This window comes from Agromyces sp. Marseille-P2726 (assembly GCF_902809835.1).
In the GTDB taxonomy this organism is placed as follows: Bacteria; Actinomycetota; Actinomycetes; order Actinomycetales; family Microbacteriaceae; genus Agromyces.
The window spans coordinates 283,072-393,134 of the sequence record NZ_CADDWM010000014.1 but is presented as its reverse complement, the minus strand read 5'-3'; the positions used below and the strand labels follow the sequence as shown (position 1 = coordinate 393,134).

Annotated in this window: 116 protein-coding genes and 4 tRNA genes (2 of these 120 only partly in view); 64 read left to right on the top strand and 56 right to left on the bottom strand. The window is 69.9% G+C overall.

Annotated elements, in window-relative coordinates:
- The 3 genes from HUS56_RS11375 to HUS56_RS11365 form a co-directional block, all read left to right on the top strand.
- Nucleotides 1–264 carry the 3' portion of a sorbosone dehydrogenase family protein gene (locus tag HUS56_RS11375; protein ID WP_254431412.1) on the top strand. 930 nt of this gene lie to the left of the window's left edge, so only the last 264 of its 1,194 coding nucleotides appear in the window; its start codon lies beyond the left edge, outside the window; its stop codon occupies nt 262–264.
- 82 nt (nt 265–346) lie between these two features.
- The gene (locus HUS56_RS11370; protein WP_173923542.1) at nt 347–844 is read left to right on the top strand and encodes a SprT-like domain-containing protein; all 498 of its coding nucleotides are present in this window, start codon (nt 347–349) and stop codon (nt 842–844) included.
- Between the two features lie 102 nt (nt 845–946).
- Entirely contained in the window at nt 947–1,555 is a 609-nt protein-coding gene (locus tag HUS56_RS11365; protein ID WP_173923541.1) for an ABATE domain-containing protein, read from the top strand.
- 47 nt (nt 1,556–1,602) lie between these two features.
- On the opposite strand, the gene HUS56_RS11360 is transcribed toward HUS56_RS11365, so the two are convergent.
- Complete coding sequence (locus tag HUS56_RS11360; protein WP_173923540.1) at nt 1,603–2,238, bottom strand: 2-phosphosulfolactate phosphatase; 636 nt, start codon at nt 2,236–2,238, stop codon at nt 1,603–1,605.
- Nucleotides 2,239–2,355: 117 nt separating this feature from the next.
- Complete coding sequence (locus tag HUS56_RS11355; RefSeq protein WP_173923539.1) at nt 2,356–3,621, bottom strand: hypothetical protein; 1,266 nt, start codon at nt 3,619–3,621, stop codon at nt 2,356–2,358.
- A gap of 104 nt (nt 3,622–3,725) precedes the next feature.
- On the opposite strand from HUS56_RS11355, the gene HUS56_RS11350 reads away from it, so the two are divergent.
- From HUS56_RS11350 to HUS56_RS11340, 4 genes are all read left to right on the top strand, one after another.
- A complete protein-coding gene (locus HUS56_RS11350) occupies nt 3,726–4,280 on the top strand; it encodes a hypothetical protein (RefSeq protein WP_173923538.1) in 555 nt (184 codons plus the stop codon).
- Nucleotides 4,277–4,906, top strand: a complete 630-nt coding sequence (locus tag HUS56_RS11345; RefSeq protein WP_173923537.1) for a DUF1684 domain-containing protein — start codon at nt 4,277–4,279, stop codon at nt 4,904–4,906. Before HUS56_RS11350 ends, HUS56_RS11345 begins: the two co-directional genes overlap by 4 nt.
- A 223-nt stretch (nt 4,907–5,129) precedes the next feature.
- Nucleotides 5,130–5,252, top strand: coding sequence for a hypothetical protein (locus HUS56_RS17425; protein ID WP_256368804.1), 123 nt, complete (start codon nt 5,130–5,132; stop codon nt 5,250–5,252).
- A 9-nt stretch (nt 5,253–5,261) separates the two neighbouring features.
- A complete protein-coding gene (locus tag HUS56_RS11340; RefSeq protein WP_173923536.1) occupies nt 5,262–6,794 on the top strand; it encodes a DEAD/DEAH box helicase in 1,533 nt (510 codons plus the stop codon).
- A gap of 581 nt (nt 6,795–7,375) precedes the next feature.
- On the opposite strand, the gene HUS56_RS11335 is transcribed toward HUS56_RS11340, so the two are convergent.
- A complete protein-coding gene (locus HUS56_RS11335) occupies nt 7,376–8,878 on the bottom strand; it encodes a S1C family serine protease (RefSeq protein ID WP_173923535.1) in 1,503 nt (500 codons plus the stop codon).
- A 175-nt stretch (nt 8,879–9,053) separates the two neighbouring features.
- Between HUS56_RS11335 and HUS56_RS11330 the strand changes: the two genes are divergently transcribed.
- From HUS56_RS11330 to HUS56_RS11320, 3 genes are all read left to right on the top strand, one after another.
- On the top strand, nt 9,054–9,557 hold the full coding sequence (locus HUS56_RS11330) for a GNAT family N-acetyltransferase (protein ID WP_173923534.1): 504 nt from the start codon (nt 9,054–9,056) through the stop codon (nt 9,555–9,557).
- Between the two features lie 106 nt (nt 9,558–9,663).
- A complete protein-coding gene (locus HUS56_RS11325; protein WP_173923533.1) occupies nt 9,664–11,034 on the top strand; it encodes an FAD-binding oxidoreductase in 1,371 nt (456 codons plus the stop codon).
- 25 nt (nt 11,035–11,059) lie between these two features.
- Nucleotides 11,060–12,025 (top strand): nucleoside hydrolase, encoded by a 966-nt coding sequence (locus HUS56_RS11320; RefSeq protein ID WP_173923532.1) that lies wholly within the window; start codon nt 11,060–11,062, stop codon nt 12,023–12,025.
- Between the two features lie 14 nt (nt 12,026–12,039).
- On the opposite strand, the gene HUS56_RS11315 is transcribed toward HUS56_RS11320, so the two are convergent.
- Entirely contained in the window at nt 12,040–12,621 is a 582-nt protein-coding gene (locus HUS56_RS11315) for an NUDIX hydrolase family protein (protein ID WP_173923531.1), read from the bottom strand.
- Nucleotides 12,622–12,736: 115 nt separating this feature from the next.
- Between HUS56_RS11315 and HUS56_RS11310 the strand changes: the two genes are divergently transcribed.
- Entirely contained in the window at nt 12,737–13,384 is a 648-nt protein-coding gene (locus tag HUS56_RS11310; protein WP_173923530.1) for an alpha/beta hydrolase, read from the top strand.
- 33 nt (nt 13,385–13,417) lie between these two features.
- On the opposite strand, the gene HUS56_RS11305 is transcribed toward HUS56_RS11310, so the two are convergent.
- Entirely contained in the window at nt 13,418–13,840 is a 423-nt protein-coding gene (locus HUS56_RS11305) for a DUF5997 family protein (protein WP_173923529.1), read from the bottom strand.
- Between the two features lie 16 nt (nt 13,841–13,856).
- On the opposite strand from HUS56_RS11305, the gene HUS56_RS11300 reads away from it, so the two are divergent.
- The gene (locus tag HUS56_RS11300) at nt 13,857–14,564 is read left to right on the top strand and encodes a LysR family transcriptional regulator substrate-binding protein (protein WP_173923528.1); all 708 of its coding nucleotides are present in this window, start codon (nt 13,857–13,859) and stop codon (nt 14,562–14,564) included.
- 103 nt (nt 14,565–14,667) lie between these two features.
- On the opposite strand, the gene HUS56_RS11295 is transcribed toward HUS56_RS11300, so the two are convergent.
- Nucleotides 14,668–14,940 carry a GlsB/YeaQ/YmgE family stress response membrane protein gene (locus HUS56_RS11295; RefSeq protein ID WP_173923527.1) on the bottom strand — a complete coding sequence of 91 codons (273 nt, stop codon included), beginning with the start codon at nt 14,938–14,940 and terminating at the stop codon, nt 14,668–14,670.
- A 131-nt stretch (nt 14,941–15,071) separates the two neighbouring features.
- Between HUS56_RS11295 and HUS56_RS11290 the strand changes: the two genes are divergently transcribed.
- Nucleotides 15,072–16,184, top strand: a complete 1,113-nt coding sequence (locus tag HUS56_RS11290; RefSeq protein WP_173923526.1) for a DNA polymerase IV — start codon at nt 15,072–15,074, stop codon at nt 16,182–16,184.
- Between the two features lie 9 nt (nt 16,185–16,193).
- On the opposite strand, the gene HUS56_RS11285 is transcribed toward HUS56_RS11290, so the two are convergent.
- The 4 genes from HUS56_RS11285 to HUS56_RS11270 form a co-directional block, all read right to left on the bottom strand.
- Entirely contained in the window at nt 16,194–16,598 is a 405-nt protein-coding gene (locus tag HUS56_RS11285) for a TM2 domain-containing protein (protein ID WP_173923525.1), read from the bottom strand.
- 15 nt (nt 16,599–16,613) lie between these two features.
- On the bottom strand, nt 16,614–17,450 hold the full coding sequence (locus tag HUS56_RS11280) for a universal stress protein (protein ID WP_173923524.1): 837 nt from the start codon (nt 17,448–17,450) through the stop codon (nt 16,614–16,616).
- A gap of 82 nt (nt 17,451–17,532) precedes the next feature.
- Nucleotides 17,533–18,168: a response regulator transcription factor gene (locus HUS56_RS11275; RefSeq protein WP_173923523.1), complete on the bottom strand. Its 636-nt coding sequence runs from the start codon at nt 18,166–18,168 to the stop codon at nt 17,533–17,535.
- Entirely contained in the window at nt 18,165–19,859 is a 1,695-nt protein-coding gene (locus HUS56_RS11270; protein WP_254431411.1) for a GAF domain-containing protein, read from the bottom strand. Before HUS56_RS11270 ends, HUS56_RS11275 begins: the two co-directional genes overlap by 4 nt.
- A 224-nt stretch (nt 19,860–20,083) precedes the next feature.
- Here HUS56_RS11270 and HUS56_RS11265 point away from each other — a divergent pair, with 224 nt between their 5' ends.
- Both HUS56_RS11265 and HUS56_RS11260 read left to right on the top strand, forming a co-directional pair.
- On the top strand, nt 20,084–20,890 hold the full coding sequence (locus HUS56_RS11265; protein WP_173923521.1) for a universal stress protein: 807 nt from the start codon (nt 20,084–20,086) through the stop codon (nt 20,888–20,890).
- A 71-nt stretch (nt 20,891–20,961) separates the two neighbouring features.
- Nucleotides 20,962–21,423 (top strand): hypothetical protein, encoded by a 462-nt coding sequence (locus tag HUS56_RS11260; protein WP_173923520.1) that lies wholly within the window; start codon nt 20,962–20,964, stop codon nt 21,421–21,423.
- A 30-nt stretch (nt 21,424–21,453) separates the two neighbouring features.
- On the opposite strand, the gene HUS56_RS11255 is transcribed toward HUS56_RS11260, so the two are convergent.
- The 3 genes from HUS56_RS11255 to HUS56_RS11245 form a co-directional block, all read right to left on the bottom strand.
- Nucleotides 21,454–21,762 (bottom strand): ATP-dependent DNA ligase, encoded by a 309-nt coding sequence (locus HUS56_RS11255; RefSeq protein WP_173923519.1) that lies wholly within the window; start codon nt 21,760–21,762, stop codon nt 21,454–21,456.
- A 119-nt stretch (nt 21,763–21,881) separates the two neighbouring features.
- A complete protein-coding gene (locus HUS56_RS11250; RefSeq protein WP_173923518.1) occupies nt 21,882–22,601 on the bottom strand; it encodes a GAF and ANTAR domain-containing protein in 720 nt (239 codons plus the stop codon).
- Nucleotides 22,598–23,305, bottom strand: coding sequence for a GAF and ANTAR domain-containing protein (locus HUS56_RS11245; protein WP_254431410.1), 708 nt, complete (start codon nt 23,303–23,305; stop codon nt 22,598–22,600). Before HUS56_RS11245 ends, HUS56_RS11250 begins: the two co-directional genes overlap by 4 nt.
- A gap of 228 nt (nt 23,306–23,533) precedes the next feature.
- Here HUS56_RS11245 and HUS56_RS11240 point away from each other — a divergent pair, with 228 nt between their 5' ends.
- The 3 genes from HUS56_RS11240 (at nt 23,534) to HUS56_RS11230 (ending at nt 26,263) form a co-directional block, all read left to right on the top strand.
- The gene (locus HUS56_RS11240) at nt 23,534–24,373 is read left to right on the top strand and encodes an SDR family oxidoreductase (protein WP_305792489.1); all 840 of its coding nucleotides are present in this window, start codon (nt 23,534–23,536) and stop codon (nt 24,371–24,373) included.
- A 13-nt stretch (nt 24,374–24,386) separates the two neighbouring features.
- Complete coding sequence (locus tag HUS56_RS11235) at nt 24,387–24,902, top strand: DUF421 domain-containing protein (RefSeq protein ID WP_217424001.1); 516 nt, start codon at nt 24,387–24,389, stop codon at nt 24,900–24,902.
- An 86-nt stretch (nt 24,903–24,988) separates the two neighbouring features.
- Nucleotides 24,989–26,263 carry a cytochrome P450 gene (locus HUS56_RS11230; RefSeq protein ID WP_173923517.1) on the top strand — a complete coding sequence of 425 codons (1,275 nt, stop codon included), beginning with the start codon at nt 24,989–24,991 and terminating at the stop codon, nt 26,261–26,263.
- Here HUS56_RS11230 and HUS56_RS11225 read toward each other — a convergent pair.
- The 4 genes from HUS56_RS11225 to HUS56_RS11210 form a co-directional block, all read right to left on the bottom strand.
- Nucleotides 26,258–27,055, bottom strand: coding sequence for an MBL fold metallo-hydrolase (locus tag HUS56_RS11225; protein ID WP_173923516.1), 798 nt, complete (start codon nt 27,053–27,055; stop codon nt 26,258–26,260). The two genes, HUS56_RS11230 and HUS56_RS11225, sit on opposite strands and share 6 nt — an antisense overlap.
- On the bottom strand, nt 27,052–28,464 hold the full coding sequence (locus HUS56_RS11220) for a M20/M25/M40 family metallo-hydrolase (RefSeq protein ID WP_173923515.1): 1,413 nt from the start codon (nt 28,462–28,464) through the stop codon (nt 27,052–27,054). The genes HUS56_RS11225 and HUS56_RS11220 overlap by 4 nt, the downstream gene beginning before the upstream one ends.
- A 204-nt stretch (nt 28,465–28,668) precedes the next feature.
- Nucleotides 28,669–29,031, bottom strand: a complete 363-nt coding sequence (locus tag HUS56_RS11215; protein WP_173923514.1) for a metalloregulator ArsR/SmtB family transcription factor — start codon at nt 29,029–29,031, stop codon at nt 28,669–28,671.
- 47 nt (nt 29,032–29,078) lie between these two features.
- Nucleotides 29,079–29,495, bottom strand: coding sequence for an arsenate reductase ArsC (locus tag HUS56_RS11210; RefSeq protein WP_173923513.1), 417 nt, complete (start codon nt 29,493–29,495; stop codon nt 29,079–29,081).
- Between the two features lie 155 nt (nt 29,496–29,650).
- On the opposite strand from HUS56_RS11210, the gene HUS56_RS11205 reads away from it, so the two are divergent.
- A complete protein-coding gene (locus HUS56_RS11205; protein WP_173923512.1) occupies nt 29,651–30,973 on the top strand; it encodes an NAD(P)-binding domain-containing protein in 1,323 nt (440 codons plus the stop codon).
- A gap of 49 nt (nt 30,974–31,022) precedes the next feature.
- Here HUS56_RS11205 and HUS56_RS11200 read toward each other — a convergent pair.
- Nucleotides 31,023–31,110: transfer RNA gene (locus tag HUS56_RS11200), tRNA-Ser, on the bottom strand.
- 122 nt (nt 31,111–31,232) lie between these two features.
- Between HUS56_RS11200 and HUS56_RS11195 the strand changes: the two genes are divergently transcribed.
- Nucleotides 31,233–32,036 carry an SGNH/GDSL hydrolase family protein gene (locus HUS56_RS11195; RefSeq protein WP_254431409.1) on the top strand — a complete coding sequence of 268 codons (804 nt, stop codon included), beginning with the start codon at nt 31,233–31,235 and terminating at the stop codon, nt 32,034–32,036.
- A gap of 9 nt (nt 32,037–32,045) precedes the next feature.
- Nucleotides 32,046–33,410, top strand: a complete 1,365-nt coding sequence (gene radA, locus HUS56_RS11190) for a DNA repair protein RadA (protein ID WP_173923511.1) — start codon at nt 32,046–32,048, stop codon at nt 33,408–33,410.
- A gap of 25 nt (nt 33,411–33,435) precedes the next feature.
- Here radA and HUS56_RS11185 read toward each other — a convergent pair whose 3' ends face one another.
- Nucleotides 33,436–33,846, bottom strand: a complete 411-nt coding sequence (locus HUS56_RS11185; RefSeq protein WP_173923510.1) for a dehydrogenase — start codon at nt 33,844–33,846, stop codon at nt 33,436–33,438.
- A 93-nt stretch (nt 33,847–33,939) separates the two neighbouring features.
- Here HUS56_RS11185 and HUS56_RS11180 point away from each other — a divergent pair, with 93 nt between their 5' ends.
- Nucleotides 33,940–34,713, top strand: coding sequence for a methyltransferase domain-containing protein (locus HUS56_RS11180; RefSeq protein WP_173923509.1), 774 nt, complete (start codon nt 33,940–33,942; stop codon nt 34,711–34,713).
- 21 nt (nt 34,714–34,734) lie between these two features.
- On the opposite strand, the gene HUS56_RS11175 is transcribed toward HUS56_RS11180, so the two are convergent.
- From HUS56_RS11175 to HUS56_RS11160, 4 genes are all read right to left on the bottom strand, one after another.
- A complete protein-coding gene (locus HUS56_RS11175) occupies nt 34,735–35,406 on the bottom strand; it encodes a DUF6766 family protein (protein WP_173923508.1) in 672 nt (223 codons plus the stop codon).
- Between the two features lie 162 nt (nt 35,407–35,568).
- Nucleotides 35,569–36,237: a hypothetical protein gene (locus HUS56_RS11170; protein WP_173923507.1), complete on the bottom strand. Its 669-nt coding sequence runs from the start codon at nt 36,235–36,237 to the stop codon at nt 35,569–35,571.
- Between the two features lie 63 nt (nt 36,238–36,300).
- Complete coding sequence (locus HUS56_RS11165) at nt 36,301–36,804, bottom strand: amino-acid N-acetyltransferase (protein ID WP_173923506.1); 504 nt, start codon at nt 36,802–36,804, stop codon at nt 36,301–36,303.
- A gap of 181 nt (nt 36,805–36,985) precedes the next feature.
- Complete coding sequence (locus tag HUS56_RS11160; protein WP_173923505.1) at nt 36,986–39,514, bottom strand: ATP-dependent Clp protease ATP-binding subunit; 2,529 nt, start codon at nt 39,512–39,514, stop codon at nt 36,986–36,988.
- Nucleotides 39,515–39,739: 225 nt separating this feature from the next.
- Here HUS56_RS11160 and HUS56_RS11155 point away from each other — a divergent pair, with 225 nt between their 5' ends.
- Together HUS56_RS11155 and HUS56_RS11150 are read left to right on the top strand one after the other, a co-directional pair.
- The gene (locus HUS56_RS11155; protein WP_173923504.1) at nt 39,740–40,366 is read left to right on the top strand and encodes a hypothetical protein; all 627 of its coding nucleotides are present in this window, start codon (nt 39,740–39,742) and stop codon (nt 40,364–40,366) included.
- Nucleotides 40,366–40,611, top strand: a complete 246-nt coding sequence (locus HUS56_RS11150) for a helix-turn-helix transcriptional regulator (RefSeq protein ID WP_173923503.1) — start codon at nt 40,366–40,368, stop codon at nt 40,609–40,611. Before HUS56_RS11155 ends, HUS56_RS11150 begins: the two co-directional genes overlap by 1 nt.
- A 51-nt stretch (nt 40,612–40,662) precedes the next feature.
- On the opposite strand, the gene HUS56_RS11145 is transcribed toward HUS56_RS11150, so the two are convergent.
- The gene (locus HUS56_RS11145) at nt 40,663–41,166 is read right to left on the bottom strand and encodes a hypothetical protein (RefSeq protein ID WP_173923502.1); all 504 of its coding nucleotides are present in this window, start codon (nt 41,164–41,166) and stop codon (nt 40,663–40,665) included.
- 84 nt (nt 41,167–41,250) lie between these two features.
- On the opposite strand from HUS56_RS11145, the gene HUS56_RS11140 reads away from it, so the two are divergent.
- Nucleotides 41,251–42,252: a pirin family protein gene (locus HUS56_RS11140; RefSeq protein ID WP_173923501.1), complete on the top strand. Its 1,002-nt coding sequence runs from the start codon at nt 41,251–41,253 to the stop codon at nt 42,250–42,252.
- Nucleotides 42,253–42,306: 54 nt separating this feature from the next.
- Here the strand turns inward: HUS56_RS11140 and cls are convergent, their stop codons facing one another.
- The 18 genes from cls to tilS form a co-directional block, all read right to left on the bottom strand.
- Nucleotides 42,307–43,782 (bottom strand): cardiolipin synthase, encoded by a 1,476-nt coding sequence (gene cls, locus HUS56_RS11135; protein ID WP_173923500.1) that lies wholly within the window; start codon nt 43,780–43,782, stop codon nt 42,307–42,309.
- Entirely contained in the window at nt 43,779–43,955 is a 177-nt protein-coding gene (locus HUS56_RS11130) for a hypothetical protein (RefSeq protein ID WP_173923499.1), read from the bottom strand. The genes cls and HUS56_RS11130 overlap by 4 nt, the downstream gene beginning before the upstream one ends.
- Before the next feature lie 278 nt (nt 43,956–44,233).
- Nucleotides 44,234–45,751, bottom strand: coding sequence for a lysine--tRNA ligase (gene lysS, locus HUS56_RS11125; protein WP_173923498.1), 1,518 nt, complete (start codon nt 45,749–45,751; stop codon nt 44,234–44,236).
- Between the two features lie 180 nt (nt 45,752–45,931).
- A complete protein-coding gene (gene panC / locus HUS56_RS11120; protein WP_173923497.1) occupies nt 45,932–46,807 on the bottom strand; it encodes a pantoate--beta-alanine ligase in 876 nt (291 codons plus the stop codon).
- Nucleotides 46,804–47,577 carry a Rossmann-like and DUF2520 domain-containing protein gene (locus tag HUS56_RS11115; RefSeq protein ID WP_173923496.1) on the bottom strand — a complete coding sequence of 258 codons (774 nt, stop codon included), beginning with the start codon at nt 47,575–47,577 and terminating at the stop codon, nt 46,804–46,806. The genes panC and HUS56_RS11115 overlap by 4 nt, the downstream gene beginning before the upstream one ends.
- Nucleotides 47,567–49,186, bottom strand: a complete 1,620-nt coding sequence (locus HUS56_RS11110) for a PH domain-containing protein (RefSeq protein WP_217424000.1) — start codon at nt 49,184–49,186, stop codon at nt 47,567–47,569. Before HUS56_RS11110 ends, HUS56_RS11115 begins: the two co-directional genes overlap by 11 nt.
- Nucleotides 49,187–49,226: 40 nt before the next feature.
- Entirely contained in the window at nt 49,227–49,847 is a 621-nt protein-coding gene (locus HUS56_RS11105) for a PH domain-containing protein (RefSeq protein ID WP_173923494.1), read from the bottom strand.
- On the bottom strand, nt 49,840–50,313 hold the full coding sequence (locus HUS56_RS11100; RefSeq protein WP_173923493.1) for a DUF3180 domain-containing protein: 474 nt from the start codon (nt 50,311–50,313) through the stop codon (nt 49,840–49,842). The genes HUS56_RS11105 and HUS56_RS11100 overlap by 8 nt, the downstream gene beginning before the upstream one ends.
- Nucleotides 50,310–50,795 carry a 2-amino-4-hydroxy-6-hydroxymethyldihydropteridine diphosphokinase gene (gene folK / locus HUS56_RS11095; RefSeq protein ID WP_173923492.1) on the bottom strand — a complete coding sequence of 162 codons (486 nt, stop codon included), beginning with the start codon at nt 50,793–50,795 and terminating at the stop codon, nt 50,310–50,312. The genes HUS56_RS11100 and folK overlap by 4 nt, the downstream gene beginning before the upstream one ends.
- Complete coding sequence (gene folB / locus HUS56_RS11090) at nt 50,792–51,163, bottom strand: dihydroneopterin aldolase (RefSeq protein ID WP_254431408.1); 372 nt, start codon at nt 51,161–51,163, stop codon at nt 50,792–50,794. Before folB ends, folK begins: the two co-directional genes overlap by 4 nt.
- Complete coding sequence (gene folP, locus HUS56_RS11085) at nt 51,156–51,980, bottom strand: dihydropteroate synthase (RefSeq protein ID WP_173923490.1); 825 nt, start codon at nt 51,978–51,980, stop codon at nt 51,156–51,158. The genes folB and folP overlap by 8 nt, the downstream gene beginning before the upstream one ends.
- On the bottom strand, nt 51,973–52,569 hold the full coding sequence (gene folE, locus HUS56_RS11080; RefSeq protein ID WP_173923489.1) for a GTP cyclohydrolase I: 597 nt from the start codon (nt 52,567–52,569) through the stop codon (nt 51,973–51,975). Before folE ends, folP begins: the two co-directional genes overlap by 8 nt.
- 27 nt (nt 52,570–52,596) lie before the next feature.
- The gene (ftsH, locus tag HUS56_RS11075; protein WP_173923488.1) at nt 52,597–54,615 is read right to left on the bottom strand and encodes an ATP-dependent zinc metalloprotease FtsH; all 2,019 of its coding nucleotides are present in this window, start codon (nt 54,613–54,615) and stop codon (nt 52,597–52,599) included.
- Between the two features lie 122 nt (nt 54,616–54,737).
- A complete protein-coding gene (locus HUS56_RS11070) occupies nt 54,738–55,460 on the bottom strand; it encodes a DUF2652 domain-containing protein (RefSeq protein WP_173923487.1) in 723 nt (240 codons plus the stop codon).
- Nucleotides 55,461–55,506: 46 nt separating this feature from the next.
- Entirely contained in the window at nt 55,507–56,427 is a 921-nt protein-coding gene (locus HUS56_RS11065; protein WP_254431433.1) for a cyclic nucleotide-binding domain-containing protein, read from the bottom strand.
- On the bottom strand, nt 56,373–57,158 hold the full coding sequence (locus HUS56_RS17325; RefSeq protein WP_254431407.1) for an MFS transporter: 786 nt from the start codon (nt 57,156–57,158) through the stop codon (nt 56,373–56,375). The genes HUS56_RS11065 and HUS56_RS17325 overlap by 55 nt, the downstream gene beginning before the upstream one ends.
- Nucleotides 57,159–57,252: 94 nt before the next feature.
- Nucleotides 57,253–57,804, bottom strand: a complete 552-nt coding sequence (gene hpt, locus HUS56_RS11060) for a hypoxanthine phosphoribosyltransferase (protein ID WP_173923485.1) — start codon at nt 57,802–57,804, stop codon at nt 57,253–57,255.
- 60 nt (nt 57,805–57,864) lie between these two features.
- Complete coding sequence (gene tilS, locus HUS56_RS11055; protein WP_173923484.1) at nt 57,865–58,872, bottom strand: tRNA lysidine(34) synthetase TilS; 1,008 nt, start codon at nt 58,870–58,872, stop codon at nt 57,865–57,867.
- A gap of 114 nt (nt 58,873–58,986) precedes the next feature.
- Here tilS and ppa point away from each other — a divergent pair, with 114 nt between their 5' ends.
- Nucleotides 58,987–59,472 carry an inorganic diphosphatase gene (gene ppa, locus HUS56_RS11050; RefSeq protein WP_173923483.1) on the top strand — a complete coding sequence of 162 codons (486 nt, stop codon included), beginning with the start codon at nt 58,987–58,989 and terminating at the stop codon, nt 59,470–59,472.
- 127 nt (nt 59,473–59,599) lie between these two features.
- Here ppa and HUS56_RS11045 read toward each other — a convergent pair whose 3' ends face one another.
- From HUS56_RS11045 to HUS56_RS11035, 3 genes are all read right to left on the bottom strand, one after another.
- The gene (locus HUS56_RS11045; RefSeq protein ID WP_173923482.1) at nt 59,600–60,577 is read right to left on the bottom strand and encodes a type IV toxin-antitoxin system AbiEi family antitoxin domain-containing protein; all 978 of its coding nucleotides are present in this window, start codon (nt 60,575–60,577) and stop codon (nt 59,600–59,602) included.
- A 217-nt stretch (nt 60,578–60,794) separates the two neighbouring features.
- Nucleotides 60,795–62,099: a C40 family peptidase gene (locus HUS56_RS11040; protein WP_173923481.1), complete on the bottom strand. Its 1,305-nt coding sequence runs from the start codon at nt 62,097–62,099 to the stop codon at nt 60,795–60,797.
- Complete coding sequence (locus HUS56_RS11035) at nt 62,096–63,454, bottom strand: M23 family metallopeptidase (RefSeq protein ID WP_254431406.1); 1,359 nt, start codon at nt 63,452–63,454, stop codon at nt 62,096–62,098. The genes HUS56_RS11040 and HUS56_RS11035 overlap by 4 nt, the downstream gene beginning before the upstream one ends.
- Nucleotides 63,455–63,695: 241 nt before the next feature.
- Here HUS56_RS11035 and HUS56_RS11030 point away from each other — a divergent pair.
- From HUS56_RS11030 to HUS56_RS11020, 3 genes are all read left to right on the top strand, one after another.
- Nucleotides 63,696–63,768 (top strand) — tRNA-Glu (locus tag HUS56_RS11030).
- A 58-nt stretch (nt 63,769–63,826) separates the two neighbouring features.
- Nucleotides 63,827–63,900 (top strand) — tRNA-Asp (locus HUS56_RS11025).
- 91 nt (nt 63,901–63,991) lie between these two features.
- Nucleotides 63,992–64,064, top strand: a tRNA-Phe gene (locus HUS56_RS11020).
- Between the two features lie 413 nt (nt 64,065–64,477).
- On the opposite strand, the gene HUS56_RS11015 is transcribed toward HUS56_RS11020, so the two are convergent.
- Together HUS56_RS11015 and HUS56_RS11010 are read right to left on the bottom strand one after the other, a co-directional pair.
- Entirely contained in the window at nt 64,478–64,735 is a 258-nt protein-coding gene (locus HUS56_RS11015; protein ID WP_173923480.1) for a type II toxin-antitoxin system RelE/ParE family toxin, read from the bottom strand.
- The gene (locus HUS56_RS11010) at nt 64,732–64,995 is read right to left on the bottom strand and encodes a type II toxin-antitoxin system Phd/YefM family antitoxin (RefSeq protein WP_173923479.1); all 264 of its coding nucleotides are present in this window, start codon (nt 64,993–64,995) and stop codon (nt 64,732–64,734) included. The genes HUS56_RS11015 and HUS56_RS11010 overlap by 4 nt, the downstream gene beginning before the upstream one ends.
- A 114-nt stretch (nt 64,996–65,109) precedes the next feature.
- On the opposite strand from HUS56_RS11010, the gene HUS56_RS11005 reads away from it, so the two are divergent.
- On the top strand, nt 65,110–65,547 hold the full coding sequence (locus HUS56_RS11005; RefSeq protein WP_173923478.1) for a VOC family protein: 438 nt from the start codon (nt 65,110–65,112) through the stop codon (nt 65,545–65,547).
- Here the strand turns inward: HUS56_RS11005 and HUS56_RS11000 are convergent.
- A complete protein-coding gene (locus HUS56_RS11000) occupies nt 65,516–66,190 on the bottom strand; it encodes a cysteine hydrolase family protein (protein WP_173923477.1) in 675 nt (224 codons plus the stop codon). The genes HUS56_RS11005 and HUS56_RS11000 overlap by 32 nt on opposite strands.
- A 102-nt stretch (nt 66,191–66,292) precedes the next feature.
- Between HUS56_RS11000 and HUS56_RS10995 the strand changes: the two genes are divergently transcribed.
- The 9 genes from HUS56_RS10995 (at nt 66,293) to HUS56_RS10955 (ending at nt 76,627) form a co-directional block, all read left to right on the top strand.
- Entirely contained in the window at nt 66,293–67,069 is a 777-nt protein-coding gene (locus HUS56_RS10995; protein WP_173923476.1) for an IclR family transcriptional regulator, read from the top strand.
- A 163-nt stretch (nt 67,070–67,232) separates the two neighbouring features.
- On the top strand, nt 67,233–68,303 hold the full coding sequence (locus HUS56_RS10990) for an amidohydrolase family protein (protein ID WP_173923475.1): 1,071 nt from the start codon (nt 67,233–67,235) through the stop codon (nt 68,301–68,303).
- 28 nt (nt 68,304–68,331) lie between these two features.
- Complete coding sequence (locus tag HUS56_RS10985; RefSeq protein ID WP_173923474.1) at nt 68,332–69,360, top strand: ABC transporter substrate-binding protein; 1,029 nt, start codon at nt 68,332–68,334, stop codon at nt 69,358–69,360.
- 28 nt (nt 69,361–69,388) lie between these two features.
- On the top strand, nt 69,389–70,201 hold the full coding sequence (locus HUS56_RS10980; RefSeq protein ID WP_173923473.1) for an ABC transporter permease: 813 nt from the start codon (nt 69,389–69,391) through the stop codon (nt 70,199–70,201).
- A complete protein-coding gene (locus HUS56_RS10975; protein ID WP_173923472.1) occupies nt 70,198–71,034 on the top strand; it encodes an ABC transporter permease in 837 nt (278 codons plus the stop codon). Before HUS56_RS10980 ends, HUS56_RS10975 begins: the two co-directional genes overlap by 4 nt.
- Nucleotides 71,035–71,045: 11 nt before the next feature.
- Nucleotides 71,046–71,840, top strand: a complete 795-nt coding sequence (locus HUS56_RS10970) for an ABC transporter ATP-binding protein (RefSeq protein ID WP_173923471.1) — start codon at nt 71,046–71,048, stop codon at nt 71,838–71,840.
- A gap of 85 nt (nt 71,841–71,925) precedes the next feature.
- Nucleotides 71,926–73,425, top strand: a complete 1,500-nt coding sequence (locus HUS56_RS10965) for an aldehyde dehydrogenase (RefSeq protein ID WP_173923470.1) — start codon at nt 71,926–71,928, stop codon at nt 73,423–73,425.
- Nucleotides 73,422–75,152, top strand: a complete 1,731-nt coding sequence (locus tag HUS56_RS10960; protein ID WP_173923469.1) for a thiamine pyrophosphate-requiring protein — start codon at nt 73,422–73,424, stop codon at nt 75,150–75,152. The genes HUS56_RS10965 and HUS56_RS10960 overlap by 4 nt, the downstream gene beginning before the upstream one ends.
- Nucleotides 75,149–76,627 carry an MFS transporter gene (locus tag HUS56_RS10955; protein WP_254431405.1) on the top strand — a complete coding sequence of 493 codons (1,479 nt, stop codon included), beginning with the start codon at nt 75,149–75,151 and terminating at the stop codon, nt 76,625–76,627. The genes HUS56_RS10960 and HUS56_RS10955 overlap by 4 nt, the downstream gene beginning before the upstream one ends.
- Here HUS56_RS10955 and HUS56_RS10950 read toward each other — a convergent pair.
- Together HUS56_RS10950 and HUS56_RS10945 are read right to left on the bottom strand one after the other, a co-directional pair.
- Nucleotides 76,587–76,901, bottom strand: coding sequence for a hypothetical protein (locus HUS56_RS10950; protein ID WP_173923468.1), 315 nt, complete (start codon nt 76,899–76,901; stop codon nt 76,587–76,589). The genes HUS56_RS10955 and HUS56_RS10950 overlap by 41 nt on opposite strands.
- Before the next feature lie 93 nt (nt 76,902–76,994).
- A complete protein-coding gene (locus HUS56_RS10945) occupies nt 76,995–77,276 on the bottom strand; it encodes a hypothetical protein (protein WP_173923467.1) in 282 nt (93 codons plus the stop codon).
- A gap of 214 nt (nt 77,277–77,490) precedes the next feature.
- Between HUS56_RS10945 and HUS56_RS10940 the strand changes: the two genes are divergently transcribed.
- From HUS56_RS10940 to HUS56_RS10925, 4 genes are all read left to right on the top strand, one after another.
- Nucleotides 77,491–78,639: a zinc-dependent alcohol dehydrogenase gene (locus tag HUS56_RS10940; RefSeq protein ID WP_173923466.1), complete on the top strand. Its 1,149-nt coding sequence runs from the start codon at nt 77,491–77,493 to the stop codon at nt 78,637–78,639.
- Between the two features lie 10 nt (nt 78,640–78,649).
- Nucleotides 78,650–79,234, top strand: coding sequence for a hypothetical protein (locus HUS56_RS10935; protein WP_173923465.1), 585 nt, complete (start codon nt 78,650–78,652; stop codon nt 79,232–79,234).
- A gap of 142 nt (nt 79,235–79,376) precedes the next feature.
- A complete protein-coding gene (locus tag HUS56_RS10930; RefSeq protein ID WP_173923464.1) occupies nt 79,377–80,600 on the top strand; it encodes an epoxide hydrolase family protein in 1,224 nt (407 codons plus the stop codon).
- Between the two features lie 31 nt (nt 80,601–80,631).
- On the top strand, nt 80,632–81,618 hold the full coding sequence (locus tag HUS56_RS10925; RefSeq protein ID WP_173923463.1) for an NADP-dependent oxidoreductase: 987 nt from the start codon (nt 80,632–80,634) through the stop codon (nt 81,616–81,618).
- On the opposite strand, the gene HUS56_RS10920 is transcribed toward HUS56_RS10925, so the two are convergent.
- Nucleotides 81,615–84,383: a helix-turn-helix transcriptional regulator gene (locus tag HUS56_RS10920; protein WP_217423999.1), complete on the bottom strand. Its 2,769-nt coding sequence runs from the start codon at nt 84,381–84,383 to the stop codon at nt 81,615–81,617. The genes HUS56_RS10925 and HUS56_RS10920 overlap by 4 nt on opposite strands.
- Nucleotides 84,384–84,602: 219 nt before the next feature.
- On the opposite strand from HUS56_RS10920, the gene HUS56_RS10915 reads away from it, so the two are divergent.
- From HUS56_RS10915 to HUS56_RS10895, 5 genes are all read left to right on the top strand, one after another.
- On the top strand, nt 84,603–85,112 hold the full coding sequence (locus HUS56_RS10915) for a DUF2231 domain-containing protein (protein WP_173923461.1): 510 nt from the start codon (nt 84,603–84,605) through the stop codon (nt 85,110–85,112).
- A 185-nt stretch (nt 85,113–85,297) separates the two neighbouring features.
- Nucleotides 85,298–85,891 carry a hypothetical protein gene (locus HUS56_RS10910; protein WP_173923460.1) on the top strand — a complete coding sequence of 198 codons (594 nt, stop codon included), beginning with the start codon at nt 85,298–85,300 and terminating at the stop codon, nt 85,889–85,891.
- 22 nt (nt 85,892–85,913) lie between these two features.
- Nucleotides 85,914–86,687, top strand: a complete 774-nt coding sequence (locus tag HUS56_RS10905; RefSeq protein WP_173923459.1) for a PspA/IM30 family protein — start codon at nt 85,914–85,916, stop codon at nt 86,685–86,687.
- Nucleotides 86,688–86,733: 46 nt separating this feature from the next.
- Nucleotides 86,734–87,618, top strand: a complete 885-nt coding sequence (locus tag HUS56_RS10900) for an alpha/beta fold hydrolase (RefSeq protein ID WP_173923458.1) — start codon at nt 86,734–86,736, stop codon at nt 87,616–87,618.
- Between the two features lie 56 nt (nt 87,619–87,674).
- Nucleotides 87,675–88,058 (top strand): DUF2255 family protein, encoded by a 384-nt coding sequence (locus tag HUS56_RS10895; RefSeq protein WP_173923457.1) that lies wholly within the window; start codon nt 87,675–87,677, stop codon nt 88,056–88,058.
- Nucleotides 88,059–88,150: 92 nt separating this feature from the next.
- On the opposite strand, the gene HUS56_RS10890 is transcribed toward HUS56_RS10895, so the two are convergent.
- Nucleotides 88,151–88,618, bottom strand: a complete 468-nt coding sequence (locus tag HUS56_RS10890) for a DUF4383 domain-containing protein (RefSeq protein ID WP_173923456.1) — start codon at nt 88,616–88,618, stop codon at nt 88,151–88,153.
- A 215-nt stretch (nt 88,619–88,833) separates the two neighbouring features.
- Here HUS56_RS10890 and HUS56_RS10885 point away from each other — a divergent pair, with 215 nt between their 5' ends.
- A complete protein-coding gene (locus HUS56_RS10885; protein WP_173923455.1) occupies nt 88,834–89,058 on the top strand; it encodes a hypothetical protein in 225 nt (74 codons plus the stop codon).
- Here HUS56_RS10885 and HUS56_RS10880 read toward each other — a convergent pair whose 3' ends face one another.
- Both HUS56_RS10880 and HUS56_RS10875 read right to left on the bottom strand, forming a co-directional pair.
- Complete coding sequence (locus HUS56_RS10880) at nt 89,059–90,087, bottom strand: PHP domain-containing protein (RefSeq protein WP_173923454.1); 1,029 nt, start codon at nt 90,085–90,087, stop codon at nt 89,059–89,061.
- 76 nt (nt 90,088–90,163) lie between these two features.
- Nucleotides 90,164–91,204, bottom strand: a complete 1,041-nt coding sequence (locus HUS56_RS10875; protein WP_173923453.1) for a zinc-dependent alcohol dehydrogenase family protein — start codon at nt 91,202–91,204, stop codon at nt 90,164–90,166.
- 182 nt (nt 91,205–91,386) lie between these two features.
- Here HUS56_RS10875 and HUS56_RS10870 point away from each other — a divergent pair, with 182 nt between their 5' ends.
- On the top strand, nt 91,387–92,082 hold the full coding sequence (locus HUS56_RS10870; protein ID WP_173923452.1) for an alpha/beta fold hydrolase: 696 nt from the start codon (nt 91,387–91,389) through the stop codon (nt 92,080–92,082).
- A 20-nt stretch (nt 92,083–92,102) separates the two neighbouring features.
- Here the strand turns inward: HUS56_RS10870 and HUS56_RS10865 are convergent, their stop codons facing one another.
- Together HUS56_RS10865 and pip are read right to left on the bottom strand one after the other, a co-directional pair.
- Entirely contained in the window at nt 92,103–92,981 is an 879-nt protein-coding gene (locus HUS56_RS10865; protein ID WP_173923451.1) for a neutral zinc metallopeptidase, read from the bottom strand.
- A 34-nt stretch (nt 92,982–93,015) separates the two neighbouring features.
- Entirely contained in the window at nt 93,016–94,083 is a 1,068-nt protein-coding gene (gene pip, locus HUS56_RS10860; RefSeq protein WP_173923450.1) for a prolyl aminopeptidase, read from the bottom strand.
- 419 nt (nt 94,084–94,502) lie between these two features.
- Here pip and HUS56_RS10855 point away from each other — a divergent pair, with 419 nt between their 5' ends.
- The 14 genes in view from HUS56_RS10855 to HUS56_RS10790 are tightly spaced (at most 25 nt apart) and all read left to right on the top strand, a layout consistent with a single transcriptional unit that may run on beyond the window.
- Complete coding sequence (locus HUS56_RS10855) at nt 94,503–96,023, top strand: sugar transferase (protein WP_173923449.1); 1,521 nt, start codon at nt 94,503–94,505, stop codon at nt 96,021–96,023.
- Nucleotides 96,023–96,514 carry an adenylyltransferase/cytidyltransferase family protein gene (locus HUS56_RS10850; protein WP_173923448.1) on the top strand — a complete coding sequence of 164 codons (492 nt, stop codon included), beginning with the start codon at nt 96,023–96,025 and terminating at the stop codon, nt 96,512–96,514. Before HUS56_RS10855 ends, HUS56_RS10850 begins: the two co-directional genes overlap by 1 nt.
- Complete coding sequence (gene gmd / locus HUS56_RS10845) at nt 96,514–97,635, top strand: GDP-mannose 4,6-dehydratase (protein ID WP_173923447.1); 1,122 nt, start codon at nt 96,514–96,516, stop codon at nt 97,633–97,635. Before HUS56_RS10850 ends, gmd begins: the two co-directional genes overlap by 1 nt.
- A 1-nt stretch (nt 97,636) precedes the next feature.
- Nucleotides 97,637–98,632 carry a GDP-L-fucose synthase gene (locus HUS56_RS10840; protein WP_173923446.1) on the top strand — a complete coding sequence of 332 codons (996 nt, stop codon included), beginning with the start codon at nt 97,637–97,639 and terminating at the stop codon, nt 98,630–98,632.
- Nucleotides 98,629–99,315: a hypothetical protein gene (locus HUS56_RS10835; RefSeq protein WP_173923445.1), complete on the top strand. Its 687-nt coding sequence runs from the start codon at nt 98,629–98,631 to the stop codon at nt 99,313–99,315. Before HUS56_RS10840 ends, HUS56_RS10835 begins: the two co-directional genes overlap by 4 nt.
- 16 nt (nt 99,316–99,331) lie before the next feature.
- Nucleotides 99,332–102,994: a fibrinogen-like YCDxxxxGGGW domain-containing protein gene (locus HUS56_RS10830; RefSeq protein WP_173923444.1), complete on the top strand. Its 3,663-nt coding sequence runs from the start codon at nt 99,332–99,334 to the stop codon at nt 102,992–102,994.
- 25 nt (nt 102,995–103,019) lie between these two features.
- Nucleotides 103,020–103,757 (top strand): CDP-alcohol phosphatidyltransferase family protein, encoded by a 738-nt coding sequence (locus HUS56_RS10825; protein WP_173923443.1) that lies wholly within the window; start codon nt 103,020–103,022, stop codon nt 103,755–103,757.
- Nucleotides 103,758–103,760: 3 nt separating this feature from the next.
- Nucleotides 103,761–105,131 carry an O-antigen ligase domain-containing protein gene (locus tag HUS56_RS10820; RefSeq protein ID WP_173923442.1) on the top strand — a complete coding sequence of 457 codons (1,371 nt, stop codon included), beginning with the start codon at nt 103,761–103,763 and terminating at the stop codon, nt 105,129–105,131.
- On the top strand, nt 105,121–106,650 hold the full coding sequence (locus HUS56_RS10815) for a lipopolysaccharide biosynthesis protein (RefSeq protein ID WP_173923441.1): 1,530 nt from the start codon (nt 105,121–105,123) through the stop codon (nt 106,648–106,650). The genes HUS56_RS10820 and HUS56_RS10815 overlap by 11 nt, the downstream gene beginning before the upstream one ends.
- A 5-nt stretch (nt 106,651–106,655) precedes the next feature.
- Nucleotides 106,656–107,570, top strand: a complete 915-nt coding sequence (locus HUS56_RS10810) for a glycosyltransferase family 2 protein (protein WP_173923440.1) — start codon at nt 106,656–106,658, stop codon at nt 107,568–107,570.
- A gap of 2 nt (nt 107,571–107,572) precedes the next feature.
- Entirely contained in the window at nt 107,573–108,022 is a 450-nt protein-coding gene (locus HUS56_RS10805; protein WP_173923439.1) for a UDP-N-acetylglucosamine--LPS N-acetylglucosamine transferase, read from the top strand.
- Nucleotides 108,019–108,654 (top strand): glycosyltransferase, encoded by a 636-nt coding sequence (locus HUS56_RS10800; protein ID WP_173923438.1) that lies wholly within the window; start codon nt 108,019–108,021, stop codon nt 108,652–108,654. Before HUS56_RS10805 ends, HUS56_RS10800 begins: the two co-directional genes overlap by 4 nt.
- The gene (locus HUS56_RS10795; RefSeq protein ID WP_173923437.1) at nt 108,651–109,757 is read left to right on the top strand and encodes a Gfo/Idh/MocA family protein; all 1,107 of its coding nucleotides are present in this window, start codon (nt 108,651–108,653) and stop codon (nt 109,755–109,757) included. Before HUS56_RS10800 ends, HUS56_RS10795 begins: the two co-directional genes overlap by 4 nt.
- Nucleotides 109,754–110,063, top strand: partial view of a hypothetical protein gene (locus HUS56_RS10790; RefSeq protein ID WP_173923436.1) — the beginning only. It continues 578 nt past the right edge of the window; 310 of the gene's 888 nt are visible here — the first part of the coding sequence; its start codon is at nt 109,754–109,756; the stop codon falls past the right edge of the window. Before HUS56_RS10795 ends, HUS56_RS10790 begins: the two co-directional genes overlap by 4 nt.

The window sequence follows — 110,063 nt, the reverse complement described above, 5'->3', positions numbered from 1 at the left end:
AGCCCGAGCGGCCTGACGATCGTGGGCGACACGCTCTTCCTCGCTGCCCTGCGTGGCCAGCGGCTGTGGTCGGTGGCGCCCGCGAGCTCGGGAGGTGAGCTCGCGGCATCCGCGTGGTTCGTCGATGAGCTGGGGCGCCTGCGCGACGCCGTGCCCGGACCAGACGGCGAACTCTGGATCATCTCCAACAACACCGACGGCCGCGGCTCGCCGTCACCGGGCGACGATCGGTTGTATCGGGTGCCGCTCGCCACTGCGGGTTGAGGAGCCGCGCAGCGGCGTCTCGAAACCCGTCGGCTCAGAACCCGCCCACCGCGCGTCGGCGCCGGGGTCTATTCTCATCCCTATGGCGGATCTGGACCGGGTGCGACGGTGGGCCGAGGCTCTCATCGTGATGCATCTCGATCCGGCGGTGTGGTCGTTCGGCTTCGACAACGCCAAGAAGCGGGCCGGCCTGTGCAATTACACCGCCAAGCGCATCTCGGTGTCGCGCTACCTCGCGGCGCGGTACGACGACGACGAGATCCACCAGATCCTGCTGCACGAGGTCGCCCACGCCATGGCCGGGCCGCGCGCGGGTCACGGGCCGAAGTGGGCGGCGATCGCAACAGAGCTCGGCTACGTCGGGCGCCGCACCCACGACGGCGAGGTCGTGCACGAGCTCGCGCCCTGGGTGGGGCGCTGCCCCGCCGGGCACGAGCACTTCCGCTACCGCGAACCGGTCCGTCCCCTGAGCTGCGGCCTGTGCCGCCGTGGCTTCGATCGGGCGAACCTCATCACGTGGCGCCACCGCGAGATCTCGCCGGCGGTGCGACGACGCGCTGCGAGCGCCGCCGCAGGCTGACGAAGGCTGAGGCTCGAGGCGCGGCGATCGCCGCATGCCGAAGGGCGCATGCATGGCGGCGTCGCACGAAGTCGCGGCATCCGACCCCGGTAGGTTGGTCGCATGCCCGTCTCGACCGTGTCACTTCCCGTCGGACAGTGGTTCACCAGCACGGAGGGCACCCGGTGGTGGTTCGACTCGGGGTCGTTCGCGCTCGATTTCGCGTACACCGGAGCGCTCGGCGATGCCTCGATGCAGGAGCGATTGCACGTCCCCGACGAGCTGACGCGTTGGCTTCGCGAGCGGTTCCCGGTGGCCGTGGGTGTCGCGCGAACGCTCGACCTGTTCGACGCGATCAAGCTGCGTGATGCGATCGGCCGGATGGCGCGCGCTGCGGCCCGGGGCGAGGAGCTGCGAACCCCCGACGTCGACCTCGTGAACCTCTACGCCGCCACGCCCGACGTCCCGCCGTCACTGGCGGGCGGATCGCGGCAGGCCGGGCGCTCGGTGCAGGCCGTGGGGCAGGGGTTGTCGACGATCGCCCGCGACGCGGTGGACCTGTTCGACCCCGCGAACGACGGGCGCATCCGCGAGTGCAGCGGCAGCGGCTGCAGTTTCGTGTTCCTCGACACCTCGCGAGCGGCCACTCGCAGGTGGTGCTCCATGCAGCGGTGCGGGAATCGCGCGAAGGTGCGCGCGCACCGGGCTCGGAAGGCCGGGCGGGCCGCCTGAGGTGGGCGCAGCCTGAGGCTGGATCCGCCGTGGCCGACCCGCCGGGCCTACGCCCGGAACACCCCGTCGCGCAGCTCGGGGACGACCCGCGTCACGTCGAGCTGCGTCGCGAGGCGCACCTCGGGCTTGCGCCCCGCCGCGACGAGCTCCGCGCCGCTGCCCGATGCGCCGATGAGATGTACGGCCGCCTGCCGCAGGCCCTCGTACGCCGCCGATGCGACCGCGGCCTCGGGTGAGGTGTGATCCAGGCCCAGCGCGACCAGCGCGTCGACGACGGCCCCCGCCGTGAGCTGGTCCTCGATGGCGAATCGGATGCCGCGACCGTTGTCGGCCGGCTCACCCGCCCCGATCACCGCGACGATCATTCGCTCCCCACGCTCCTCCTGCAGGGCCAGGATCCGGTCGGCGACCGCGGCGCGGTTGCGGAGCGATGCGGCGAGCACGACGAGTTCCCGCTCGGCGACTTCGGCGTCGAGTGCCGCGGCTGCGACCCCCGATGCCGGCGAGTCCTCGCCGTTCTCGGCGGCGACGACGACGAGGGTCGTGAACAGGAGCGCGTCGACGAGCACGGCGACGTGCGCGCCCGCAAGGATTCGGTGGGCCCCGCCCACTCCCCAGTCGAACCGGACCTGGTACTTCGCCTGCCCCGAGGGTGCCGGGTCCGGCGTCGTCGCATCGCTCACCGCGACAGGCTACCGTCGGGCACGGCGGCGTCGCCGACGCGTGACCGAAGATGACGGCGAGCAGCTACCGCACGAGGCATCCCGCCATTGCAGGCCGCGCCCGCTCGGCGTGGAAGGCTACCGACCGCCGCCCATCGTGTCGTACGCGGCGAGTGCTTCCGCGTCGCTCGCGCGTGACGCCGCGCGACGGGCCGCATCCAGCGCCGCCACCGGATCGGGCTCCTGTCGCGCCATGATCAGCTGGCGCTCGCCCTCAGCGAGCCGCGTGCGCGCATCGGCACCGACACGCCCGGCGCCTCGCTCGATGGCGGCGCGAGCGACGCGCAGCTGGCTCTCGGCGATCGCGATCGCTCCGCCGAGCGCACCACGCGCCCCGTCGAGGCGGCCCTGCGCGTTGCGGGCGGCCGCGCGCGCGACCTCGAGCCGGTCGCGCGCGGCCCGGAGTCGGTCCCGATCCGCGAACGGATCGCCCGCCGACTGCGAGCGGGCGATCATGACCGCCGACGCGTCGCCGATCGCGGCACCCAGCGCCGCCTGCGCTGCTGCGTCCTCGGCGCGGTCGCGCTCGTGCCGCGCCTCGACGAGCTCGGCGTCGAGCTCCGCGGCGGCGGCCGCGGCATCCGACTGCGCCTTCGCGAGCTCGAGCTCGACGCCCTCGACCTCGGCGAGATCGCGATCGGCTCGCTCGAGCTGGTCGGTCGCGGTCGAGAGCCGTTCGGCTGCGGGCTCCGACCGCGACATGCGGGCCTCGGCCTCGTCGAGGGCCGAATCGGCTGCGGCGAGCGCCGCGTCCGCCCGCGCGGCCGCGGAGCCGGCGCTGCCGAGGGCGGCGGGCGGGAATCGGGTCGCGAGGCGTTCGAGCGCCAAGGCTGCGTCCTCCCTCCGGCGCTTCAAGCGTGCGGCATCTTCTCGCAGCGCCGGCAGCCCCTCGCCGGCACCGCGCTCCGCCCGTCGACGCGCGGTGAGCGCGGCCTCGGCCTCGTGGATCGCCCCGAGCGACGATTCGCACAGGTGCACGATGCGCGTGCTCCAGGTGCGCCGCTGCTCGGCGCTGTGCGGTTCGGCATCGTCGAGTCGCTGCTGCAGCAGGAACGCCTCGCGGAGGCGCTGCCTGGCCGTCTCGAGGGCGTCGTGCACGTCGCGTGCGACGGCAGGACCGAACTGCACTTCGGCGAACTCGACCTCGCGCTCGGCGTCGCGCACCGCATTGTCGGCCTGCACGATGAGGCCCTTCGCACGCACCTCGAGCGAGCGCCCGGCGTCGAGTGCCGTCCGTTCCCGTCGAGCGCCGAGACGGCGGGCGCCGACCACCGCCCCCACCATGGCCGCACCGGCAGCACCGAAGACGACCAGCGATGGCAACCACCACAGTCCCTCGGGCATGTGGGGAGTCTAGATCCTGAGGATGCGCTCCGACTGGGTGTGCGCGGGCCGGGAATCCATCGCGGACGCTTGGCAGCGCCATCCGGCGGCCATACCCTCGGCACATGCGGGTGCTCCTGAAACTCGAGCTCGATTGCACGCCGGATGCCGCGTGGCGCGCGCTCCGCAGCCCTGCGGTGCTGCGCGAGGTCGTCGCGCCGTGGCTCGACTTCACCTCACTGGAGGACGAAGGCCTGCCCACGCTGTGGCCCGAGGGACGTCATCGGGTTCGCGCGCTCGCCTTCCGGCGCTTCGCGGCCGGCGACGAGCAGGTCGACGTGAGCTACCCGGGCGGGCTGCCGACGGGCGTGCGAATGCTCCGCGATGCAGGCGGCGCGCTCACCGGACCGCTCGCCGTGTTCGACCGCTGGGACCACCGCATGGCCGTGTCGGCGCTGCCGAACGGCCGCACGCTGTACCGCGACCAGCTGCTCGCGCACGCCGGCGCACTCGACCTGGTGGCCTGGTATCCCACGTGGGCGTTCTGGCAGTGGCGAGGGATGCGGCTGCGCCAGCTGGCGCCCGGCTGGTCGTACGATCCGCCCGGCACGGCCGACGCCGAGGCCGCGGCCGCCGCAGCAACCGGGACGGATGGGGCAGCCGCAGGGTCGGCGCGATGAACGACTCGATCGGGGCGTTGCAGCTCGCTGATTGGCGTCGGCGCGTCTTCGGGATGTACGCCGGCGTGCGGCACCTCGGCGTGCACGACCCGGCAGCAGCGCACGAGTTCTGGCGGTCGGCGCGCGACGAGCTCTTCGCGGGGCATCCGCAGTCTCCGCTGCTGCCCGACGACCGGGCCCGCTTCACCGGACTCACGGTCGCGCGCTACGACCCCGACTGGCGCTTCGAGCTCGAGGTGCACCGCGTCGAGGAGCCGCACCGCATCGTCGTCGACAGCGCGACCGACGGACCCATTCCGTTCACACTCGTCGGCACCGTGCGGATCCCCTACCTCGGCACGCTCGACGTCTGGCGACTCGCGGTGTATGGCGGCGGCCTGTTCGTTCCCGTCAAGGACGCCCTCGCCGACGCGGCCGGTGGCACGTACAGCGGCGGCCGATACCTGATCGACACCGTCAAGGGCGCCGATCTCGGCCCCGGGTCCGACGGCGACTCCCTGATCGTGGACTTCAACTTCGCGTACAACCCGTCGTGCGCCTACGACCCGTCGTGGTCGTGCCCCCTGGCGCAGCCGGGCAACACGCTTCGCGCGGAGATCCCGGTGGGCGAACGGATGCCGCGCTGACCCAGTGACCGGCGGTCGAGTAGCGACGCCGCAGGCGACGCGTATCGAGACCTCGTGCGTGCGTCTCGATACGCGTCCGGCTGCGCCGTGCGCTACTCGACGGCCGAGGCGCGCACAGCATGCACGCAGCGGCATCCGCTATCGTGGTCATCGGCGTGCGCTGCGAACGCGCCGCCTGCGTCGTAGAAACGCTTCCGGGCAGGGCCTCACCAGAGGGCCCCCGATGACTCTCATACGGCGAACGGATGCGCCGACCGGCGCCTTCGCCACCTCCCATCGTCGGGCTTCGATCCGCCTCGCGCTTCGCGCGGCGCTCCTCGACCAGCTGACGATGCGCACTGCCTGAAAGGCACCAGTGACCGACATCACCTTCAGCACGCTCGGCGTGCCCGCTCCGCTCGTCGCGGCCCTCGCCGCCGACGACAAGACCACCGCCTTCCCGATCCAGGTCGACACGCTGCCCGACACGCTCGCCGGACGCGACGTGCTCGGCCGCGGCAAGACCGGCTCGGGCAAGACCCTCGCGTTCGCGCTGCCCATCGTCGCGCGCCTCGGCACCTCGCTCGCCGGCGGCAAGCGCCGCCCGGGCCGTCCGCTCGCGCTCGTGCTCGCGCCGACCCGCGAGCTCGCCACCCAGATCACCGCGACGATCGAGCCGCTCGCCGCCGCCTACGACCTGAGGGCCACCACCATCTACGGCGGCATCAACCAGAAGCGCCAGGTCGACGCCTTGCGCGCCGGCGTCGACATCGTCGTGGCCACGCCGGGTCGTCTCGAGGACCTCATGAAGCAGGGCTTCGTGACCCTCGACGCGATCGAGATCACGGTGCTCGACGAGGCCGACCACATGGCCGACCTCGGATTCCTCCCGGTCGTCACGCGCATCCTCGACAAGACCCCGAAGGGCGGGCAGCGCCTGCTGTTCTCCGCGACGCTCGACAACGGCGTCGACAAGCTCGTGAAGCGGTACCTCCAGAACGAGGTGCTGCACTCGGTCGACGAGGCGAACTCCCCCGTCGCGCAGATGACCCACCACGTCTTCGAGATCGCCGACGTCGACCAGAAGAACGACCTCGTGCGCACGCTGGCGTCGGGCACCGGCCGCCGCATCCTGTTCATGCGCACCAAGCACCACGCGAAGAAGCTCGCGCGCAAGCTGACCGAGCAGGGCATCCCGGCCGTCGACCTGCACGGCAACCTGTCGCAACCGCAGCGCGACCGCAACCTCGCCGCGTTCGCCGACGGCTCCGCCAAGGTCATGGTGGCCACGGATGTCGCGGCACGCGGCGTGCACGTCGACGACGTCGAGCTCGTCATCCACGTCGACCCGCCCATGGAGCACAAGGCGTACCTGCACCGCTCGGGCCGCACCGCCCGGGCCGGAAGCGAGGGCGACGTCGTGACGATCTGCCTGCCCGCCCAGAAGCAGGACCTGAAGGCGATCCTGCGCAAGGCGGCCATCACCGTGACCCCGCAGCAGGTCACGGCCACGTCGCCCGCGGTCGCCACGCTCGTCGGCGAGGTCGCGCCGTACGTGAAGCCGGCGCCGCGCGAGGCCAAGCCCCAGCAGGGTGGCGGGCGCTCGCAGGGCGCCAACGCGCAGCGCAAGCGCGCGGCCCGGGCTGAGCAGGGTACCGGCGGGCGGCGCGGGGGCCGTCGAGGCCAGTCGGATGTCGCACCCTCGACGCCGCGGCGCGACCGCTCGGGCCGCCCCGCGGAGGCGAAGGCGCACGCTCCCAGGCAGGGCGCGGGCCAGAGCCGCGGTGCCCAGTCGTCGGGTGCCCAGCGCGGAGGATCCGCTCGCTCGACGGCGAAGCAGCCGCTCCGCGTCGGCAGCCTGGTCTCGCCGAACCGCAACCAGCGCACGAACCGCCGCGCCCAGGGCTGAGCTCAGCACCGGTCGTCGAGGAGCGTCCGCCGCAGGCGGCCCCTCGGTCGTCGAGTAGCGTCCGCCGCAGGCGGCCCCTCGGTCGTCGAGGAGCGCCGCCGCAGGCGCACCCTCGGTCGTCGAGGAGCGCCGCCGCAGGCGCACCCTCGGTCGTCGAGTAGCGCCCGCCGCAGGCGGCCCCTCGGTCGTCGAGTAGCGCCCGCCGCAGGCGGCCGCGTATCGAGACGCACAAGCCCGGCCGCGTATCGAGACGCACAGGCCCGGTCTCGATACGCGTCGGCTTCGCCGGCGCTACTCGACCACGGGAGTCGGCGGAGGCCCGCCGCAGGCGCACCTTCGGTCGTCGAGTAGCGTCCGCCGCAGGCGGCCGCGTGTCGAGACGCACAAGCCCGGCCGCGTATCGAGACGCACAGACCCGGTCTCGATACGCGTCGGCTTCGCCGGCGCTGCTCGACCACCGGGGCGGCTTCGCCGGCGCTACTCGACCACCGGGGCGGCTTCGCCGGCGCTACTCGACCACCGGAGTCGACGGAGCCCCGCCGCCGACCGGGAGGTCGCGGCGGGGCTCCGGCGTTCCTGGTTCAGTAGCTGGCGTAGAAGCTTCCGAGCACGCGGTCGACGGCGTCGAAGTCGGCGTCGGCGATCGCCTGGGCGGCCATGATGATCGAGTAGGTGCCGGCGTAGTCCTGCGCGCCGACGACGACGTACGTCGCGGTGCCGCCGCATCCCGTGAAGATCTCCCAGACGCCCGAGTGCATGCCGTCGTCGAACGGCTCCCGCCCGGTCGAGACGCAGCCCTGCGACGCGAGGTCTGCAGCCACGAGGTCGGCCGAGGCATCCGGTGCCATCGTGGCGGCCGCCTGCGAGGCGTAGATCGACACGCCGGGCGTCGTCCAGGTTCCCTGGTACCCCGCGAGGTCGGGCGCTGCCGAGACCGACTGCCACGTGGTGCCGTTCACGTCCGTGACGGCAGCTCCGTCGACCTGGCTCCACGACGTGGGAACCTCGAGGCTGATCGCGCCCGAGTCATCCGTCACCGTCGTGTACTCACCCGAGACGGGCTCGTCGCTACCGCCGCCCACGACCGGCACGGCCGTGATCGCGTCGCCGTTGAACTGCCCACGGAAGTAGGCGTCCTCGGCGGGGCGGTACAGCTCCACCGAGATCGTGGCGTCCTGGCCGTGGGTGCGCAGCACGTCGCAGTACTCGGTCATGGTGCCGTCGACCGCGAGGCTGACGCCCTCCATGCGGGTCAGCAGGTCGCCGGGCTCGACGCCCGCCTTGTCGGCCACGGAGCCCGACTTGACCGAGTTGACCCAGATGCCGAGTCCGGCGCCCTCCTCGTCGACGAGCGCCTCACCGTTGATGCCGAGGCTCAGGACGTCCTTGCCGTCGACCAGGTCGCCGATGACGTCGAGCACCGCGTCGCGGTGGATCGCGAAGTTGTAGTCGAGCTCGTCGTTGCCCGCGTAGTTCACGCCGACGAGCGCACCCTCCGAGTCGATGAGGGGTCCACCCGAGTTGCCGCCGCGGATGCGCGCGTCGTGCTCGATGACGCCGTCGATCGAGGCCCACGGGGTCTCACCGCTGGTCTGCGCCTTCGAGACGATGCCTCGCGTCTCGGTGAAGGTCGGGTCGCCGAGCGGGAAGCCCGCCGCGTACACGTCGAGCGCCGTCTCGATCTCGTCCTTGCGCCAGTCCATGAAGGGATAGTCGCCCTTCTCGAGCTGCACGACCGCGAGGTCGAGGCACTCCGACGAGCCCAGCACCTTCGCGCTCAGCTCGTTGGACGTGTCGCCGCCGCGCCACACCTTGAGAGTGCCGGCGCCCGTGACCACGTGGTTGTTGGTGACGGCGAGGCCGTCGGGGGTGATGATGAATCCCGAGCCGCGGCCGGCAGTCTCGTAGCCGCCCTCCTCGGGCGACACGAACGAGCCGACGGCTTCGAGCTGGATGGTGGCCGACTGCACCCCGTCGAAGCCGACGGGGCGATTCGCAGAGGCGGTGGGAACGCAGCCCGCGAGCACGGCGACGACGGCCGTGGCTCCTGCGAGCGCGCTGATCCTGGTGGTGTTCTCAGACATGCTCCCGACGGTATTTCCGCGGGGACATGCGGCAGCACCGGGGTACCACCGGACCGCGATGATGCACGCACTGAAGACGGGCACGGGTTATCCCCGAGTGATCGGGGGCGGATGCCGCCACGGCAACCATGTCGCCCGATTTCGTCGTGCGCGCGGGCTGGCTTAGCCTCATGACATGAGCACCGATGTTGCTGCCGATGTGGTCGTCCGTCCCATCCGCGATTCCGATGTGGAGGCCCTGGGTCGCGTGCATGCGACCTGCTGGCACGAGACCTACGACCACCTCATCAGTGCCGCCGCGTTCGAGAACCTCTCGCCCCGCCGCATGGCCGAGCTGTGGACCCACATGGCCGCCCGCGGCGAGGAGTACAACCAGTTCGCCGCCCTCGTCGACGGCGAGATCGTCGGATTCGTCGGCTCGGGCCCGGCGCGCGACGAGAACCCGCCCCGCGAGCGCGAGCTGTACTTCATCTACCTGCTCGACGCGTTCCATGGCACCGGGATCGGCCAGAAGCTGTTCGACGCGGCGTGCGGCGACCGCCCCGGCTACCTCTGGGTTGCCAAGGACAACCCGCGCGCTCACCGCTTCTACCTCCGCAACGGCTTCACGCTCGACGGGGCCGAGCAGGTCGTGCCGTTCCTCGGCGAGGAGATCCTCGAGGTGCGATTCGTCAGGTGACGACGGGCTCCCCGGGTACCCGCAATCCGGGGGTTCCCGCTGACGGTGGTCGTCGCTAGCGTGGCGAAGGTCGGCATTCGTCGACGGATGCCGCGGAAGGACTCCGATGACCGACGCTGCGCGCTCCGCGCACCCCGCCCTCGATGCACTCGCCGAACGGCTCGGCGACCGGCTGCTGTTCCCGGGTGATCCCGCTTGGGATGCCGCCCGCGCCCCGTGGAACCTCGCGATCGACCAGCATCCCGCGGCCGTCGCCTCGCCGGCCGACGTGGCCGAGCTGCAGGAGCTGCTCGCGGCGGCACGCGCCGACGGGCTGCAGCTCGCGGTGCAACCCTCGGGCCACGGTGCATCCGGCACGCTCGACGGCGCCGTGCTCGTGCGCACGGGCGCGTTCGACCTGCTCGAGATCGACCCCGACGCGCGGGTCGCTCGCATCGGGGCCGGCGTCCAGATGGGCCGGGTGCTCGAGGCCCTCGCCGGCACCGGGCTGGTGGCCATGTCGGGCTCGAGCGCGGTCGTCAACGCCACGGCGTTCACCCTGAACGGCGGGCACGCGTGGTTCGCCCGCTCGTTCGGATTCGGCTCGAGTTCGCTGCGGGCGGTCGAACTGCTGACCGCCGACGGGCGCCACCGGTGGCTGCGCGACGCCGATGCGCCCGAGCTCCTCTGGGCGCTTCGAGGTGCGGGCGGCGCATTCGGTGTCGTCACGGCCATCGAGGTCGACCTGCACGAGGCGCCGGTGCTCACCGGTGGCCGCCTCGTCTTCGATGGGGCGGATGCCGCGGCGGTGCTCCGCGCGACGGTGGCCGCAGGTCGCACGGCGCCTGAGACGCTCGCGCTGCACGCCACGGCCGTGCGCATCCCCGACGTCCCCGAGGCTCCCGCCGAGCTGCGCGGCAAGAGCTTCGTCTCGGTCGAGTCGGTCGAGCTCGGCGACTCCCCGTCGGCCCGCGACGCGCTCGACCGCATCCGCGGCGCGGGCACGGTCATCGCCGACACGTGGGGGGCGATCGATGCCCCGGCGCTCACCGCGATCGCCGAGGAGCCCACTGATCCGTCGCCCGGCTTCGGCTGGTCGGCGCTCGCAGATCTCGACGAGGCATCCGTCGACCGGCTCGTGGCCGCGTGGCAGTCGCCCGAGGGCCGGCCCGTCATGGGACTCGCGCTGCGCGTGCTCGGCGGGGCGCTCGCCCAACCGCCGCCCCGCCCCGCCATCGCCGGGGCCGTCAGCGAGGCGCACATCGTCAGCGCCCACGCCATGGGAGTGCCCGCGCTCGCCGAGCCGGCAGCCCGCGCGTTCGAGGCGCTCGACGCGGCGCTCGGGGTCGCGGGATCCGATCGCACGCTCTGCACGTTCCTCGCGCCGGGCGCCGGGTACTCGGGCGCCTACGCCGAGTCCGATGTCGCTCGCGCCGCGCGCATCAAGGTCACGGTCGATCCCGAGAACGTGTTCCGCGGCAATCGCGACTTCGCGTGAGCGGCGCGGGCAGTAGCGTGGAGCGATGAGCGTTCCCGTCATCCTCGATGTCGACACCGGGATCGACGATGCCCTCGCCATCCTCTTCGCGGTGCGGCATCCCGACCTCGACGTGCTCGGCATCTCGTGCGTGGCCGGCAACACCTCGCTCGCGCAGGTCGTCGACAACACCCTGCGGGTGCTCGACGCGGCCGGCGCCCCGCAGATCCCGGTCGCCGCGGGCGCACCGCGTCCGCTGCTGGAGCCGGCACGCGCGTCGTCGCACGTGCACGGGGCCGACGGACTCGGCGGGGTGGCACTGCCGTCGAGCTCACGCAGCGTCGAATCGGTCGGCGCCGTCGAGCTGATGCGCCGGCTCATCCTCGAGCATGAGACCCCGGTCACCCTGGTGGCGCTCGCACCGCAGACGAACCTCGCACTGCTGCTGCGCACGTATCCCGAAGTCGTCGGCAACCTCGAGCGCATCGTGTTCATGGGCGGCTCGGCGAGCGTCGGCAACGCGACCGCGGTGGCCGAGTTCAACGTGTGGCACGACCCCGAGGCGGCGGCGATCGTGCTCGACTCCAACGTGCCGACGTACATGTACGGCCTCGACGTGTTCAACCGGGTCGCGATCGACGAACCCGTCGCGCGAGCGCTCGAGGTCGGCGATGACGCGCTGGGGCGACTGGTCGGTGGCCTCGTCGGGGTGCGCATCTCACGCCCCGACGGCGGCAGGTCGGAGTACACCGGGCACATCGGCGACGCCGGCGCGGTCTGCGCGATCGTCGACCCAGACGCGCTCAGCACCCAGACGCGGCCGGTGCGCGTGGAGCTGGCCGGATACGGACGAGGTCAGACCCTCGTCGACCTCCGTCGTTCCACCGATGAGGCGATGCCGAACACGGCGGGCGACGAGTGGACCAACGTCGAGATCGCGCTCGAGGTCGACGCCGATCGCATCGTGCGGCTGTTCCTCGAGACCCTCGGGCTGGGCGGAGCGATCAGGTAGCGAGGGGATGCCGCTCAGCCGAGGGCACCGACCGAGGCGAGGGCCTGCTTCAGCAGCACGCCACGGCCGCCCTCCATCTCGGCCGCGAAGGCCTCGGACACCGCTTCAGCGGGCGTGATCCAAGTCACCTCGAGCGCATCCTGCCGGGGCTCGCAGGTGCCGGTCACGGGCACGACGTAGGCGAGCGAGACGGCATGCTGACGTTCGTCGGTGAACGGCGAGATGCCGGGAAGCGGAAAGTACTCGGCCACCGCGAACGGCACCGGGCTGGCGGGCAGCAGCGGGAACGCCATCGGCCCGAGGTCCTTCTCGAGGTGGCGGAACAACGCGTCGCGGATGGTCTCGCCGTACATCACGCGACCAGAGACGATCGTGCGGGTCATCTCGCCGAGCGAGTTGGCGCGCAACAGCACGCCGGCTTCGGTAACCTGCCCCAGGCCATCGACCCGCACGGGTACGGCCTCGACGTAGAGCAGGGGCAGCCGTCCGCGGATCTCGGCGAGCTCGAGGTCGCTGAGCCAGCCCGGATTGGCGGGCGGGCCCGACGCCGGCTCGTCGTCAGGAGTCCAGTCCGGGTCGGGAGTGCGCACGGCCATGCGTCGATTCTGCCGCACCGGGCGGCGCACCTCACGGAATCGGCGGGTACGCTCGAACGCGGGCACCGGGGAAACGGCCGGCTCGCGGCATCCGTCGCCCGGAGCGGAGGGACCCATGGCTGCGTTTCGCGTCGACGACGAGGCGGTGATCTGGTCGGCGTCCGAAGACGACCGGGCGGGCCGACCCCTGCTGCTGCTCCTGCACGGCTACAACTCGAACGAGGGAGACCTGTTCGGCCTCGCGCCCTACCTGCCGCTCGAACCGGCGATCGCGTCGCTCCGTGCACCCATCTTCACGGGGTACGGGCACGCCTGGTTCCCGCTCATGGCCGACGGGCTCGAACGATCGATCCAAGCGGCGGATGCCTCGACCGATGCGATCATCGACTGGCTCGACCGGGTGGCGCCCAACGCGACCGGCATCGGGCTGCTCGGATTCTCGCAGGGTGGCGCCATGGCGATGGAGCTGCTGCGACGTGCGCCGGAGCGGTTCGCGTTCGCCGTGAACCTCTCGGGCTTCGCCCTCCCCGGCGAGCGCGATGGCGACGCGCGGCTCGCCGAGCTCGCGACACCCGTGTTCTGGGGTCGCGGCACCGCCGACGACGTGATCATTCCCGAGGCGATCGCTCGCACCCAGGAGTGGCTGCCCCGGCACGCCGCCCTCGACGAGCGGATCTATGAGGGACTCGGCCACTCGATCGCCGAGCGAGAGCTCGCCGATATCCAGGGCTTCCTGCGGGCGCAGTACGCGTCGGCCGCCTGAGCGGCCCGAGCGACGCTGCACCCTGCAGCGGGCTCAGACGCCGCCGCCGCCTCCCCCGCCACCCGCGTCGGAGCGGCGGGATGCGCGCTCGGCGTCGCGCTCGGCGATCCGGATCTTCTCGGCACGCACCGCCGCCTGGGTGGCGCGCTCCTGCACCAGCCACTGCGGCGGCGCAGCCAGCAGCGCCTTGATCTCGGCGGTCGTGAGCGGATCGGTCACGCCACCTCGCGCGAGACCCGAGTTCGAGATGCCGAGCTTCGCGGCGACCACGCTCCGCGGGTGCGGGCCTTCGCGGCGCAGCACCTGCAGCCACTCGGGCGGGTCGGACTGGAGCGCGTTCAGCTCCTCCCGCGTGACGACGCCGTCGCGGAACTCCTCGGGCGCCGCGTCGAGCAGGATCCCGAGCTTCTTCGCGGCGGTCTCTGGCTTCATCGACTGGGGCTGCTTCACCCTCATACCGTAGCCTGAGCGGATGGTGCTGACGCTCCGCTACGTCGCCGGGGTGAGTCCGGCGAAATGGCTCCGCACCTGGGCGGAACGTCGCCCCGACCTCCCGATCGAGGCGATGCGGGTCGAGCAGGCCGAGCAGCTCGCCGACCTCGTCGCTGGTCGCGCCGATCTCGCGTTCGTGCGGCTGCCCATCGAGGCGGATGCGATGCACGCGATCCCGCTCTGGGAGGAGGCGCCCGTCGCGGTGCTGCCGAAGGACCACGCCTTCGCCGACGCCGAGTCGCTCACGACGGCCGACCTCGAGACCGAGCTGCGCGCACCGATGCAGACGGAGGCCGCGATGACGATCGAGCTGATCGCTGCCGGCGCGGGGTACGCGATCGTGCCCCACGGGGTCGCTCGCCTGCACCACCGCCGCGACGTCGTGGCGGTGCCGGTGACGGATGCCGCGCCCACGCGCATCGCGCTCGTGTGGCGGGTCGACCGCGATGACGCGGATATCCAGGAGTTCGTGGGGGTGGTGCGCGGACGCACCGCCCGGAGCTCTCGCGGCGCGGACGACGGACCCGGCTCGGCCGCGTCCAAGCCATCGTCGATCGAAAGGGCCGACACCATGGGCGGGAAGGGCAGCGCGGGCGCGAAGGGCGGAACGCCCGGCCGCAACGCCCGCCGCGGGGCATCCGCTCGCTCCGGCCGAGCCGTTCGCAAGCGTGGCGGACGCGGGCGATAAGACCGGACCTACCGGCAGCACCTTCAAGCGTGACCACGCCCGGAACGCCATCGAGCGGATGACGCCGGTCGCGTCATCCGCTCGATGTGTGAATTACGCCGGATCAGGTGGCGGAGCGGCTGCGGTTGCGCGTGATGAGACCCCAGATCAGCAGCACGATGATGGAGCCCGCGATGGCGAGCAGCCACGTGCTGAGGTCCCAGAACTCCTCGAGACCGACGCCGAACAGCAGGCTGCCGATCCAGCCGCCGAGCAGGGCGCCCACGACGCCGAGCAACAGCGTGACGAGCCATCCGCCGCCCTGCTTGCCGGGCAGGATCAGCTTCGCGATGGCACCGGCGATGAGGCCGAGGATCAGAAATGCGAGGAAACCCATGAGTGCTCCTTCTGTTAGGGGGTGGCAACACGAAACCACGCGCCGGATCGGGGCTGCAACCCCTTGCCGAGCGCTTGAATTTCGCGCTATGTGCGCAGCATACGAGCGCCGAACCGCAGTGCGACGCACGCATGCGGCGCGTCAGCAGGCAGACTGGTCGGGTGAGCGACGGCTCGGACACCTGGGTGCTGCACGTCGACCTCGACCAGTTCATCGCCGCGGTCGAGGTGCTGCGACGCCCCGAACTCGCGGGCAGGCCGGTCATCGTCGGCGGGCGCGGTGATCCGACCGAGCGAGCCGTGGTCTCCACCGCGTCCTACGAGGCTCGCGAGTACGGTGTCGGCTCCGGGATGCCGCTGCGCCTCGCTGCGCGGAAGGCGCCCGACGCCGTGATCCTTCCCGTCGACGCCGAGGCGTACACCGCGGCATCCGTCGCCGTCATGTCGACGCTGCGAGCCCAACCGGGTGCGACCGTGCAGGTGCTCGGATGGGACGAGGCGTTCATCGGCGTGCGGACCGACGATCCCGAGGCGTATGCGCGACAGGTGCAACGTGCCGTGCTCGACCGGACGAGCCTGCACTGCAGCATCGGCATCGGCGACACGCTCGTGCGTGCCAAGGTGGCGACCGGGTTCGCCAAGCCGCGCGGGGTGTTCCGGCTCACTGCCGACAACTGGCTCGAGGTCATGGGAGATCGACCGACGATCGGCCTGTGGGGCGTCGGTTCGAAGATCTCGCGCCGCCTTGCCGAGCACGGCGTCGTGACGGTCGCGCAGCTGGCGACCGCCGACCCGTCGGAGCTCGTGGCGGAGTTCGGCCCGAAGATGGGCCCCTGGTACCAGACGCTCGGTCGCGGCGAGGGCGCGCGGGTGGTCGACGATTCCCCGTGGGTGGCGCGCGGCCACAGCCGCGAGACGACCTACCAGCAGAACCTCACCGAGCCCGCGCAGATCGAGGAGGCCGTGCGCGAGCTCGCCGTGCAGGTGCTCGAGGATGTCGCGGCCGAGGGCCGCCCGGTGATCGGGCTGACGCTGAAGGTGCGCTACGCGCCGTTCATCACCAAGACGTACCAGCGGAAGATCCCCGAGACCTCAGACCGGGACGACGTCGTCGAGCGGATCCTCGGACTGCTGCACGACCGACTCGAGCGTGGCCGACCGGTGCGGCTGCTTGGAGTGCGGGCCGAGATGCCCATGCCCGACGACGCGCGAGAAGGGCACACCCCGACCCGCGGCGGCTGGTGACGTCGACGATCAGAGGCCCTGCCACCACGGCATCATCGGACCGAGCTGCTCGGGAACGTAGACGAAGACCCGGGAGACGGCAGCCGTGAGGATCCAGAGTCCGAACCCGGCGGCGGTGATGATCCAGGCGATCATCTTGTGCTGTTCGTAGTCGGGGAGCAGGCGCCCCTCCTTGTCACGCTGCACGCCGGCGAGGGTCAGGATCAGGTCGATCAGCCACCAGATCCCCAGTCCGCCGATCGTCAGGAGCTTCACGATGCCCGTGCCGACCTTGCCGAGGTAGAAGCGGTCGACGCCGAGGAATCCCAGCAGCCACGAGAACATCCAGGTCGCGATGAAGGATCGGTCGGACAGTGCGGTCGACTGGGCCGGCAGGGGCCCGGGCGGGCTCGTTGCGGGGGTGTTGGCGGACATGTTGACCTCCTTCGGTCATGAACGTGGAGCGACGATGAGCACCGGCGACGGCGGCTCGACGAGCAGGTCGTGGCTGACCGAGCCGAGGAAGAAACGGGAGAGTCCTCGTGCGCCATGGCTCGCCACGACGAGGAGGGCGGAGTCGGCTCCGAGCCTGCGGAGCACCTCGGTCGGGCGTCCGGCCTCCAGTCGGCCCGTCGGGCTCGCCCCGAGCCCATGCGCGAACTCGATGGCATCATCCAGGAGTCCATGATGGATCTCCTCGAGGGTCGCGACGTCGGAGGAGTACTCGTGGTACGCCGTGTCCCACTCCTGCGGAATCTGCCAGGCGTGCACCACCTCGAGCGACGAGCCGAGTCGATCCGCCTCGGCCGCGGCGAGTTCGACGGCGGCGAGCGAGGCGTGGGAGCCGTCCACTCCGACGACGACCCCGAGCGGCCGCTCGGTCGCCGGGACCGCGGGGACGACCGCCACGGTTCCCCCGCCGCGGCGGCCGGCCAGGCGGGACCCGAGCGTCCACCGGGTCGCCCGAGGGTGGTCCGGCCCGCCCACCACGACGAGGGTGTCGGGCCCGAGCTGCGGCTCCAGGGCCTCGATCGCCGAACCGTGGGCGGTCTCGGTCTGCAGATGAAGGCCCGGGTGCGTGGCGCGGAGCTGCTCTGCCACGTCGATGAGCCTCGTCCGCTCCGCCGAGAGCTCGCCCGTCGCACGCTGGTACTCGGCGTCCGTCGGCCTGCCGCCGATGGCATGGATGAGCATGAGGGGCAGGTCCCGGTAGCGGTCGGCAGCCCATTCGACCGCCGCTTGCGATTCCGCCGTGCCGTCCCAGCCCGCAATGACCCTCGTGAACATGCGATCAGGGTGACACCCGTGCGGCCGCCCGACTGGGCCCTAGGTCACATCGGCGCGGCCACCACCCACCGGCGCGGTGGGGTCACTCGGGCTCGCGGCGTTCCAGCTCGTAGACCGCGGCCTGGGTGCGACGCTCGAGCCCGAGCTTGCGCAACAGCCCCGACACGTAGTTCTTGACCGTCTTCTCGGCGAGCCCCAGCCGTTCCCCGATCTGCCGGTTGGTGAGCCCTTCGGCGATGAGCGCGAGCACCTGACGCTCGCGCAGCTGGAGGGAGCCGAAGCGGGGATCGTCGCGCCCGCCTGCCTCGGCGCGCTCGGCGACGTGTCGCGTGGCCGCCGGATGCAGGAGCGACCGCCCGGCGGCGACGGCGCGGATGTCCTCGAGCAGTCGCGTGCCGGCGACGTTCTTCAGCACATAGCCCGATGCTCCGGCGAGCACCGCGGAGACCGATGCCTCGTCGTCGTCATACGCAGTGAGGATGAGGCATCGCACCTCGGGATGCCGCGAGCGCACCTCGCGGCAGAGTGCGACACCGTCTCCGTCGGGCAACCGTACGTCGAGCACCGCGACGTCGGGCAGGGTCGCGGCGATCCGGGCGAGGGCGTGCGTCACGTCGCCCGCCTCGCCGACGACCTCCATGTCGGGTTCGCGATCGAGCAGCTCCGCGATGCCGCGGCGAACGATCTCGTGGTCATCGACCAGGAAGACCCGAGTCATGACGGGGCTCCGATGCGTTCGGCCGGGGATTCACGGTCCACCTCGGGGGCGGGCACGCGCCACTCGACCCTGGTCGCACCGGGTACGGAGTCGATGTGCAGCTGGCCGCCGCGGCGCTCGGCCCGCGCTCGCAGGTTGTCGAGCCCGCTTCGGCGACCGCGTTCGGGAATGCCGACGCCGTCGTCTTCGACGACGACCCGAACGGATGCCGCATCCACGCCGATCGAGATCCGGATCCGGTCTGCTCCCGAGTGCCGGATCGCGTTCATCAGCAGCTCCCGCACGGCGGCCGAGACGTCATCGGCGATCGATCCGACGAGGGCGAGATCGACGGGACCGGCGAAGCTCACCGGGACCGGACGAGCGCGACCCACGGTGCTCTCGGCGACCAAGTCGAGGATCCGTTGTCTCAGCGAATCGCCCTCCCGTTCCCGGGCTCGCAACGCGAAGATGATCGTGCGGATCTGCGCGATCGCATCGTCGATCGTCGTGATCGCTCCTCGCAGCACCGCGGCATCCGTCGACGTCTCGGCCGTGAGTGCCTGCAGCTCGAGACCGACGCCGAAGAGCTGCTGGATCACGTGGTCGTGCAGGTCGCGGGCGATGCGGGCGCGGTCCGCGTCCAACTGCGCACGCTGTCGCTGCTCGCGGGACTCGGCGAGGTCGATCGCCAGGCCGACGCGGCCGGCGAGGTCACCGGCGATGTCGATCTCCGCCGGCCCGAACGGCGGCCGCCCGGGCTCGCGAGCGACGACGATCACGGCCCAGACCGTGTCGGAGCGCCGCAGCGGGACGCTCATGACGGGGCCGGCGTCGCCGTCGACGACGATCGCCAGGGCGTCGACGGCGTCGGGATCGCGTGTGCCGGCAACGGCCCGTGCATCACCCGTCTCGAATGCGAGCCCCGCAGAGGTGTCCATCGCGGACACGATCGCGCCCGAGACCTCGTCGGCGGCGCTGCCGCGGGCCTCCGCGACTCGAAGCGTGAGCGGGTCGGGACCCGGAACGAGGATGCAGATGCGGTCGGCGGTCGACCGAGCGGCGAGCTCATCGGCGAGCAGACCGGGTGCGGCCGCACTCGCCGTGTCGACCAGCGCGGCGGCGATCTGCGCGGACGCGGCGGTCCACTCCTGTCGGAGGAGGGTCTCGTCGTAGAGCCGGGCATTCGCGATCGCGAACCCCGCGGTGGCGGCCAGCGTCGACACCAGCTCCTCGTCGGCGGCGGTGAACTCGCCGGCCCGGGGCTCCGTGAGGTACAGGTTGCCGAACACCTCATCTCGCACCCGGACGGGAACGCCCAGAAACGCATCCATGTGCGGATGCCCTGCCGGGAATCCGGCCGATCGGCGGTCGTCGGCGATGTGCAGCAGTCGTATGGGCCGTGGATCGTCGATGAGCGCACCCAGCACGCCACGTCCCTCGGGGAGGTGCCCGATCGCGGCGACCTGCTCGGGCGACATCCCGACATGCACGAACGCCTCCAGCCCGCGCCCGTCGGCGGCGATCACCCCGAGCGCCCCGTAGCGCGCGTCGACGAGCTCGACGGCCGCCCGCACGATGCGTTCCAGCACCACGGAGAGGTCGAGCGGCTGCACGACGGCCTGCGTGGCACGCAGCAGCGCCCTCAGGCGATCCTGCGACTGCATCACGTCGCCGGCGCGCTCCATGAGTTCGTGAAGGGCGCGATCCAACTCGGATCCGGGCTCCCCCGGGCCGGATCCCGGCAACGGTCGACCCGGCACGGTTCCTCCGATGGCTCGTCCGCAGGCTACCACCGGGTGGCGGCCGACCGACAGACGTCGGATCGAGGGACCATTGGCCCGTCGCCGCCGCGCTTCGAGCGCGACCATGAGGCCATGCCGGCACGCTCCCCGGGCGCTCCCAGAGACGGCCGGATTTCGGAGAGGCGGCGGTGATGGACGGGACGATCCTCGTGGGAATCGACGGATCGGTGGCGAGTCGCGCGGCGATCACCTGGGCGATCGCTCGCGCCGGCGACCTGGAGACCGGTGTTTCCCTGCTCAGCGTCGTCGACGACGAGTGGGGGACGATCAGCGATCGCGACCTCGCCGAGCTGCGAACCGACACCGAGCGGGTGGCGACGCGGGAGCTCGCCTTCGCCCGTGGTATCGCCGACGGGGTACCGGTGTCCGCCACCGTGGAGGTCGGGGCTCCGATGCTCGAGCTCGCCGCGACGGCGTCGCGGCACGAGTCGGTGGTCATCGGCTCCCACAAGACGGGGACCTTCCACGGGCATGCCCTCGGCTCGCGTGGGTTGCAGCTCGCGGCCGTCGCGCCGGTCCCGATAGCGGTCGTCCCCGTGACGTCGATGAAAGGACGCAGCGGAGTGGTCGTCGGTGCGGGCACGGCTCCCGGCTGGATCGAGGCGGTTCGCTTCGCCATGGGCGAGGCCGTCCGACTCGGTGAGCCGCTGACCGTGCTGCGGTCCGCCCAGGGGGTGCCATTCGGCGAGCAGGCGCTCGGGTCCCTGCTCGACGCCGGAGACGAGGCTGAGTCATCCGTCGACGTCATGCTCCACCGCTCGACCGCACCCGCTGGGGAGGCCCTCGCGAACGCATCCCACCGGGCAGTGCTCACCATCAGCGGCCGCCCGACCGAGCACGGCGCTCGCGGCTATCGACCGCTCGGCCGCACCAACAGCGACCTGCTCATGAACGTCGGCGGGCCGGTGATCATCGTCCCGCACCTCACCGGGGCGTGAACCGACGACCTCGTCGCGATCGCGGGACCTTCGTCCCCGGCGTGCGCGCCGTCGAGACGCATGATGATGGCATGGACGCGAACCACGCAACCCGGATCACCCTGCTCGTCGTCCAGGCGTTCGTCGCGGTGACCGCATTCGCCGGAGGCGTCGCCCTCGCCGCCGGCTCCATCGTTCCCGACCTCGCGTCGGCCATCACGCCGCCCGCCGAATACCTCGAGGGCTCGCCCTTCTCGTCCTACCTGGTACCGGGGCTCGTGCTCGCGCTCGTGCTGGGCGGGGTCCACGCCGTCGCCTTCGTGCTCCTGCTTCGCCGGAGGCCATCGGCACTGTTCGTGAGTGCCGCTGCCGGATATGCAGCGCTCATCTGGATCTTCGTGCAGATGATGGTCATCCCCTTCAGCTTCCTTCAGGCGGTCTACTTCATGGCGGGTGCGGTGGAGCTCGGCCTCGTGATGCTGCTGCTCGGCCTCCTGCCGATCACCCGCTCAACCGAGGCGCGGCGCACGGGCACGAGAGTGACCACGTCGTGACGGATCCCGGAGCTGTCACGAGAGGCCGAGTCAGGGCCGCCACGACTCCGATGGATTCGCTCGGCGGAGGGTGAGACCCTCCGAGCTGTCGGCCGCCACGGCGAGTCGCTCGATGAGTACTGGATCGATGACGGGATCAGGTGTCGCCACCTCGAAGATCAGCCCATGGGTCGGGTTCAGCAGGACTGTCGTCATCCCCCCGTGCCCGTGGTCCGTCTCGATCCATGAGAGCGTCAGCGTCTCGCCGCGGCGGAGTCGTTCGACGATGACGATCTGAAGGTGGGCGAGCACCTCGTCATCGACCTCGAAGGTCGCGTCATTGTGCTGGAAGATCCCCATCTCGGCACCGGTGGTCGCAGGATAACGAGAACATCACCGGGGTCCGGGGCGATCTCCTCCCATGCTAATCCGCGCTTCGCACGCGCACCAGACCAGTCTCCGTGCCGGGCGTGCGTCGCTCAGTCGGGCAGGTCGAGCGATCGATCGACGAGACGAGCCGCGACCTGGCTGATCCCGACTCGATGCGAGCGCGCATACGCTCGAATCAGCTCGAACGCCTCGTCGATCGAGACGCCGCGCGTGTAGGCCACCACGCCCTTCGCCTGCTCGACCACGATGCGGCTGTTCAGCGCGATCTGGAGCTGTTCCGCCAGGATCGTGGTCTCGCGCATCGACCGCTCGTGGAGGATGCCGATCGTCGCGATATCCGCGAACGCCTTGCTCGCTGCGGCATCCTCGGGGGCCAATCCACTGCTCCCGCGTCGAAGCAGGTTCAGTGAGCCGATGATCGTGTCGCGGAGGCGAAGGGGCACCGCGTGCACGGAACCGAATCCCGCCCGCACGGCGCTGTCGCGGAACGTGCTCCACTCGGCCGGCACGTCGCGAACGTCGGGCACGGACACCGGGCGACCGGTTCGGAAGCTCTCGACGCACGGCCCTGCCTCGGCGCTCAGCTGCACGAGCTCGACGAGCCGGCTCGACTCACTCGTCGACGCGATGACGTCCAAGACTCCAGCCGTGTCGGCGAGAAGGATCGCGGCCTCCGAGACGTCGAGCAGCTCCTTGCACGTGTCGACGAGCAGTTGGAGCAGGTCGACCACGTCGTAGTCGTCGACGAGCGTGTCGGCGAGCGTGACGAAGGTCTCGAGGAGGCGACTCTCGCGGGTGATGTCGTTCATCCGGCATCCCCGATTCCCTCGTCGGTGGGAGCGAAATCGAGCAGACCGCTCAGGATGTCGCGGGCGACGTCCATCACGCTCCGGGATTCCGCGAACGCGCGACCTTCGATGACGAGCAGGGCGTCGTCAGGGGTGATGCCGAGTTGCGCCAGCACCATGCCGGTCGCCTGGTGCACGAGGCGTCGGGAGTACGCGGTGCTGGACGGTTCGCTCTCACGGTCGACGGTTGCCAGCGCGCTTCGGAGGACGTGGCGCCCGACGATCGCGGCCATCGCGTCGGCCTGCCGAGTCTGCGTGCGGTCGAGCCGCACCGGCTGTGCCGAGTAGAGGTCGACCGCGCCCATTCGAAGGGGACCGACTGCGAGGGGGAACGCGAAGATCGCCCTCACGTCATCCTGTGCGATCGCCGTCCTGAAGGCGGGCCACGAGCGTCGCTGATGATCGCGAAGATCGGGCTCGAGCACGGCCGCGCCGGTGACGAGCGCGTCCCAGCACGGCCCCTCGCCGAGGTCGAACTGCAGTTCATCGAGTCGGGCCGCGAGATGATCGCTCGCGGCGATGGTCTCGCTGCCGAGAAGTGCGCCGACGGTCGCGACCGAGGCTCCCGTCACGGGGAACACGTCGAGGAACGGTCGGCAGTACTGCCCGGGATTGCCGCCGGCGCGTTCGAGCGACTCCATCGCGCTCGAGAACCCGCCGGTCACGATGCCCTCCCTCCGCGCAGCAGCCACCTCACCTTTCCGAGGCTACCCGCCGATTCTTGCGACCGAGAAGGGGGTGGCGCGATCGATCGCAGTGTGCGCCGGAACGCGACCTTGCACCCTGGGATACCACGGTCTCGCCCTGGTCGCCGGGCGCCGCCCGCGTGTCAACCCGGTTGTCCGGATGAGCGCCCCGGCGGTGGACTTGACCGAGTCGTAGAGGAGGACGTCGTGAATCAACCAGCGCAACAGCAGGAGTTCCCCGGGTCCGAACAACAGATGACGCCGAAGCCGGATCACGGCGAGGAGAGCTACCGCGGCTCGGGTCGGCTGGAGGGGAAGGTCGCCGTCATCACCGGTGCCGACAGCGGCATCGGCAAGGCGGTCGCGATCGCGTATGCCCGCGAGGGGGCAGACGTCGTCGTCAGTTACCTGGAGGAGCATGACGATGCACGCGAGACCTGCCGATACGTCGAGGAGGCGGGGCGCCGGGCCGTGCCCATCGCAGGCGACCTCGCCGACCCCGCGCACTGCCGAGAGGTCATTCAGAAGGCCGTCGACGAGTTCGGGCGGATCGATGTGCTCGTCAGCAATGCCGCCTTCCAGATGGATCACCCGACGCTGGAGGAGATCTCCGACGAGGAATGGGACCGCACCATCGCCGTGAATCTCAGCGCGTTCTTCCACCTCGTGAAGGCGGCCCTGCCGCACATGCACGAGGGGGCCTCGATCATCGGGTCGTCCTCGGTGAACTCCGACATGCCGTCGCCATCGCTGATCCCGTATGCCGCGACGAAGGCCGGAATCGCCAACATGACCGCGTCCTTGGCCCAGGCACTCGCGGAACGCGGCATCCGCGCCAACAGCGTTGCACCCGGCCCCATCTGGACGCCCTTGATCCCGTCGACGATGCCATCCGAGAAGGTCGAGAGCTTCGGCGAGCAGGTGCCCATGGGCAGGCCCGGTCAGCCGGCCGAGCTCGCGCCGGTGTACGTGCTGCTCGCGTCCGACGAGGGCAGCTACGTTTCGGGTGCCCGCATCGCGGTGACGGGCGGAAAGCCGATCCTCTGAAGTTGGAGCCCAGGTGGACATCGCGTCGATCTTCGAGGTCTCGTCGGTCTGGGACCTGTTCCTGCGGGGCACGCTGATCTTCCTCGGCCTCACGGTCTTCGTGCGCCTCACCGGGCAGCGTGAAGCCGGTTCGCTGGCGCTGACCGACCTCCTGGTGGTCGTCCTCCTCGCCAGCGCCGTCGGTCACGCGTTCGCGCCCGAGTCCACGTCGGTCACGGATGCCCTCATCCTCGCCGCGACGATCCTCGGATGGAGCGTCGCATTGGACGCGCTGGCCTATCGATTCCCGTGGCTCCGGAAGGTCCTGAAGCCGAGCAAGCGGCCGCTGATCGACGACGGCGAACTCAACCGGCATCAGATGAGACGCGAGTTCCTGACCCGCGAGGAGGTCGAGGCGCAGCTGCGGCTGCAGGGCATCGAGAGCATCGACGAGGTGCGTGTCGCGTACCTGGAGGCCAACGGCATGATCAGCGCGTTCCGCAAGGACGACGCTCCCACCGCACCGACACCGAATCCGCCCGAGCGGTGACCGGGAACTCCGCGCGGCGATCAGCGCGCGGCGATCAGACTGTCAAGCCCCTGACCGGATGCCGCTGCGCGCGGGTAGAACGAAGCATGGTCGATCTTCACCCTCAGCCATCCGGCATCGACCCCGCAGCAGAGATTCCACGGGCGCGGGCCATCGACGAGTCGCTCGGGTTCCTCCTCGACGGCTACACGTTCGGACGGCGCCGATTCCGTCGGCTCGGAACCGACGTGTTCACGACCAGGCTCGCCGGCCGACGGGCGACGGTCATGTACGGCGCCGAGGCGGCTCGGATCTTCTACGAAGGCGACCGCTTCTCCCGTGACCGTGCCATGCCCACGTCCGTGCTGCATCTGCTGCAGGACGAAGGCAGCGTGCAGACCCTCGAAGGCGACGAGCACCGTCACCGGAAGACGCTCTTCATGCAGATGCTCGAGCCGGCGTCGGTCGAGCGCCTCGTGCAGGCGTTCGACGCCGAGTGGACCAGGGCGGTCGCCGAAAGGGGCGGGCGCACCGTCTCGCTCTACGATCTCGCCGTTGAAACGCTGACCGTCGCCGCGGCCGCGTGGTGCGGCATCCCCGGTGGAGCGGTCGACCTCTCGCGCCTGTCGGGCGATCTCGCGGCCATGGTCGATCGCGCGGCGAGCTTCGGCCCGCCGAACTGGATCGCCCGGGCGCGACGCCGGAAGGCCGAGTCCGACCTCGAGGCGCTCGTCGAGGACGTGCGCAGCGGAGCCCTCGACGTGCAGCCCGGGACGCCGCTCCACCGCATCGCCGAGGCCACGGACGCCGACGGCGATCGACTGCCGGCCTCGGTGGCCGCAGTCGAGCTGCTCAACGTGCTTCGCCCCGTCGTCGCGGTGAGCCGCTTCCTCGTCTTCGCGGCACACGCCCTGCATCACCACCCCGAGTGGCGCCGACCGGTCGCCGCTGATCCCGACGTCGCCGTGCGATTCGCGAACGAGGTGCGACGGCGCTACCCGTTCTTCCCGATCATCGCGGGCACCGTGCAACGCGCGTTCACCTGGCGCGGTCGAGCGTTCCGTCCTGGCGAATGGGTGATCCTCGACCTGTACGCCACCAACCACGACGTCCGATCCTGGTCGGCGCCCGCGCGGTTCCTCCCGAGGCGGTTCGAGGGATGGAACGGAGACCCCAATACGCTCATCCCGCAGGGCGGCGGAGATCTCGCAACCGGGCACCGCTGCCCGGGTGAAGCGGCCACGATCGCGCTCACCGCACGGTTCGCGAGGCGCATCGCTGCCGACGACCCGTTCTCGGTGCCGAAGCAGGACCTGCGGATCAGCCTGCGTCGGATTCCGGCGCTGCCGCAGGATCGGTTCCGCGTGACGTTCAGGTCATGAGGGACCCAGGGCCCGCGCGGCCGTGACCGCGGTGCTCGCGCCGTCGAGCCAGGGCGCTCCGTGACCGGGCAGCACGACCGATGCCGCCGTGTCGGCGATCGCCGTGAGCGATGCGAGCGCCTGAGCGCTGTCCGCCGTCGCGGCGCCCGACACGATCTGCGGGCCGGTCCCGCCCGTGTACGGATCGAAGGTCACGAGCGCGTCGCCGCTCAGCACGGCATCGGCCGCCGGAAGGTGCAGCGCGCAGTGTCCGTACGTGTGTCCGGGCGTGAAGATCACCCGCGGATGCCCCGGAAGCCCGAGCACTTCGCCGGGAACGAGCGGTTCGAGGCCGACGATGCCGCGCACCTGGAGTGCGCCCGCCCGAAGCATCCCGAACAGCGCCGGGATCGCCTTCGGGTGCCGGATCGGATAGATGAGTCGCGGGTTCTCGTGCGCGTACCGGTACGGGTGGGCCGCGATGTACTGCTCCTTCACGTGACCGAGCACCGGAACGTCCCACTCGTCCTGCGCGCGGTGCGCGAAGCCGAGGTGGTCGAAGTGCGCGTGGGTCAGCACGACCCCTCGCACGTCGGCCGGCGCGCGCCCGATGGCGCGGATGGCGTGCGCCACGATGGGCCACGTGCTCGGGTGTGCGGTGTCGATGACGGTCAGCTCGCCGTCCTCCTCGAGGAGGTAGCAGTTCACGTAGGCATGCTCCAGGAGGTGCACGCCCGGCACGATGTTCCGGATGAGCCGTGGCCGGCCGCGGGCGCGGCGGGACCGCGTTGCGGCATCCTCACGTTCGGTCATGTCGTTCCCCTTCCTGATGCCGGGCGCCGGCGATGATCCCGGCCCAGCCGAGTCCAGAACACGGCCAGGGTCGCCGCCCCTTTCTTCAGCACATCAAGCCGCGCGCGCTCGTCGGCCGCGTGCCAGCGGTCGGTCACGAGTCCGGTGCCGAAGAACACCACCGGTGCCTGCAGTGAATCGGCGAGGAGTTGCGCCGGGCCGCCCCCGGCGTTGCCCATCCGTCCGACGGAATCGCGTCCGAATCCCTCGGCCATGGCATCGGCGAGCAGCTGCACTTCGGGCACATCCGGTGTTCGGTACGGAGGCTGTGCCGTGACCTCGGAGAGCGACAGGTCCCACCGCAGATCCGAGGCCTCCCGCTCGAGCCAACGCCGAAGCTGCTCACCGACCTCGTTCGGGCTCTGTCCGACGACGAGCCGGATGCTGAGCTCGGCGGTCGCCGTTGCTGGAATCACCGCCCGCGGCAGTTGACCGATGTCCCCACCCTGGATGGTGATCACCTCCAGCGCCGGTCGCGCCCAGAGCAGCTCGGGGATCGTGAACCCGTCTTCGCCGGTGAGACGCGACGTCCGGGACTGATCCAGCCAGGTGCTGGGGTCGTCGATCGGCAACGCTGCATACTCGCGGCGCTCTGCGGCTTCGGGTGTGGTGACGGGGTCGTAGAAGCCGGGGAGCGTCACCCGGCCGCGCTCGTCGTGCAGGCGCGCGAGGAGACTGGTCAGGTCGAGGATCGGGTTCGGCGACGGACCGGAGACGGCGCCACTGTGCACGTCCCGCTCGGGTCCCTCGACCGTGAGGGTCGCGCCGATCATGCCGCGGATGCTCATGCACACCGCCGGGTGCTCAGGGTCGACCAGCATCGTGTCGGAGAAGACGACGAGATCGCATTCGAGATCGCCCCGATGCTCGTCGAGCAGCTCACGAAGGTGTGGCGAGCCCAGTTCCTCCTCCGCTTCGACGAGGAACTTCAGGTTCACGTCAGGGGCGGTGCGTTCACCGGCACCGACGTGCGCGCGCACAGCCCAGAGATGGGTCAGCACCTGGCCCTTCGCGTCGGAGGCCCCTCGCCCGAACATCACCCCGTCGCGCACGACGGGGAGGAACGGCTCGCATTCCGTCCACTCCTCTCCCTCGGGGGTCCGCACGTCGTGGTGGCTGTACACGAGGACGGTCGGAGCGGCCGGGTCGGCCGGCCACTCCGCGAACACCGCGAGACCGTCGCCCTGCTGCCACGTCTCGACCCGAGGGAAGCCCGCGGTGCGGAACAGCACCGCAAGGTACTCGGCCGATCGGCTCAACGCTGCTCGGTGCTCGTCGTCACCGCTGATCGACGGAATGCGCACCCATTCGAGGAGGTCGCGCTCGACATCGCTCTCCGACGCATCGAGGAACGCCCGAACCTCGGTCACTTCGCCCGCACCGTGGTGCTCGATCGCTTCGCCACTCCCATCGTGCGGCCGCTCGTCTCTCGTCAAGGCGACTCCCCTCCGTGCCCCGACTGTATGGAGCGGGCCGCCCTCCCACCATGGGCTTGACGCGCGGCCTCAGCCGATCATCTGCTCACCCGCCGAGCGGGCAGTGAGGCTGCGGGGCGAGATTCGGTGCGGGCGACGTCACCGTGACGAGGTGACGTCGAGCAACTGCGAAAGCTGCCCGAGGGCGCCGGGCACGAGCTTGTAGTACGCCCAGGTCCCGCGCTTGCTGCGCGTGAGGAACCCGGCCTCCATCAGGATCCTGAGGTGATGCGACACCGTCGGCTGGCTGAGCCCGACCGGCTCGATGAGGTCGCAGACGCAGGCCTCCTCGCCCTCGGATGCCGCGACGATCGACACGAGCCGCAGCCGGGTCGGGTCGGCCAGCGCCTTGAGCTTCTGCGCCAGGTCTTGGGCTCGCTCGGCGTCGATCGCCTCCGTCGTCAGCGGCGTGCAGCACGCGGCATCCGTGATGTCGACGACAGGAAGCACGGTCGTGGTCATGCTTCGATCCTACCGGTTGATCGACGGGCGTCGATATTCGGGAATCGTCATGCGCTGGCGTCTTCCGGGAGGATCTCGGCCAGCAGTTGCTCGATGTGCTTCCGGATCTGGTTGCGAATGGGTCGGACGGCCTCGATGCCCTGACCCGCCGGGTCATCGAGCTCCCAGTCCTCGTAGCGCTTGCCCGGGAAGATGGGGCAGGCGTCGCCGCAGCCCATCGTGACCACGACGTCGGACTCCTTCACCGCATCGACCGTGAGCAGCTTCGGGGTCTTGCCGGCGATATCGATGCCCTCCTCGGCCATCGCCTGCACCGCGACCGGGTTGATCTCGTCCTTCGGCTCCGAGCCGGCGGACAGGACCTCGACTCGGTCGCCGCCGAGGGCCTTCAGGTACCCGGCCGCCATCTGGGAGCGACCGGCGTTGTGCACGCAGACGAAGAGGACGGTGGGCCTGTCGGACATGACACTCGCTTCCGGACCTTCGGGATCTCGGACCAACCATAGAGCGTGGACGCTGGATCACGGAGCCTGGAGGGGATCGGTGCGCATATTGACATCCATCAATATCTTCGCCAGACTTCAACATCGAAGTCCATCGATATTGGAGGCAAGCCGAAATGACCCTGGTCGATCTCGCTGTTCGGAGTTCGAGTTCCCCGAGACTCGACACGCTGCCCGTCGCGATCGTCGGTGCAGGCCCGATCGGCCTCGCGGCCGCGGCGAACCTCGTCGAGCGTGGCATCGAGTTCGTGATCTACGAGGCCGCAGACCAGGTGGCCGGCAGCATCCGCCGCTGGGGGCACACTCGGCTGTTCTCGCCGTGGAAGCACGTGGTCGATCCGGTGTCCCGCCGCCTCCTCGAAGCGACGGGATGGGAGCTCCCCTCGCCTGACGCGTTGCCGACCGGGTGGGAGCTCGTGGAGCGGTACCTCGAGCCGCTCGCCGCACTCGAGCCGATCGCCGTCCGGATCCGTTCCGGTGTCACCGTGGACGCGATCACCCGCCAGGGCATGGACCGCACCCGCACCGCGCACCGCTCGACGACGCCTTTCCTGCTCCGCGTGCACGGGCCCGACGGCGTGGAGGAAGTCACGGCTCGCGCGGTCATCGACGCCTCGGGAACGTACGAGACCCCGAACAGCCTCGCGTCCTCGGGGCTGGCTCCGCTCGGCTTGGCTGACGTCAGCGACCGCGTCTCGCACGCGCTTCCTGACGTGCTCGGTCGCGATCGGAACCGATTCGCCGGGCGACACACCACCGTGGTCGGAGCGGGTCACTCCGCCGCGAACACGCTGCTCGCGCTCGCGGAGCTCGCGGAACAGGAGCCGCAGACCCGGGTCACCTGGCTGATCCGCACTGCCAACGCGGTGCGGGTCACCACCTCGGATGACGACGAACTGATCGCCCGGGCCACCATCGGCCGGCGTGTCGACCAGTACGTCGCAGCAGGTCGAATCGACGTCGTGGATCGCTTCGAGATCACCCGACTGGGTCGCACCGCCGACGGCGTCCGACTGTACGGTGCATCAGGTGGAGAGCCGGTGCAGTACGACACGGACGTCGTGGTGAACGCCACCGGATTCCGCCCGAACCTCGAGATGCTGCGGGAGATCCGCCTCGAGCTCGACGAGATCGTCGAAGCCCCCCGGCGCCTCGCACCGCTCATCGACCCCAACGTCCACACGTGCGGCACCGTCGAGCCGCACGGGTTCGCCGAGCTCGAGCACCCCGAACCGGCGTTCTTCCTGGCCGGCATGAAGAGCTACGGGCGGGCGCCCACGTTCCTGCTCGCGACCGGTTACGAGCAGGTCCGCTCGATCACCGCGTGGATCGCGGGCGACCTTGCCGCTGCGTCCGACGTCGAGCTCGTCCTGCCGGCGACCGGTGTGTGTTCCTCGAGCCTTCAGGGCAGCACTTCCTGCTTGGAGGAGCCAGCATGACGAAACCCCCCGGACCCCGCTGGAGTCTGCGGGGTCCGGGGGGTTTCTCTGGCGGTGACGGTGGGATTTGAACCCACGGTAGGTTTCCCTACACAACTTTTCGAGAGTTGCACCTTCGGCCGCTCGGACACGTCACCGCTGACGATCTTAGACGACGCCGGGGTGAGCACCAAAACGGTCCAACTCGCTTCGGGCCGGATGCCGCACCTCACCGCCCTCGTTCAGCCGACATCCAGCACACGGTCATACTCTCTGCGTCGTGCCGCGTTCTTCCCGACCCTCCCGCTGGGCGAGCCGCCTGGCGGTGACGGCCGTCGGCGTTGTAACGGCCGCCGCGGCATCCGTCATCGGATGGCGCAGATTCCAGGCCCGGCTCACCGCCAACTCGCTCGTGCTGAATGAGACGCTGCCGATCCACTCGAAGTGGTGGCGTGATCACGCGAAGGAGAAGGGCGACCTGCTCTACGTCGCCATCGGCGACAGCGCGGCGCAGGGAATCGGCGCCAGCGCGCCGAACCGCAGTTACGTGGGCGTGCTCGCCGATGAGATCCGCGCGGTCACGGGTCGCACAGTGCGCGTCGTCAATCTCAGCGTCTCGGGCGCGACGGTCGAACTCGCCGTGCGCGACCAGCTGCCGAGGTTCGTGAAGCTCCGGCCCGACATCGTCACGGTCGCCATCGGCGCGAACGACATCGCCCTGTGGGATCCGGTGCTGTTCGAGCGCGGCATCCGCCAGATCTTCGCCGCCCTGCCGCCGTACGCACTCGTCGCCGATCTGCCGTACTTCTACTTCCCGCGCAACGAGCGCAAGGTCGCCGTGGCGAACCGCATCGTGCGGAGCGTTGCGGCCGAGCATGGCCTGACCGTCGTGCCCTTGCACGCCGAGACCAAGCACCAGGGCATCCGCGGCATGATGACGCAGTTCGCGATCGACCTGTTCCACCCCAACGACCACGGATACCGGGTGTGGGCCGACGCGTTCGCCCCGTCGCTCGCCGCCCAGCTGGTCGAGCGGTTCGAGACACCGGATGTCGCGCCCGCCGATGTCGTGGGCGCCGCCTAAGCTCGGGACATGGCCAGGCCCACCTCCGCATTCCGATGCACCGAGTGCGGGTGGAGCACCGTGAAATGGGTCGGCCGCTGCGCCGAATGCCAGCAGTGGGGCACGGTGGTCGATGCCGGCGAACAGACCGGCATCGTGCGGTCGCTGCATGCGGTCGCACCCAGCGCGACGCGGGCGGCACGGCCGATCGGCCAGATCGAATCCGGGTCCACGGCACACCGGCCGAGCGGCATCGGCGAGTTCGACCGCGTGCTCGGCGGCGGCATCGTGGCCGGCGCAGCGATCCTGCTCTCGGGCGAGCCCGGCGTGGGCAAGTCGACGCTGCTGCTCGAGGTCGCGGCTCGCGTGGCGGCCACGGGCCGGCGCGTGCTCTACGTCAGCGCCGAGGAGTCGACGGCCCAGGTCCGTCTCCGAGCCGGGCGCACGGGCGCGCTGCACGACGAGCTCTATCTCGCCGCCGAGACCGATCTCGCCACGATCCTCGGGCAGGTCGACCAGGTCTCCCCCGAACTGCTCATCGTCGACTCGGTCCAGACCGTGTCGAGCTCCCTGTCCGACGGGCTTCCCGGTCAACCGAGCCAGGTGCGCGAAGTCGCCTCGACGCTCATCCGTGTGGCGAAAGAGCGGCACCTGCCCGTGCTCCTGGTCGGGCACGTCACGAAAGACGGCTCGATCGCCGGCCCTCGCCTGCTCGAGCACCTCGTCGACGTGGTCTGCCAGTTCGAGGGCGACCGGCAGACGGCGCTCCGGTTCATCCGAGCGCTGAAGAACCGGTTCGGTCCCACCGACGAGGTCGGATGCTTCGAGATGACCGGCGACGGCATCGTCGAGGTGCCCGATCCCTCGGGCCTGTTCCTCAGCCGCTCGCGCACCGCTGTGAGCGGCACCTGTGTCACGGTGGCGCTCGAGGGGCGGCGCGCCCTCCCGGTCGAGGTGCAGGCGCTCGTCGTGGGCACGAAGGCGCCGCAGCCACGGCGCGTCGTGAACGGGGTCGACCCGTCTCGGGTCGCCATGATCATCGCGGTGCTCGAACGGCGGGCCAACCTCCCCAAGCTCGGCGATCACGATGTGTACGTGTCGACCGTCGGCGGCGTGCGGCTCGTCGAACCCGGGGCCGATCTCGCCATCGCCGTGGCCATCGCGTCGGCCATGCGCGATCGTGCGATCCCCCACGAACTGGCCGCGTTCGGCGAGATCAGCCTCGCCGGCGAGGTGCGCCCCGTCACCTCGGCGACGCAGCGCCGCAGCGAAGCACGCCGGCTCGGGTACTCGACGATCCTCGATGTCGAGTCCGGCAGTGTGCACGCCGCGGTCGAGCGCGCCATGACGGCCGCGATGCCGAGCCGCGAGCGCGAACTCGACGCGGCGTTCTGACGCCGACCCGGTGCGGCGTGCGGGCCTACGCCTCGAGCGCCTTCAGCAGTTCGGTCGGCGACGCCTGCATGGGGTGCGGGCCGGCGATGTCGAGGAACACGGTCGTGATCGTCGACTCGTAGCGCCGGAGGAACGTGCGCAGCCACTCGGGGCTCTGCAAGCCCACCGCCGGGGGCAGGTTCGCGGGCTTGTTCGCGGCGTCGCTGAACAGCAGCAGCGCTACCTCACCGGTCTTCGGGTCGCGATACGTCCACACCTCTCCGCCGTCGAGCGGCCGATCTCGCGGGCCCGGCTTCACGAGCGGCACCACGGTGTTGCCGTGCCGGAGCGCCAGCGCGACCGCCGCGACATCCTGGCGTTCGAGTGCTTCGGCGAGGGCCTGCGACCGGAAGACCAGGGGTTCAGCGGGCTTGCTCGATCTCTTGCGCTGCGCCATCTCCCCAGCGTATCGAGTCGATGCCGCTTGCCGTGGCGACCGCTGGGGCCGTGCTGGTGCGGCCCAGCGGCCCGCACGTAGGATGCAGGAACCATGGCCGAGTACGTCCTGGACCACCGCCTCGACGGCGAGCGGTCGAGGTTGGCGCTGATGTCGCGCCTCCTCGATCCGATGCACCGGCGCCACCTCGAGCACCTCGGCGTCACGCCCGGCGACCGCACCCTCGAGGTCGGATGCGGCAACGGCTCGATCTCGGCGTGGCTCGCAGAGCGGGTCGCGCCCGACGGGCTGGCCGTGGCCGACGACCTCGACCTGTCGCTCGTCGACGTTCGCGCCCCGAACCTCGAACTTCGGCAGGCCGATATCGTCTCGGGCCCCATCGATGCTGGAACGTTCGACCTCGTGACGGCGCGGGCCGTGCTCCACCATGTCGCGGACGCCAACGCGGCGGTGCGAAACCTCGTGGCGTCGATGGCGCCCGGCGGCGCCATCCTGCTCATCGAACCCGACTTCCTCCCCGTGAACATCGCCGAACCGCCCGTCGTGCGGGAGTTCTGGAACGGCTGGCTCGCGTGGTCGCGGGATGCGGGCATCGACTACCACATCGGTCGCACGCTCGCTCCGCGCCTGGCGGCGCTCGGACTGGAGGAGGTCGCGGGAACCGCGGAGACCGCGGTGTACCGTGGCGGGTCGGACTGGGCGACCTACTGGGTCGACACGGTCACCGAACTGCAGGACAAGCTCATCGGTTCGGGTCGCGTGGACCAGCCTTCGATCGAGGCCTTCCTGGCCCACTGCAAGGACCCGGAGTGGTGGACGCAGACCATCGCGTTCACCGCGGTGCACGGCCGAGCTCCGCGCGGGTGAGCGGCCACCGGCATCCGACCATCACTCGGACTCGAGCGAGCTCGTGTGGTGCGGTGCACCCACCGGCTTCGACTCCGACGACCCACGCTGCCGCAGGTAGATCGACAGCGCGATCATGCTGCCGACGGCGAGGAACTCCGACTGCCAGTTCTGCAGGGTGCGGTTCCAGAAGTCGGCGGAGATGAGGTACTCGCCCCAGGTGATCACCTCTTGCCCGTGCTCGAGCTGCTCCTCGTTGAACACGGTCATTCCCGAGATGGACTGCGCGAGCCACGACAGGAGGAAGATCGCGCCCATCACGAGCAGGAGCGAGTTGGAGAACAGCGTATGCCGCCAGCCGCGCACCTTCGCCCACTTCGGGGAGTCCTCGCGAGCGTGCTCCAGCACCAGCTGCTCCTCGTCGGTGCCGAGCCCCTCGTCACCGGGCTTCTTCGACTCGGGCGATCCCTTCTGCACGAGCCAGATCGTGGCGAGGATGAAGAGGGCGAACTGCAGGTACTCCGACTGCCAGTTCTCGGCGACGTCGACCACGAAGTCCGACGACGTGACGAACTCGATCCAGGTCACGGGCGATGACCCGTGCGACAGCTGTCGCTCGTTGTACTCGAAGAGGCCCGCGACCGACTGCCCGATCAGGGCGAGCGCGAAGATCAGTCCGAACGCGATGCTCAAGCCGTGCTGACGAAGACGCATCCCGATCACCGCCCCAGCAATCCGATGGCGAGCATGTAGACGAGACCGGCCGCGATCACCACGAGCCAGGAAGTGAAGACGATCCTCATGGTCGTGAACGTACTGCTCAGCGGTCGTACGAGGCACGCTCTTGCGCCGAGTGTCGAAAGCGGGTAGGCGGGCTCAATACACGAGGAACTGCTTGCTCGACTCCGACTCGAATCCGTCAACGGAGACCGAGAGGTGGTACGAAGCACCACCCGCGGGAACCGCCTCGCGTGGTCCCCCGCACGTGTCGACGCCCGAGCGGGTGCGATCCCACACGATCGGCACGGTCGAGCTGATCGGCGTTCCCGGCGCCAACGACACCTCTGCGTCGACGGGATCGACCTGGCAGTCGGTGGAGCGCCAGTAGACCTCCGAGCCGCTCGTGATCGTGAACGCCTGCACCTTCGTGCCCGCGTTCAGGACGCACACGTTCGTACCGGTGTTCGTGATGGTCACCGAGAGCTGCGGCTGCTCGCCCGCCTCGTAGATCGACTTGTCGGTGATCGCTTCGACGGTCACCTGCTCGGGCGAGCACGGGTCTCCGTCAGCGGCCGCCGGCTCGGACGGCGGTGCGGTCGGCGTCGGCGTTGCGGTCGGAGTCGGAGTCCCGGTCTCGACGGTCGCGCGCTCCGTGGCGGGTGTCGTGCTCGCGGCACTCGGTTCCTCGCCCTGGCTCGCGCCCGGGCGAACGATGACGAGCACGATCGCGACGATGACCCCGACGAGTCCGAGGAGCACCATCAACCGACGCCGCCGGTACACGTGCGGCGGATGCCGCCGTGCCGGTGCGGAGTTCGTCGACATGTGCACAGGGTACGGCGGGGGTGCCGTCGCTCGCGGCATCCGCCCGGCGTGCCGGAGCGACGCTCAGAGAAGCTTCAGCATGCGGGTGTTGCCGAGCGTGTTCTGCTTCACCCGAGCAAGGTCGAGGAACTCGGCGACCCCCTCGTCGTGCGAGCGCACGAGCTCGGCGTACACCTCGGGATCCACCGTCTCGTCGCCCATGTCCTCGAAGCCGTGCCGACCGAAGAACTCGACCTCGAAGGTGAGGCAGAACAACCGGCTCAGTCCGAGGTCGCGCGCCTCGCGCTCGAGCTCTTCGAGCAACGCGTGCCCGACGCCCCGGCCGAGCCATTCGTCATCGACGGCGAGCGTGCGCACCTCGCCGAGGTCCTCCCACATCACGTGCAGTGCGCCGGCACCGACGACGTGCCCCTGGGATGTCTCGGCAACGCGGAACTCCTGCACCGATCCGTAGAGGTCGACGCGCTCCTTGCCGAGCAGGATCCGCCGCGTCACGAGCGGGTCCACGATCTCGAGGATCCGGCGCACGTCGCTGGTGCGCGCGCGGCGCACCCTGAAGTCGGTCACCCGCCAATCGTATTCCGGCGCTCCGCTGTTGCCGTATTCGAGGATTCCCGCGACACGCGGGTTGGGGGCGCCCTCCGCGCGGCATTTCGCGAGAATCCCCGAATCCGGCGACACGAACGCGAGAACAGCGGAAACGACGAAGGGGCGGATGCCGCGGCATCCGCCCCTTCGCGAGCGTTCGTCAGTCGCCCGACGCCGCCGCGAGGTCTGGGCTCACAGGACCCGTGCCGATCGCCGCGCCCGTGTTCACGCCGACGCCGACGGGCAGGGCCCGCTGGGTCGTGGTGAGCACGAACTCGCCGTCGCGGAAGTCGACGAGCACGTGGTCGCCCGAGTTGAGCTCGCCGTGGAGGATCTTCTCGGACAGCCGGTCTTCGACCTCGTGCTGCACCGCGCGGCGCAGCGGGCGCGCACCGAGCGCCGGATCGAAGCCGACCTCGATGAGCCGTTCCTTCGCCGGGAGGGTGAGCTCGACCGTCATGTCGCGGTCGAGCATGCGCTCGCCGAGGCGCTTGATGAACAGGTCGACGATCTGGAGGAGCTCCTCCTTCGACAGCTGCGGGAAGACGATGATCTCGTCGACGCGGTTCAGGAACTCGGGCTTGAAGTGCTTCTTCAGCTCCTCGTTCACCTTGCCGCGCATGAGGTCGTAGCCCGTGCGCGGGTCGCCCTCGACCTGGAAGCCGACCGGCCCCGTCGAGATGTCCTTCGTGCCGAGGTTGGTCGTCATGATGATGACCGTGTTCTTGAAGTCGACGACCCGACCCTGACCGTCGGTCAGGCGGCCCTCTTCGAGGATCTGCAGGAGTGAGTTGAAGATGTCGGGGTGCGCCTTCTCGATCTCGTCGAAGAGCACGACGCTGAACGGCTTGCGGCGCACCTTCTCGGTGAGCTGGCCGCCCTCCTCGAAGCCCACGAAGCCGGGAGGAGCACCGAACAGCCGGGAGACCGTGTGCTTCTCGCCGTACTCCGACATGTCGAGCGAGATCATCGCCGCCTCGTCGTCGAACAGGAACTCGGCGAGCGCCTTGGCGAGCTCGGTCTTTCCGACGCCCGTCGGCCCGGCGAAGATGAACGAGCCCGAGGGGCGTTTCGGGTCCTTGAGGCCCGCGCGGGTGCGGCGGATCGTCTTGGCGAGGGCCGAGATGGCCTCCTCCTGGCCGATGACGCGCTCGTGCAGCGCCTTCTCCATGAACACCAGCCGCGAGCTCTCCTCTTCGGTGAGCTTGAAGACGGGAATGCCGGTGGCCTGGGCGAGCACCTCGGCGATCAGGCCCTCGTCGACGACCGCGGTCGTCTTGACGTCGCCCGACTTCCACTGCTTCTCGAGGCGCAGGCGCTCGCCGAGCAGGTTCTTCTCCTCGTCGCGCAGCGACGCGGCCTTCTCGAAGTCCTGCTCCTCGATCGCCGTCTCCTTCGCGGCGCGCACGACCGCGATCTTCTCGTCGAACTCCCGCAGCTCGGGCGGGCTCGACAGGATCGACAGGCGCAGGCGAGCGCCGGCCTCGTCGATCAGGTCGATCGCCTTGTCGGGCAGGAACCGGTCGCTGATGTACCGGTCGGCGAGGTTGGCCGCGGCGACGATCGCGCCGTCGGTGATCGAGACCTTGTGGTGCGCCTCGTAGCGGTCGCGAAGGCCCTTCAGGATGTTGATCGCGTGCGGCAGCGACGGCTCCTGCACCTGGATCGGCTGGAAGCGGCGCTCGAGCGCGGCATCCTTCTCGAAGTGCTTTCGGTACTCGTCGAGCGTGGTCGCGCCGATGGTCTGCAGCTCACCGCGGGCGAGCAGCGGCTTCAGTATCGAGGCGGCGTCGATCGCCCCCTCGGCGGCACCGGCACCCACGAGGGTGTGGATCTCGTCGATGAACACGATGATGTCGCCACGCGTGCGGATCTCTTTGGTGACCTTCTTCAGGCGCTCTTCGAAGTCGCCGCGGTACCGGCTGCCGGCGATGAGCGAGCCGAGATCGAGCGAGTAGAGCTGCTTGTCTTTCAGGGTCTCGGGCACCTCGTTCTTCACGATGGCCTGCGCGAGCCCCTCGACGACGGCGGTCTTGCCGACGCCCGGCTCACCGATGAGCACGGGGTTGTTCTTCGAGCGGCGGGAGAGAATCTGCATGACCCGCTCGATCTCCTTCTCGCGCCCGATCACGGGGTCGAGCTTCGCCTCGCGCGCGGCCTGCGTGAGGTTGCGGCCGAACTGGTCGAGGATCTGCGAGCCGCCCTGCGGCTGCGTCTGGTCGTTCGCGCCCACCTGGACCTGCTCCTTGCCCTGGTAGCCCGAGAGCAGCTGGATCACCTGCTGGCGCACGCGGTTCAGGTCGGCGCCGAGCTTCACGAGCACCTGCGCGGCGACGCCCTCTCCCTCTCGGATGAGTCCGAGCAGGATGTGCTCGGTGCCGATGTAGTTGTGGCCGAGCTGCAGCGCCTCGCGCAGCGACAGCTCGAGCACCTTCTTGGCCCGCGGCGTGAACGGGATGTGTCCGGTCGGCTGCTGCTGGCCCTGGCCGATGATGTCCTGCACCTGCTCGCGAACCGCGTCGAGTGAGATGCCGAGCGACTCGAGCGCCTTGGCGGCAACGCCCTCACCCTCGTGGATGAGGCCGAGCAGGATGTGCTCGGTGCCGATGTAGTTGTGGTTCAACATCTTGGCTTCTTCTTGCGCCAGGACGACCACCCGACGGGCGCGGTCGGTGAATCTCTCGAACATGCTCAACTCCTCACGGCGCCGGCTCGATGGGGGGCGTCGATACATCGAGCGTAAACACTCCCGATGGCGGATGCGCGTGTGTTCGCCGTGGGCGCAGCGGCGCTTGGGGGCTTGACCCGGGGTCCGATGACGGATGCCGGAAGGCGCCCGCTGCGGTTTGACAGCTCGCCGCGGCATCCGTAGCTTATCGATTGTCGTTATTATCGATAAACGTTAGGACACGGAATGCAGATGATCTCCTCGGAACCCGACCGCGCGATCTCACGCTCCGACGCGGTGAGCCTCGCGCTGTTCATGGTCGCGGGCGCGGCGATCGCGGTCTGGAGCGTGGTGGCATCGCTGCTGCGCATCATCGAGGTCGCCCCCAACCGCGACGTGCGCGTCGTGGCCGAGTTCGCCGGTACGCCGGCTGCAGCGCCGATCGGGCCCGGCGGGGCGCCGCTGGAGGTGGCGCTCGATCGGGCGACGTTGACCGTTCCCTCCCTCCCGGGCGCGTCGTGGGCGGCTGTCATCATCCAGCAGGTGGTCGCCGCGGCGACCGTCGTCACCGTCGTCACGTGCCTGATGCTGCTCTGCTGGGCGCTCATGCGCAACCGGGTCTTCAGCCGCCGCAACACCGTGCTCGTGAGCACGGCGGGCATCGTGGGAACCCTCGGCTTCGCGGCGGTGCCGTTCTTCGGCAACATGGCGGCCAACGGCGCGTTCGCCCGCCTGAGCGACCCCGACTTCGAGAATGTCGTGATGTCGGTCGACCTCTCGTCGCTCATCTTCCTGACGTTCGCCGCAGCCATGGCCGCTGCCGTCTTCACCATCGGCGATCGGCTGCGACGCGAGACCGAGGGGCTCGTCTGATGGCGCCGGCCGAGCCAGACGAGGCATCCGACCTGCACTGTCGCCTCGACGAGTTGCTCGAAGCGCGCGGCATGACGCTCACGCGCCTCAGCGAGCTCGTCGGGGTGAGCGTCGTGAACCTCAGCGTGCTGAAGAACGACCGCGCACGGGCGATCCGATTCTCGACGCTGCGGGCGATCTGCGAGGCGCTCGACTGCGACGTGGGCGACCTGCTCGTGCTCCGGCGGCGCGTGCCCGCCACGTGAAGGCGTGCCGGCCAGGAGTGGCGCGGGCCGACTACCTTATGCGCGTGCCGGCTACTTGATCGGAACCTCGACCTCGGTGCCGAGCACCTCGACGATGAGCGGCTCGGTCGTCGTGACCTCGGTCGGCGTCCAGAAGATCGTCGTGTGCGGAACGAGGTCCATGGTGCAGGCTTCGTTCTCGGCGCGCTTCACGACGTCGATCGCGACCCGGTTGCCCTCGCCGGCGGGCTCGACCACCGAGATCCGCTCACCGACGACGGGGCAGGTGGAGCTGCCCCACACGACGAGGGCCAGCTGACCGCCCTGCTCCCACCAGACGACGTTCGGCTCGCCGTCTTCGTTGAACGGCTCGCCCTCCTCCTCTTCCTCTGAGGCGTCGTTCTCTTCGCCGCCCTCCTCAGGGTTGACGTCGATGGGCTCGGCCTCGTCGGCGACGGGCAGGCCGGGGAAGTTCTCGGCCGGGTTTCCCGACGGATTGCAGCCCGAGAGCAGGAAGACGGATGCCAGCGCAGCGGCCATGAGGCCGACCCGACGAGCACGCACCATGGTAGCCATGCGGCCATGCTAGCCCTCCGCGTCCCCGATGAGCCGGAACTCGTGCTCGCTGCTCGTCGGCCTGGCCGCGAGTAGCATTCCGGCATGAGCAACCTCGAGCGCGACCCGGTCGAGCTTCTGCTGCCCGCGGCATCCGCCGGACCGGTCGTCCAGGTGCTGGCGCCGAGGGACGTGCCGCTCGGTGGTCCACGGGCGATGAACGTGCGACGCACCCTGCCGCAGCGCGGACGCACCACGATCGGAGCGTGGTGCTTCGCCGATCACTACGGCCCCGACGACGTCGCAATGACGGGCGGCATGGTCGTGCCGCCCCACCCGCACACCGGGCTGCAGACCGTGAGCTGGCTGTTCCAGGGCGAGATCGAGCACCGCGACAGCACGGGCAGCCATGCGCTCGTACGGCCGGGCGCGGTGAACCTCATGACCGCGGGGCGCGGGATCTCGCACTCCGAGGTGTCGACCCCGAGCACGACGATGCTGCACGGCGTGCAGCTCTGGGTGGTGCTTCCCGACGCGACGCGCCACATCGGCCCCTTCTTCGAGCACGCCGAGGTCGCGCCCATCGCCGTCGGCGACGCGACGGTGCGCGTCTTCGTCGGCGCACTCGCGGGCGACGAACTCGGTGCCGCCGACGTCACGGTCTTCACGCCGCTCCTCGGTGCGCAGGTCGACCTACCGGCCGGCGGACGGGCGGAGTTCGCGCTCGACCCCTCGTGGGAGCACGGCGTACTCGTCGATGTCGGGCCGGTCACGATCGAGATCGATGGCACGGATGCCGCGACGCGGGTCGAGTGGTCGGAGCTCGCCTACCTCGAGACCGGGCCTCGAAGCCTCACGCTCGTCGCGGGCGATTCGCCCGCCCGGGTCGTGCTGCTCGGTGGGGAACCGTTCGGCGAGGAACTCGTGATGTGGTGGAACTTCATCGGGCGCGACCACGACGAGATCGTGGACTATCGGCGCCAGTGGCAGGCCGACGTGATCGCGCGCGACAACCCCGACGGCCGGTTCGGCACCGTCGAGGGCTACGACGGCTCCGCGCTGCCGGCGCCTGAGCTTCCGACGGTGCGGCTGAAGCCGCGGCGGTGAGCGGTCGCTCGGGCGTGCAGCTCGCGGGATCCGTTCGGTCGCGGCATCCGCGCGCTACTGCAGCGACGAGGTCAACCGGGCCAGGTTGTCGAGCACGGTCGACCGCAGCGGCTGCCGCATCCACTCGTCGAGGGTGAGTTCGCGGCTGTTGCGGCGGTAGCCGGCTTCGACCGCGCGCATCTCGCGCACGAACGACGCTCCACGCACGAGCAGCGACACCTCCATGTTCAGTTCGAAGGACCGGATGTCCATGTTGCTCGAGCCGATCACGGCGACATCGTCGTCGATCGTGAAGTGCTTCGAGTGCAGGATGTACGGCGCCTGGTAGAGCCAGATCCGCACTCCGGCGCGAAGCAGCGCCTCGTAGTAGGACCGTTGCGCGTGGTACACCAGCGCCTGGTCGCCCAGCTCCGACACGAACAGCTCGACGTGGATGCCCCGCTGGGTGGCCCCGCTGATGGCGCGCAGCATCGCCTCGTCGGGAACGAAGTACGGGCTCGTCACGATGATGCGCTCCTGGGCGGCGTACATGAGTGCGAGGAAGAGCTTGAGGTTGTTCTCGTTGGAGTAGCCCGGACCGCTCGGCACGACCTGGCAGTCGAGGTCCTGCGCCTCGCCCTCCTGTCCGAACGGCAGGATCTCGCGCATGGGCGGCTCGCCGGTCTCGAGGTACCAGTCGGTCGCGAAGATCGCCTCGAGACCCGCGACGATCGGACCCTCGAGGCGTGCCACGAGCTCCTTCCATTTGAGGCCGCGACGGATGTTGCTGCGCTTGTTGTACGACCGGTCGATGATGTTCTGCGAGCCCATGAAGCCGACCTCGCCGTCGACGACGAGGATCTTGCGGTGGTTGCGCAGGTCGGGCCGCTGGTACTTGCCCTTGAAGGGCTGGACCGGGAGCATCAGCTGCCAGCGCACCCCCATGCGGTCGAGTCGCCGCAGCATCCTGCGGTAGCCCTTCACACGCATGGAGGCGATGTGGTCGAGCAGCACCCTGACCTCGACGCCGCGCGCGACGGCGTTGCCCAGCGCATCGAAGAAGGGAGCCGTCGTGCGGTCGTACGCGAAGATGTAGAACTCGACATGCACGTAGCGCGTCGCGGAGCGGATCGCCTCGGTCATCTCGTTGAGCGACCCCTCGTAGTCGCCGATCAGCCTGGCGCTGTTGGAGCCGATGAGCGGCATGGCTCCCAGGTTGCGGTTCAGGCGCACGACGCCCTCGAACCAGCTCGGCCATTCGCTGCTGTCGCTCACCCGCTCGATGCCGTGGGTCGACTCCCGGATGAACTCGTCGACCTCGGCCTGCTTCGCCCGCCGGTGCTTCGGCAGCTTCGGGCTGCCGATGAGCCAGAACAGCAGCACGCCGAGGATCGGGATGAAGAAGATGGCCAGGAGCCACGCCATGCCCGCCGTCGGGCGGCGGTTCCGCGGCACGACGATGATCGCGATGACGCGGATGACGATGTCGATGACGATGATCGCCCCGGCGATGACGGCCGCGGTCGTCGTCGCCGTGATGTCGATCGTCATCCGGCCGGATGTTCGCGACCGAGTTTCGCGCGCTCCTCAGCTTCGATACGGGCGTAGGCGTTGCGCTCGGTGCGGTCGGCGCGGAAGATCGCGCGCATCACGAACCAGAAGATCAGCCCGATGAGCACGGTCGGCGCAAGCGACCAGATCGCGTTGGCCCAGAATTCGTCCATAGTCCCCTCAGGATACGGCGGTTTGCTCGGAAACGCCCATCGGGGGCACGCGGCCGCTGCGTTGAACTCGCGACGAAGCCGGCTCCCGACGGAGCGTGGCATCGCACCGCGGACTCCTGAAAGCCCACCGCGGACTCCTGAAAGCAAGGACACGACATGTGCAACCTCGGATCCGCCAAGGCGTCCTTCGTTTCAGGAGTCGCCGGCAGCGCATGACGCGTCGCGACGAACAGCGCAGCCGGTGGCGAGCGTGGCGGGGGTATGCCGCACGGCCCGCCCTACTTCACGAGCGGGAAGAGGATGGTCTCGCGGATGCCGAGACCCGTGAGCGCCATGAGCAGCCGGTCGATGCCCATGCCCATTCCGCCCGACGGCGGCATGCCGTATTCGAGCGCCCGCAGGAACTCCTCGTCGAGGCGCATCGCCTCGGGGTCGCCGCCGGCCGCGAGCTTCGCCTGCTCGACGAAACGCTCGCGCTGCACGACCGGGTCGACGAGCTCGGAGTAACCGGTGGCGAGCTCGAACCCGCGCACGTAGAGGTCCCACTTCTCCACGACGCCGGGAGTCGACCGGTGCCCGCGCACGAGCGGCGAGGTGTCGAGCGGGAAGTCCATCACGAACGTGGGCCGCTCGAGCGAGCCCTTCACGTGGTGCTCCCAGAGCTCCTCGATGTACTTGCCCGGAAGCGGGTGGTCGATCTCGATGCCCTCGGCCTCGGCGAGCTCCGTGAGCCGCGACATCGGGGTCGACGCGTTGATCTCCTCGCCCACCGCCTCGGAGAGCGTGCCGTACATCGAGATGCGGTCCCACTCGCCGCCGAGATCGAACTCGGTGCCGTCGGCCCAGGTCACGACGTGCGAACCCGCGACCGCGACCGCGGCATCCTGGACCAGCTGCTGCGTGAGCGCCGCCATGGTGTGGTAGTCGCCGTAGGCCTCGTACGCCTCGAGCATCGCGAACTCGGGGCTGTGCGTCGAGTCGGCGCCCTCGTTGCGGAAGTTGCGGTTGATCTCGAACACCCGCTCGATGCCGCCGACGACGGCGCGCTTCAGGTAGAGCTCGGGTGCGATCCGCAGGTACAGCTCGGTGTCGAACGCATTCGATTGCGTCACGAAGGGGCGGGCGGATGCCCCGCCGTGCATCACCTGCAGCATGGGGGGCTCGACCTCGATGTAGCCGAGGCTCTCGAAGGTGCGGCGAAGGCTGGCGTTGACCTTCGCGCGGTCGATGACGTTGCGTCGGGCCTGCTCGCGCGCGATGAGGTCGAGGTACCGGTTGCGCACGCGGGTCTCTTCGGAGAGCTCACTGTGCAGGTTCGGCAGCGGCAGCACGGCCTTCGACGCGATGCGCCACTCCTTCACGAGGATCGAGAGCTCACCGCGCCGGCTCGTGATCACCTCTCCCGACACGAAGACGTGATCGCCGAGGTCGACGAACTCCTTCCAGTCGGCGAGCGACTCGTCGCCGACCTCGGCCAGCGACACCATCGCCTGGATGCGACTGCCATCGCCCGCCTGCAGGGTCGCGAAGCAGAGCTTGCCGGTGTTGCGCGAGTGCACCACGCGCCCGGCGAGTCCGACGTGCTCGCCGCTCGCCTCGTCGACGCCGAGGCCCACGAATCGGTCGCGCACCTCGGGAATGGTCGTCGTGATGGGAACCCGCACCGGGTACGCCCCGAGGCCGGGGTCATCGGATGCCGCGATCAGCCGTTCGCGCTTGGCGAGCCGCACGCCCTTCTGCTCCGAGATCTCTTCAGCGGTGGGCTCGGCTGCGGCATCCGTCGGGGTTTCGGCCATCGTTCACTCTCGGGTTCGCGGGAACATGCGTGCCCAGCCTAGTTGCCAGGCACCGGTCGTCGAGTAGCGCCCGGCGCAGCCGGACGCCGATCGAGACGCGGTCTGGGATCTCAACGCGCGTCGCCTGCGCGGCGGCACCACTGGATCACCCGGGACCGCTCGATCACCGGGAGCGCTCGATCACCGCGCTCGCCCGAGCGCGATGGTCGCATTGTCGATGAGGCGCACGCCGCCGACGCGAGCGGCCACGAGCACCACCGCCTCGCCGGTCATGTCGTCGTCGACGGGCAGGAAGGTGTCGGGGTCGACCACCACGAGGTAATCGAGCGTCACGTGGTCATGGTCGCCGAATGCGGCGGCGCCCTCGGCGAGCACCTCGTCGAGTCCTTGGTGGGCCGCGGCATCCGCTGCCCTGAGGGACTCGGACAGGGTGAGCGCCGCGGCCCGCTGCTCGGGCGAGAGGAATCGGTTGCGACTCGACAGCGCGAGCCCGTCGGGTTCGCGCACGGTCGGGACGACGTCGATCGCCACCGGCACGTCGAGATCGCGCACCATGCGGCGCACGAGATACACCTGCTGGGCGTCTTTCTGTCCGAACAGCACGACATCGGGCGTCGCGATGTGCAGCAGCTTCGACACCACGGTGAGCACGCCGTCGAAGTGGCCGGGACGAGCGGCGCCCTCGTACAGGGAGCCGACCGGTCCGGCGACCACGGTGGTGCCTCCGGCGCCGTCGGGATACATCTCGGCGACGGTGGGTGCGAACACGAACTCCACACCGAGTCCGGCGAGCGCCGCCACATCGGCCTCGACGGTGCGGGGGTATCGGTCGAGGTCTTCGCTGGGGCCGAACTGCAGCGGGTTCACGAAGATCGAGACGACCACGACGTCGGCCACCTCGCGGGCACGTCGGACCAACGCGAGGTGCCCCTCGTGCAGCGCGCCCATGGTGGGAACGAGGGCGACGGATGCCCCGGCCGCGCGCCGTGCGCGAAGGAGGGCGCGCAGCTCGTCGATGGTCGGCACGGTGCGCGTGTCTGCAGCGAGCTCGCTCACCCTGCCCCTCCCAGCGGCCGATCGTCGCCGGCCCCGTCGATCGTACCGGCACTCCCGCCGTCGACTCCGTCGACCAGGGGGCCGGAGTCATGACGTGCGAGGGAGTTCTCGATCGCGGTCCGTACGAGCGAGGCGAGCACGGCGCCGGGCCGGCCCACGCCGATGCCCTCGAGCAGGTCGCTCGCCTGGTCGACGATGGCGGTCGAGAACGAGACGGCGATCTCGATGGCCTCGCCGTACGTGACACGGTCGCCCTCGGCGACGACGAACGGCTCCCCGCCCATCTCGACGACGAGGGCCTGGCCGATCGGCAGCACGGGGGCGGGGGCGGTGACCGCGAACCACGCCCCACGGAGCCGCGTGAGATCGATGCTCGTTCCGGTGAAGTTCATCGCCGGGTGCACGGCGAGTGGGATCGCCCCGGCCCGGCGCGCCGGCTCGAGCACCCCCGTGCCGAAGCGAGCCGCGGTGTGCAGCACGAGCTGGCCCGGCTGCCAGACGCCCGCCTCGGCCAGCCCTGAGACGAGCGACTCGAGTTCGCCGTCGGGCACCGCGATGAGCACGAGTTCGCTGCGCTCGACCACGTCGGGGACCGGCAGCACGGGCACGGCGGGCAGCATCGCAGCCGCTCGCTCGCGACTCGGGTCGGAAACAGCCGAGATGGCCGTGAGCGCGTGGCCGGCTCCCGCGAGCGCGGACGCGAGCACCGTGCCGACTCGGCCGGCGCCGATGGTGCCGACGCCGAGACGACCCGCGCGCTCAGCGGGCATCGGCGGACTCCGGACGCGACACGGCCGCCCAGTGGTGGGACGTGTCGCTCGCAGCGCGTTCCACCGCCTCGTCGGCCAGCCGTTCGAACAGGTCGGTTGCCTCGGAACGATCGAGCGATGGCGCGAGGGCCGTCACGGGCCCGGTGACGGTGTGGATGCGCACGGAGGCCAGGCGCAGCATCCGTTGCAGCGGTCCGACCGAAACCGCGACCGACTGCATGCGAGCCAGGGGGACGAGCGTGAGGCTGCGCAGCAGCCACCCGCGCCGGATCAGCGCCACACCGCCGGCCAGCGCCCATCCGATGCGGCGCCACGAGAATGGCCGCAGCCAGGCGGCGCGCTTCGGCACCGGAGCGTAGCCGCCCGCTCCCCCGCGACCCACGAGGCCCTGTTCGATGAGCGGGTCGACGGCGAATGCCGCATCGGGCAGCAGCAGGGCGAGGACTCGATGCACGTCGGCGACGGTGCCGACGGGCAGCACGAGGGTGCGTTGGGCGGCATCGTTGGAGGCGGTCACCGACTGCCCCGCCACGTTGATGCGGATCGACCACCACCCGAACGGTCGCCAGAGGAGCCACTGGTTCGCCTCGATCGCATGGATCCGGCCGGGTGGGATCGTCTGGTTGCCGGTCGAGAGCAGGCCGTGGCCGATGCGGACGCCGTCGGGTGTGCCGGCGATCGAGTACCGCAGCGACTTCGTGATGCGCGACCACATGTAGCTCACGAGACCGATCGCGGCGGGGATGAAGGAGAACAGCACCCAGATCTGGCCGGTGGACACCCCCGCGGCGATGACGGCGGCGAGCACGATGATCCAGAGGGTCGAGCCGCCGAGCAGGGTCGACCCGATCACGCGGCCGAGCGGCAGGTGCACGACCGACTCGGGCGGCGCCAGCGACGGGTCGAGCTCGGGCGCGAGGAACTCGTCGACCCGCTGGCCGATGATCCCCGGGACATGCGCGCGCCCGGTGCCGTCGACGGTGCCCGTGCCGTCGCCGACACCCATGCCTGCGGCATCCGCTGCCTTCGCCGCCTTCTCGGCGCGTGCACCCGAGGCGAGGCGCAGCAGGTCGGCGCGCAGGCCATCGGCGAGGGCCGAACCGAGGTACGACAGCGGCACGTTGGCCGACTGGCCGGCGACCGAGACCTCGAGCTTCGCCGTGCCGAACAGGCGTGCGAACACGGGACGGTTCACGTTGATGCCCTGGATGCGGTCGAGGCGGGCGCTGCGATGCGAGCGGAAGAGGATGCCGCTGCGCACCTCGGGCGCCTCGGTCGTCACCCGGAAGGTGTGCATGCGCCACGAGAGCCAGAAGCCCGCGATCACCACGACGATCAGCACGGCCACGGCGGCGATCGCCCAGCCGACGAGGTTGAGCGAGACGATGGCGCCGATGGGGTCGTTCGCCCAGTCCTCCTGCCACCGCCCGTACTCCGCGTCGACGTCGCCGCCGAGGTCGGGAGCGAAGAGCAGGAACGCCCAGTCGACGAGGCGTTCGCGGAGGTTCGCGATGAGGAACCCGAGCACGGCGATGAACACGAGGCCGCCGCGCAGCAGCGGGCTGGCCGGGTGCAGCCGGTGCCACTCGCCGTCGGCGAGGTTCGTCACCGGTTGGGACCGAGTGGGAGCCGTCAACGCGTCCTCCGGGTCACAGCCCGGCCCGTCGGGTCTCGGCGAGGGCGACGAGCCGGTCGCGCAGCCGGTCGGCCTCCTCCATGGGGAGGCCGGGGACCGTCACGGCGGTGGATGCCGCGGCCGTCACGAACTTGAGGTCGGCGAGGCCCAGCGCGCGAGCCACGGGGCCGCGGGTGATGTCGACGAGCTGCATGCGGCCGTACGGCACGGCGACCTGCCGGTGGAACATGATCCCGCGCTTGAAGAGCAGATCGTCGGCGCGGAGGCGATACGCGATGGATCGGACGCGACGCGGTTCGAACGCGATGCCGATGAGCGAGGCGACGCCGATCACGATGGCGCCCCACAGCGCCCACCACTGGCCCCACAGCAGGTACATCACGACCAGGGCGCCGACGATCACGACCATGCCGATGAGCGAGCCGATGATCTCGACCACGAGGTACTTCGGCGAGACACGGAGCCAGCCCGTGTCGGCCGGGACCTGCTCGGGTTCCGCGGAGGCCGCGATCGCCTCGGCCGCCGGCGCTGGCTGGGCCGCGGCGGCCGCCGCCGCCGCCTCGGTCGCGGCCGCCGGCGCCGCCGACGGCTCGGACGCAGGCGTGCCGCGTTCGTCGTCACGGAGGTCAGGCATGGGCGTGTTCTTCCTTCTCGAGCTGGGTGTCGTCGGGCGGGAGGGTGCAGAAGTGCTCGGCGACGAGCCCGCCTGCGAGCAGGAGCGCGGCGCCGATCGCGGTCGCGAGCGCGAGCCACACCGTCTCGATCGACGGCACGACACTGCGGGTGACGAGGAACAGGGTGATGCCGAGGCCGAATCCGAGGACGAGCGCGCCGCTCATGCTGCAGGCCTTCGCGAGCACCGCGGTGCGCATGGCGCGGAACGGGTCGAGGTGCTTCGTGCTCTTGCGCTTGACCGCCCGCCGGATCGGCCAGGCGAGGGCCACGACGAGCACGGCGACCCCGACGAGCGTGATGGGCAACGACAGCGGCGGAACGATCGCCTTACCGCCCCCGGAGACGATGGCGAGATCGCCGAGGTAGCCGACGACGATACCGCCCACGGCGAATGCGATGAGCGTCGAGACATGGGTGCGCTTCATCGACGCTCCACCCGATCATTCGCGGCCGCGCGGAGCTGGGCGACGGGCCCGCGTCCGGTGAGCACGGCGTCGGGCTCGACATCGAGCCACGGCTGGAGCACGAACGCTCGCTGCCACGCCCGAGGATGCGGCAACGTGAGCCGCTCGTCGGAGATCACCCTGCCGCCGAAGTCGATGAGGTCGAGGTCGAGCGTGCGATCGCCCCAGTGCTCGGCACGCACCCGCCCGTGCCGGGCCTCGATCGCCTGGAGCAGGTCGAGCAGCGCGTGCGCCTCGAGCGACGTCTCGACGACGATGACGCCGTTCAGGTAGCCGGGGGCGTCGGGATCGACGCCGTCCTCTTTCAGGGCTGGAGTCTCGTACACCGGGGACACCGCGACGAGCTCGACTCCGCGGGTGTCGGCGAGCTCGCGCGTCGCAGCGGCGATGGTCGCCTCGCGGTCGCCGAGGTTGGCGCCGAAGGCGATGACGGCTCGGCTCATGTGCGACCCCGCACGATCGTGACCGCGACATCCGCGAAGGGCACGCTGATGGGCGCCTGGGGCTTGTGCACCGTGACCTCGACCTCGTCGACGGCTGCGAACCCCAGCGCCACCCCCGCCACGCGCTCGGCCACCGTCTCGATGAGATCGACGGGGTCGCGCTCGACGGCGGCCACGACCGCCTCGGCGAGCTCGCCGTAGTTCACGGTGCTGCCGAGGTCGTCTCGGGATGCCGCAGCCGCGAGGTCGACGTCGACCGCCACGTCGATCACGAACTCCTGCCCCTCGACGCGCTCGGACTCGTAGACACCGTGATGTGCGCGCACGCGAACGCCGGTGAGGGTAATGCGGTCGGGGGTCCTAGCCACGTCGTCCACTCTGCCACGCCCCGAGGACGTCGAGCGCACGCCGGGTCCCGCGCACGTCGTGCACCCGAACGCCCCATGCACCGGCTTGGGCGGAGAGCACGCTCACGACCGCCGTCGGCAGGTCGCGCTCGAGCACGTCGGCCCCCTCGGGCAGGAGCGCCCCGAGGAACCGCTTGCGGGAGGCGCCGATGAGGATCGGCAGTCCGAGCCCCGCGAGCACGTCGAGCCGCCCGAGCAGCTCCCAGTTCTGCTCGCCTCGCTTCGAGAACCCCAGACCAGGGTCGAGGATCAGCCGGTCGGATGCCACACCGGCGTCGGCCAGGGCATCGATCCGAGTCGCGAGCTCGTCTCGGACCTCCACCGCGACGTCGTCGTACACCGACAGCGAGTCCATGCGGTCGGAGTGGCCGCGCCAGTGCATCGCGACGTAGTGCACGCCCGTCTCGGCGACGATGGGTGCCATCGCGTCATCCGCGAGCCCGGCGGAAACGTCGTTGATGATCTCGGCGCCCGCCTCGACCGCGGCCAGGGCGGTCGAGGCGCGCATCGTGTCGACGCTCACACGGATGCCGCGGGCGGCGAGTTCGCGCACGACGGACACGACCCGGCGCAGCTCCTCGTCGGGTTCGACGCGCGCCGCCCCCGGGCGGGTGGATTCTCCTCCGACGTCGACGATGTCCGCACCCTCGGCGACGAGATCCAGGCCGTGCTGGATCGCGGCATCGGCGTCGAACCACCGCCCGCCGTCGCTGAAGGAGTCGGGCGTGACGTTGACCACGCCCATGATCAGGGTCGTGCTCGGAGACCCGTCAGTCATGCTGCTCGGCTCCGATCAGCGCGATGATCTCGGCGCGTGCGGCCGGCTCGGCGAGCACCCCCCGACTGGCGATCGTCACCGTGGAGCTGCGGGTCTGGCGCGGTCCGCGGGTCGTGACGCAGCGGTGCTGCGCGTCGAGGACGACGAGCACGCCCCTGGGATCGAGCCCTGCCTCCAGGGTGTCGGCGATCTCCTCGGCGAGACGCTCCTGCAGCTGCGGCCGTGCGGCGAGCGTCTCGACGACCGCGGGGATGCGCCCGAGGCCGACCACGCGCTCGCCGGGCAGGTACGCGACGTGCGCCGTGCCCACGAACGGCAGCAGGTGATGCTCGCAGACCGACCGGAACGCGAGGTCGCGGAGTACCACCGCGTCGGATGTCGCGGGAACTCCCTGCTCGGACGCCCCGATCGGCACGGCGTCGGCGAGGTGGCTCAGGGGGTCGACGTCGAGCCCGCCGAAGAACTCCGCATACGCCTCGGCGACGCGTGCCGGCGTGCGCTCCAAGCCGGGACGCATCGGGTCCTCGCCGATCGCGAGGAGGATCTCACGCACGGCACGCGCGATGCGCTCGGTGTCGACACCGGCCATCTTCCTCCCTCTTCGCGTCGCGAGCGACTACGCCGTGGCGGGGCGCGGCTTGGTGCGCGGGGCGCGTGCCGCGGCCGGCTCCTCCACCGACGTACCGCCGGAGTCGACGCCCCCGTCGACGGCGCCCTGGTCGATCGGCATCTTGTCGTCGGGGAACGCGATCGGGGGGCGGTCGGAGACGGGCCGGCGGTCGCTCGACAGCCAGAGCGGACGCTCGGGCAGCTTCTTCACGTCCTTGAAGATCTCGGCGATCTGGTTGTGGTCGAGGGTCTCGTGCTCGAGGAGCTCGGCGGCGAGCACGTCGAGGATGTCGCGGTTCGCGTTGAGTACCTGCCACGCCTCGTCGTGCGCCTGCTCGATGAGGGCGCGCACCTCGAGGTCGACGCGTTCGGCGACCTCTTCGGAGTAGTCGCGCTGGTGGCCCATGTCACGGCCGAGGAACACCTCGCCCTGAGACTGGCCGAGCTTGACGGCGCCGACGTTGGCCGACATGCCGTACTCGGTCACCATCTTGCGGGCGGTCGACGTGGCCTTCTCGATGTCGTTCGAGGCACCGGTCGACGGGTCGTGGAAGACGATCTCTTCGGCGACCCGTCCGCCCATGGCGTAGGTGAGCTGGTCGAGGAGCTCGTTGCGGGTCACGGAGTACTTGTCTTCGAGGGGCAGCACCATGGTGTACCCGAGGGCACGACCACGGGGAAGGATCGTGATCTTGGTGACCGGGTCGGTGTAGTTCATCGCCGCGGCCGCGAGCGCGTGTCCGCCCTCGTGGTACGCCGTGATGAGCTTCTCCTTGTCCTTCATCACGCGACTGCGACGCTGCGGACCGGCGATCACGCGGTCGACCGCCTCATCGAGGGCACGGTTGTCGATGAGCTGCGCGTTCGAGCGTGCCGTGAGCAGCGCGGCCTCGTTCAGCACGTTCGCGAGGTCAGCACCGGTGAATCCCGGGGTCTTGCGCGCGAGCACCTCGAGGTCGACGCCCTTGGCGAGGGGCTTGCCCTTCGAGTGCACCTCGAGGATCTTCTGACGGCCCTTGAGGTCGGGTGCGTCGACGCCGATCTGGCGGTCGAATCGACCGGGGCGCAGGAGCGCGGGGTCGAGGATGTCGGGACGGTTCGTCGCGGCGATGAGGATGACGTTCGTCTTGGGGTCGAAGCCGTCCATCTCGACGAGCAGCTGGTTCAAGGTCTGCTCGCGCTCGTCGTGCCCACCGCCGAGGCCGGCGCCGCGGTGGCGGCCGACGGCGTCGATCTCGTCGACGAAGATGATCGCCGGGGCGTTCTGCTTCGCCTGGTCGAAGAGGTCGCGCACTCGGCTCGCACCGACGCCGACGAACATCTCGACGAAGTCGGAACCGGAGATGGAGTAGAACGGCACGCCGGCCTCGCCGGCGACCGCGCGGGCGAGCAGGGTCTTTCCGGTGCCGGGAGGGCCGTAGAGCAGCACGCCCTTGGGGATGCGCGCGCCAACGGCCTGGAACTTCGCCGGCTCCTTCAGGAACTCCTTGATCTCGTGGAGCTCCTCGATCGCCTCGTCGGCGCCGGCGACGTCGTCGAACGTGACCTTCGGGCTCTCCTTCGAGACGAGCTTCGCCTTCGACTTGCCGAACTGCATGACGCGATTGCCGCCACCCTGCATACCCGACAGCATGATCCAGAAGAAGAGGCCGATCAGCACGAGCGGCAGCAGGATGCCGAGCATCGAGAGGAACCAGTTCGGCTGGGGAACCTCGTCGGTGAAACCGTCTGCGGGGTCGGCCGCGTCGACGGCCGCGATGACGTCTTCGCCCCGCGGCGTCACGTAGTAGAACTGCACCTGGGTGCCGAGCTCTTCATCGGCCTCGGCGAGCGTCAGGTCGACGCGGTTCTCGCCGTCGACGATCTTGACGGCCGAGACCTTGTCGTCTTGCAGGAGCTGCAGGCCCTCCTGCGTCGACACCTCCCGGAATCCCGAGGAGGTGATGAGACTCGATCCGATCCACACGGCGACGATCGCGAGCAGGATGTAGATGATCGGCCCGCGCAGGATCTTCTTCATGTTCATGGTCTTGCAAGGCTACCGTCCTGTTCCTGTGGGCCGGCTCCCCGTTCGCTGAGGGCTGCACGGCCCGCACCGGACCCACCCGTGGCCCGTCGTACAGCACCGTCGGGGTATGACGCGCCGGCCTATTCGACGACCGGAGCGGCGTCGCGGCGGGAGCGACGAAGGCCCAGCTGGTACGGGAGGCCGAGCCCGGCGGCCACCGCGGTCCTTCCGAGGCGTCCCGGCCAGGAAGGCTGCGGCGCTAGCTCGTCGGCGCCGTCGAGTTCGCCGACGTCGAGGTAGTAGGCGCGAACCGTTCCGAATCCCTCGAGTTCGGGCGAGACCTCGTGGGCGGGCGCCGGCAGGGATTCCTCGGCGGTGCGGTAGAGCTCCTCCGAGAGCAGCACGTACTCGGGAATGCCGACGGGGTTCTTCAGCAGCCGGTGCACGAGGATGACGTCGATCCCGACGAGCTTGATCCGCTCGCGGATGGCCTGCGTCGCCACATCGCCGACGTGCGCCACGAACTTCAGCTTGAGCTGCGCCGCCTCCTTGCAGCCCGCGCAGGGACAGAGATTCGCCGCGACGTAGGAGCGCTCGAGGTGGAACGCCCGATGCATGGCGGCCGCGGCGTCGAGGATCACGGTGATCTCGGCATCGGCGTCGCCGTCATCGGCCTGGCGTGAGAGGAAGGCTGCGTCGCCCTCGATCTCGATCAGCTCGAATCCGGGGGCGGCATCGATCATCTTCTCGAGCATGCGCGCGGTGTTGACCTCGGCGTGCGCGAGGCTCATGCGGTGCGTGCTCATGTAGTCGGTGTAGCCACCGATGTCCGCGATCAGCAGGACGGCACGGCCGGACTTCATGCCTCACGATCTCACCATCACCCCTCCGCCACAACGGAGGACTTCTTCAGGATGGGTTCGCCGACTCCCCCGACGGATCCTTCGGCGAGAACCGGTCGAGCTCGCTGTCGACGGCCACCGCCGCCTCCCGGGCGCTCGCGGTGTACCCGAGCACGACGGGAAGGAAGTGCTCCGCGGTGAGCGCCCGCAGCAGGAGGGGTGTCCGAGCCAAGACGGTCGCGGTGCGGCGCGTGCGACGCAGCAGCGCGATCTCGCCGAATCCCTCGCCGGGCCCGAGCGTCGTCACGACGCGACCGTCGCCGACCACCTCGGCCTCGCCCGACTCGATCACGTAGTAGCGGTCGCCGACGTCGCCCTGCGTGAACACCGCCCTGCCGGCGGGCACCTCCGCCGTCTCGAGACCACGCGCCAGCTGCTCGATGGAGGGCAGCGGAAGGGTGGCGAACATCGGCACGCGCTGGAGCAGCGCGACATCCGCGTCCAGGGCGTGCACCGTCGTATCGAGCGCCCGCAGCCGACGCCACGCGGCCACCGCGAGCACCGGGCAGACGAGCCCGATGGCCACCAGCGCACCCTGCACCCCGATCCATCCGATCACCGCCGGCGCGACGACGGCCCCGATGCCGATGAACACGGCGACCATGCTCTCAAGCACGCCGAAGACCCGGGCGAGGACCTCGTCGGGAGCAAGGCGGCCGAGCAGCGTGAACCCGGCCAAATCGATGAGGGCGTTGCCCACGCCGATGAACGCGAGCAGGAACAGCGCCGCCGCCTGCTGGGGGAACACGCCGACGAGGGCGAGCGGCAGGCCCCAGAGCGCGACCCCGATGGCGAACCATGCACCGAGCCGGCGCGTGCCGACGAGGAACGAGGCGAACAGCGAGGCGAGCACGGCGCCGACACCCACTGCGGTCATGAGGGCGCCCACCCCCGGCTCGCCGGTACCCAGCAGCTCGATCGCGACCACCACCGAGAGCACGGTGAGCGCGCCCCGCGTGAACGCCTGCGCGCCGGCCAGGCCGACGATGACGGCGAGGCCGCGATTGCGTGCCACGGCGCGGGGGCCGGGGGGCGCGGCGGCGCGTCGTAGCGCAGGCGCGCCAGCAGGGCGGCCGCCCAGAGGGAGGCCGCGGCGGCAACCGCGAACACCACGGCCACGTCGGTGAACTGGAGCAGCACCGCGGCGAGCAACGGGCCGACCAGCGTCGCGGCGGAGTCGAGCAGGCCCCGCACCATGTTGGCGCTGGCCAGCTCGTAGCCCGTGCGGCAGAGGGACGGCAGGAGCGCCGAATGCGCCGGACGGAAGAGGGTGGCGGCGACCGTGGACAACACCGCGAGCGCATAGACGATGGCCACGGGCCCCGCGAGCGCGATCACGACTGCCGCACCCGCGGTCGCGGCGCCGCGCACGATCGACACCAGGATCAGCACTCGCTCGCGGCGTCCTCGGTCGGCGATGGGCGACAGGAGCGGCGCGCAGATCGCCGACGGGAGCATCCGGAGCAGCCCCACGAGCCCGACGGCCACGGCGCCGCCGTCGCGGTAGGCGACGATCCCGAGCGCGACGGTGAACGCCCACTCGGCCGTCCATGCGCCGAGGAAGCTCAGCTGGGCGCGACGGAGGTTCGCGTTGCGCACGTTGCTCGTGAACGCAGCGACAGCTTTGCGCACCTGGCTCAGGGGCCGGCCATCGGCCATGGGATGACTCTAGGGCCTCGGGTCGAGGCGTGGTCGATCGCTCCTGCGGGTTGATGAGCGACCGCTCAGCGGTCGGGTCTCGAAACCCGGTGATTCAGCTGTAGACGTGCGGCGCGAGGATCGCCACGTCGCGCAGGTTGCGGTACCGCTCGGCGTAGTCGAGGCCGTAGCCCACGACGAACTGGTTCGGGATGTCGAAGCCGAGGTACTTCACCGTGACATCCACCTTCGCGGCATCGGGCTTGCGCAGCAGCGCGCAGATCTCCACCGACTCGGCACCGCGGGATTCGAGGTTGCCGAGCAGCCAGCTCAGGGTGAGGCCCGAGTCGATGATGTCCTCGACGATGAGCACGTGGCGCCCGGTGAGGTCGGTGTCGAGGTCCTTCAGGATGCGGACGACGCCGCTCGAGTGCGTGCCGGCGCCGTACGACGAGACCGCCATCCAGTCCATGCTCACGTGCGGCCTGAGCTCGCGTGCGAGGTCGGCCATCACCATGACCGCGCCCTTCAGCACGCCGACCAGCAGCAGGTCTCGGCCCTCGTAGTCGGCCTCGATGCGGCGGGCGAGCTCGGCGAGCTTCTCGTGGATCTGCTCCTCGGTGACGAGCACCTCGGTGAGGTCGGCGTCGATCTCGCGCGCGTCCATGCTGCTCCCTCGGGTCGTGCGGCGGGCGGATGCCACGAGCCTAGCGGGATGCCGAGGCGCTCAGCCCGCGGCGAAGACGATGAGCCCGTGCTCACGGCGGGCCCGGATGCCGCTGGGCAGGTCGATCGGGCCCTGCCCTCGCCACTCGGTCACGAGTCGAGCGACCTCGAGGGTCTGCGTGCGGCTCAGTGAGACGCCGAACTCCGACGCGACGACGTGCCGGATGATGCGCTGGCGGAGCGCGGCCGGGTTCGCGGCGAGCGCACCTACCGAAACCGCGATGCCGGCCTCGGCGGGTTCGCAGACCTCTTCGATGAACTCGCCGATCTGCGCGTCGAACGCCTCCTCGTCTTCGCGCAGCTGTTCGGCGGTGCGCACGAGCGCCTCGGCGATTCCGGGCCCGAGCTCGGCTTCGAGCACGGGCAGCACCCGTTCGCGCACTCGCACGCGCGCATAGGACGGGTCGACGTTGTGCGGGTCGTCCCACGGCTCGAGACCAGCGTCGAGACAGGCCTGCCGCGTGGTCGACCTGCGGATGCCCAGCAGCGGACGAGCGTACCGACCCGACCTGGCGGGCATCCCGCCGAGGCTCGCGGCACCCGATCCGCGGGCGAGACCGAGCAGCACCGTCTCGGCCTGGTCGTCGAGCGTGTGGCCGAGCAGCACCAGCGCGGCATCGGTCTCGTCGGCGACCTCGTCGAGCGCGGCGTAGCGAGCGGCACGAGCGGATGCCTCGGGTCCGCCTCCGCCCGTCGCGTCGACCTGGCGCACCACCACGGGGTCGAGCCGCAGCTCGCGCGCCTGCGCCGCGGCGCGAGCCGCGACATCCGCCGATCCCTCCTGCAGCCCGTGGTCGACGATCACTGCACCGGCCCGAAGTCCCGCCCGCGGTGCCTCGAACGCGACGCCCGCGGCGAGCGCGAGCGAGTCGGCGCCGCCCGACAGGGCCACCAGTACGGGACCCTCGGCGGGCAGCACGCCGCGAACGGCGCGGCGCACGTCGGCGATCGGCGGTGTCAGCCGCGGGCGGCGCGCGGCCGCGGCATCCGTCGGCTGGTCGGAAGGCATCAAGTAACCTTATTCCGCCGTTCGTGCCGCGTTTCGAGGCGGCCCGGCATGCTTTCGCATCGCGCATCGTCGCAGCGCACCAGGATCCAGCGTTTCGGAACAAGGAGAACCAGTATGGGCGAATACGCCGCCGTCATCGAGATCCCGAAGGGGAGCCGCAACAAGTACGAGGTCGACCATGAGACGGGCCGAGTGTTCCTCGACCGCGTGCTCTACACGAGCTTCGAGTACCCCACCGACTACGGCTTCTTCGAGAACACGCTCGGCGACGACGGCGACCCGCTCGACGTGCTGGTGCTCACGCAGTACCCGCTGTTCCCGGGGGTCGGGGTGAAGGTGCGCCCGGTCGGCGTGTTCAACATGGTCGACGACGGCGGCGGCGATGCGAAAATCATCGCGGTTCCGGCCGGCGACCCGCGCTGGAACCACGTCCAGGACGTCGACGACGTGCCCGAGTTCACGCGCAAGGAGATCCAGCACTTCTTCGAGCACTACAAGGACCTCGAGCCCGGCAAGTGGGTCAAGACCGAGGGCTGGGCGGATGCCGCGGAGGCGGAGCGCCTGATCCAGAAGGCGATCGAGGCATTCCCGGGTCACTGACGCCGTTTCCATTCCGGCGCTCCCGCCGAACGGTGTCAATCCGCCCGTGACGACCACTTGACGGCACACGACCTCTCCCAGACGTCCTCCACCGCGCAATAGGTCGTCACGGCAGCGGATGCCATGATCAGAAGAGCCGCAGCCGACGGGCGCCCACGGGCAGGCCGAGTCGGCGCAGGCGGTGGACGAGCGGTGTGCGGGCCCACATCTCGGGCCAGTCCCAGCGGTCGAATGCGCGCAGCCGTCGCCGCGCCGCGGCCCCGCGCTTCTTCTCGCGCACGACCGTCCGGGCTGAGGCCGCCCCGCTTCCGCCGCCGAGGTACTTCCCGTCGCCATCCGCCTCGCCGCCGGCATCGAACTGGGGCCAGTAGAAGTCGAGGTACCCCCACTCCCCGAGTTCGGGCAACCAGAGCCGGTGCTGCAGCGTCGGTTCCGGGACGCCGAACTCCTCCATGACGAGGCGACTGCACGTTTCGAGCGGCGTGTCCGCGAGCGACGTCGCGCGCCGGAGTACCGCGTCGGTTCGACGGCTCCCGGCGTAGGGCCGTAACCGTTCGTGTTCGGCGGTCAGCCGTTCGATCGTCGTCGAGGGAGTCGTCGTTTCCCACGGCATCGCACGGAGCGCGGCGTCGACCGCAACGAGCGCCGCGCCGAGGGATGCGTGACGGCACAGCTGAATGAGCGTGTGCTCGACGGATGTCACGACGACGCCATCGACCGATGCGACGGCGAACTCACCGATCCGCGCCACCGAAACGGCGGTTCGGCGCCGGTGGCCGTGGCGGTCGGGAGCCATGACGTACACCTCGGCCGGCCATTCGCCGATGATCGGCAGCCCGTGGATGACCGCCGCCGAGTACGAGGTGAAGATCGGTGAACGCATGGTGTGCGGGGCCGCCATCACCTGTGCGCGGTATCGGAGCGCTGCCCGCTGCGGCCGAGACAGAGCCGGGTCGGATGGAAGGGGTGCCCGGTACACGCCACGGCGGACCCGTTCGAGTGCGCCATCGGAAACGGCCGCGGCCAGCGACGACGCGAGACCCGCGGCGCGGGCGTCGCGCGCGAGCACGAAGCCTTCCTTGGTGGTGAGGAACTCGGAATGCATCCGGACACGCTCGCAGCTCGCGACATCCCTTCACCTCTTGCAGAGCTCGTCATGTGCAGAGGACGAGAGCATCGGGGCGCTGTTGAGGACGCTTGACGTGCACACCGCACATCGCGACGACCGTTTGACGGCACACGACCTGGTGAACGCGTCGTCCACCGACAAGAGGTCGTCGCGCGGCCGACGAAGGATGCCAGGCGAGGAGGAAGCGCGGCGTTCAGCCGGCGGGGCGGGCGGCGGCGGCCGGGGATCCCCAGATGAAGTACTCGCGCACCGGCACGCCGTCGCGAGGCGCCTCGATGATGCGTCCGCCGCCGAGGTAGATCGCGACGTGGTAGTAGTCGCCGCCACCGCCCCAGAACAGCAGGTCGCCGCGCTGGATCTGCGAGAGCGGCACCGCGAGGCCGCGCGCCGCCAGCGTCCGGTACTGGTTCGTCGCCGGGTGGGTGCCGATGGAGATGCCCGCCTGGGCGTACGAGACCTTCGTGAGGCCCGAGCAGTCCCACACGTTCGGGCCTGCTCCCCCGAGGCGATACGGCTTGCCGAGCTGCTGGCTCGCGAACCAGATCGCCGTCTCGACGGCGCCGGCGTCGGGCGGCGCCGGAGCAGCCGGTGCGGGAGCGGGAGCGGCCGGAGCCGGCCCGCCTCCGGTCGATCCACCGGGCGCGGGGGCTGGTGGTGGTGCTGCAGGGACAGGGGCGGGCGCCTGCTGTGCACGCCGGGCAGCTTCGGCCGCTGCGGCGGCCGCCTCCGCCGCCTCTCGAGCCTGACCCTCGAAGCGCTGGCGCTCGAGCTCCGCCGTCGTGTCCTTGAGGCTCGCGAGCTGCGCGTAGAGCTCCTCCGACTTCTGCTCCTGCACCGTCACCGCGGCGTTGGCCGCGTCGGCGGCCTCGCGTGCGTCGTCGGCCTTCGCCTCGGCGAGGGCGGCGAGCCGCTCGCGTTCGGCCGCGGCATCCGCCGCCTGCTCTCGCAATGCGTCAGCCGTGTTGCGGTCGGCGATCGCCTGCTCGTAGACCGCATTCGACTGCTCGCCGAGCTTCGAGGCCATGCCGAGTTGCTCGAGCAGGCCGGTGTCGCCCGAGAACGCGAGCGTCGCGCTGAGGTCGGCACCGGCGGTCTTGGCGAGGTGGGCGGCGAGGAGTCCGGCACGCATCTTCGAGATCTCGGCGACAGCGTCGGCCTGGTCGGCCTGCTCACCGAGCGCCCGCTCGCGGGACGCCGCCCGGTCGCGTTGGTCGACCGCCACGCGGTACGCCTCATCGGCCATCATCGATGCCTGCACCGCGGCATCCGCTGCCCGCTGGAGGCCGGTGAGCAGGTCGGCGACCCGCGCGATCTCGGCCTGCTTCGTCTGCTCGTTCTGCTTCGCCTGCTCGATGTCGCTCCACGACGGGTAGTCGGGTTCGGCCATCGCGGGGCCGCCCGACGCGACGACCGACGCCGTGACGGCGCCCACCGCGACGGCCGAGAAGAGCGTCGCGGGCTTGACCCGCGACACCGGACGAGTGCGGTGCTCGCTCAAAAGTAGATCCCGCGATCGGCCATGAACGAGATCGGGTTGATGCGACCGCCGCCGACGAACACCTCGAAGTGGAGGTGGCATCCGGTGGAGGCGCCGGTCGTGCCGCTCGAGGCGATGTTGTCGCCCGAGTTGACCCACTGGCCGGTGCCGACGAACGTGCCGCCGGGCCGGATGTGCGCGTACCCGGTCCAGACGCCGCCGCCGTGGTCGATCTGCACGTAGTTGCCGTACGTGCCCGACCAGCCGGCGAACCGCACGATGCCGCTGTTGGCCGCATAGATGGGTGCGGAGCATCCGGTGCCCAGATCCACCGCGTAGTGGAACGAGTTCGAGCACCCGCCCCCCGTGCAGATCGAGCCGCGAGCACCGTAGCCCGACGTGATGCGACCCCAGGCGGGTCGCGCCCATCCAGAGCTGGCGACCGAAGAGGGTCCGCCGTTCGCCATGGCCTCGCGCATCCGGGCTTCTTCCTCGCGGCGCCGTCGCTCTTCTTCTTCGCGGCGGATCCGCTCGCCCTCTTCGTAGGCGGCTGCCGTCTTCGCTTCGGTGTCCTTCAGGAACGCGAGCTGCTGCTCGAGCTCGATCTTCTTCGCCTGGGATTCGGCGAGGGCCGCCTCCGCCGCGGCCTGCGCGGCCTGCGCGGCGGCGAGCGCCTCCTCGGCGGCGATGCGCAGCTTCTCGCGCTCGGCCCGGGCGACCGCGGCCTGGTCGCCGAGCGCCTGTGCGGAGTTCCGCTTCTCCTGCGCGCGGTTGTAGATGCCCGACGTGCGCTCGACCATCTTCTCCATGCTGCCGAGCTTCGCGAGCAGCGCCTCGGTCGCCGCCGCGTTCCCCGCGTCGAGGAACAGGTTCACGCCCACGTCGCCGCTGCCGGCACGGTAGAGCTGCGCGGCCACCTGGCCGGCGTTCTTCTGGGCGGTGGCGGCCTCCGCGGCCGCGGCGTCGGCCTGGGCCTGGAGCTGTTCGGCCCGCAACACGGCGTCGTCGAACTTCTGCTGCGCGATGATGAGCTCGTCGGTGCGACGTTCGGCCTCAGCGCGCGTCGCGGCGACGTTGGCCTCGAGCTGCGCGATGAGGGCCGTGACCTGCACGACCGCCGCGGCACCCGCGGCCGTGTTGGCCTTCGCCGCCTGCAGTTCCTCCCACGTCGGGTAGTCGGCGGCCTGCGCGCCGGTCGCCGGTACGGCGATCGATCCGCCCAGCGCCATGGCCGCGATCGAGAGCGACGCCATCACGTGCCGAATGCCCCGGCGCACGCCACCGCGTCGCTCGCCGATCGGCCGGCGAGTCGCGGGCCTCGGTCGCGACATCCGGGCTCGCGCGATCGCCGTGCGGCGGTCGCTCGTGCGGTCCATGGTCCCCCGTTCGCGCGGGCTCGCAGCCCCGCGCTCCTCGCTCCAGCGGGCAGTGGCAGCCTTCACGATAGGCGCGGGGTCGGGGCTTTCCGGGGATTGAGCGCGGGTGTGGCGGATGCCGCAGGCAGCGGCTCGCGGCATTCGTTCGAGCCGCTCAGCAGCGCTCGCCGCCGTCGTTTTGCCATCGGCGGCGTCGACACGTATGCTTGCTTGTCGGCGGTCATGCCCGGCATGGCCACCCGGCCCCATCGTTTAGTGGCCTAGGACACCGCCCTTTCACGGCGGCAGCACGGGTTCGAATCCCGTTGGGGTCACACCACGAAGGCAGTTACAATTCAATAGCTCGGTGTGTTGGAGACAGCACACACACGAGGCCCTGTGGCGCAGTTGGTTAGCGTGCCGCCCTGTCACGGCGGAGGTCGCGGGTTCAAGTCCCGTCAGGGTCGCTCAGGCGACAGGCCCTTTCCCTTTCGAGAGAAGGGGCCTTTCTCCTTGATCGAGGTATCGGCACCGGTTTCGGTCGGTCGGATGCCGCGAGGCTCTGTAGCTCAGTTGGTAGAGCGTTCGACTGAAAATCGAAAGGTCACCGGATCGATGCCGGTCGGAGCCACAGTCAAAACCCCCGCGCAACCGGGGCTCTTGGGCTCTTGTTGTTTCAGCGGGCAATTCCGCCGGGTCGCCGGTGAGGCTGTGCCATCAAGGTCGGCGGGCGCGCTCTTCGGTTCCCTGCGCTGGCGACGGCGCGATTCTGGAACTCTACCTCGCCCTCATCGCCGACGACCGAAACGGGCGTCCCCTCGCGTTGCGATCGTGGACCGAGCACCGGCGGCCCGCAGCTCCACGCACCAGCTGTCGGGATCCTGTTGTGCACTGGCCGTGCGGTCCACCGCCCGGTACGCACTTGCCTCGACAGTTGGAGCGCCGTCCGTTCACCGGTCGTTCAGCGGATCTGTCGACTGCCGCGCATTCCGATCCTCCAGCGCGAATCACGGGTGTTGTCCGCTCGGGCCGGCACTCGTTTTCTTACTCGTAGACCTCGCGGCGGTGCGCGACCCGGAACACCGTGACCAGGACCACATCATCCTCGATCTCGTAGAGGATTCGGTAGTCACCGACGCGAACTCGCCAAGCATTGTCGACCCCGGTCAGCCTCTTCACGCCGGCCGGTCTCGGGTCGACCTCGAGTTCGCCAAGCGCGACCACCACTCGCCGCCGGGCGGCAGGCTCGAGCTTTCGAACCTGCCGCGCGGCGGCAGTGGTCAACTCGACGCGATAGCTCACTCCGCGAGTTCAGCGCGCAGCTCATCAAGCGACACGCGGCCACCGTCATCATCACGTCTTGCTGCGCGGAACTCCTCGACGTCACGAGCCATCTCGAACGCCTCCAGCGCCTCAAGATCCTCGACACTGATTACCACCGCGGCGAGCTTGCCGTGGCGGGTGATGCCAACCCGCTCGTGCGCGTAAGCGGCACGGCCGATCACCTCAGCCAGCCCCTCACGCAACTGCCGAGTCGATACCGTCTCATTTACCGCAACCATGTCGCTGAGTCTACCCTCAATTGCGTACACATTGTACCTATTGGGCAAAGTGTCCACTTGTAGTCTATTTAGGGATACATGAGCGCGAACCCCGGGGTCGGTAGCATGCACCGCATGGCCATCAAACTTGAGAACGTCGCGATCGCCGTTCGCGACCTCGAAGCCACGATCGCCTTCTTCACCGACCTCGGGCTCACGGTCATCGGCCGCGACACGGTCAGCGGCGAGTGGACCGACACCGCCGTCGGCCTCGACGGCAACCACGCGAAGATCGCCATGCTCGAGACGCCTGATGGGAACGGTCGCCTCGAACTGTTCGAGTACATCACTCCCGACGCGATCGAGACGGAGCCCACCCGTCCCAACGAGATCGGCATGCACCGTGTCGCGTTCTCAGTAGATGACCTCGACGAAGCGCTCGAGATCGCCGCGCGGCACGGTTGCCGACCGCTCCGGGGCGTGGCGACCTACGAGGACGTGTACAAGCTGACGTACCTGCGCGGTCCGAGCGGCATCCTCGTCATGCTCGCCGAGGAACTGAAGAAGAACTGACCGCCGATCCGACGGGCGTGATCCCGGCCCATATGCCGACCAGCTCGTCGCTCGTCACCACCGTGCCGAAGTTGCGCCGCACGTTGCGCACCGAGCTCTCGTGCGCCTCCGCGGTGTACGTCGCCGCGCAGTCCTCGACGAGCGAGACGAAGTACTCCGCCGACAACCCGTCGCGGAGTGTGGACTCCACGCACACCTCGGTGGCCACGCCGGTGACGAGCAGGGAACGGACGCTGAGCGTCTTCAGCACGATGTCGAGGTTCGTTCCGACGAAGGCCGAGAACCGGTGCTTGGTGACGACCGTATCGTCGGAGCCAGGAGTCACGCCGTAGAACTCCGCTCCCCACGATCCGGTGCGGCAGATGCGTCCGGTCTGCACGCCGCCCGGTTCGGCGGTGACGCGCCCGAGCCACATCGCCGTGTCGTTGGTGTCGTCGTGCAGCGTCTGCACGAACACGACCGGGACACCGACGGAATGGGCCTGATCGATGAGCGACCGGAGGCGAGGAACCATCTCGACCGCGGCGGACACGTCGCTCCCCATCGTCGCGACCGAGCCTTCGGGATGGCAGAAGTCGTTCTGCACATCGACGACGACGAGCGCCGCGTGTGCCGGATCGTAACGGTAGGGGCGTTCGGCCATAGCGTTCGGTCCTTCTGGGAGATGGCTGTTCCGGCCACCATAGCGGCCCCCGCAACGATGGCAACCCGGGGCGATCGGATGACGGAAAGCTATGATGCTGGCGTGGCGGAGGCGGGTGATGGTCCCCGATATCGCATCGGATCGGTCGATCACGCGCTGCAGATCCTGCTGCTCCTGCATCGGCATCGGGACCTGCGGGTCACCACGGCAGCCAGTGAGCTCGGCATCGCGCCCTCGACGGCGCATCGACTGCTGACCACCCTCGCCGCTCGGCGCTTCGTCTCCCAGGACCGGGTGACGAAGGCCTACCGCGCCGGCCCGGCGCTGATCGAGCTCGGCGTGCGGAGCACCGGCTCGTTCGACCTGCGGGAGGCCGCCGAGCCCCACCTCAAGGCGCTCGCGGGGCGGATCGGCGAGACCGTCAACCTGCTCGTGCTGCAGGGCCCGAACGTGCAGTTCGTCGCCGGCTTCGAGAGCGACCAGCGGGTGCGCACGAGAGTGCTCACCGGCACGTTGCTGCCGGCATATGCCGTGTCGGGCGGAAAGGTGCTCCTGGCCGAACTGTCGCGGGACACGCTCAGAGAGATGTATCCGCGCGGGCTCCGGAAGCTCACCCCGCGCACGAAGACGTTCACGCAGCTCGTCGACGAGCTCGCGCTCGTCATGATGCGCGGGTATGCGGTGAACGAGGGGGAGAGCGAGGCCGGGCTGACCGCCGTCGCCGTCCCCCTGAAGGATCCGGTCGGCCGCACGATCGCCGCCGTGGCGATGTCGGGCCCGAGCGCCCGCCTCCGGAACCGGAGAATCCGCGAGCTCGTGATCGAGCTTCGGGAGTGCGCGGCCCAGATCCGCGCCACCCTCGCCCACGCGGATCTGTAGCGAGGATCTGCAGCGACGAGCGGCGACCTGGCGCTGCAGCCCCCGCCGGGATTCTGCACTGCGGAATCTTCCGCCCCGATCTCTTGTCCGCGCCGAACCGGCTGGCTTGGCTGGCGTGGCGTCATGAGACCGCAGAGCCGCGGAATCGGAAAGGAACCGGCCGATGAAGATCGATGCCTTCTGTCACCTCTTGCCTCCCGCCTATGCGGAGCGACTGTTCGCGATCGACGACAGTCCCGTCGCGCGCAACATCCAGAAGCGGGTGAGCGGAGTTCCCGCACTCGTCGATCTCGACGTGCGACTGCGGATAATGGACGAGTTCGGCGAGGACTACCGACAGATCATCAACACCGCGGCGCCGCCGCTCGAGGACCTGGGCCCCGCAGCGCGCACCGTAGAACTCGCGCGAATCGCCAACGACGGCATGGCCGAGATCGTCGCCGACCACCCGGACCGTTTCGCGGGATTCTGCGCGGCCGTCTCGCTCGACGACGTGGACGCGGCAATCGTCGAGACCGAGCGCGCCTTCGACGAGCTCGGAGCTGTGGGTGTGCAGATCTACACCCACTTCCACGGCGGCCCGATGGACCAGGAGCGGTTCTTCCCCTTCTATGAGGCCGTCGCGCGCCGAGGCGACAAGATGATCCAGGTCCACCCCTGCCGAGACTCGAGCTGGGCGGACTACAAGACCGAGCAGCGGTCGAAGTTCGAGATCTGGTGGACACTCGGCTGGGAGTACGACCTGTCGGCGTTCATGTCGCGGCTCGTCTTCGCCGGGATCTTCGAGCGGCTTCCCGACATCAAGATCCTGATCCATCACGGCGGGGCGATGATCCCGCACTTCGCGGGCCGTGTCGGACCCGGTTGGGACCAGCTGGGCGCCCGGACCCCGGCCGACCAGGCCGAGGACATCGCGGGTTACCCGCTGACCCAGCGGCCGATCGAGTACTTCAAGAAGTTCTACGTCGACACGGCCTACTTCGGCGCGGGCGACTCGATGCGCACGGCCATCAAGTTCTTCGGCGTGGACCACACGCTCTTCGGATCGGACTCGCCGTTCGACCCGGAGAAGGGCCCCGGATACATCCGCTCCACCATCGCGAACCTCCAGGAGATGGACATCCTCACGGACGCCGACCGGGAGGCGATCTACCACCGCAACGTGTCGAATCTTCTCGGGCTCCCCGACCGCACAACTGAATACGCCACCTCAGTCACATCCGACCAGAAGTAATCACCGCCAACAAGAAATGAGGCAGACAATGAAGTTCCTCAGACGACGCGCACTCGGAGGCATCGCGGCGATCGCCGGCGCCGGCCTCCTCCTCGCCGGCTGCTCGGGGGCGCCCGCAGCAAGCAACGACGAAGGCGACGCCAACGCCGACACGACGCCGGAGAAGTCCAGCCTGACCGTGGCGATCAACCCCTCGTCGCAGTTCGCGCCACTCTTCCATGGAATCGATTCCGGCATCTTCGAAGAGCACGGCCTCGACCTCGAGATCGTCCCGCAGACCGACGTCGCGGCGATCGTCTCCGGCATCGCGAGTGGGCAGTACGACTTCGGTTTCGCCACGGTGGTTCACGTCATCACGGCGAATGCCAACGGCATCCCGCTGCGAACGGTCTCGACCATCGAGGGTCAGATCAAGCCCGACGACGAGGGCACCGTGACGATCGCCTCCGCCGAATCGGGGATCACCGACTTCAAGGACCTCGAGGGCAAGCGCTTGGCGACCGTCGGCCTGTCCTCGATGAACACGCTCACCACCTGGGCGCTCGCCGACGAGGCCGGCGCCGATGCGAAGGCGATCGAGCTGGTTCAGCTGCCCTTCGGGCAGATGGCGGCCGCACTCGCGAACGGCGATGTCGATGCCGCGGTGATGCAGTGGCCGTTCGCCGAGGACGCCCTCAACGCGGGCGGCGTGGCTCTCGGGTACAACAACCGCGTCATGTTCAAGAACACCGCGACGACGTTCTTCAACACGTCGCAGTCGTTCATCGACCAGAACCCGAACACGGTGCAGGCGTTCTCCGACGCGATGATCGAGTCGATCGAGGCGGCGAGTGAGGACCCCGACGGGGCTCGTGAGGCGTTGGTGCCCGGCCTCGGGCTCACGGAGGAGCAGGCGGCAGGAGCGCGCTGGAACATCGGTGGCGTGCCGTACGTCAACCTCGATGCGTTCGAGAGCGCGCAGGGGTTCCTGACGAAGTTCACCGAGGATGCCTCGGTGAAGGCGGCGATCGAGAAGCTCGACGTCTCGACGTTGGTATGGCCGGGCGCCCTGCAGTAGCACGGCGATCGTCACGGGAGGGAGCACGATGAGCATGCCAGCACATGGATGGATCCGATGGATCCTGCCGTCGCTGACGGTGCTCGTCGTGCTCCTCTTCTGGGAACTGGTGACGGCCGCGGGAGTCGTGAGCCCGCTCCAGTTCCCGTCGATGACCGACTCGCTCGAAGCGCTGTGGCGGGAGTTCGGCTCGGAGCGGCTGTGGAGCGCGGTGGGAGCGACCATGCTCGGCTGGCTGATCGGCATGGTGATCACGATCGTGCTGGGGCTCGTCGTCGGAACGGCGCTCGCCTTCAACGGGTTCGCCCGACGCAGCGCCGCGCCCGTCATCGAGCTGTTCAAGGCGATCCCCTCGATCGCGATCCTGCCGCTCGTCATCCTCGTCCTCGGATCGACCCTTCCGATGAAGGTCTTCCTGATCTGCTTCGCGGCGTTCTGGCCCTTCGTCATCCAGGTGATCTACGGCGTGCAGTCGATGGACCCGGTGGTGCTCGACACCTCGCGGGCACTCGGGGTCCGCGGCCCGCGTCGCTTCTTCTGGGTCAGCATCCCGAGCGCATCCCCCTACCTGGTCACGGGCATGCGGATCGCATCTGCGCAGGCATTGATCCTCTCGATCGTCGCGGAGATCGTCGGCGGTGCCGAGGGGATCGGCCGGAACATCCTGCTCGCCCAGAACTCGGGGACGACCGCGTATCCGACCATGTACGCGTACATCATCGTGGCGGGTCTGCTCGGAATCCTCCTGACCGGTGCCTTCTTCCTGATGGAACGCAGAGTCATGCATTGGCACGAATCCCAGCGCAACATCCGCGCCTCGAGCAAGGTTGGACGAGCATGAGCCGCCTCACGACCAGCGCCGTTCCGACGGAGCGCACGAAGGTGCCGGCATCGACCGAGGCACGGCGACGCTTCGGTCGCATCGCGACCGTCCTGTGGCTGCCCGCCCTCCTGGTGGTGCTCTGGTGGGTGGTGAGCGCCAACAGCACGTCGCCGTTCTTCCCGCCGCTGGCCGACATCCTCGCGGAGACCTGGAACCAGTGGGTCGTCTTCGGAGCCTGGCCGAACGCCACCTCGAGCCTGCAGAACCTGTTCTTCGGATACGTGCTGGGGGTGACGATCGGCATCGTCGGCGGATCCCTCCTGTGGCGCTACGAGCACGTGAGGATCGCGACCAACCCGCTCATCTACTTCCTCTACGTCCTTCCCGCACCTGCGCTGCTGCCCGCGATGATCGCCATCTTCGGCATCGGCGACATGCGCCAGATCGCGCTCATCGCGCTCGGTTCCATCTGGCCGACGCTGCTCAACACGCTCGACGGCATGCGCGGCATCGATGCCGTGAAGTTCGACACCGCTCGCGCGCTCCGGTTGGGCGGCTGGCGCACGTACTTCACGCTCGTGCTGCCCGGCGCCGCACCCCAGATCGCCGCCGGACTCCGCGCCAGCCTGACGGTCGGCATCATCCTGGTCGTGGTGAGCGAGATGGTCGCGGCACAGTCGGGCATCGGCTACTTCATCCTGCAGGCGCAGGCGGAATTCGCCATCAAGAAGATGTGGACCGGCATCCTGGTCCTCGCACTCATCGGCACGTTGCTGAACTACCTGTTCATGTTCGTCGAGCGCATCGCGCTGCGTTGGTACTACCGATCACGCGCGCTGGGCGGATCGTAGGAGGACCAATCATGACCATCACGCAGACCGATACGGCCGTACTCGCCGTCGACGGCCTCCGCAAGATCTACAACGAAGGCACCGACCAGGCCAACATGGCGATCGATCGGGTGTCGTTCCTGGTCGAGAAGGGCGAGTTCGTCTGCATCGTCGGTCCCAGCGGCGCCGGCAAGACGACCCTGCTTCGCTGCATCTCGGGACTCGCAGCACCCAGCGCAGGATCCATCGCGTTCGAGGGCGAGCCGCTCGACAGCGTGCCCGAGCAGCTGGGGCTGGTCTTCCAGGACTACAGTCGCTCGCTCTACCCGTGGTTCACCAACGGGAAGAACGTCGCGCTGCCGCTCGCGGCCCGCGGCGTGCCGAAGTCGGAGCGGGCGCAGCGCGTCACCCAAGCGCTCACGAGCGTCGGCCTCGGGCACGTCGAGAAGAAGTACCCGTGGGAGCTGTCGGGCGGAATGCAGCAGCGCGTCGCGATCGCGCGTTCCCTGTCGTATCGGCCCGAGCTGCTCCTGATGGACGAGCCATTCGCGTCGGTCGATGCGCAGACCCGGTTCGACCTCGAGGACCTGATCCTGAAGGTCCGACGCGAGTTGGGAATCACCGTCGTGCTCGTGACCCACGACATCGACGAGGCGATCTACCTGAGCGACCGCATCGTCGTGCTGTCGAAGAATCCGAGCGTCGTGAAGGAAGTGGTGACCGTGCCCCTGGGTGCCGAGAGGTCGCAGGTGGAGACGCGGTCGAGCGAGACGTTCCTCGAGTTGCGCAGTCACCTGCTCTCGCTCGTGATGCCCAACGACGACTGATACGGACACCCCTCGAATGGGAAGCGCGAGCACGCAGCGCGAGCGCGAGCACGGAGCGCACAGCCAGCACAGAGAGCATGGAGACATGGAACACGTGGAATCGATGTCATCGACGATCACGCCGGTGCGACTCGGCCAGCTGATCGGCGGTCGGGAGCTGCCGGCCGATCGCGAGATCGAGGTACGCAACCCCAGTCGGCGGGGCGAGCTCGTCGGTGCGGTTGCGGATGGCACGGCGGCGGACGTCGACGCGGCAGTCGACGCCGCCGTCGCTGCCGCGCACGCATGGGCGGCGACGTCGCCGCAGCACCGGATCGAGCTGTTCGCACGGATCGCGGACGAGATCGACGCACAGGCGGACGACCTTGCGACGCTCGTCGCGCGGGAGAACGGCAGCGTGCGTCCGATCGTGCGACGCGAGTTGATCGGCACCGGCGCGGCCTTCCGCGACGTCGCCGCGTACCTCGTCGAGAAGCTCTCGCCCGTCGAGCACCCGTCAGGCCCTGCTGGTGAGTTCGTCCGGGTGCATCGACGGCCGTTCGGCGTGGTCGCCTGCGTCGTGCCCTGGAACGCGCCGCTCATCCTGACCGCGAACAAGCTCGCTCCCGCCCTCGCGGCAGGGAACGCCGTCGTGCTCAAGCCATCCCCTTTCGCACCGCTCGGGGTGACGCTCATCGCGCGCATCGCCGCATCGATCCTCCCGCCGGGGGTCGTCAACGTCGTCAACGGCGGCGGCGAGGTGGGTGCTGCGCTGATCGGGCACCGCGAGGTACGCAAGATCTCGTTCACGGGGGGCGGCGAGACCGCACGCCACATCATGAGGCAGGCCGCAGACACCCTTACGGGCGTGCATTTCGAGCTCGGCGGCAACGACCCGGCGATCGTGCTCGACGACGCCGATCTCGAGGCCACCGCCGACCGTATCGTCGAGTCCGCCTTCCGACGGGCGGGCCAGGTCTGCTTCGCCGTGAAGCGGATCTACGTCCCACGGTCGCAGGCCGACGAGTTCGCGCGCCTCCTGGTCAAGCGCGCAGAGCGCATCACCGTCGGCGATGCGCTCGACGAGCGCGCCACCATGGGCCCACTCAACAACGCCGGTCAGCTCGAGAAGGTCCAGGGGCTTCGCGAGCGCACGACCGCCCTGGGTCGCGACGTCCGCGAGGTGGGCACCGCACTCGATCCCGACGCGTGGAACGACGGGTACTACCTGATGCCGGCGCTCGTGCTGGATGCACAGCACGACGACGAGATCGTGCGCGAGGAGCAGTTCGGCCCGATCCTTCCGATCGTCGCCTACGACACCGAAGACGCGGCGATCGCGATGGCGAACGACACCGAGTACGGCCTGTGCTCGTCGGTCTGGTCGCGATCGGTGGACCGCGCCCTCGACGTCGCATCGCGCATCGAAGCGGGGATGACGATCGTCAACAACCACCTCTTCACACCGGTGGGCTCCCGCGAGATCCCGTTCGGCGGCTGGAAGCAGAGCGGCATCGGCTGGGAGGCCTCCCCCTACGGGATCGACGAGTACCTGCAGTTCCAGAGCGTCGACGTCCAGTCGTTCCCCGAGCGGGACGCTTCGTGACGAAGACGGCGTCGACGGCGAGCGTCCTGATCGATGCGCTGCGCGAGGCAGGCGTCCGGTACCTGTTCGCGAATTTCGGCAGCGATCACCCTGCGATCATCGAGGCGCTCGCGGCCGACCGGGAGCGGGGCATCCCGAGCCCTGCCGTCGTGCTCTGCCCGCACGAGTACACGGCCCTCAGTGCGGCGCACGGCTACGCGGCCGTGACCGGCGAGCCGCAAGCCGTCTTCATCCACACCGACGTGGGCACGGCCAACCTCGGCGGCGCCGTGCACAACGCCGCACGCTCGCGGGTGCCGGTCTTCATCTTCGCCGGCCTCACGCCATACACCCTCGAGGGTGAACTGCCCGGGTCGCGCAACACCCACATCAACCACCTGCAGGACGCGCCCGATCAGCACGCGCTGGTGCGTCAGTACGTGAAGTGGAGCTACGACATCCGCACCGGGCGGAACGCTCCGCAGCTCGTGCATCGTGGGCTGCAGCTCGCCGCGAGTGCGCCGGCCGGTCCGGTGTACCTGACCGGTGCGCGCGAGGTGCTCGCCGAGGACGTCCCGCGCGCGGAGGTGTCGCCGCGGCAATGGCGGCCGGTGGCTCGCATGGCGGCGCCCGAGCAGCTGATCGACGGACTTCTCGACGATCTCGGGCGGTCGCGGCATCCCCTCGTCGTGACGACCTACCTCGGACGCCGCCAGACGGCCGTGGCGAAGCTCGTCGAGTTCGCCGAGCGGTTCGCCATCCCAGTCGTCGAGGTGAACGCCGAGGTGCTCAGCTTTCCGCACGACCACCCGCCCCACGGCGGCGACGACCCGCACCGCATGATCACCGAGGCCGATCTCGTCATCGCGCTCGACACGGATGCGCCCTGGCTGGCGGCGACCGCCCGGCCTCGCGACGACGCGAGGGTGTACGTGATCAACGAGGATCCCCTGCAGGAGGCGATCCCGCTCTGGTATGCGCCGGCCGACCACTTCGTCCGAGCCGACGGCGAGATGCTGCTCGACCAGCTCCTCGACCGAGTCGCGCCGAGCGACGACGACGGACGGATCGAGCGGCGCGCAGCGGCCGTCGCTGCCCAAGGACGAGAACAGCGCTCGGCGTTGACCGAGACAGCGACCACGGATGCCGCGAACCAGCGCCTCACGCCGGCCAGTGTCGCGCACGTGCTCTCCGGACTCATCGACGACGACACCATCGTGCTCAATGAGGCGATCTCCGAGGCGCCGACCATCTGGAAGCACCTGCCGCGCCGCAAGCCCGGCACGCTCTTCGGCAATCGCGGCACTTCCCTCGGCTGGTCGGGTGGAGGCGCGCTCGGCGTGAAGCTCGCCGTGCAGGATCGGACCGTCGTCAGCATCGTCGGTGACGGCACGTTCTTCTTCAGCGTCCCCTCGTCGACCTACTGGATCGCCGACCGGTACCGCATCCCCGTCCTGACGGTCGTGCTCGACAACGGCGGCTGGAACGCCACGAAGCGCAACCTGCAGCGTCAGCACGCAGGGCAGCTCGCCGATCGCACCGATCGGTACTGGGTGAACCTGCAGCAGACCGCCGACCTGCCGGGTATCGCCGGCGCGGCCGGATCCGCCTGGGGGACGACGGTGACCGAGTACGACGACCTCGCGGACGCGCTGCGCACGGGACTCGCCCACGTGGCCGCGGGCACCGCAGCCGTCGTGTCCGTGCGGCTGGACGCCATCTCCCGTCAGCCGGAAGACGCGCTGTGACGCTGCCCGGCAGCAGCACTGCATCGGTCTCCGACGGCATCGGACTGCGCTCCGCTCGCGGTCCGGCGCTGCTGGCGATGCTGCTGGCGACGTTCCTCATCGGCATGTCGGCCTGGGTCATCTCCACCGCCATCCCGTCGATCGTCGCCGACATCGGCGGGTTCGCGTCGTTCCCTTGGTTGTTCTCGGTCTACCTGCTGACGATGACGGTCACGGTGCCGGTATTCTCGAAGCTCGCCGACACCATAGGACGCAAGCGGCTGCTGATGTTCGGCATCGTCGTGTTCATCCTCGGATCCGTGCTGTGCGGACTCGCCTGGGACATGCCGTCGTTGATCGCCTTCCGCATCGTGCAGGCGCTCGGCGGTGGCTCGATCCAGCTCCTCGCCCTCACCGTCATCGGCGACCTGTACACCCGCGAGGAGCGCGCACGGATCCAGGGATACCTCGCGGTGACGCTGGCAACGGCGAGCGTGGTCGGCCCGGCCGTCGGCGGCGTCTTCGCCATGTTGGATGCCTGGCGGCTGGTCTTCCTGATCAACCTTCCGCTCGGCATCCTGACGGCATGGCTCGTGCATCGCAACATCCACGAGCAGCTCGAGCGACGGCGGCATCGCATCGACTACCCGGGTGCCGTGCTGATCACCGGAGCCCTGACACTCATCATGCTCGGCCTGCTGGAAGGCGGCGACGCTTGGGAGTGGACCTCGCCGATCAGCATCGGCCTGTTCGCCGTCGGAGGCGTCTTGATGATGGCGTTCCTCGTTCGCGAACGGTACGCCGCCGAGCCGATCATCCCGCTCCCCCTGTTCCGACGTCGGCTCGTCGTCGTGCTCGCCGTGCTCGGCGTGATGATGGGCGCGATCATGGTGGGGTTGACGGCGTTCGCACCGACGTACCTGCAGATCTCGGCCGGCATCTCACCGGTGTGGGCCGGCGTCGCCGTCGCCGCAATGGCGATCGGGCTGCCGGTTGCCTCGGCCCTTGCGGCACGGCTCTACCTACGGTGGGGGCTGTGGCCCACGACGGTGCTCGGCGCGGTGGCCACGTTCGCCGGGGCAGCGGGCCTCGCCGCGTGCGCATCCTTCCCGTCCCCGTGGATCGTCGCGCTGTGCGCGGCGGTGATCGGCATCGGTTTCGGCTTCACGACCGTCCCCGGTCTGGTGGCGGTGCAGGAGAGCGTGAGCTGGGATCAGCGGGGGGTCGTCACGGGCCTCGTGACCTTCTTCCGCTCGCTGGGGCAGGCGATCGGCGTCGCCGTCCTGGGCGCGGTGGCGAAGAGCGTGCTCGACACCGGCCCCTCTGGGCAGCAGGATCCGTCAGTGGTCTTGACGGCGAGCACCGCGGTGTTCGTGGTCGTCGCGGGATTCGCACTCGTGCACCTGGTCGCTGCGTTCGGGATGCCGCGGGGTCGACGCGTCCCGAGCTCGCACGTCAGCTCTCGTCGGGCGTCAGCGGAAGGTCTTCGGCCATGATGATGAGGCCGCCGCCCTTGCCCGCGGAGTCGGCGAGTTTCTCCGCCCACGCCATGTTCAGCTCGGGCTCCAGACCGCTGGCGTACTCGAAGTAGAGGTGCGCGCCGTTATCGATCCAGATGGCCTGCCGTCGCTCACCCGAGGAGGGGGGCGTCTTCCATGCCATGAAGAAGTTCTCGCCGCGGCGCAGCTTCACGCCGATGATGAGCTGCAGATGGGCGAGCAGGCGATCGTCCATCTCGAATGTGTGGTTGCCGTAGTGCAGTCGTCCCATCTGATCCTCCCGGCGCAAACGCTAGCGCGAACGCGCGGCGTGCGGGCGGAGCCGTTCGGGGCTTGAATCCCGGCTGACGCCCCTGCTATTCACTCAGAACACGTCGAGATCGTCGAGGTAGGTCTGCGCCGGCGGCGCCTGCTGCGAGTCGGCGACGGTCCCCGGGACCGGATCCTCCTCCTGGGTGACCTCGATGGACAGGCTCATCCCCGGTGACACGAGCACGTTCCACACCCGCTCGGGTGTACGAACCAGCTCCACGAAACCCCCGCCCGCGCGCAGCTGATCGGTGATCGCCTTCATGATCGCCTCGGTATCGAGCTCGGGCGGGAGGAAGTGCGCCCGCCCGTCGATGGTGATCCAAGCCTGCAGCATCGGCTACCCCGTTCCGTCTCGCCCAGCCAGTCTGAGGGATCGACCCGATGGTGAAAACGCCCTTGACGAGCGGCGCATCTTGCACGAGGCATCGACCGACGGGCCGTCGTGCGGGCCATCCGGCAGCTCGGCAATCCCCTTGACCGGCCCTCGGCCGACTGGTTTCGTGGCTCACTCCTGAGGACGGCGCGGCATCACGATGAAGGAGCAGAGCATGCGAGCGATGGTGTATCGCGGGCCGTACAAGGTGCGCGTCGAGGAGAAGGACATCCCGCGGATCGAGCATCCGAACGATGCGATCGTCAGGGTGGAGCTCGCGGCCATCTGCGGCTCCGACCTGCACCTCTATCACGGCATGATGCCCGACACTCGCGTCGGCCAGACCTTCGGCCACGAGTTCATCGGCGTCGTGACCGAGGTCGGCTCATCGGTCCAACGGCTGAAGCCCGGAGACCGCGTCATGGTGCCGTTCAACATCTACTGCGGCTCCTGCTACTTCTGCGAGCGCGGCCTGTACTCGAACTGCCACAACGTCAACCCGAACGCGACGGCCGTCGGCGCGATCTACGGCTACTCGCACACGTGCGGCGGATACGACGGCGGGCAGTCGCAGTACGTACGCGTGCCGTTCGCCGATGTGGGTCCCGCGCTCATCCCCGACTGGATGGACGCCGAGGACGCCCTCATGTGCACCGACGCGCTCGCCACGGGGTACTTCGGCGCTCAACTCGGCGACATCACCCAGGGTGACACGGTCGTCGTGTTCGGCGCCGGCCCCGTGGGCCTCTTCGCTGCGAAGTCGGCTTGGTTCATGGGAGCCGGGCGCGTCGTGGTCGTCGACCACCTCGACTATCGCCTCGAGAAGGCCCGCAGTTTCGCGCAGGCCGAGACCGTGAACTTCGCGGAGATCGACGACATCGTCGTGCACCTCAAGCGCGACACCGACGGACTGGGCACGGATGTCGCGATCGACGCAGTCGGCGCGGAAGCGGACGGCAACTTCACCCAGCACGTGACCTCGGCGAAGTTGAAGCTCCAGGGAGGATCGCCGGTCGCGCTCAACTGGGCCATCGATTCGGTTCGCAAGGGCGGGACCGTCTCGGTGATGGGTGCCTACGGCCCGATGTTCAGCGCCGTGAAGTTCGGCGACGCGATGAACAAGGGGCTCACGCTCAGGATGAACCAGTGCCCGGTGAAGCGGCAGTGGCCGCGACTCTTCGAGCACATCAGGAACGGCTATCTCAGGCCGAAAGACGTGATCACCCACCGCATCCCCCTCGAGCACATCGCCGAGGGCTACCACATGTTCTCGGCCAAGCTCGACGGCTGCATCAAGCCGGTCATCGTGCCCAACGCTGCCTAGGAGGATCGTCATGCCGTACACATCTGCACCGCACGAGCATCAGGTCGACACCGCGGAACTGCGACGTCGGATCCCGGGCTGGGGCGTCGACCTCGACCCCGCGAACCGGCCCGCGGTCCCCCGTGAGCGCATGGAACCCGGCGGCACCGGGTCGCACTGGGCCTTCCCCGAGCGGCAGCCCGAGCCCTCCCCCAGGGAGCGGTCGATCGAGCACCTGGAACTCCCGCCGGTGTTCGGCACGGTCGCGCCGCTCAAGGGCCTGTCGGGAGCCATCCGCCGATATGCCTATGCGAGGTACAGCGAGGGCAGGGCCGCCCACTGGCTGCTGCTCATCCTGGGCGACCGGGTCGACGCCGTCGAGAGCCACCTTCGCTCATTCGCGACACTTCGCCCTGACAACCCCGTCACGCAGACTGGCGTGCTGAGCGAGTTCCGGCGGCACGGGTTCTCGTCGCGGTTCCGCACTCGTCGAGCCGACCGTTCGCATCAGTGGCTCGATCCCATCATCATCGCCGGCCCGTGGGTGCTCACGGGCGTCGTCGTTGCGGCGGCCGCTCGAGGTGTGCTGCGGCGGGCGGCCGGGCGGCGCACCTGAATCGGCGAGACCACCAACCCGACGTCCGGGCCTGAACGACACCAGTGGGCGACCAGTGGTCATCACGGGCGCGATCCGGGGACGAGAAGAGCACGCTCGAGGCATCCACGACCGCATGCGGTCTCATCTGAAGGAGCCTCACATGAGCACGATCACCACGACCCCCGGGTCCGCCGCCGCGTCGACTGCCGACATCCAGGCGTTCAGGGTCGAGTATCCCCAGGAACGGCTCGATGACCTGCGCCGTCGCATCGAGGCGACACGCTGGCCGACCGCGGAGCTGGTCACCGACCGGTCGCAGGGCGTTCAGCTGGCGACGGCGCAGGCGCTCGCCCGATACTGGGCGACCGAGTACGACCTGCGCAGGGGCGAGTCGAGGCTGAACGCACTCCCCCAGTTCACCACCGAGATCGACGGCGTCGACATCCATTTCATCCACGTCCGGTCGCCGCACGAAACCGCGATTCCGTTGATCATGACCCACGGCTGGCCCGGGTCGGTGATCGAGCTGCTCGACTCGGTCGGGCCGCTGACCGACCCGACTGCCCACGGCGGTACCGCCGACGACGCCTTCCACCTCGTGCTGCCCTCGCTGCCGGGCTATGGCTTCTCGAGCGAACCCACCGAGCTCGGCTGGGACTCCGCTCGCACGGCGCGGGCTTGGGCGGATCTCATGCACCGGCTCGGCTACGAGCGCTACGTTGCCCAGGGTGGCGATGTGGGCGCCCTCGTCACGGATCTCATGGGTCGCCAGGCGGTCGAGGGTCTGGCCGGGTATCACCTCAGCCTCCTCACCGCTGTGCTGGCGGTCGGCGATCACCTGCCGCGGGAGTCCGAGCAGGAGCGCGCGGCGGCGACGGCGTTCCGAACCTTCCGGGAGGACGGCTTCGGGTACTTCCTCGAGATGGCCACTCGGCCGCAGACGATCGGGTACTCGCTGCTGGATTCACCCATCGGGCTGGCGACGTGGTTGCTCGACCATGACACCGACAGCTACTACAAGATCTCCCGGGCATTCGTCGATGGCGAACCCGTGGGCAACCTCACCCGCGACAACATCCTCGACAACATCACGCTCTACTGGATGACCGGAACCGCTGTCTCGGCGGCCAGGTCGTACTGGGAGGACGCTCGAGCCCTCGCCGCCTCCCTCGCCAGTGGTCAAGCCCCTCCGCCCGTCAACGTTCCGGTCGGGTTCACCACCTTCCCCGGCGAGATCTGGGCGTCCCCCCGAAGCTGGGTCGAGGCGGTGTACCCCGACCTCGCGTACTTCAACGAGGCCGACCGGGGCGGCCACTTCGCCGCCTGGGAGGAACCCGACGTCTTCACCGGGGAACTTCGCGCCTCGTTCAAGGCCCTGCGTTGACGGCGTGCCACCGAACGGGGAGGTGAGCATCGTGCGCGCTCTGCATGCGTACGCCAGGAGCGACCCGTCGCGCCTGGTCGTCGAGGATGCGCCGTTGCCGGAACTCGGCCCGAGCGACGTCCTGGTCCGCGTGCATGCCAGTGGAGTGAGTCCGGGCGAGCTCGACTGGCCGACGGCGTGGCTTCATCACGACGACACGCCACGCCGTCCGCCCATCGTGCCCGGTCACGAGGTCGCGGGAATCGTCGACGCGGTCGGACCGGACGCCGCCGGGCTCACCGTCGGTGATGCCGTGTTCGGCTACATCGATGTCCGACGTGACGGCGCGGACGCGGAGTACACGGCGGCCCGGGCGGACGAGCTCGCACCGGAGCCCGTGACACTGAGCCATGCGCAGGCAGCCGCGGTCCCGCTGTCGGGCTTGACCGCATGGCAGGCGCTCGTCGACCACGGGAATCTCGCGCCGGGCCAGCGGGTACTGATCCACGGGGGCGCGGGCGGCGTCGGCACGTTCGCCGTTCAGCTGGCGTCTTGGCGGGGTGCTCACGTCGTGGCGACGAGCGCGTCGCGCGATGCCGACCTCGTTCGTGACCTCGGTGCCCGGGACGTGATCGACTACCGAACGGGCCGGTTCGAGGAGGTCGTGTCGGAGATGGATCTCGTCATCGACACGGTCGGTGGCGAGACCTGGGAGCGGTCCTGGCGCGTGCTGCGCCCCGGAGGCCGACTGGTGTCGATCGCCGTTCCGCGTCCGCCGGGGCGCGACCCCGTCGAGGGGCGGCAGGCGATCTGGTTCGTCGTCAGGCCCGACAGGGAGCAGCTGATGGAGCTGGGCAGGTTGATCGACGCGGGGCATCTCCGGCCGATCATCTCGGATGTCGTACCGCTCGCCAGAGGCGCGGAGGTGTACGGGCGGGCCGGGCCCCGAGGCGGGCCCGGCAGGGTCGCCCTGCTCGTGGCTGCGGCCGGGGCGGGGGCGTCCGCGCCCGCGGCCGCAAGGACGACCGCCGTGCCCTAGTTCAGGATCACCGTCCGAGTCGCCATCAGGGCCTGCCGCAACTCCTTGCGAGAGGCGATCCCGAGCTTGTGGAAGACCTTGCGAAGGTGCCACTCCACCGTCCGCGGGCTGAGGAACAACTGGGCGCTGATCTCGGGGTTCGAGTGTCCGTCGCGTGCGAGGCGGGCGATCTGCTCCTCCTGCGGGGTCAACGCGTCGCGGGTGCCGGGCCCCCGCCTGCGGACATGCTCACCCGTGGCGACGAGCTCACGGCGGGCGCGCCCCGCGAAGGCGTCCCTCCCGATCGCCGTGAACCGCCGGGACGCGGTACGCAGGCGATCGCGGGCCTCGATACGGCGTCCTTCGCGACGAAGCCATTCGCCGTGGAGCAGATACGCCCGCGCCAGCTCCGGGCGGAGCGGCGTGCGACCCAGCCTGTGGACGGCCTCACGATAGGCATCCTCCGCGGCGTCGCCCTCGCTCACGAGCGCGCGGCTACGGGCCTCGATCCCAGCCGCAGAGTCCGTGTCGCAGGGCTGCGTGGTCTCGACCAGCCGAGCGAGCGCCTGGGCCGCCCGTTGCGAGTCCCCGGCGCGCGCAGCCGCCTCCACCAGCTCGGGCAGGGCCCACACCGAGACGAACGGCTCGGACGTGGCCGACGTCGCGCGTTCGGCGGCGGCCATCGCCTCGCCGTATCGGGCGAGGCCGTTGTAGAGCACCGCGGCGGCCCAGTCGGCATTGGTCGCAGCCATCCCCTGCCCGCCTCGGCCCGCCGCGGACAGCGTCTCACCGATCAGCGCCTCCGCCTCACGCTCATCGCCCCGAGCGGCCGCCAGCCGGAGTGCGACCGTGGGCGGGAAGTGGCTCCCGATCGACGCCGCGACGCTGGTGGCCTCGGCGGCGATCGAGGCGGCGCCGGCGAGGTCCCCGGTCCACACCGAGACGTTTCCGAGGGCGGCAAGGGGAATCGACAACTGACCGAGGGCCCCCGCCCGCCGGAAGATCGCACTCTGCGACTCGGCGATCGACCTGGTGCCGTCGGGATCCCATGTGGCATCCGTGGCCGCCGTCGCCGCCCATCCCCACGCGATGACGTCCCCGGCACCGATGCCCGCGAGCGCCTGGGCCGCGCGCTGCAGCGTGGTGGCCGCCGCGCGATGTCCCTCCAGGATCAATCGTGCGACACCCTCCAAGAGCAGGTCGAGCGCACGGGGTTCACCCGGTCGAGGTGGGAGGGAGAGGATGGTCCGGCAGAGGTCGGCGAGATCGTCGGGGCCGGCGTGGTGCCCGGCGAAGACCGTCGCGACCCAGGCGATCAGGTAGGTCTGGCGCCCCTGTTCCGGGTCGAACGCCTCCACCTGGCGGGCGGCCTTCACCAGCATCGGCGGAGCTTCGCTGCCGAAGCCGGATGCGAAGGCGACATGCGCGCGAAGCAGGTCGGCCAGCACGACCTGGACGGTGTTCAGCTGTCCGCCCTCCACCCTGTCGAGCAGTGCCAGCGCGTCGTCGAACGCGCCTGCCTGGAAGCAGGCCTGAGCGGCGGCCAGGGTACGCGCCGTGCGGCGCTCGGGCTCGGGTGTCAATGCCGCGGAGCGCTGGAGGAAGGCCGCGGCGGCCGAGAGACCGCCGCGGGCCTGCGCCCGCCCGGCGGAATGCTCCAATGCCGACGCGACCTCCTCGTCGGGACCGTCGCTGGCGGCCGCAAGGTGCCACGCCCGACGATCGGGATCGGCCTCGGGATTCGTCGCCTCGGCCAGGACGGCGTGGACCCGCCGACGGTCGCCGACGTCGGACTCGCGATAGACGACAGAGCGCACGAGGGGATGCCGGAACCCCACCTCACTTCGGCCGTCGAACAGTCCGGCTGCCCTCGCTGGGACGGCCGCATCGGGGGCGATGCCCATCCGTTCGGCGGCGGCGCGGATCAGGTCGGTGTCGCCGACCGGCTCGGCGGCGGCGATGAGCAGGAGTTGCCGGCTCGGGTTAGGCAGCGCGTCGAGCCGACGGCGGAAGCTCTCCTCCACCCGGGCGGGTACTGATACCGAGTCGGGCAGACCGTAGCCGCCGGCGATGTCCGACGCCGACCACGACTTGGGAAGCTCGAGCAGGGCGAGGGGATTGCCGCCGGCCTCTGCGATGATCCGGTCTCGCACCGACTCGTCGAGGCGACCGGGAATCACCGCCGCAGCGAGAGCACGGGCATCCCGGTCTCGAAGTGGCGAGACCGTCAGCTCCGGCAGACCCGCGAGCTCTGCAAGGTCCTCGCCGTCGCGCGCTGCGAAGACCAGGACCACCGACTCGGCGGCAAGCCGCCGCGCGACGAAGCCCAGCACCTGCGCCGAGACCCGGTCGAGCCACTGCGCGTCGTCGATGAGGCAGACGAGCGGCTGCTCCTCCGCAACGTGCGACAGGAGCGTCAGCACAGCCAACCCCACCAGGAACTTGTCGGTCGGGTTGCCGGCTCGGAGGCCGAACGCCGTTGCCAAGGCATCGCGTTGCGGTTCGGGGAGGCTGTCGAGGTGATCCAGGAGCGGCGCGCAGAGCTGGTGCAGTCCGCTGAAGGCGAGCTCCATCTCCGATTCGACGGAATCCGTTCGTAGGATGCGGCATCCGGCAGCGTTCCGCAACAGGTAGTCGAGCAGGGCGGTCTTGCCGATTCCGGGCGTGCCGCGAACGACGAGGGCGCCGCTCGTGCCGTCATGCGCGTGGGCGATCAACTGGTCCAGTCGGGCGCGCTCGTCTCGCCTGTCCGTCAGGCGTCGATCAGCCTGGGCCTTCGCTCCCACGAGTGGCTCACCACCTCGGCTCGACCACGGGGTCGCGGCGGTGAGGGCCGCCGCTTCCTGCGACTGTACTCGGATGCCGGCGGCGAGACCACCGGGGGATCCATGCGCGGATCGGAAGTCAAGGGGCTGGGAAGCGCATCGGCTCCCGAGTAGAACGAGGAGCACCGGAGGCGATGACCTGAACCGAGTGGGCACGCCCGCACGAGAGAAGGAGACACCGTGGACACGACGCAGTCGCAGCGGGCGAAACAGCCCCGCACTCCCTTGGCAGGACCGTACGGCCATCCGTTCCATCCGATCCTCGTCACCATCCCGATCGGCACCTGGATCGCGAGCCTGATCTTCGACCTCATCGGTCTCGTCGTGGAGGATGCCACGCCGTACGCACTCGGCGCCCAGGTGCTGATCGCGATCGGAGTGATCGGCGCCCTGCTCGCCGCCATCTTCGGATTCCTCGACTACTCGGTCATCCCCTCGAACACGGTCGCCAAGCGCACCGCGCTCACCCACATGCTGCTCAACCTGGGTGCCGTGGTGCTCTTCGCGGTGAACTACTTCGTGCGGGCGGCATCCGACCATGACGAGGTGAGCATCATCGGACTCGTGCTCACGATCATCGGACTCGCGGCGATCGGGGTCTCGGGTTGGCTCGGCGGGAAACTGGCGTATCACTACGGTGTGCGCGTCGCTGCCGAGGAGACGCAGGCGGAGGGGTTCCGTCGCGCCTGACCGAGGCGGGAGCTTCGAATATCCTCCAGACGCTAACGCTCAGGACGAAGCTGGCGTAGGTTTGCGTTATATCGCGTTTCGAGCCTGAGTGGCGCTGGAGGGATGCACGACGAAGGCGGGTCGGCCGAGCCGACGACGCACGCCGGGTGACCGCGAGGCGCCTCCGAAGGGTGGAGGTGGTCACTGTGGACGTCATTCTCGGCGTGCTGCTCGCGCTCCTGATCATCATGGCCGTCTCCTTGGCCACGGTGTTCTTCGTCGCCCGGGCGATCGCGAGGCGGGTCCGCCGCAGCCGTGCGATCGGCGGGGCGGTGCTGCGCACTCGCGCCGGACTCAGTTCCGGCGCGCGCGGAAAGGTGCTTCGCCTGCGCGTTCGGCTGCACGACTCGCTCGACAGCGGACGCGCCGCGGTCGAGGTCGCGGGTCGAGGGCAGGCTCCGCGCGGAGACGTCGACCGCCTCTTCCGTCGGATCCGGCACGAGGGCGAAGCGCTCGACCTGCAGTTGCGGCTGATGGAGAGCGAGACGGATGCCGCGGTGCTGGCCGAGCAGCTCCCGGCCGCCGGCCGGCGGGTCGACCAGGTCGCCGACCTGATCCACCGACTCCGCGCGGCCGTGGCTTCGGGCCTCGGCGACGTCTCGGATGACGCGCTCACCACGCTCCACACGGATGTGGAGCACGAAGTCGTCGCGCTGCACGCCGGGGTGCAGCACCTGCGAACGTTGAACCAGCGGGACCACCCCGACGCGCGACCGCGAATCATCCGGCCGACCGCCTGACACCTTCGAGAAGGGACCGAACATGAGCAACACATCGCGGATGCGAGACATCTTCCGGGTCAAGACCTCGAAGGCATTGGACCGGGTCGAAGACCCCCGGGAGATGCTCGACCACAGCTACGACCAGCAGGTGAAGCTGCTGCAGCAGGTGCGACAGGCACTGGCGGAGGTCGCGACCGCGAAGAAGCGGGTCGACCTGCAGGGGCAGGAGCTGGGCGCCCGCTACCAGCGCCTGGAGGGCCAGGCCCGCGAGGCCCTGGCGCAGGGCCGAGAGGATCTCGCACGCGCTGCACTCGAGCGTCGATCCCTCATCGAGCGACAGGTCGCGAAGCTCCAGGAGCAGTACGCGGGCATGCAGCAGCAGACTGCGCAGCTGGAGGAACGCGAACGCCGGCTCGCCGAGCAGATCGCCGTGTTCAAGGTCGAGAAGGAGACGATCAAGGCCACGTACACCGCCTCCGAGGCGCAGGTGAAGGCGAACGAGGCGGTGGCCGGCATCGGCTCGACGATCAACGACATCGGCACGAGCCTCGACCGGGCTCGCGACCGCGTCGCACAGATGCAGGCTCGGGCGGCGGCCACCGACGAGATGCTCGCGAGCGGCGCCCTCCAGGACCTCACCGCAGCGCCCGATGCCGACATCGACCGGCAGCTCGCGGCGCTGAGCGCCCAGGCCGAGGTGGAGCGCCAACTCCAGGCCATGCGCGACGCCGAGAAGGGTCACGGAGCGGCCGACCGCCGTGGCGACGGCGACTCGGGATGGCTCAGCATCGGGCAGGGCCCGAGCGCGCAATAGTCCCGGCACGTTGACGTCGGCCACGGCGTCGAGGAAGATCATCGTCATGGCCAGGGGGGCCGCCGACGAGACGACTGACGCCCGACGACGGGTGCGGCGCACTCCGAAGCGCCCGGCGTCGACCCTCGCCGAGCGGTGGACGACGATCGACGGCGTCGACGTCTTCTATCGGGAGTCGCCCGACGTGCCCGACGAGCCCGCGATGGTGCACCTGCACGGCTTCGGCCTCTCGGGCCGATACCTGCTGCCGACTGCGGAGCGGCTCGCGGGCGAGTTCCACACCCTGGTCCCCGATCTGCCCGGGTTCGGCCTGAGCTGGCGGGCGCCCCGAGCGCTCGACGTGCCGGGCCTCGCGCGTGCGGCCGTCACGTTCCTCGACGACCGCGGAATCGAGAAGGCCACGCTGGTGGGCAACTCGATGGGCTGTCCCGTCATCTGCGAGTTCGCGTACGAGTTCCCCGAGCGGGTCGAACGTGCGGTGCTCGTCTCACCCGCCGGCGGACGATTCAACCAACCGCTCATGGGCGCGATCGCGCAGCTCGCCCGCGACGGGGGTCGCGAGCCGAGCAGCATGGTCAAGGTCGCGACGCCCGACTACCTCCGGTTCGGGATCTACAGCACATTCCGGATGTTCCGGGCGCTCACACGGTACCCGACGCTCGAGCGACTCCTGGAGCTGCGCGTTCCCACGCTGGTCGTGGTCGGCGACAAGGACCCGCTGATGCCCCCGCCGGCCGCCGTCCGGGAGGTCGCCGCCCTGGCTGAGACCTCAGTGGTGCTGGTGGTCATCGAAGGCGCTGCACACGCCATCAACTTCAGCCACCCCGACGAGCTCGCCAACGTGATCCGCCTGTTCATGGCGGACCGGCCCATCGTCGACGATCCCGATGCCCCCGGAGTCGCTCGACAGATCGACCTGCATCCGCAATAGTGCTGCCGCGCTCGGGCTGCGACCAGAATGGGACCGGTGAGCGAGAGGAGCGCGACATGAGCGGATGGACCAACGATGACCTCGAGGCGATCGGCGATGCCGAAGAACTGAGGATCGCCTCCCGGCGGTCCGACGGCTCCCTGCGCCCGTACATCATCATCTGGGTCGTCCGCCACGGTGACGAGCTCTACGTGCGTTCGGCCTACGGACCCGACAACCCCTGGTTCGTCCGCGCCCGGCGCAGCGGTTCTGGCCGTATCGCCGCAGGCGGTGTCGAGCGCGATGTGCGAATCATCGATCCGGGCACCGACGCCGAGCTCCACGAGGCCCTCGATGCGGCGTACCGCGCCAAGTACGGAAGCCATCCGCCGCGCGTCGTCGCCACGGTGGTCGGACCGCAGGTGGTCACCACGACGCTCCGGCTCGACCCGGTCCCCTGACGGCAGCTCGGAGCCGACATGATGCGGGGCCGGATGTCGCGGCTGCGGCATCCGGCCCCGTCATGTCGGACCGGGAAGGCCCGGCGCGGCGGTCAGGCCTCGGCGGTGCGAGCGGTGCGCCGGCGCCCGACGAAGATGCCGAGCAGTATCATGACCACGCCCAGGCCGAGATGCAGCCAGTTGTCTGCGTTGTTGAGGGGCACGAAGTTGGCCGGGTTGTCACCGCTCACGAACAGGCCGTAGAGCCAGATCAGCAGGTACACGGCACCACCCCAGATGAGGTAGTTGCGTGATGCCGCGGCGCTGATCGCGACGGCGACACCCACCACGCCGTAGAGCAGGTGCACGATGTTGTGCAGGATCGACACCTGGAAGACCCCGAGCAGCAGCGCGCCCGACTCGTGGCCCGCGAAGAGCATCGCGTCGACGTTGGTCGTCAGGCCGGGGATGAATCCGGCGATTCCGACCACGAGGAAGACGATGCCGAGGATGAGGGCGGTCTTCTGGATGGGGGTCTCGGCGTAGCGGGTGCGGCCAGTCGTATCGCGTGTGGCACTCATGGTTCCTTCCCTTCGCTGTGTGTTGCCTGATACTCCTCCTAACCCGGAAGATACTCCTTCCGCACCCGGAACGGGCCATTCACCGAACCCTTGACATCCCGCAGCGGGAGCCGCTACGGGATCCCGGGGATCTCCCTGCGGGGTCCAGCCGATGCACCACGGCACCGACCTGTCAAGGGGAGGCGGGACCGTTCCCGCCGTGCGACGGTTGGGGCATGAACACGCAGGATGCACCGATCGAAGACGGCCACGACGAGGCGACCGACGACCAGCGGCTCGAAGGAGTGATCCAGCAGGTGCGCGCCGACGTCGCCCTCGGCAATGTCGACGGCACGCGCGAGATGGTGCGGCAACGCCTCTCGGAGGCGGGCATGCCCGCGTCCGAGAACGACATCGACGCGGTCATGAGCGCGGTCGACGGCGGCACGCCCGCCGGCTGATCAGCCGCCCCGACTCCACTCGAGCAGGCGCTCGACGGGCCAGGTCGTCACGATTCGCTCGGCCGGCACGCCGTTGTCCTCCGCGCGCGCGGCGCCCAGGTCGAGGAAGGAGAAGTGCCCCGGCGCGTGCGCATCGGTGTCGATGCTGAAGAGGCATCCGGCCTCGAGCGCGAGCTGGATGAGCTCGTCGGGCGGATCCTGACGCTCTGGGCGGGAGTTGATCTCGACCGCGACGTCGTACTCGGCGCACGCGGCGAACACGGCTCGTGCGTCGAACGTCGACTGCGGTCGGGTGCCGCGCGACCCTTCGACGAGCCGGCCGGTGCAGTGCCCGAGCACGTTCATGCGCGGGGTCTCGATCGCTCGGAGCATCCGTTCCGTCATCTCACGTGATTCCATGCGCAACTTGGAATGCACGCTCGCGACCACCACGTCGAGACGGCCGAGCATGGCGGGCGACTGGTCGAGGGTGCCGTCGAGCAGGATGTCGGTCTCGATTCCCGAGAGCAGTCGGATGCCGCCACCGCCGAGTTCGGTCACGGCGTTCAGCTCGTCGAGGACGCCGAGCTGCTGCTCGAGCCGTTCGGCGCTCAGGCCGTTCGCGATCGTGAGGTTCGGCGAGTGATCGGAGATCACGAGGTACTCGAGTCCCACGAGCTGCGCAGCGCGCGCCATCGTCTCGATCGGGGTCGTGCCGTCGGACCACTCGGTGTGGCTGTGCAGGTCGCCCTTCAGCTTGGAGCGAAGGCCGTCGCCGGATGCCGCGACGGCGGGGCCGCTGCGCTCGCGCAGGTCTGCGAGGTACGCCGGCACCTGCCCGGCGACCGCCTCGGCGATGACCGCGTACGTGCTCGCGCCGATGCCCTTCGTGCGCTTCAGCGTGCCGTCGCGCACGCGTGCGGCGAGCTCGTCGGGCGAATACGCGCCGATCACGTCGGCGGCGCGCCGGAACGCCTTCGACTTGAACGACGACGCCCGATCCCGTTCCAGCAGGAAGGCGATCTCCTCGAGCGCTGCGACCGGGTCCATCGCCTCATTCTGGCCGAGGTCGGGTCGACGAGGGAACTGCGGCTCGCGGCATCCGCCCGTCGCAGGTCGGATGCCGCTACAGCTCGACGACCGTCATGCCCGACCCCGAGGCTCCGGCCGTGCCCATCGCGGCGAGCGCGCTGGGCACCTCCTCGAGGCCGATGCGCCGACCCACCAGCTCGATCGGCCGGAAGTCGCCCGACGCGACCGCGCCGAGCATCGAGGGGTACTCGTGGGCGGCCATGCCGTGGCTGCCCAGGATCTCGAGCTCACCCGCGATGACCGCGTCCATGGGCATGGCCGCGAGCGCGCTGTCGCCGAGCATCAGCCCCACCTGCACGTGCCGACCGCGCTTCTTGAGGCTTCGCACCGAGGCGAAGGAGGTCTCGGTGCTGCCGAACGCGTCGACCGACACGTCGACGCCGCCACCGGATGCCTCGACGATGCGCTCGGCCGCCCCCTCGCCCCCACGCACGGGGACGGCACCCAGCTGCTCGGCCGCGGCGAGCGCCGCGTCGGAGACGTCGACGCCGTACACCTTCACCCCCGCAGCGAGGGCGATCAGGATCGCCGAGAGGCCGACGCCGCCGCATCCGTGCACCGCGACCTGCTCGCCGGGAGCGAGCCGGCTGCGCGACACGATCGCGCGATAGGCGGTGGCGAAGCGGCATCCGAGTGATGCGGCCTCGACGAAGCCGAGCGAGTCGGGCAGGCGGATGAGGTTCAGCTCGGCCTCGTCGACCACCACGTACTCGGCGAACGACCCCCAGTGCGTGAAGCCCGGCTGCGACTGGTCGTCGCACACCTGTTCGTTGCCCGACCGGCACTCGGGGCAGCGGCCGCAGGCGCAGATGAAGGGCGCCGTGACGCGGTCGCCGACCCTCCAGCCGCCGGCGGCGGCCGCGGAGCCGAGCACCGCGATCTCGCCGGCGAACTCGTGCCCGGGCACATGCGGCAGCGCGACCGTGTCGTCGTGGCCCATCCAGGCGTGCCAATCGCTGCGGCACAACCCGGTCGCCCGCACTCGGATGACGGCTCCGCGGGGCGGACATGCCGGTTCGGGCACGTCGACGAGTGCGGGGGCCTCGCCGAAGGCGGTGAAGAGCACGGCGCGCACAGGGGTCCTCCGATTCGGGTCGATCCGTCGTCGAGCCGAGGCTCGCGGATGTCGCGGCAGCAGTGTGCCGATCGACGATCGGATGCCGCGGGGCGGGCATCCGTCGCAGCGCGTCGCCCGCGACATCCGTGAGCCTACCGGCACGCGCGTCCGACGTCGGTGGCCGTCGATAGGTTCGAGGCATGGATCTCATCCTCATTCCCGGATTCTGGCTCGATGCGTCGTCGTGGCAGCGGGTGACGCCCGTGCTCGAAGAGGCCGGGCACCGCGTGCATCCCGTGACGCTGCCCGGTCTCGAGTCGGTCGACGCCGACCGCTCGGGCGTCGGCCTGCGCGACCACATCGACGCCGTGGTGCGACTCGTCGACGGATTCGACGAGCCGGTCGTGCTCGTCGGTCATTCGGGCGGCGGCGCCATCGCGCACGGCGTCGTCGACGCGCGGCCCGACCGCATCGCGCGTGTCGTCTACGTCGATGCGGGCCCTCAGGCCCATGGCGATGCGATCAACGACCAACTCCCGGTCGTCGACGGCGAGATACCGCTGCCCGACTGGTGCGTGTTCGAGGAGCCCGATCTCGTCGACCTCGACGACGAGCTTCGCGCCGAGTTCCGCTCGCGGGCCATTCCGCACCCCCGTGCTGCGGCATCCGATCCGATGGTTCTCCGCGACGAGCGGCGGTACGACGTGCCGATCACCGTGATCGCGTGCGAGTTCCCGAGCTCGGTGCTGACCGGGGCCGTCGCCGCCGGCGCCCCATGGACCCGCGAGCTCGCCGCGGTCAAGCACGTCGACTACGTCGACCTGCCCACGGGCCACTGGCCGCAGTTCACGAAGCCGGTGCAACTCGGGCAGGCGATCGTCTCGGCGCTCGACTGATCAGAGCAGCGCTCGCCCGATCAGAGCTGGGAGCCGTCCACCCCGAACGTGTCGCATGCGCCGGCGCCCTGCTCGTACCCCGTCTCGAACCACCGCATGCGCTGCTCACTCGACCCGTGGGTGAACGTGTGCGGGTTCACCTGGCCCTGCATGGTCTCCTGGATGCGGTCGTCGCCCACCGCCGCGGCCGCATCGATGGCCTGCGCGTACTCGTCGCGCGAGATGGGCTGGAGGAATGGCACGCCTTCGGGGTCCTCCGTGCTCGAGGCCGCCGCCGCCCATGAGCCGGCGAAGCAGTCGGCCTGCAGCTCGACCCGCACGGCGTTCGACGTCGGCCCGGTCTGGCCGTCCTGCGCCCGCTGGAGGATCCCGGCGATGTTCTGCACATGGTGTCCCCACTCGTGCGCCACGACGTACATCTCGGCGAGGGGGCCACCGCTCGCCCCGAACTGGCTCTCCAGCTGGTCGTAGAAGCTCGTATCGATGTAGATGGTCTGGTCGGGCGGGCAGTAGAACGGCCCGGTGGCCGACGAGGCGTTGCCGCATCCGGTCGCGACCGCCTGCTCGAAGAGGATGAAGTTCTGCGGACCGGCGTATTCGACCCCGATGGCGGGCGCCTCCTCCTGCCAGTACTCCTCGAGCGAGGCCGAGGCGCCCTGCATGCGGCATTCGATGCGCTCATTCGCGTCCTGGCCGGTCAGGCACTGCTCGAGCGCCGAGTCGCTCGCGGGCGGCTGACCCTGGCCGCCGCCGAGCAGGCCGGTGAGGTCGACGCCGAGGAACTGCGAGAGCACGAACAGCGCGACGACGCCCAGCCCACCTCCGACCGCGATGCCGGTGTTGCGCCCTCGGTGGGATGCCTTGCCGCCGCTGATGTCGGAGTTCGGGTTGAACGTCATGATCCGAAGCTACCTCGCACGGTCGGCCGTGCCCTCATTTCGGGGCCGACTCTGCCGACCCGTTGACATCCGTCGTCGTTTCCGCTTCGGTTCCCCCGTCGTCGTCGGGGTCATCCGAGTCGGCTGCGTCGTCATCGCCGTCGCCGCCCCGCGCGAATCGATCGGTCGCCTGGATGAGCGCATCGAGGATGCCGGGCTCGTCGAACGCGTGGCCCGCATCGGGCACGATCCGCAGTTCCGCCTCGGGCCACGCGGCATGCAGGTCCCACGCCGTCATCATGGGCGTGCACACGTCGTACCGACCCTGCACGATCACCGCCGGAATCCCGGCCAGCCGGTGGGCGTCCCGGATCAGCTGACCCTCCTCCCACCACCCGCCGTGCCGGAAGTAGTGGTTCTCGATGCGAGCGAACGCGGTCGCGTACTCGGGCTGCGTGTAGCGCTCGATGTTCTCGGGGTCGGGCACGAGGCTGATGGTCGACGACTCCCACCGCGACCAGGCGATCGCCGCCGGCTCATGCACGTCGGGATCGGGGTTGCTGAGCAGGCGCGAGTACGCCTCGATGAGATGACCGCGTTCGAGCACCGGGACCGGCGCGACGAACTCCTCCCAGAGGTCGGGGAAGATGGCCGAGGCGCCTCCCTCGTAGAACCAGTCGAGCTCCGAGCGACGCAGGGTGAAGATGCCGCGCAGCACCAGTTCGGTGACCCGCTCGGGGTGCGTCTCGGCGTAGGCGAGCGCGAGGGCACTTCCCCACGACCCGCCGAAGACCATCCAGCGGTCGATTCCGAGGTGACGCCGCAGCCGTTCCATGTCGGCGATGAGATGCCAGCTCGTGTTCGCGGAGAGGTCGGCATCGGGCCGGCTGGCGTGGGGGATGGACAGCCCGCACCCTCGCTGGTCGAACAGCACGATCCGATACCGGGCGGGGTCGAAGAGCCGCCGATGGGTGGGCGTGGTGCCACCCCCGGGTCCGCCGTGCAGGAACACCACTGGCTTGCCGGCGAGATTGCCCGACACCTCCCAGTAGATGTGCTGCCCGTCGCCGACATCCAACATGCCCGTCTCGAGCGGCTCGATCTCCGGGTACAGGTCTCTCATGACCACACGGTAACGATGCGCGGATGCCGCGCCCCGCCGCCGCGCCGCGGCATCCGGGTGGAGCGCCCCTGATCTTCGAGAGGAGCATTCGGTCCCCCTTTAGGGGGACTGGGTGCGCCTCTCGTGAAGCCGTATTCTCAAACGTGCGAACCAGAGTTTTTCTCAGATGTTCGCGGACTACAGCCGGAGAGGGTGCTCGCATTCCCTCCGGCGGAGCATTACCGGCTCCGCACCCAGCCCGGGATTACCCGCCCGGGACTGCCCGGGGTACCCACCCGGGCGAGTAGGCGGCTTTACCCGCAGTAAACCCGAAACAGGCCGACCGTGAACACTCCGCGTCGGCGAGCCGACTCGCCGATCGCTCGAACCCGACTCTCAGCGCCGAACGAATGCGGCGCGTGCGCCCTTCGGAGCCGACGATGACGTCGGCCAGAATGACGGATGCAGCCCCGTTCGCCCCCTCGGCGACTGCGGTCGAGAGCGGGCGCGCGATTCGCCGACGTGTCACCGTCGCCCGAGGTAATGCCGCCTTCTGGGTGCGGCCCATCCGTTGGCGACTCGCCGCGACCGACACGGCGGTCGTCTTCGCGAGCATCGCGACGGCGACGGCGGGCGGCCCCGCGACCGAACCCGCCGTCCTGAGCGCCTCGAGGTCGCAGTACGCGGCGATCGCCGGCTTGACGGCCATCACCTGGCTTGCGTGCATCGCGTCGTCCCACACGCGTGATGACCGCGTGCTCGGCATGGGCGCCCTGGAGTACCGTCGAATCGCCACCGCCACGGTGTTCGAGTTCGGCATCCTCGCGTTGATCGTGCTCGTCGCGGGGCTGCACCTGACCCGGACGTTCGTGCTCATCGCCCTTCCCGTCGGGCTGTTCGGCCTGCTGCTCGAGCGCTGGCTCTGGCGCAAGTGGCTGCTCGCCCAGCGCCGAATGGGCAAGTACCTCGCTCGCGCCATCGTCGTCGGCGAGGCCAGCGACGCCGAATACGTCGTGCACCGCATCGGCGAGCGCCGTGGCGTCGGCTACCGGGTGATCGGCGTCGCGACGAACTCCCCGAGTCATCCGTTCTTCGATGAAGGCGGCACGAGTGTCCCCGTCGTCGCGGCCATCCCGGACGTCGGCGACCGGGCGCGCGAGCTCGGCGCCGAAGCGGTGATCATCGCCGGACGAACGCCAGGTGACAGCGAGTTCATCCGGGAGCTGAGCTGGCAGCTCGAAGGCAGCGGGGCCGAACTGGTGCTCTCCAGTCCGCTCACCGACGTGGCCGGTCCGCGGATCCACTTCCATCCGGTCGAGGGACTGCCGCTCATCCAGGTCGAGATCCCTCAGTTCGAGGGCGGGAAGCACGCGCTGAAGCGCGGCTTCGACCTGGTGGCGGCGAGCCTCGGGCTGCTGGTGATCGCGCCCGTCCTCCTCGCGATCGCCGTGGCGATCCGGCTCGACGGACCGGGGCCCATCCTGTACGCGCAGGATCGCGTCGGGCGCGACGGACGCACGTTCCGGATGCTGAAGTTCCGCACCATGGTGCCCGACGCGGACCAACGGCTGCGGGCGCTCGCGGCGCTCAACGAGGGGTCGGGACCGCTCTTCAAGCTGCACGACGACCCGCGCGTCACCTCCGTCGGCCGATTCCTGCGGCGGCATTCCCTCGATGAGCTGCCGCAGCTGTTCAACGTGCTCCGCGGTGACATGAGCATGGTCGGCCCACGTCCTCCGCTCACCTGCGAGGTCGAGGAGTACGAGGGGCACGTGCATCGGCGCCTCCTGATCAAGCCGGGCCTCACCGGTCTGTGGCAGGTGAGCGGGCGCAGCGACCTGGAGTGGGACGAGGGGGTGCGGCTCGACCTCTATTACGTCGAGAACTGGTCGCTGACGGGCGACCTCATGCTGATCTGGCGCACGTTGCGCGTCGTCCTGCGAGGGGACGGAGCGTACTGATGACCGATCGACGCCTCATCCGCGAGCGCCCGACTGACGGACGCGTCGGATACGCGGGCGGCGCGTTCGACCTGTTCCACGTCGGACACCTCAACATCCTGAAGCACGCGCGGAACGAGTGCGACTTCCTGATCGCGGGCGTGGTCTCCGACGAGGTCTTGCGTGCGACGAAGGGATCACTGCCGGTCGTCCCCCTCAACGAGCGGATCGAGATCGTGCGGAGCGTGAGGTACGTCGACGATGCGGTCGCCGAGACCGAACTCGACAAGCTCGACACCTGGCGGGCGGTCGGGTTCGACGTGTACTTCAAGGGCGGGGACTGGAAGGGCACCGAGCGCGGCAGGCGCCTCGAGCGGCGGTTCGCGGCCGTCGGCGTCGAGGTCGTGTACTTCCCGTACACCATGACGACCTCGAGCACGATCCTCCGTCGCGCCCTCGCGGTGCTCGCCGACGACGCCGAGGCCTCGGCTCGAGCGGAGGGCGTGCACTGATGCCCAGGCGAGCGCTGATCACCGGGATCACGGGTCAGGACGGCTCGTACCTCGCGGAGTTCCTCCTCGAGCGGGGCTACGAGGTGCATGGCCTGAAGCGGCGCTCGTCGCAGTTCAACACGCAGCGCATCGACCACCTCTACGAGGATCCCCACGCCGAGCACCGCCGGCTCATCCTGCACCACGGCGACCTCACCGATGCGACGAACCTGACGCGCATCGTCCGTGACGTCGAGCCCGACGAGATCTACAACCTCGCCGCGCAGTCGCACGTGGCCGTGAGCTTCGAGGAGCCCGAGTACACGGCCGACGTGAACGGCCTCGGCACGCTTCGCCTGCTCGAGGCGATCAGGCTCCTGCGGATGACCGACCGCGTCCGCTTCTACCAGGCCTCGACGTCGGAGTTGTTCGGCAAGGTGATGGAGACGCCGCAGCGCGAGACCACGCCGTTCTACCCACGCTCGCCCTACGCCGTCTCCAAGCTGTTCGCCTTCTGGATCACGGTGAACTACCGCGAGGCCTACGGCATGTTCGCCTGCAACGGCGTCCTGTTCAACCACGAGTCACCCCGGCGCGGCGAGACCTTCGTGACCAGGAAGATCACGCGTGGCATCGCCAACTGCGCTCAAGGCCTCGAGCGGTGCCTCTACCTCGGCAACCTCGACGCGCGGCGCGACTGGGGCCACGCCCGCGACTACGTGCGACTGCAGTGGATGATGCTGCAGCGAGAGACCCCCGAGGACTTCGTCATCGCGAGTGGGGTGCAGCACTCGGTACGCCAGTTCACCCGGTGGGCCGCCGAGGAGGTCGGGATCACGCTCCGCTTCGAGGGCTCGGGCCTCGACGAGGTCGGCGTGGTCGACGAGGTCATCGGTTCGCAGGCGCCCGGCGTCCACGCCGGTGATGTCATCGTGAGGGTCGACCCGCGCTACTACCGCCCGACCGAGGTCGACACCCTGCTCGGGGATGCGTCGAAGGCCCGGCACGAGTTCGGGTGGCTGCCCGAGATCGGCGCGAGCGAGCTGTGCTCCGAGATGATGTCCGTCGACTTCGCCGCCGCGGAGCAGCAGGCGCTCCTGCGGTCGCTGGGCTATCCGGCACTGATCCCGGTGGAGGCCTGACATGGCCAGACCTCGGATCTACGTGGCCGGCCACACCGGAATGGTGGGCTCCGCGATCGCGCGGCGACTCGCGGGGCTCGGTCGAGGCGAGGTCGTCACCCGTACCCGTTCGCAACTCGACCTCACCGATCAGGCCGCCGTGCGGGCCTTCTTCTCCGCCGAGGCCATCGACGAGGTGTACCTCGCCGCGGCACGGGTCGGCGGCATCCATGCGAACGCGACGTACCCCGCCGAATTCGCGTACGAGAACCTCATGATCGAGGCCAACGTCATCCGCGCCGCGCACGACTTCGGGGTCGAGCGACTGCTGTTCCTCGGCTCGTCGTGCATCTACCCGAAGTACGCGCCGCAGCCGATCGCCGAGGAAGCCCTGCTGTCCGGGCCGCTCGAACCCACCAACGAGGCGTACGCGATCGCGAAGATCGCGGGCATCTCGCTCTGCGAGAGCCTCCGAACGCAGTTCGGCCGCGACTACCGCGCGGTGATGCCGACCAACCTGTACGGCACCGGCGACCGGTACCACCCCCTGAACAGTCACGTCATCCCGGGCCTCATCCGCCGGTTCCATGAGGCACGAGTCAGCGGCGCGCACGAAGTCGTCGTCTGGGGCACGGGCACTCCCCGGCGGGAGTTCCTGCACGTCGACGACCTCGCGGCCGCGAGCGTCTTCGTCATGGAGTGCCCCCGCGCCGAGTACGAGGCCACGGTCGGCGATCACCGCATCTCCATCAACGTCGGCAGCGGCACCGACCTCACCATCCGGGAACTCGCCGACCTCATCGCCGAGGTCGTCGGCTTCCACGGGCTGGTCTCGTTCGACCCGTCGATGCCCGATGGAACGCCGCGGAAGCTCCTCGACGTCTCGCGCCTCAACCGCCTCGGCTGGACATCGTCGATCGCCCTCGCCGACGGGCTCCGCCGCACGTACGCGGAGTACATGGCCGAGCTGGCCCGGGTCGAGGCCCCGTCCCCGTCCGTCGCAGGAGGTGCGCCATGACCGAGTCGGACCTCGAGCCGATGCCCGAGGACTGGACCGAGACTCCGAAGCCCCCGCGGCGGCCTCGGCCGCTGCGTTGGATCATCGCCGGCGTCGTCGGGCTCGCGGTCGTCGCCGCGGGATTCGGCATCGCCAGGATGGCCGCGCCACCGCCGGAAGACGGCACCGAACCCGTCGACGCCGCGCTGCAGGAGGAGCAGGAGCCGCCTCCCCCGCCGCTCGAGTACCCCATGCCGACACCGGCGCCCCTGGGCGATGAAGCCGAGGCGAGCGAAGCCGTCGTCACCAGCGTGGAGACGCTCATCGCGGCCACCAACGAGGTGCTGCAGCGCGGCGACGGCGGCTTCGAGGGCATCGAGTCCGTCGCGACCGGCTTCGTCGAGGGCGAGGTCCAGGCGCTCGCGATCGAGCGTGAGCACCTCGGTTACACGCAGACCGGCGAGGCCACCGTCACGAGTGTGGACGTGCAGTCGATCGACCTCGCGGCGTCGCCTCCGACGGCCGTGCTCGAGGTCTGCATCGACACGAGCGACCTCGACGTGCTCGACGCGAACGGTGAGTCGGTCGCCGACCAGCTCTACCGACCGGGCCACCCGGTCGTGCACCTGTACGGAGCCGTCTACGTCGACGGCCTCTGGCGACTGTCCACCCACGAAATCCCCGACGGCGCGACCTGCGGGTGAGAGGACGAGGCTGATCATGAACACAGCGACCCGTCGAACGGGACACATCAGGCGGGCTGCGCTCGCCCTCGGCACATCGGCGGTGATGGCGGCATCCCTGCTGATGTTCACCGCCACCCCGAGTACGGCGGCCGATCCGCTGCCCGACGGCAAGACCTCGCTGACGGCCGCGGGCTCGTGCTGGGAGGCGAAGCAGAACTATCCGGCGTCCACGGACGGGATCTACTGGCTGCTCACCCCGGCCCTCAAGGCGCCCGCGGAGTTCTACTGCGACATGACCACCGACGGCGGCGGGTGGGTGCTCGTCGGGCGAGGTCGCGAGGGATGGAAGAACAACTACAACGGCCTGCGCACGCCGGAGATCCTCCGAACCACCGTCACCGGGCAGAACGCGTTCCTCGTCGCGCAGCTTCCGGCGCTGACGGTCGACGGACTGCTGAACAACGGCGCCGTCAGCGCGCTCACGGACGGCGTGCGGCTGCGCCGCGCGACGAACTCGACCGGCACGACCTGGCAGGAGGTTCGCTTCGCGATGCCGAGGCGCGACCGCTGGATCTGGACGTTCCGGGGTGAGCACCCCGTCGGCAGCTGGCGATTCGACACGACGACCGGCTCGGGCGGCACGACGAACAGTTTCGGCAACAACACGCAGTTCCGCCGGGTCGACACGAACGTCCGCCAGGCGCAGGGCTGGGTCGGCGGCTTCGGGTACGGCTCCTCGGTCGCCGGGCAGAACGCCGCCTCGTCATACCTCTACTCGGCGACGAACGGTGCCGGCAACGCGATTCCGTTCACGCAGGTGTACCTGCGGCCGCGGCTTCGCATCTCGCAGATGACCTTCGCGGCCATTCCCGACGCCGGCGCTCCTGCGCAGACGTTGCGCGCGATGCCCGACAGCGACGCCCGCCCGACGGTGTGGGGCGTCACCGGGCAGGCGAACGGCGTCGACGGCGAGCTCAACACCGAGGTCTCGGCATTCGCGCAGATCGGCAGCCGGGTGTACGTCGGCGGCAACTTCCAGTTCGTGCAGCGGACACTCAACGCGACCGGCTCGAACAAGGTCGAGCGGCACTTCCTCGCCGCGTTCGACGTCAACACCGGCGAGTTCATCCCGGGCTTCCAGCCGGTGCTGAACAACCAGGTGAAGGCCCTCGCCGCCCTACCCGACGGCCGACTCGCGGTCGGCGGGCAGTTCTCGCAGGCCAACGGCGCCGCTCGATCGGCGTTCGTCATCGTCAACGCGACGACGGGTGCGACGACGGGCTGGCAGGTCGACGCCGAGAACCGGACGGCCGGCGGTGCCGCTCAGGTGCGCGGTCTGTCGGTCAACGGGCAGAACCTCTACCTGTCGGGCGCGTTCACGCACCTCGTGGGCTCCGGCGGCGTGACGTCGAGTTCGTGGAACGGCGGCCGGATCAACCTCGCTGCCGGCGCTCCCGACACCAACTGGAACCCCAACCTCAACGGCACGAGCGTCGGCATCGAAGCCGCGACCGACGGGGCACGCGCGTACTTCTCGGGGTACTTCAAGCAGAGCGGTTCGACCTCGACGCCCAACTCCGCGGCGTTCACGTCGGCGGCCGGCGCCCCGTTGGCGCAGCCGCTGTGGGTACCGACGTTCAGCACCACCGACCCGACGCGCGGCTGGCAGCTCGGCGTGGCCGAATCGAGCGGTCGGGTCTTCGTCGGCGGTTCCGAGCACAGCCTCTTCGGGTACGACCGGAACACCTTCAGTCGGGTGAGCGGCAGCATCACCAAGGCCGGCGGCGACTTCCAGGTCGTCGAGGCGAACACCGACACCGTGTTCGCCGGGTGCCACTGCGGCGACTTCTCCTACCAGGACGCCTACACGTGGAGCAACATCGGCTCGAACTGGACCCAGGGCGACAGCATCAACCTGTTCGGGGCGTGGGATGCCGCGACCGGGAGGTACATCGCCGACTTCAACCCCATCACGCAGGCTCGCCGGGGCTTCGGCGTCTGGGCCCTCTTCCAGGACTCCACGGGAACGCTCTGGGTCGGCGGCGACCTCGCCTTCTCGACTCGGGCAGCCCAGGTCAACCAGTGGGCCGGCGGCTTCACCCGCTTCGCCATGCGCGACTCCGCGGCACCGTCGACACCGGGCGGTGCCTCGGCGACGCCGGTGAACGGCACGACCGCGCTGCTCAGCTGGTCGGCGTCGAGCGACAATCGCGGCGTCACCGGGTACGAGGTGATCCGCGACAACAAGGCCATCGGCACGACGACGGCCACCGAGATGACCGTGCCCGTCGCGACCACCCCGACGCGCTACTTCGTGCGGGCCGTGGATGCCGCGGGCAACCGCTCCGCGACGACGACGGTCGTGCTCGTCGCACCGCCGTCGGCGGACGACCTGACGTTCGTGGTCACGGGCGACACCTGGCGCTGGCAGTACACGTCTGCGGCATGGCAGCCGGGATGGAACGACCGCGGGTTCAACGACTCCTCGTGGTCGCAGGGTCCGTCGTTCCTGGGCTTCAACTCCTCGCTCATCCAGACCGACATCTCGGTCGGAGCGCCTTCGCCACGACCGCTCAGCGCCCAGTTCCGAAGGTCGTTCAACGTGACCGATCCGGCGACCGTGGTGAACGGCGTCATCTCGGTCGTCGCCGATGACGGCGTCGTCGTGTACGTCAACGGCGTCGAGATCGGGCGCAGCAACATGCCCACCGGAACGCTGACGCAGAACTCGTTCGCGACGGCGGCACCACGCACCTCGACCGCTTCGGCGAACCGCGTCGAGTTCGCGGTGCCCGACGGGCTCCTCGTCGCCGGCACGAACGTGGTCGCGGCATCCACGCACCTGAACTACCGTTCGACGCCCGACGCCAGCTTCGACCTGCGATTCAACGCGAAGCGCGGCACGAGCCAGGCGCCGGCCCCGCCCACCGTGACGGCGACGGCGACGGGTGCGTCGTCGGTGCAGCTGTCGTGGACGCATCCGTCACCCGCGTCGATCGACGAATACGTGGTGTCGCGCAACGGCACGGAGATCACGCGCGTGGATGCCCCGGGCACCTCGTTCACCGACACGGGCCTCACCGCCGAGACGACCTACTCGTACTCGGTCGTCGCGATCGACGGGGCGGGTCGCCTCTCGGCGCCGGGAACGGCGCAGGCGACGACGGCGAGTGAGCCGACGAATCCGAACGCCACGCTCGTCGCTGCGGGGAGCCAGTGGCGGTGGCAGTACCTCTCGACGGCGTGGGATGCCGCGTGGAACCAGCCGGGATACGACGACTCCGGGTGGTCGACGGGCGGCGCGCCGCTCGGCTTCGGATCGGCGCTCGGCACCGACATCTCGGTCGGCGCGCCATCCCCGCGGCCACTCAGCGCGCAGTTCCGGCACCAGTTCACGGTGAGCGATCCGAACGAGTTCGCGACCGCGACCGTGAGCGTGATCGCCAACGACGGCGTGGTCGTGTACCTGAACGGCACCGAGATCGCACGCGGCAACATGCCGACCGGCACGCTCGGCCAGAACACCTACGCGACGGCGGCGCCGCGCACCACCACGGCGAACGCCAACCCCGTCGTCGTGCAGGTGCCGGTCTCGCTGCTGGTGGCCGGGCAGAACGTGCTGGCCGCCTCGACCCACCTGAACTACCGGTCGACGCCCGACGCGAGCTTCGAGCTGACGCTCACGGCCGTGCGATGATCCGCCCGCCGAGGGGGATGGACAGATGGCGACTGACGAACGCCGGAGCTACCCGGAGGCCCTCGAGCGCCTGACGGCGGCTCAGAAGCCCGGGGCGGGCGTGCCCGCCTATCTCCGGTGGGTGAACCGCGGGCTCGGTCGCCGTGCGGCAGCGGTCGCCTACGTGGCACGGTGGAGCCCGAACCAGGTCACGGCGGTGAGCATGCTGCTGTCCCTCGCCGGAATGGTGGTGCTCGCAGCCGTCGAGGCATCCGTCGTCTCCGCGATCGCGGCGAGCGTGCTGCTGCTGGCGGGATATGCGCTCGATTCGGCCGATGGGCAGCTCGCGAGGCTGACGGGCGGCGGGTCGGTCGCGGGCGAGTGGCTCGACCACGTGATCGACGCGTTCCGCCTCCCGCTGTTCCACGTCGCCGTGACGGTGTACCTGCTGCGGGAGACCGGATCGCTCGCGCTCGCGGGCATCGGCGTGGCGTTCTCGGTGCTCGCATCGGCCTGGTTCTTCGCGCAGACCCTGGCCGAGAAGCTCGCACCCGGGGCATCCGATGGGTCGACGGATGCCCCGGTCTGGGTGTCGTTCGCCAAGCTCCCCTATGACGTCGGCGTGCTCTACCTCATCGTGCTCACGGCCGCCTGGCCTGCGGTGTTCCTCTCGGCGTACGTGGCGCTGCTCGTGATCACGGCCGCGGTCGCCGTGCTCTCGATGGGGCGCAAGTACCGTGGGCTCGCCCGCTCGAAGGTCGCGGTCGCGGCCCATCGGGAGTGACGCGTGTCGACCGCCACCCGAGTCGCGGTGCCGATGTCGGAGACGTCGGTTCCTCCGTCGCCGGCCCTCGCGACCTCGCGACGACCCCCGACGTCGACGGGGCCTGCCGCGCGGAAGGAGCTCCCGGCGTGGCCGGTGCTCGTGCTGCTCTGGGGCATGCCCGCGTGGTGGGCGTTCGGATTGCTGCCGTTCTACCTGCAGATCATGTCGGTGCCGATGGTGGCGTATCTGATCCAGCGCGGCCGTGTGTCGATCGTGCCCGGCACGATCCCATGGCTCGCCTTCGTCGTGTGGATGCTCCCCTGCGCGCTCATGCTCGACTCGCTCGGCCGGGTCGTCGGCTTCGGCATGCGGTTCACGCAGTTCGCGGGCATCGCCATCGCGTTGGTCTACCTCCTCAATGCGCCACGGTCGCTGTCGGTCCGACGCGTCCTGACCGCCCTGAGCTTCACGTGGGGGTTCATCATCGTCTGCGGCTACCTCGGCATGATCTGGCCCGACGGAGAACTCACCCTGACGATCGGGCGCGTGCTCCCGGCATCCGTGCTCGAGAACGAGTACGTGAAGGACCTCGTGTTCCCCGGGTTCTCGGAGGTGCAGGATCCCTGGGGCGCCGAGGAGCCGTTCGTGCGGCCGTCGGCGCCGTTCCCCTATGCGAACGGGTGGGGCGCCTCGCTCGTCATCCTGACTCCCGCTGCGATCGCCGCGGCGCTGGAACGCGGCACGGTCAACGCCTTCGGCTGGTTCCTGGCCATGGCGGGACTCGCGGTGCCGCCGGCCGTGGCATCGAGCAACCGGGGTCTGTTCCTCGGACTGATCATCGGCGTCGCGTATGTCTCGGTGCGGCTCCTGCTGCGGGGGCGGTGGGTCGCCTTCGTAGTGGTGGGCATCCTGAGCTCGGGAGTCGTGTTCCTGCTCTCCGCCTCGGGCGCGGTCGAGGCGATCGTCGCCCGACAGGAGGTCGCGGACACCACGACCGGGCGCAGCCTGCTCTACGACGAGACGTTCGCGCGCACGCTCGAATCGCCGATCCTCGGGTTCGGCTCACCGCGGCCGTCGCTCACGAGCGAGATCACCGTCGGCACCCAGGGCACGCTCTGGAACACGATGTTCTGCTTCGGATTCGTGGGGCTCGCGCTGTTCGCGTGGTTCCTCATCGGGGGCGTGATCCGCACGGCTGCCGCCCCCAACACGATCGCGCTGTGGCTGCATGCCGCGGTCGTGAGCTCCTGTGTCGTGGCGGTCTTCTACGGACTCGATCGCCACCTGCTCGCCATCTGCCTCATCCTCGGCCTCCTGCTGCGCGAGCGGTACCTCCCGTCGTCGACGCTCTGGCGGCGAGACCCGCTGAGGGGAGGCGCGCATGCGAACTGAACGCCTGGCGCAGAGCGGCCTGCTCGGCCTCGTCGGCTCGGTCGTCGCCGCGGCCGCCGCCTTCGCCGTCGCACTCGTCGTGGGCAACGCCCTCGGGACCTACGGCACCGGCCTGTTCTTCCAGGCGGTCGGCGTCTTCACCATCGCGAGCCAGGTGCTGCGCCTCGGAACGAACAGCGGGATCGTGCGGACCGTGTCCGAGCAGCACGCGTTCGGGCGCCGGGGTGAGGCGTGGCGTACGATCCTCATCGCCGCGGTACCCGTCGCAGTGCTGTCGACGCTCGTCGCCGCCGTGCTGTGGTGGTCGGCCCCATGGCTCGCCGGGTGGCTCGTGGCCCCCGGCGGGAGCGAACAGTTCGAGGGGTACCTGCGGCTCATGGCGCCCTTCATCCCCGCGGGAGCGGTGCTCGCGGTCCTCCAGATGTCCTCCCGCATGCTGGATGGCATCGTCACCTACACCGCGGCGCACGCGATCGCCTATCCGATCGCCCGTCTGGGGGCCGTCGTCCTCGCGGTGCTCGCCATCGGCTCGGCCTACAGCAGCTTCGCGGCGTGGCTCTGGGCCATTCCGGTCTGGCTGGTCGTGGCCGTCGCCCTGCTGGCGCGTCCGTTCGTGCAGGACTGGCGGCGGCGCGCCGACGCACTCGAGACGCTTCCCGTGGCGACTCGCCGGTTCTGGGCATTCAGCTCCGCGCGAGCAGTCGGCGGGTCGCTCGAGATCCTGCTCGAGTGGTCGGACGTGCTCATCGTCGCGGCACTGACCTCGCCCGCCGAGGCCGGCGTGTATGCGATCGTGACCCGTACCGTGCGTGCGGGTCAGGTGGTCGATCACTCGATGCGCATCGCGGTGACGCCGACGATCTCACGACTGCTCGCCCGCGGCGAGTCGTCGGCGACCCGAGCATTGCACACGTCGGTGACCCGGGCGATGATCCTCATCAGCTGGCCGTTCTACCTCACGCTCGCGATCATGGGCCCGGCGATCCTCGGGCTGTTCGGACCCGGCTTCGAGTCGGGTGCAGCGCCACTCGTCATCCTCGCGGGCGCGATGATGGTCGCGTCGAGCGCCGGCATGCTCCAGAGCATCATCCTCCAGGGCGGCCACAGCAGCTGGCAGGTCGGCAACAAGTCGGTGGTGCTCGCCGCGAGCGTCGCGTTCAACCTGCTGCTCGTGCCCGTGCTCGGGATCATGGGCGCCGCCGTGACCTGGGCGGTCATCGTCCTGCTCGACACGGCGATCGCCGCCTGGCAGGTCCACCGACGGATGCGCGTGGGCCCCTACCTGAGGCCCCTCGTCCCCGCGATGGCCGTGCCGGTGATCGTCTTCGGGGTCGGCCTCGGCGTCGCCCGGCTGGCGTTCGGCACGTCCGCCAGCGCCCTCATCGGCGGGGTGATCGGCGTCGGGCTCGTGTACGCCGCCGTGCTCTGGGTGCTTCGGAGGCGGCTCGGCATCGAGTCACTGTGGCGGGAGGCGCCCGGCCTTCGCAGGCTGGTCGATCGATCGATGCAGGCGGGGTGAGCACCATGTCGTTGCCACCCGTGACCGCGGTCGTGCCGACGCACGAGCGACCCGAGCTGATGCGGCGCGCGGTGCAGAGCATCCTCGACCAGGAGTACGCCGGCGACGTGGAGGTCGTCGTGGTGTTCGACGCCTGCGAGCCCGTGCTGCCCGCCGTCGACCTCCGAGCCCGGCGCGCCCTTCGCGGCGTCGTCAACGAGCGCAGCCGGGGGCTCGCCGGCGCCAGGAACACGGGCATCCTCGCGGCACGCCACGAGCTCGTCGCCTTCCTCGACGACGACGACGTCTGGTTGCCCGGCAAGCTCGCGACCCAGGTCGGGGCGATCAGGTCGAACCCCGAGGCCGCGCTGGTGGGGACCGCGATGGTCGTCGACGACGGCACCCGTGAGCATGAACGCCTCGTCGGCTCCGACTGGGTCACGCACGACATGCTCCTGCACGACCGCCTCGCCGGACTGCACTCCTCGAGCTTCCTGTTCCGGCGTTCGGCGCTGCTCGACGAGATCGGCCTCATCGACGAGGAGCTGCCGCGCAGCTACGGAGAGGACTACGACATCCTCCTGCGCACGTCGGAGCTCGGTGCCGTCCACGTCGTCGACCGACCGTTCGTGCGCGTGACCTGGCAGGGGCAGTCGTACTTCTTCGGACGCTGGAACGACTACGCGGACGCCCTCGAGTACCTGCTCGCGAAGCATCCCGCCTTCGGCCGCAGCGACCGCGCCATCGCACGGATCGAGTCGCAGATCGCGTTCGCACGCGCGTCAGCGGCACGCCAGAGGGACGGCGCCCGATGGGCCCGCCGCTCCCTGCGACACTCTCCGACCCAGGTGAAGTCCTACCTCGCCCTGCTCATCGCGGCGAGGCTCGTCACCCCGCGACAGGTCACGCGGGTCGCGGCCCGGTTCGGGAAGGGGATCTGACCATGCGGGTGCTCATCGTCTGCTCGTCGGGTGGCCACCTCACCCAGGCACTCTCGCTCCGAGCGTGGTGGGGGGCGCATGACCGCACCTGGGTGACGCTGCCCACCGAGGACGCGCGGTCGCGGCTCGTCGGCGAGCACGTCGTCGAAGCGCACTACCCGACGGTGCGGAACCTGCCGAACCTCGTGCGGAACTTCGGGCTCGCGCGTCGCGTGCTCGCCGACACGCGTCCCGACCTGGTGTTCAGCACCGGCGCGGCGATCGCGCTGCCGTTCTTCATGCAGGCGCACCGGTACGGGGCGACCACGGTCTTCCTCGAACCCGTCGACCGAATCACGACCGCGTCGCTCAGCGGACGCCTCGTCTACCCCTTCGCCGACCGATTCCTCGTGCAGTGGGAGTCGCTGCGCGAGGTCTATCCCGACGCCGACGTGATCGGAGTGGTGTTGTGAGCGAGCAACTGGTGGTCGTCAGCGCGGGAAGCTACCACCTCCCGTTCGATCGACTGGGAGCCTGGATGGAACCGTGGGTCGGCGCCCACGCCGACGTGCGCGTGATCGTGCAGCACGGCCCCGGCAGGCCCGTTCCGGGCGCCGAGAACCACGACGTGCTCCCGTACCACGAGCTCCTCGAGCTGTGCCGCGCCGCCGACGCCGTGGTGCTTCAGGGCGGGGCCGGCGGGGTGATGGACATGCGTGCGATCGGGCGCGTGCCCGTCGTGGTGCCGCGCGTTCCGGTGCACGAGGAGGTGGTCGACGAGCACCAGCTCATCTTCACCGACCGGGCCGAGCAACTCGGGGCGGTGCACCGGGCGACCTCGAGAGAACGGCTGTGGGGCTACCTCGACGCGATGCTCGACGGCCGCGTGGCGACCCATGCGCTGACGCCGCCGCCGACGCCGGGCATCGCCGCCGCGACCGCGGTGCTCGCGACGCCGCCGTCGCGTCTCGCAGCGCGAGCGCGAGTGCGCCGGATGGCGCGTTCGATCCGGGTGATCCTGCAGCAACCGTCGCGGGGCACGCAGACGCCCCCTCGATGGGGGCACTCGGTGACATCGTCGTCTGCAGTCAGGGGGTCGCTGTGATCAGGGTCGGAGTCATCGGTGCGGGCAAGATGGGGCTCTCCCACCTGGCGATCCTCGGGGCGCATCCCGATGTCGAGGTCGTCGGCGTCTGCGATTCCATGGGGTACCTGCTCGACGTGCTCGAGAAGTACACGGGCCTCCGCAAGTTCAGCGACTCGGCCGACCTGTTCGACCAGCACCCCGACGCGGTGCTCATCGCCACGCCGTCGGCGTCGCACGTCGTACTGGTCCGCGACGCGCTCGACCGCGGCATCCACGTGTTCTGCGAGAAGCCGCTCACGTTGACGGCGGCCGAGTCGGCCATGCTGGCGGATGCCGCGACCGACGCGCGCCTGGTCACGCAGGTCGGCTACCACAACCGGTTCGTCGGCACGTTCCGGGAGGTGAAGCGCCTGCTCGACCTGCACGCGATCGGACGCGTGAGCCATGTCCTCGCGGAGGCGTACGGGCCGGTCGTGCTGCGCCCCAAGGGCGAGACGTGGCGGAGCAGGAAGACCGCGGGCGGTGGCGCCCTCTACGACTACGCGGCGCACCCCCTCGACCTCCTGTGCTGGTACCTGGGCGAACCCGAGACGGTGACCGGCACCGTGCTCGGGCGCGACTTCTCGGCTGAGGCGGACGACGAGGTCTACGGAACGCTGCGGTACGCCGACGATGCCAGCGCCCAGCTCTCGGTGAACTGGTCCGACGAGTCGTACCGCAAGATGTCGACGAAGATGACGCTCTGGGGCGAACGCGGCAAGATCATCGCCGATCGGCAGGAGTGCGAGATCTACTTCCGCGACACCGCCGAGGTGCCCGACGGGTACCGGGTCGGGTGGAACAGCATCAACACGACGACGCTCACGCCGTCGGTGTGGTACTACCTGCGCGGCGAGGAGTACAGCGCGCAGATCGACCACTTCGTGCGATCGGTCGCAGCGGCCAAGACCGGCTCGCCCGCGCTCGAACCGGTCAACGATTTCGCCAGCGCCGCCGCAACCGATCGCCTCATCGAGCGGTTCGCGCGCGGGCCGTCGACCGACGAACCCCGTCACGTGGCGGCCCCAGCCGCTCGCCCCGACCGTCGACTCTTCACCCGAGCGCGAAGGAGGACCCGATGACGCTCGACCGGCTCCTGCTCGGCGACAACCAGTTCTTCGGCGTCAACCACATGTCGGAGGAGCGGGCGCACGCGAGCGCGCTCCGCTTCCAGGACACCTCGGCGATCATCGAGGTCATCGACGACGCCGTCGAGGCCGGTGTGCGCTCGTTCATGTGCACGACGCACGAGCGGATCGGGGAGGTCTGCGACCACGTCCGCGAGCATCCCGCCGACTACCCCGGGTTCGCCTTCCTGCCGTGCATGCCGTACGCCCACAAGTATGCGAACGCCGTCACCGAACTCGGCATGATGGGCGCGCTTCGGA

What these genes read in the sequence shown, in the direction of transcription:
- folK (WP_173923492.1), bottom strand. Translation starts at nt 50,795, where the DNA reads ATGAGCCGAGCCGTCATCGCCTTCGGCGCCAACCTCGGCGACCGCGAG.
- ftsH (WP_173923488.1), bottom strand. Translation starts at nt 54,615, where the DNA reads ATGAACATGAAGAAGATCCTGCGCGGGCCGATCATCTACATCCTGCTC.
- HUS56_RS11105 (WP_173923494.1), bottom strand. Translation starts at nt 49,847, where the DNA reads ATGCCTGACCTCCGTGACGACGAACGCGGCACGCCTGCGTCCGAGCCG.
- HUS56_RS11225 (WP_173923516.1), bottom strand. Translation starts at nt 27,055, where the DNA reads ATGACCGAACGTGAGGATGCCGCAACGCGGTCCCGCCGCGCCCGCGGC.
- HUS56_RS10890 (WP_173923456.1), bottom strand. Translation starts at nt 88,618, where the DNA reads ATGAGTGCCACACGCGATACGACTGGCCGCACCCGCTACGCCGAGACC.
- HUS56_RS11280 (WP_173923524.1), bottom strand. Translation starts at nt 17,450, where the DNA reads ATGTTCACGAGGGTCATTGCGGGCTGGGACGGCACGGCGGAATCGCAA.
- HUS56_RS11250 (WP_173923518.1), bottom strand. Translation starts at nt 22,601, where the DNA reads ATGAACGACATCACCCGCGAGAGTCGCCTCCTCGAGACCTTCGTCACG.
- HUS56_RS11355 (WP_173923539.1), bottom strand. Translation starts at nt 3,621, where the DNA reads ATGCCCGAGGGACTGTGGTGGTTGCCATCGCTGGTCGTCTTCGGTGCT.
- HUS56_RS10985 (WP_173923474.1), top strand. Translation starts at nt 68,332, where the DNA reads ATGAAGTTCCTCAGACGACGCGCACTCGGAGGCATCGCGGCGATCGCC.
- HUS56_RS10805 (WP_173923439.1), top strand. Translation starts at nt 107,573, where the DNA reads ATGCGGGTGCTCATCGTCTGCTCGTCGGGTGGCCACCTCACCCAGGCA.
- HUS56_RS11335 (WP_173923535.1), bottom strand. Translation starts at nt 8,878, where the DNA reads ATGTCTGAGAACACCACCAGGATCAGCGCGCTCGCAGGAGCCACGGCC.
- cls (WP_173923500.1), bottom strand. Translation starts at nt 43,782, where the DNA reads ATGACGATCGACATCACGGCGACGACGACCGCGGCCGTCATCGCCGGG.
- HUS56_RS10975 (WP_173923472.1), top strand. Translation starts at nt 70,198, where the DNA reads ATGAGCCGCCTCACGACCAGCGCCGTTCCGACGGAGCGCACGAAGGTG.
- radA (WP_173923511.1), top strand. Translation starts at nt 32,046, where the DNA reads ATGGCCAGGCCCACCTCCGCATTCCGATGCACCGAGTGCGGGTGGAGC.
- lysS (WP_173923498.1), bottom strand. Translation starts at nt 45,751, where the DNA reads ATGGCCGAAACCCCGACGGATGCCGCAGCCGAGCCCACCGCTGAAGAG.
- HUS56_RS11365 (WP_173923541.1), top strand. Translation starts at nt 947, where the DNA reads ATGCCCGTCTCGACCGTGTCACTTCCCGTCGGACAGTGGTTCACCAGC.
- HUS56_RS10945 (WP_173923467.1), bottom strand. Translation starts at nt 77,276, where the DNA reads ATGCTGCAGGCTTGGATCACCATCGACGGGCGGGCGCACTTCCTCCCG.
- HUS56_RS11185 (WP_173923510.1), bottom strand. Translation starts at nt 33,846, where the DNA reads ATGGCGCAGCGCAAGAGATCGAGCAAGCCCGCTGAACCCCTGGTCTTC.
- HUS56_RS10935 (WP_173923465.1), top strand. Translation starts at nt 78,650, where the DNA reads ATGCCGTACACATCTGCACCGCACGAGCATCAGGTCGACACCGCGGAA.
- HUS56_RS11145 (WP_173923502.1), bottom strand. Translation starts at nt 41,166, where the DNA reads ATGGCTACCATGGTGCGTGCTCGTCGGGTCGGCCTCATGGCCGCTGCG.
- HUS56_RS10950 (WP_173923468.1), bottom strand. Translation starts at nt 76,901, where the DNA reads ATGGGACGACTGCACTACGGCAACCACACATTCGAGATGGACGATCGC.
- ppa (WP_173923483.1), top strand. Translation starts at nt 58,987, where the DNA reads ATGGGCGAATACGCCGCCGTCATCGAGATCCCGAAGGGGAGCCGCAAC.
- HUS56_RS10840 (WP_173923446.1), top strand. Translation starts at nt 97,637, where the DNA reads ATGGCCAGACCTCGGATCTACGTGGCCGGCCACACCGGAATGGTGGGC.
- HUS56_RS11000 (WP_173923477.1), bottom strand. Translation starts at nt 66,190, where the DNA reads ATGGCCGAACGCCCCTACCGTTACGATCCGGCACACGCGGCGCTCGTC.
- HUS56_RS17325 (WP_254431407.1), bottom strand. Translation starts at nt 57,158, where the DNA reads ATGGCCGATGGCCGGCCCCTGAGCCAGGTGCGCAAAGCTGTCGCTGCG.
- HUS56_RS11325 (WP_173923533.1), top strand. Translation starts at nt 9,664, where the DNA reads ATGACCGACGCTGCGCGCTCCGCGCACCCCGCCCTCGATGCACTCGCC.
- HUS56_RS10855 (WP_173923449.1), top strand. Translation starts at nt 94,503, where the DNA reads ATGACGTCGGCCAGAATGACGGATGCAGCCCCGTTCGCCCCCTCGGCG.
- HUS56_RS11350 (WP_173923538.1), top strand. Translation starts at nt 3,726, where the DNA reads ATGCGGGTGCTCCTGAAACTCGAGCTCGATTGCACGCCGGATGCCGCG.
- HUS56_RS11035 (WP_254431406.1), bottom strand. Translation starts at nt 63,454, where the DNA reads ATGGACCGCACGAGCGACCGCCGCACGGCGATCGCGCGAGCCCGGATG.
- HUS56_RS10880 (WP_173923454.1), bottom strand. Translation starts at nt 90,087, where the DNA reads ATGGACCCGGTCGCAGCGCTCGAGGAGATCGCCTTCCTGCTGGAACGG.
- folP (WP_173923490.1), bottom strand. Translation starts at nt 51,980, where the DNA reads ATGACTGACGGGTCTCCGAGCACGACCCTGATCATGGGCGTGGTCAAC.
- HUS56_RS11295 (WP_173923527.1), bottom strand. Translation starts at nt 14,940, where the DNA reads ATGGGTTTCCTCGCATTTCTGATCCTCGGCCTCATCGCCGGTGCCATC.
- hpt (WP_173923485.1), bottom strand. Translation starts at nt 57,804, where the DNA reads ATGGACGCGCGCGAGATCGACGCCGACCTCACCGAGGTGCTCGTCACC.
- HUS56_RS11175 (WP_173923508.1), bottom strand. Translation starts at nt 35,406, where the DNA reads ATGCGTCTTCGTCAGCACGGCTTGAGCATCGCGTTCGGACTGATCTTC.
- HUS56_RS10965 (WP_173923470.1), top strand. Translation starts at nt 71,926, where the DNA reads ATGGAACACGTGGAATCGATGTCATCGACGATCACGCCGGTGCGACTC.
- HUS56_RS10970 (WP_173923471.1), top strand. Translation starts at nt 71,046, where the DNA reads ATGACCATCACGCAGACCGATACGGCCGTACTCGCCGTCGACGGCCTC.
- gmd (WP_173923447.1), top strand. Translation starts at nt 96,514, where the DNA reads ATGCCCAGGCGAGCGCTGATCACCGGGATCACGGGTCAGGACGGCTCG.
- HUS56_RS10815 (WP_173923441.1), top strand. Translation starts at nt 105,121, where the DNA reads ATGCGAACTGAACGCCTGGCGCAGAGCGGCCTGCTCGGCCTCGTCGGC.
- HUS56_RS11330 (WP_173923534.1), top strand. Translation starts at nt 9,054, where the DNA reads ATGAGCACCGATGTTGCTGCCGATGTGGTCGTCCGTCCCATCCGCGAT.
- HUS56_RS11180 (WP_173923509.1), top strand. Translation starts at nt 33,940, where the DNA reads ATGGCCGAGTACGTCCTGGACCACCGCCTCGACGGCGAGCGGTCGAGG.
- HUS56_RS11070 (WP_173923487.1), bottom strand. Translation starts at nt 55,460, where the DNA reads ATGAAGTCCGGCCGTGCCGTCCTGCTGATCGCGGACATCGGTGGCTAC.
- HUS56_RS11255 (WP_173923519.1), bottom strand. Translation starts at nt 21,762, where the DNA reads ATGGGGATCTTCCAGCACAATGACGCGACCTTCGAGGTCGATGACGAG.
- HUS56_RS10865 (WP_173923451.1), bottom strand. Translation starts at nt 92,981, where the DNA reads ATGACGTTCAACCCGAACTCCGACATCAGCGGCGGCAAGGCATCCCAC.
- HUS56_RS11305 (WP_173923529.1), bottom strand. Translation starts at nt 13,840, where the DNA reads ATGAGGGTGAAGCAGCCCCAGTCGATGAAGCCAGAGACCGCCGCGAAG.
- folE (WP_173923489.1), bottom strand. Translation starts at nt 52,569, where the DNA reads ATGGCCGGTGTCGACACCGAGCGCATCGCGCGTGCCGTGCGTGAGATC.
- HUS56_RS11155 (WP_173923504.1), top strand. Translation starts at nt 39,740, where the DNA reads ATGCAGATGATCTCCTCGGAACCCGACCGCGCGATCTCACGCTCCGAC.
- HUS56_RS10900 (WP_173923458.1), top strand. Translation starts at nt 86,734, where the DNA reads ATGGCCAGGGGGGCCGCCGACGAGACGACTGACGCCCGACGACGGGTG.
- HUS56_RS11140 (WP_173923501.1), top strand. Translation starts at nt 41,251, where the DNA reads ATGAGCAACCTCGAGCGCGACCCGGTCGAGCTTCTGCTGCCCGCGGCA.
- HUS56_RS11115 (WP_173923496.1), bottom strand. Translation starts at nt 47,577, where the DNA reads ATGCCCGCTGAGCGCGCGGGTCGTCTCGGCGTCGGCACCATCGGCGCC.
- HUS56_RS10930 (WP_173923464.1), top strand. Translation starts at nt 79,377, where the DNA reads ATGAGCACGATCACCACGACCCCCGGGTCCGCCGCCGCGTCGACTGCC.
- HUS56_RS10895 (WP_173923457.1), top strand. Translation starts at nt 87,675, where the DNA reads ATGAGCGGATGGACCAACGATGACCTCGAGGCGATCGGCGATGCCGAA.
- HUS56_RS11100 (WP_173923493.1), bottom strand. Translation starts at nt 50,313, where the DNA reads ATGAAGCGCACCCATGTCTCGACGCTCATCGCATTCGCCGTGGGCGGT.
- HUS56_RS11370 (WP_173923542.1), top strand. Translation starts at nt 347, where the DNA reads ATGGCGGATCTGGACCGGGTGCGACGGTGGGCCGAGGCTCTCATCGTG.
- HUS56_RS11300 (WP_173923528.1), top strand. Translation starts at nt 13,857, where the DNA reads ATGGTGCTGACGCTCCGCTACGTCGCCGGGGTGAGTCCGGCGAAATGG.
- HUS56_RS11045 (WP_173923482.1), bottom strand. Translation starts at nt 60,577, where the DNA reads ATGCATTCCGAGTTCCTCACCACCAAGGAAGGCTTCGTGCTCGCGCGC.
- HUS56_RS10940 (WP_173923466.1), top strand. Translation starts at nt 77,491, where the DNA reads ATGCGAGCGATGGTGTATCGCGGGCCGTACAAGGTGCGCGTCGAGGAG.
- HUS56_RS10870 (WP_173923452.1), top strand. Translation starts at nt 91,387, where the DNA reads ATGGATCTCATCCTCATTCCCGGATTCTGGCTCGATGCGTCGTCGTGG.
- HUS56_RS10825 (WP_173923443.1), top strand. Translation starts at nt 103,020, where the DNA reads ATGGCGACTGACGAACGCCGGAGCTACCCGGAGGCCCTCGAGCGCCTG.
- HUS56_RS11285 (WP_173923525.1), bottom strand. Translation starts at nt 16,598, where the DNA reads ATGTCCGCCAACACCCCCGCAACGAGCCCGCCCGGGCCCCTGCCGGCC.
- HUS56_RS11160 (WP_173923505.1), bottom strand. Translation starts at nt 39,514, where the DNA reads ATGTTCGAGAGATTCACCGACCGCGCCCGTCGGGTGGTCGTCCTGGCG.
- HUS56_RS11275 (WP_173923523.1), bottom strand. Translation starts at nt 18,168, where the DNA reads ATGACTCGGGTCTTCCTGGTCGATGACCACGAGATCGTTCGCCGCGGC.
- HUS56_RS11170 (WP_173923507.1), bottom strand. Translation starts at nt 36,237, where the DNA reads ATGTCGACGAACTCCGCACCGGCACGGCGGCATCCGCCGCACGTGTAC.
- HUS56_RS10905 (WP_173923459.1), top strand. Translation starts at nt 85,914, where the DNA reads ATGAGCAACACATCGCGGATGCGAGACATCTTCCGGGTCAAGACCTCG.
- pip (WP_173923450.1), bottom strand. Translation starts at nt 94,083, where the DNA reads ATGAGAGACCTGTACCCGGAGATCGAGCCGCTCGAGACGGGCATGTTG.
- tilS (WP_173923484.1), bottom strand. Translation starts at nt 58,872, where the DNA reads ATGCCTTCCGACCAGCCGACGGATGCCGCGGCCGCGCGCCGCCCGCGG.
- HUS56_RS11005 (WP_173923478.1), top strand. Translation starts at nt 65,110, where the DNA reads ATGGCCATCAAACTTGAGAACGTCGCGATCGCCGTTCGCGACCTCGAA.
- HUS56_RS10980 (WP_173923473.1), top strand. Translation starts at nt 69,389, where the DNA reads ATGAGCATGCCAGCACATGGATGGATCCGATGGATCCTGCCGTCGCTG.
- HUS56_RS10885 (WP_173923455.1), top strand. Translation starts at nt 88,834, where the DNA reads ATGAACACGCAGGATGCACCGATCGAAGACGGCCACGACGAGGCGACC.
- HUS56_RS11345 (WP_173923537.1), top strand. Translation starts at nt 4,277, where the DNA reads ATGAACGACTCGATCGGGGCGTTGCAGCTCGCTGATTGGCGTCGGCGC.
- HUS56_RS10990 (WP_173923475.1), top strand. Translation starts at nt 67,233, where the DNA reads ATGAAGATCGATGCCTTCTGTCACCTCTTGCCTCCCGCCTATGCGGAG.
- HUS56_RS11205 (WP_173923512.1), top strand. Translation starts at nt 29,651, where the DNA reads ATGACCCTGGTCGATCTCGCTGTTCGGAGTTCGAGTTCCCCGAGACTC.
- HUS56_RS11230 (WP_173923517.1), top strand. Translation starts at nt 24,989, where the DNA reads ATGGTCGATCTTCACCCTCAGCCATCCGGCATCGACCCCGCAGCAGAG.
- HUS56_RS10810 (WP_173923440.1), top strand. Translation starts at nt 106,656, where the DNA reads ATGTCGTTGCCACCCGTGACCGCGGTCGTGCCGACGCACGAGCGACCC.
- HUS56_RS11320 (WP_173923532.1), top strand. Translation starts at nt 11,060, where the DNA reads ATGAGCGTTCCCGTCATCCTCGATGTCGACACCGGGATCGACGATGCC.
- HUS56_RS11265 (WP_173923521.1), top strand. Translation starts at nt 20,084, where the DNA reads ATGGACGGGACGATCCTCGTGGGAATCGACGGATCGGTGGCGAGTCGC.
- HUS56_RS10850 (WP_173923448.1), top strand. Translation starts at nt 96,023, where the DNA reads ATGACCGATCGACGCCTCATCCGCGAGCGCCCGACTGACGGACGCGTC.
- HUS56_RS11210 (WP_173923513.1), bottom strand. Translation starts at nt 29,495, where the DNA reads ATGTCCGACAGGCCCACCGTCCTCTTCGTCTGCGTGCACAACGCCGGT.
- HUS56_RS11290 (WP_173923526.1), top strand. Translation starts at nt 15,072, where the DNA reads ATGCGGCGCGTCAGCAGGCAGACTGGTCGGGTGAGCGACGGCTCGGAC.
- HUS56_RS11130 (WP_173923499.1), bottom strand. Translation starts at nt 43,955, where the DNA reads ATGGACGAATTCTGGGCCAACGCGATCTGGTCGCTTGCGCCGACCGTG.
- HUS56_RS10830 (WP_173923444.1), top strand. Translation starts at nt 99,332, where the DNA reads ATGAACACAGCGACCCGTCGAACGGGACACATCAGGCGGGCTGCGCTC.
- HUS56_RS17425 (WP_256368804.1), top strand. Translation starts at nt 5,130, where the DNA reads ATGACTCTCATACGGCGAACGGATGCGCCGACCGGCGCCTTCGCCACC.
- HUS56_RS11310 (WP_173923530.1), top strand. Translation starts at nt 12,737, where the DNA reads ATGGCTGCGTTTCGCGTCGACGACGAGGCGGTGATCTGGTCGGCGTCC.
- HUS56_RS11260 (WP_173923520.1), top strand. Translation starts at nt 20,962, where the DNA reads ATGGACGCGAACCACGCAACCCGGATCACCCTGCTCGTCGTCCAGGCG.
- HUS56_RS11150 (WP_173923503.1), top strand. Translation starts at nt 40,366, where the DNA reads ATGGCGCCGGCCGAGCCAGACGAGGCATCCGACCTGCACTGTCGCCTC.
- HUS56_RS11010 (WP_173923479.1), bottom strand. Translation starts at nt 64,995, where the DNA reads ATGGTTGCGGTAAATGAGACGGTATCGACTCGGCAGTTGCGTGAGGGG.
- HUS56_RS10835 (WP_173923445.1), top strand. Translation starts at nt 98,629, where the DNA reads ATGACCGAGTCGGACCTCGAGCCGATGCCCGAGGACTGGACCGAGACT.
- HUS56_RS11215 (WP_173923514.1), bottom strand. Translation starts at nt 29,031, where the DNA reads ATGACCACGACCGTGCTTCCTGTCGTCGACATCACGGATGCCGCGTGC.
- HUS56_RS11315 (WP_173923531.1), bottom strand. Translation starts at nt 12,621, where the DNA reads ATGGCCGTGCGCACTCCCGACCCGGACTGGACTCCTGACGACGAGCCG.